Raw genomic sequence first — 115343 nt, 5'->3', positions numbered from 1 at the left:
ATTATAATCAGGCTGCCTTTTCCAGATCCTTCTGCCAGCTGCCCTTGGCGGCAAGGCTGTTCATTTCGGCGCGGTGCGTGAATTCGCGCTGGCCGGCGGCGACATTTTCCGGTTTGCCGTTCCAGGCCTTGAGCGCGCTGTCCTGCAGGGCGCGGCCGTAGGAGAAGGTGACGAACCAGGGCAGGTCGGCCGTGGCATTGATGGCGGAAAGATGTGCGGTTGCCTCTTCGGTCGACTGGCCGCCGGAGAGGAAGGCGATGCCCGGAACCGCTGATGGGACCGTGCGCTTCAGCACCTGCACGGTGCGCTCCGCGACCTCGGCGACAGAGGCCTTGCGGGCATTCTTGCCGTCGATGACCATATTCGGCTTCAGGATCATGCCTTCGAGGCTGACTCGGGCTTCGGCCAGTTCCTCAAAAACGATGCGCAGCGTGGATTCGGTGACTTCGGCGCAGCGGTCGATATTATGGTCGCCCGGCTTGCCGTCCATCAGGCATTCCGGCTCGACGATCGGAACGATCTTGGCTTCCTGGCAGAGGGCCGCGTACCGGGCAAGCGCCTGAGCGTTGGCGCGAACCGAGCCGCGGGTCGGCAGGGTCGAGGAGATGGCGATGACGCCGCGCCACTTGGCGAAACGGGCGCCGGCCTCATAATAGCGAGCAAGGCGCTCGCCGAGGCCGTCGAGGCCTTCGGTGATGGTTTCGCCCGGGAACTTGGCCATCGGCTTGGCGCCGGTATCGACCTTGATGCCGGGAATGGAACCAGCAGCGCGAATGATGTCGACGAAAGGCGTGCCGTCTGCGGCCTTCTGGAAGAGCGTCTCTTCGAAGAGGATGACGCCGGAAATATATTTCTTCATCGCCTCGTCGGAGCGGAAGAGCATCTCGCGGTAATCGCGGCGGCTCGTTTCGGTCGATTCGAGATTGATCGTGTCGAAACGCTTCTTGATGGTGGAGGTCGATTCATCAGCCGCAAGCAGTCCCCGGCCGCCTGCAACCATCTGCACTGCAATGTCTTCCAGTCGTTCGCTCATTCGTTCTCTCCACAGCATGAAACATCGGCGGTTTAAGAATATAGGACGGCGATAACAGAAGTTTATAGGGAGGAAAATGGAAGGCTAAGTCATTGAAACGATTGAAATCATTTCAATCGTTTGAAAAACTGGGAATTTTTCCGACGCTTGGGCAAAAGACCGCGGAAAGCTTCTCGCCGCCGCGGTCTATCCACATGTAAAACCTGTCAAATCCGCCCAGCGGTCATTTGCCGGCGTTGAGGACGGCGACGCCGGGCAACTCCTTGCCTTCCATCCATTCGAGGAAAGCGCCGCCAGCGGTGGAGACATAGGTGAAATCGTCGGCAACACCGGCATGGTTCAGAGCTGAGACGGTGTCGCCGCCGCCGGCCACGGAGGTCAGCTTGCCGGCGGCCGTGCGCTCGGCGGCGTATTTTGCGGCAGCAACCGTTGCGGCATCGAAGGGCTCGATCTCGAAGGCGCCGAGCGGACCGTTCCAGACGAGCGTCGAGGCGCGCTCGATCCAGGCATTGATGGCCTGGACGGATTTCGGCCCGACGTCGAGCACCATGGCATCGGCGGGGATGGCGTTGATATCGACCGTCTCATTGGCGGCACCAGCCTTGAACTCGCGGGCGACGACGCCGTCTTCCGGCAGGATGATGGCGCAGCCTGATGTCGCGGCCTCGATCATGATCTGCTTGGCGGTTTCAGCGAGATCATGCTCGCACAGTGACTTGCCGACATTGGTGCCACGCGCGGCGACGAAGGTATTGGCCATGCCGCCGCCGATGACGAGTGCGTCGACCTTCTTCACGAGATTCATCAAAAGATCGATCTTGGTCGAAACCTTGGCGCCGCCGACGATTGCGACGACGGGACGGGTGGGATTGCCGAGACCTTTTTCAAGCGCTTCCAGCTCGGCCTGCATGGTGCGGCCGGCATAGGCCGGCAGGTGGTGGGCAAGGCCTTCGGTGGAAGCATGGGCGCGGTGGGCGGCGGAGAAGGCGTCGTTGACATAGATATCGCCATTGGCGGCAAGCGCCTTGGTGAAGTCAGGATCGTTCTTTTCCTCGCCCTTGTGAAAGCGGGTGTTTTCCAGCAGCAGAATATCGCCATTCTTCATTGCGGCAACGGCGGAGGCGGCGGCCTCGCCGATGCAGTCGGAGGCCGTCAGCACGGCATGATCGAGCACTTCCTCGACGGAAGGGGCGATTAGGGACAGCGACAGATCCGGCGACGGACCGTCCTTTGGCCGGCCGAAATGAGCAAGCAGGATCACCTTGGCGCCCTTGCCCGATAGTTCGAGGATCGTCGGCGCCACCCGCTCGATGCGCGTCGTATCAGTAACCTTGCCGTCCTTGACCGGGACGTTGAGGTCGACGCGGATGAGCACGCGCTTGCCGCTGATGTCGGGGAGATCGTCGAGGGTCTTGAAAGAAGGCATGGGGAGATCCAGTCTTGGTTGGCGGAAGTCGCGCCGACCATAGCAAGGATCATTCGAGACGCAAGGCGTTCAGCGACCGTTTTCGCGTCTGGCTTTCTCGCCTCCGACCGATGTTTTCGGCATGGTTTCGGGGACCGCCGCTTCGCGGTTGCGGCGTCCCTTCAACCGGTCGCGGATGCGCTGAATAATGTCCTTGAGGTTGATGAAGATCGGCAGGGTGGTGGCGGGTTCGACCGCTTCGAGCGACATGCCGACGGAGGTGATATGGTCGTGCTCGTCGAGATCGCGGACGATGAGGATGATCGAGCCGAGACGGACGCGATCGGCATAATCGGCCTTGCCGCCGAGGCGCTGCCGCATCAGTTCCGCGATCGTCAGGCCTTTCTCGGATTCGTTTAGCAGGCCCGGCCCGTAGGCGGCATCGAGATCGGCGGCGGGACGGGCAGGCGAGAGCGCGAAGGCGCCGAAGAATTCGGCATCATCCTCGTCCACCGGCGCCCGGCTGGCGAAGAGCCGGTCGAGCAGCCGGGAATAACTCGGCACGATGAAGAGATAGATCAGATCGTTTTCGCGCAGCCGCCCGGCATACTGATAACGCATTGACTTGCCGTCGCGAATGACAAGCGAAGGGGTAGCCCATCGCGGAATGCGCTCGCCGCGCAAAACCGGGCTATCCTTGATGACACGGTAGGAGAGAAGCTCATGGTTGGCAGCGCCCGGAAGATCGACTTCGACCTTGTCAACGGCGCCGATGCGCGGCGGAATGATCAGACCGAGCTTCTTGGCGATCGGCTTGATCGTCCAGCCTTGGACGAGCAGGGAGACCAACACGATGATGAAGGCGGTATTGAAAAAGAGCTGACCGTTTTCCAGGCCGCCGAGGATGGGCATGATAGCAAGCAAGATGGAGACGGCGCCGCGCAGCCCGACCCAGGCGACGAAACCGATCTCCTGCTGCGTATAATCGAATGGAAGCAGCGACAGCCAGATTGCCAGCGGCCGGGCAATGAAGATCAGGAAGAGGGCAAGCAGGATGGCCGGTATGACGATGGCGGGAAATTGTGACGGCGTGGCGAGCAGGCCGAGCACCAGGAACATGATGATCTGCGCCAGCCAGGTCATGCCGTCCTGGAAGCGTTTGATGGTGCCGAGCGCCTGCATTCTCCGGTTTCCGGCGTAGATGCCGGCGACATAGACGGCGAGGAAGCCGCTGCCGCCGACTGCGCCGGCGAAGGAGAAGACGAGAAGGGCAAGCGCCAGCACGAAGATCGGCGTCAGGCCGCGATCGGTGTCGAGCCTGCTGACGATCAGCACGATCATCATGCCGCCGAGCAGGCCGAGGATGACGCCGAGCCCCATCTGCTGCACGAACATGGCGAGCATGCCGATATTGATGCCGGCATAACGCTCGCCGCTCGCCAGGACCTCGACAAGGGCGATGGTGAGGAAGATCGCCATCGGGTCGTTGGTGCCGGATTCGACTTCCAACGTCGAGCGCACCTTATCGCGGATGTTGATGCCGCCGATGCGCAGCAGGAAGAAGACGGCGGCGGCATCCGTCGATGCAACGATCGAACCGAGCAGCAGGCCTTCGAGCCAGGTGAAGTTCAACAGCCACATGGCAGCGACGGCAAAGAGCGATGCGGTGATCAGAACGCCGACCGAGGCGAGCGTCAGAGAAGGCACGGCCGCGAGCCGAAAAGCCTGCATCGGCGTGCCGAAGCCGGAATCGAACAGGATGACGGCGAGCGCGATAGAGCCGAGAATATAGGCGAGATAGTTGTTGCTGAATTCAATGCCGAGCCCGTCGACGCCGGCGGCAAGGCCGATCATCAGGAAGAGAAGAAGCAGCGGAGCGCCGAAGCGGAAGGCGAGCAGGCTCGAAAAAGCGGCAAGAAGCACGAGCGCCGTCGCGACCAGCACCACGATATAGAACGCTTCCATGCCCACCCCTTTCCACCGAATGCTGCGGATGCGGCCACCCCTGACCGATCCGCCTGTCTCAACCCCTCCATTCCACGTCGATCCATCAGTAAACGGCAAACCGGCATAGAAGGGTAGGCCTTGCGGCTTACCTCGTCTCGTGCTGCATCATGCTGCTGAACGGCTGCCGGACACCGACACGGAAATGCTACGGGAGAAACTCTCTACAAAGAATGTATAAGAAAATCAGGCAAGAGCAGGGCGAAAGACGGTGCGATCGATTTTTCCTGCAGCTACCCGTAGATCGCAACAGTATAGGACACATTCCTCCGCGCGGCCGGTTTGGCTTTGCCCGATGAAGCGAATAGGTCTGCGACGATGAGCCGACTGTGGCTATGTGGCCGGCCATTGCTCCGCTATCAAAACACCGCCTGAAGTATGATGATGGCGAGAAACGCAACACCGATGAACGCGGCGACCCGGACGACCAGACGATTGGCCTTTGCCAGCACGGCAGGTCGGACGTCTCGCTTGGGGTGAAACCGCTGCCGCCGCTTGAGAGTGCTGTGGGGCAAGCGTTTTTGCACCTCTGCCATTTATCGCCTCCGCTTGGATCATTCAGCCATTGTGCAAAATGATGCACCCTTCAGTTTATCACGCTCCGCGGCCGCAGCGAAATCGTCGCTTCGAGATTGGCTTTTAAACTTGGAAGGCCGATACATATCGACTGTCAGTCTTCGGTGTCCTCACCCTCGTCGGTCAGATCTTCGACCGGGACCAGGAAAACCACGAACTCGTCGTCGATGGTCCTTTCCGGATCGTCGTCGAATTCATAGGCGTGCTCGACTTCGCTTGCTTCTTCAGCAGTCGCCTTGCGCAGGCTGAGTGTCTCCTTGCGGTCCCACAGGGGCTTGCCCTCGGACTCAAGGATGGTCAGGTCGTCGCGAAAATCTTCTGCCTCAAAGAAATGCGTCGCTTCCTCATGATTTTTCGAGCGAAAGCTGGCGACGGCGCGGCCGGCGATTTCAACGGTAAAATAATCCATCCATCCCTCTTTATCTCCCCGAGTGCGATTGCGGCTCCGGGGTTATCAACAATGCCATCACCGGCTTCGTGCGCCTATAACAAAACGGCCCGGTTTCCCGGGCCGTCTGCGATTTTCGATAGTCGGGCGCTCAGATGAGCTTGGCGAAGGCGACTGCCGTGTCGGACATGCGGCTGGAGAAGCCCCACTCGTTGTCGTACCAGGACAGGACGCGCACGAAATTGCCTTCCATGACCTTCGTCTGATCGGTTGCGAAGATCGACGAATGGCTGTCGTGGTTGAAATCGCGCGAGACGAGCGGCTCGTCGGTGTAACCCAGGATGCCCTTCAGCTTGCCGTTGGAGGCAGCCTTGATGGCTTCGTTGATTTCGCCGACCGTCGTGGCCTTTTTGGAGACGAACTTGAAATCGACGACCGAGACGTTCGGGGTGGGAACGCGGATCGAGGTGCCGTCGAGCTTGCCCTTGAGGTGCGGCAGCACGAGGCCGACGGCCTTGGCGGCGCCCGTCGAGGTCGGGATCATGGAGAGGGCGGCAGCGCGGGCACGATACAGGTCCTTGTGCATCGTGTCGAGCGTCGGCTGGTCGCCGGTGTAGGAGTGGATCGTCGTCATGAAGCCGTGGTCGATGCCGACGGCGTCGTCGAGAACCTTCACCACCGGCACCAGGCAGTTGGTGGTGCAGGAGGCGTTGGAGATGACCATGTGCTCCTTGGTGAGCTGGTCATGGTTGACGCCGAAAACGACCGTCAGGTCAGCGCCGTCGGCGGGAGCCGAGACGATGACGCGCTTGGCGCCGGCCGTCAGGTGGGCGGCGGCCTTGTCGCGGGCGGTGAAGATACCGGTGCATTCCATGGCGATGTCGACGCCGAGCTCGCGGTGCGGCAGCGTTGCCGGATCCTTGATCGCGGTGACCTTGATCGGTTTGCCGCCGCCGACGATGATCGTGTCGCCTTCGACCTTCACCTCGGCCGGGAACTTGCCGTGGATCGAGTCGTAACGCAGCAGATGCGCATTGGTCTCGACCGGACCGAGGTCGTTGATGGCGACGACCTCAATGTCGGTACGGCCGGATTCGACGATAGCGCGGAGGACGTTACGGCCGATGCGGCCGAAACCATTGATGGCAACCTTGACTGTCATGTTCATTCACTCCCGATAGAATAGGGCCCGATAGGCCGGGCGGCCTGGAATTGAGGAGATGGAGAGCGCCTCAAGGCGCTCTCATTAAAGCTTTGCTTCGGCGGCCGCAACGACAGCGTCGGCGGTGATGCCGAAATGCTTGTAAACGTCCTTGACCGGACCGGACGCGCCAAAACCCTTCATGCCGATGAAGCTGCCTTCCGGTCCGATGAAGGCGTCCCAACCTTCGCGAACGGCGGCTTCGACGGCAATCTTGACCGGTGAGTTGCCGAGCACGTCCTTGCGGTAGGCGTCCGGCTGCTCGAAGAACAGTTCCGTGCAGGGCACCGAGACGACACGCACCGAAACGCCCCTGGCTTCCAGAGTTGCGCGGGCGGCAACGGCGATTTCGACCTCGGAGCCCGAAGCGAAGATCGTCACCTTGGCATCGGCATTGCCGGCAAGCGTGTAGGCGCCGAGTTCGCAGAGGTTCTTCGCATTATACTCTGTGCGGACGGTCGTCAGGTTCTGGCGGGTGAGAGCCAGAGCGGACGGGCGGTTCTTGCTCTTCATGGCGATCTGCCAGCATTCCGCCGTCTCGACGGCGTCGGCCGGACGGAAGACCTGCAGGTTCGGAACGGCGCGCAGCCCGGCGATCTGCTCGACCGGCTGGTGAGTCGGGCCATCTTCGCCAACGCCAATCGAGTCATGGGTCAGGACATGGATGACGCGAATGCCCATCAGAGCCGAGAGGCGGATCGGCGGGCGGCAATAGTCCGAGAAGATCATGAAGCCGCCGCCGTAAGGAATGAGGCCGCCATGCAGCGAGATGCCGTTCATGGCAGATGCCATGCCGTGCTCGCGGATACCCCAGTGCATATAACGGCCCTTGAAGTCCGTCGGCGTGATGGAGACCATCTGGCTGGTCTTGGTGTTGTTCGACGGCGTCAGATCGGCGGAACCGCCGAGCGTTTCCGGCACGAAACCGTTGATGATCTCAAGCGCGTCTTCCGATGCCTTGCGGGTGGCAACCGTCGGCTTGGTTTCTGCCAGTTTCTTCTTGTAATCGTCGATCGCCTTGTCGAAACCTTCGGGCAGATCGCCGGCAAAACGGCGGGTGAACTCGGCCTTGGAAGGCGACTTGGCAAGCGTTTCTTCCCATGCCTTGACGATGTTGTCGGAGCGGGTGCCGGCTGCGCGCCATTCATCGAGAAGATCGGAGGGGATGACGAAGGGCTCGTACTCCCAATTCAGCGCCTTGCGGGTGGCTGCGATCTCATCGGCACCGAGCGGGCTGCCGTGAACCTTGTGGCTGCCGGCCTTGTTCGGGGCGCCGAAGCCGATCACCGTTTTGCAGGCGATGAAGGTCGGACGATCGGACTTGTGGGCGGCTTCGATCGCATCGGCGATGGCGGCCTGATCGTGGCCATCGATCTCGATCGTGTTCCAGTGAACGGCCTTGAAGCGGGCGATCTGATCGGTCGAATCCGACAGCGACACGGCGCCGTCGATGGTGATCGAGTTGTTGTCCCAGAAAAGGATCAGCTTGTTGAGCTTCAGGTGGCCGGCAAGGGCGATGGCTTCATGGCTGATGCCCTCCATCAGGCAGCCGTCGCCATTGATCACGTAGGTGTAGTGGTCCTGGAGGTCCGCACCGAATTCCTCGCGCAGCTTGCGTTCGGCGATTGCCATGCCGACCGCATTGGCGATGCCCTGGCCGAGCGGCCCGGTGGTGGTCTCAATGCCGGTTGCGTGGCCGTATTCAGGGTGGCCGGCGGTCTTGGAGCCGACCTGACGGAACTGCTTCAGGTCCTCGATCGTCATGTCGGGATAACCGGTCAGATACAGCAGCGAGTAGAGCAGCATCGAGCCATGGCCGGCCGACAGCACGAAGCGGTCGCGGTTCGGCCAATGCGGCTTCTTGGGGTCGAAGCGCAGATATTTGGTGAACAGGACCGTCGCCACATCAGCCATGCCCATCGGCATACCAGGGTGGCCGGAATTCGCCTTTTCCACGGCGTCCATGGCGAGGAAACGGATCGCGTTCGCCATCCGGTCGTTTTGTTGGAGAGAGGTCATAGCTTTTCTGCAAGCTCCGGGTGTCGGGGGATGGCCTCGAGCCTCCAAGACCATCGAGTGAAAGCGGCTGACACATAGCAGTTGGGGCTGGCGAGTCAATCAATGGCGGGGCAAAACCCAGCGGCCTGCGGCGATTTTTGACATTTGCTCGCGCAACTTTACAAAAGACCAAAGCGGCACGGCGGGCCTGCCCAAACGTTCATCCACAGATAGGCAGGCCGCCGGGTGACGGGATTTATTGACGGGCCGTTGGCGAGCTGCATATCCTCTTGAAATCAAAAGATCGGCAGATGTGGCCGATTCGCAGGTCCTGCACGGGAATCGGAAAGGCATGATGCCCACAGGCAAAACCATGGAAGCAGCGCTCGACGAATTGAGACAGGCGATTTCGAGCCTCGAAAACGCAGTCGATATGCGCATCGAGCGGCAGCGAGAGCAGGGTGAGATCGAGGGCGAGGTGCGACGTGTGCATGCCGACCGCTCCCGTCTAGCCCAGGAGCTCGATCAGGCCGAGTTTCGCGCCAACCGGCTGGAAGAGGTCAATCGTGAGGTATCGCGGCGGCTGGTGACGGCCATGGAGACGATCCGCGCGGTTCTGGACCGCTGATGAGAGAGAATTTGATATGGCGCAGGTGACGGTAACGATCGACGGCAAGGCCTATCGCATGGCCTGCGAGGAAGGGCAGGAGGATCATCTGACCGACCTCGCCACCCGTTTTGACAGCTATGTCGGCCATCTCAAGGGCCAGTTCGGCGAGATCGGCGATCTCCGGATCACCGTCATGGCCGGCATCATGATCATGGATGAGATTGCCGAGCTGACACGTCGCATCGCGGAGCTGGAAACCGAGCTCGAGTCGCTGCGCGGCAACCGCGACACGGTGCTTGCCGCGACTGCCCGCACCGAGGAAAGCCTCGCGGCGGCGCTCGGCGAGGTGTCGAGCCGCATTCGCGGTATCACCGACAAGCTGAATGGCCGGGCCGCCCCCGAACTCAATTGATGTCAATTAAATAGAGTCGGGCTGCGGTCGCCACTGGCGCGCCGATGCAAACGACCTTATATATCGCGATGCGGTCTGCGCCTCTCGACAGGAACCACAATCCCTGGGGCCATACTCGATCCAAAGGGAGCTGTCCCTGTCCGGGCTCGTGGGCCTGGACACACGGTGCCCACCTACGTTTGTAGGCGCCCAGGATCGTAAACATCCATCGGTCGTCGTGGATCGCACTTTCTCTTTATCGTTGGCAGTGCGCCGGATGCAGGAGCGAACGTGAGTTGCACGTCCCCCCTTTCAAGATGTCCTTACTTCTTCAGGGAAGGGTGACCTGGAAGACCTGGAACATCGTGTCGACGTCGGCGCCGCGTCCGCCTGTAGGCTGCGCCCACCTGGAAGCCATCCTGTGTGAGGAAGTCGTTGTAGTTGGCGACGAACAAGAAGTAATCGTCCGGCGACTGCGGATCGAGAACGCTTGCAAGGCCCATGGCTTGGATGACGCTTTGCGACCACGGCATTCAGCGTCTTATCTCAGGCGACCGGATAGGGTCCTTCAGCGAAGACTTCGTCATGATAGCCTTTGGAGCCGACGTCGAGCGCCAGTGGGCTTCGCCATTCGCGGTTGTCGCGCAGGCAATCCAGCACGAAGCGGAAATCATAGCGCGGATGCCAGCCAAGTTCGCGCGTTGCGCGTTCGTTGACGTAGACGCGATCGAGCGTCGGGAACATCTTCCAGCCGCGTTCGACGTAAAGGGCGTTCGCACCGGGAAACAGCCGCTCGACGACGGCAGGCGCGTCTCGCCTGAGCTCGGCAAGATCGCCCGACGAAAAGGGCGTCGTGGCCGAGACGATGTAGCGGCCGAAACCGATTGCCGGCGCCCTATCCAGCGCCAGCAGATGGGCGCCGACTACATCGCTGATGTCGACGCGGCGGTGAAGCAACTCGTTAGCCTGGGCATTTGCCGCTGAATATCTGTTGCGGATGTCGGGAGCGTCATCGCTTTCGGGAAAGAAACGCGATGTCCTGAGGATCATGACCGGCAGGCGGAATTTGCGGGCGAAGAGTTCGCAGACGCCTTCGGCGGCGAGCTTCGTCACGCCGTAGATATTCTTCGCTATAGGAGGCACGTCCTCGGTGACCCACGCGGCGGGTTCGCCGGCGGCCGGCGTCAATGCGGCACCGAAGGCGCTGGTCGTACTGGTGAAGACGAAGCTTGAAACACCGGAGGCGGCGGCCTCTTCGAGCAGGTTCAGCGTGCCGCCGACATTTGTGTCGAGGAAATCGCAATTGCCGTGAGTTGCCACATGCGGCTTGTGCAGCGTTGCGGCATGGATGACCTGGCTAACTCCCGACATGGCCTGCCGGACGAAGTCGCGATCGCAGATCGATCCGACCGTGTCGGTGAAAGCCGAACGCTTAATGTCGATGCCGCGCGCCCACCGACTCTGCGCTCTCAAGCTGCGCATCAGCGCCTCGCCGAGATGGCCCGCACTGCCCGTCACCAGTATCGTCATCGCGTCCTCTCCTAACCGTTTAGGCGGCGGACGCTATAAAGACCGGTGTCCTGGGACAACGCATAAATTATGCATGGGCATGCAGGAAAGCTGCAGGCTCAGCGGATTGTGGTGACGAGGCGGCCAGCGCTGCCGTCGGAAAGCCTGATCCGCTCCCAGGTGACGCGGCCGGGGGCAATCGGCAGGCGTGCATTGCCGTTGGAGCCGGTATCGAAGGTCAACGACAGCAGCCTGCCCTCGTGCCAGCCTCTTACCTCCAGAGACTGTTCGGCGGCGGCGATCTCGGTGGAAGCGTAAGAGAAAAGAGAGCGGCCGAGAAAAGTGCTGAGCGGGGCGCGCCATTCCGCCTGCCGCGAGCGAGAGGCAGAAAGCAGCCGATGGGTGCTATCGCAGATCAGATGTACAGGCCGGACGGAATCCTCAACCAGGCGCCTTAAAGCCGCGTCGGCCGCAGCGTGTTGCGGCGAGGCGAAGATCCGCTCCAGCTTGACGGCCTGTTCGGGCGAGGGTCCAAGCTGGCCGCGCTCCCAGCGCGAGACGGTCGCCTGGTTGACGCCGAGGAGTTCCGCAAGGTGCTGCTGCTTCATGCTGCGCAGCAACCGCATGCGGCGTATGCCGGCTCCTGATATCGTCACTTGTCCTGAGCTCCCATGCATCTCTGCCAGGATAGGAGTTCGGCGGGGCGGAAGGCAAGCCGATCCTCACGCCGGATCATTGTTCCGGCTGGTCTTCGAGATCGCTTCTTAGCTGATCGAGGATCGACAGGGCATGACCTGCATAGGCGCTGATCCAGCGGTCGTAGATATGTTTGATCGGCAGGCTGTTCAGGTGGTTCCAGCGTTCGCGGCCCTCCTTTCTGGCGATGATCAGATCCGCTTCCTCAAGCACCTTCAGATGCTGCATCACCGTGCAGCGGTCCATTTCCGGAAACATTTCGCAAAGCGTTCCGGTGGTGCGGGGCGCGTCCTTGAGCAGGTCGAGAATCTCGCGGCGGCGATGATGCGCTAGCGCCTTGAAGACAGAGTTGTCGGTTGATTCGCTTGACATGTTATGTTTTTATAACATAATGGCATCAGGCACAATGGAGAAGAGGAGAAGTGCCATGTCTCTCGGAATCCGCGTTTCCGGCCGGATCGGCCGTCCTGTTGCCGAAGTGTTCGATGCCGTCGTCAACCCGAAGAAGCTCAGCAGCTATTTCACCACGATCGGCGGGGCGAGCGCCCCGCTCGTTCAAGGCACGACAGTAACCTGGTGGAAGGATGCACCGGTCGAGGTTGTTGAGCTTGTGCCGGAAAGTCGCATCGTGCTTCGCTGGGACGGCGGCACTGCTGAGGACAAGACAAGGTATAAGACGCTGGTGGAAATGAATTTCAAGCCGCTGGAGGATGGCGGCACGCTGGTGACGATTGCCGAGAACGGCTGGCGCGAGGACGAGGCCGGCCGGCGCGGCACCTATCTCAACTGCGAAGGCTGGACGCAGATGCTTTGCAGCATGAAGGCCTTCGTCGAATACGGCATCAATTTGCGCGAGGGCATGTATCTCAGCGAGATGAAGGGCGAGCCGGCCAGCGCCCCGGATGCCTGACGAGGCTGTCTCGAAGGAGATCGGCGGTCCATTGCCAGACTTTGCTTGCCTGTCACACTGCGGGTGCTAATTTCCGGAGTCGATACTTCATCTCGGTTTCCAGGAGATTCATTATGCAGCTTGGTATGGTCGGTTTGGGCCGCATGGGCAATTATATGGTCCAGCGCCTGATGCGGGGCGGTCACGAATGCGTCGTCTACGACACCAGGCCCGAAAGCGTTGCCGATTTGGCAGGTCTCGGCGCGACCGGCAGCGCTTCGCTGGAGGAATTCGTCTCGCAGCTCACGCATCCGCGTGCGATCTGGCTGATGCTGCCGGCGGTGATCGTCGACAAGGTGCTGGCGAGCCTGGTGCCGCTGCTGCAGAACGGCGATATCGTCATTGATGGCGGCAATTCCTACTATCATGACGACATCCGCCGCGGCGCTGAGCTGATCACCAAGGGCATTCATTATGTCGACGTCGGTACCAGCGGCGGCGTCTTCGGCCTGGAGCGTGGCTATTGCCTGATGATCGGCGGCGAAAAGGGCATCGTCCAGCACCTTTCGCCGATTTTCGCAACGCTGGCGCCCGGCGCCGGTACGACGGAAGCCTCGCCGAACCGCAGCGCCGAAGCGGCTGCAGCCAGCACCGCGGAACAGGGCTACCTGCATTGCGGCCCGCATGGCGCCGGCCATTTCGTCAAGATGGTGCATAACGGCATCGAGTACGGTTTGATGGCCGCCTATGCCGAGGGCCTCAACATTCTGAAACATGCCAATATCGGCGCCGCTTCGCATGGTGCCGATGCGGAAACTGCGCCGCTCGCACACCCCGAACATTTCCAATACGACTTCAATCTGCAGGATGTCGCGGAAGTCTGGCGCCGCGGCAGCGTCATCACCTCCTGGCTGCTTGATCTCACCGCCGATGCACTGCATGCCGACCCCGCACTTTCGAAATTTGCCGGCCGGGTCTCGGACAGCGGCGAGGGCCGCTGGACGATCATGGCGGCAATCGATGAAAGCGTGCCGACGCCGGTGCTGAGTGCGGCGCTCTACGGCCGCTTCTCCTCGCGCGACAATGACGAGTTTGCCAACAAGGTGCTGTCGGCAATGCGGGCGGGTTTCGGAGGCCACGTGGAAAAGCCGGCTTCGAAATCCTGAGGCTCCCTTCACTGAGTCCAGGCGACCGTCGCCCCGTAAATGGCAGATTGAAGGCGTGGCTCGGGCAGGCGGCAGCCCCGGCTGTTCCTAGCCATCGGCATGGTTTTTCTACCGCTTGCTGGCGGCAGCAGTCGCGAGTATCCATTGCAAGATGTCGGCCTCGTTTCGTGCAAGCGCCGACACTTCGTTGGAGGGCGGTCGTGAAGCGTGACAGGGCAGGCGGCTTGACGGCCGCCATATCGGGCATATTGGCATTCATTGCGCTTTTCTCCGTGGCTTCGCCCAGCTTTGCCCAGGCCCAGCCGGCGCAAGCGCCAGCCGCGGCCAACCCGCCGGCCCAGGTGCGTGAGATGATGCAGCTCATGCAGACGCCCGAGGTTAAGCAATGGATGTCGACTCAGATGGCGGCGACGCCTGCGGGCGGTACAGCGGCGGAAAACCAGATGTCTGTCCTGTCGGGTTTGCTGCAGCATTCCCGTCGTCATGTCTCGATGGTTTCCGATGCCGCGATGACCCTGCCCTCGCAGATCGGCAATGCATCCTCGCTGCTTTTCGGCGAAATCGCCGCCACTGGCCGGGTCCGTATGATCGCCCAGTTCCTGGCGATCTTTCTGCTGGGCGCGATCATCGAAAGCATTGCCCGCTATGCCTTCCGCCGCCGCCGTCGCCGTCTGGCTCAGATGGCAGGCATGCATCTGGCGCCGCGCGTCATCCCGGCGTTGATCTTCGCGGCGGCGACAGTGCTCACGCTTCTCAGCCTCAATTGGCCGCCACTCAGCCAGAGTATCGCGATCGTCTGTGTCGTTGCGCTGATCGTCCAGCGTTTTACAATCTGCCTCGGCGGTGTGCTGGTCGATCTCATCGGACTGGCGCGAGCCGAGGAAGAACGGCAGGGCGTCCCCGCGCCGACCATGCCGGGACGTGCCGTCGCACTCTTCTGGTATCGCCGCTCTGCAACCTTCGTCATCTATTTTATCTTTGGCTGGGCGGCCATTCAGTCGATGGAGCCGCTCGGCTTTTCCCCGAGCGCCCGGCTGTTTGTGGGATACATTCTCGGCATTGGACTGCTGCTGATCGCCATCGAGGCGGTCTGGTCGCGGCCTCATAAGGACGAGAAGCGCGGTCACGAGATTTCCTGGACGCTCACCGTTTATTTCCTGCTGCTCTGGGGCCTCTGGGTCACCGGCTTCAACTGGCTGCTCTGGCTCGGCATCTATGTGCTGATGCTGTCGCGGGTGCTCGCCGTCGCGACGATCGCAGTGAAATCGCTGCGGCAGACCGAGGCGAGTTTCCTTGCCACGCGCCGCATCGCCACCGTGTTGCTCGACCGTGGCGTGCGTGCGCTGATCATTGCAATCGCGGCAATCTGGCTCGGTCGATTGCTTGGTGTCGGCGCTGACACGATGGCTGCCGGCGACAAGATGGTCGACAAGATCGCTCGCGGCGTCATCGGTGGCATTGTCATCCTGCTTGCGGCTGATCTGCTCTGGCACGTCGTCAAAGCCTATATTGACGGCAAGCTGCTCGATTCACCCCTGGATGGTACCGCGACGGACGAGGAAAAGGCGAAACACGCGCGGATCCAGACGCTACTGCCGATCTTCCGCAATATCCTTGCCGTGGTTATCGCCGTCATCGCGGTTCTGATGGTGCTCTCCGGCCTCGGCATCGAGATCGGGCCGCTGATTGCCGGAGCCGGGGTCGTCGGCGTTGCCGTCGGTTTCGGCGCCCAGACGATCGTCAAGGACGTCATCAGCGGCATGTTCTATCTCTGGGACGATGCTTTCCGCGTCGGCGAATATATCGAAAGCGGCAGCCACAAGGGCGTCGTCGAAGCCTTCAGCCTGCGATCGGTGAAGCTCAGACATCATCGCGGGCCGCTGACAACAGTGCCGTTCGGCGAACTCGGCGCGGTGAAGAACTTGAATCGCGACTGGACGATCGACAAGATCAGCCTAAACGTCAAATACGACACCGATCTCGTTAAGGCGAAGAAGGTGATCAAGCAGATCGGCCAGACACTGCTCGAAAACCCGGAATTCGGCCCGCACATCATTGAGACACTGAAGATGAAGGGCGTCGAGCAATTCGGAGAATTCGCGATCGAGATCCGCCTGTCGATGATGACGAAGCCCGGCGAGCAATTCGTCATCCGACGCAACGCACTGGCGATGATCCGCAACGCCTTCAAGGAAAACGGCATCGAGTTCGCCTTGCCGACGGTGCAGGTGGCGGGCGATCGCGAGGCCGATTTGGAGGCTGCCGTCGCGCGTTACGCTTCTCATATGCGAGCCAACGGCGAACCGGCTGCATGAAAGCCGCCACCTGAACCTCATTACCGCCGCAAGGCATTCAAGCTTACGAAAATGCAATGTGCCATCAGGTATTCCTGCGCAAATTCGCCCCAATTGAAGATGATTGAGGCGCAGGCGGCGGGGTTGGGTAGCGTCGGCATGGCTTCATAGAGCTTCTATGCCCGTCATGTTACGTCTTCGAAAAATGATTCCCGCCGAATTGGAAACTGCGCAGGTAAGAGATGTCGGGTCACGGCAATTTGGAAGAGATCGAGGCGACGGACGGTTTTTCTTTTCGCACGCTTTTCAGACGTTACAGGACGCCGCTCACTGCGGCCGCGACGCTTATCGTCTTCTGTCTCGTCGGTTACGCGATCATGCAGCTCACCAACGAGGTGCGCTATGACGATGTCGTCGCAGCGCTGGCTGCGACGAGGCCGAGCGCGATCCTGCTTGCTTTGTTCTTCACGGCGCTGAGTTTCCTTTCGCTGGTCTTCTATGATCTCAATGCGATTGAATATATAGGCAAGAAGCTGCCCTTTCCGCATGTGGCGCTGACGGCATTCAGCGCCTATGCGGTCGGCAACACCGCCGGCTTCGGCGCACTGTCGGGCGGGGCGATCCGCTATCGCGCCTATACGCGCCTCGGGCTCTCGCCGGAGGATATCGGCCGCATCATCGCCTTCGTCACACTCTCCTTCGGCCTCGGGCTGGCTGCTGTCGCGTCGATCGCCCTCATCATCATCGCCAGCGAGATCGGGCCGCTGATCGGTGTCAGTCCATTTCTTCTGCGGCTGATTGCCGGCTCGATCATCGCCATTCTCGGGGCTGTGATGATCATTGGCCGCGAAGGCCGCGTGCTCGATTTCGGCGCCGTGGCAATCCGCCTGCCGGACTCGCGCACATGGTCGCGCCAATTTCTGGTCACCGCCTTCGATATTGCCGCCTCCGCGTCGGTGCTCTACGTGCTCTTGCCGCAGACGGCGATTGGATGGCCGGTCTTCCTCGCCGTCTATGCGATCGCCGTCGGTCTCGGCGTGCTCAGCCACGTTCCGGCCGGGCTCGGCGTGTTCGAGACCGTGATCATCGCTTCGCTCGGCAGCGCGGTGAATATCGACGCGGTGCTGGGATCGCTGGTGCTCTACCGGCTGATCTACCATGTCTTGCCACTGTTGATCGCCGTGCTCGCGGTCTCGGCGGCGGAGTTGCGCCGTTTCGTCGACCACCCCGCCGCCTCCAGCGTCCGCCGTATCGGCGGACGGCTGATGCCGCAGCTGTTGTCAGCCTTGGCGCTGCTGCTCGGCGTCATGCTGGTGTTTTCGAGCGTCACGCCGACGCCGGACCAGAACCTGGAATTTCTTTCCAACTATCTGCCGTTGCCGATGGTCGAAGGGGCGCACTTCCTCTCCAGCCTGCTCGGGCTCGCGCTGGTGGTCGCGGCGCGCGGCCTCGGTCAGAGGCTCGACGGCGCATGGTGGGTGGCCGTGTTTTCGGCCGTTGCCGCATTGACCTTGTCGCTTCTGAAGGCGATTGCCCTCGTCGAAGCAGCCTTTCTCGCCTTTCTCATCTTCGGGCTCTTCGTTAGCCGGCGGCTCTTCACCCGGCATGCATCGCTGCTCAACCAGGCGATGACGGCATCCTGGCTGATGGCGATCGCCGTGATCATCGTTGGCGCCGTCGTCATCCTGCTCTTCGTCTATCGCGATGTCGAATACAGCAACGAACTCTGGTGGCAGTTCGAATTCACCGCCGAGGCGCCGCGGGGGCTGCGCGCCTTGCTCGGCATCACCATCATCTCCTCGGCGATCGCCATTTTCAGCCTGCTCCGACCGGCTGCTTTCCGGCCCGAGCCGGCGACAGAGGAGGCGCTGACGCGTGCCGTCGACATTGTCAGGAAGCAGGGCAATGCCGATGCCAATCTGGTGCGCATGGGCGACAAGAGCATCATGTTTTCGGAAAAGGGCGACGCTTTCATCATGTACGGCCGGCAGGGCCGCTCATGGATCGCACTGTTCGACCCGATTGGCGATCATCGCGCCGTGCAGGAACTTGTCTGGCGGTTCGTCGAAGCGGCGCGCGCTGCCGGCTGCCGCGCCGTCTTCTACCAGATTTCGCCGGCGCTGCTTTCCCATTGCGCCGATGCCGGCCTCCGCGCCTTCAAGCTCGGCGAACTGGCGGTGGTTGACCTCCGGACCTTCGAAATGAAGGGCGGCAAATGGGCGAACCTTCGCCAGACGGCGAGCCGAGCCCAGCGCGACGGGCTGGAATTCGCGGTGGTAGAGCCCGAGGACGTGCCTGATATCATCGATGATCTCGCCGCCGTTTCCACGGCCTGGCTCGAACATCACAATGCCAAGGAAAAAGGCTTCTCGCTCGGTTCCTTCGATCCCGATTACGTTTCCTCGCAACCAGTCGGCATCCTGAAGAAGGACGGCAAGATCGTCGCCTTCGCCAATATCCTCGTCACCGAATCACGCGAGGAGAGCACGATCGATCTCATGCGCTTCTCGCCGGACGCGCCGAAGGGCTCAATGGACTTTCTCTTCGTGCAGATCATGGAATATCTGCGTAACCAGGGTTTCACCCACTTCAATCTCGGCATGGCGCCTCTCTCCGGCATGTCGAAACGCGAAGCAGCGCCCGTCTGGGACCGTATCGGTAGCACCATCTTCGAGCACGGCGAGCGCTTCTATAACTTTAAAGGCCTTCGGGCATTCAAATCCAAGTTTCATCCGCACTGGCAACCGCGCTATCTTGCGGTTTCCGGAGGAGGCAATCCGATGATCGCGTTGATGGACGCGACATTTCTGATCGGGGGCGGATTGAAAGGGGTAGTGAGAAAATGATCAGGACAATCCTTCTTGCCACGGCATGCGTCTGCATGCTCGCGGCCGCGCCGGCTGATGCCGCCGAGGAAACCACGCAGAGCTTCGAAAGTGGGCTCATCCCATCGCCGCACATCTTCCTGCCGGAAGGGGAGGTGAAGGGCACCGTGATGCTGATCTCGGATGCCGCCGGCTGGGGCGATTATGAGAAGGCCGAGGCCGACAGGCTGGTCGCCGAAGGCGCTGTCGTCATCGGCGTCGACTTTCCCTCTTATATGCAGGCGCTCAGCCGCTACGACGTCAGCCTCAACGACGGCTGCATCTACATGGTCTCGGATATCGAATCGCTGAGCCAGCAGGTTCAGCGCGCGACCGGCAACAATAGCTATCACCTGCCGATCGTCGCCGGCATCGGCGAGGGCGGCGCCTTGGCCTTGGCGATCGCGGCTCAGACGCCGGATGCGACGATCGGTCAGACGCTTGCGGTCGATCCGCTGGCCGGCATTCCGCTAACCAAGGAGCTTTGCACGCCGGCTTCCAAGAAGGTGATCGGCCAACGCACGGTCTATGGCCTCAGCGACGGCGCCCTGCCGGATCCGATCATATCAGTTTTCACGCCTAAAGCTGACAAGGACGGCCGGGCGCATGCCGAGGCGCTACGGAAAGCCCATTCCGAGATCGAGATCCGCGATTCCACAGACGATGCACAGACGGTATTCGGCGATACGCTCGATGACCTCGTCACTGCCTCCGGCGCCTTCGGCAATCCGCTCGGCCTGCCGCTGGCGGTGCTGGAAGCAAGGCCTGCCTTTGATACGATGGCCGTGATCTATTCCGGCGACGGCGGTTGGCGCGACATCGACAAGGAGGTCGGCGGCACGCTGCAAAAAGAAGGCATTCCCGTCGTCGGCGTTGATTCACTTCATTATTTCTGGTCGGAGCGCAAGCCCGAGGAGACAGCCAACGATCTTTCGAAGATCATCGATTTCTATCGTAAGCAGTGGAAGGTGAAGCATGTTCTGCTCGTCGGCTACTCTTTCGGCGCCGATGTCGTGCCCGCTACCTATCAGTTGCTCAAACCGGCCGAGAAGTCCTCCGTGGTGCAGTTGTCGCTGCTGTCGCTCTCGCACCAAGTTGATTACGTCATCTCCGTTCTCGGCTGGCTCGGCCAGAAGACCGAAGGGGCAGGGGGAGATCCGGTCAGCGACCTGAAGAACGTCGATCCGAAGTTGGTGCAGTGCATCTACGGCAAGGAAGATGACGATGATGTCGCTTGTCCGGCACTCAAAAATAGCGGCGCCGAAGTGGTCGAACTGCCCGGCGACCATCATTTTGATGAGAACTACGATCTTCTCACCAAGTCAATCATCGATGGGCTGAAGAGACGGCTGCAGGATTAACGCATCAGCCGTTCTTCACTCCAGCCGAGTTCGGCGAGTTCCCTGCCGCGAAACCGCGCATCATCGGCGACGATGAATTCGTCGAGCTGCGGCGGGGCAACGCTGGTGCCGGCAAGCATTGCATGGACCTGGCCGCGATGATGGGTCTGATGCTGAAAAAGGTGGGCAAGCACGTCGTCCATCCGCTCCTGCTGAATACGATCGCCGCGATGGAGACTGACGATCGAGATCAGCCTGTCCGGCGTCAGGACTTCGCAAAGGTCGATCAGGCGCTGATCGACCTTTGCCTGCGCTTGGGTCAGTGACTCGACATCGTCGAAGGGTTCGTCCACCTCGAAAGCCTGGAAGCCGAGCGTGCCACCTTCCATGCCGTCGACATAGAACCAGTCGACGGTGATGATATGATTCAGGGTCTCCTTGATCGACGGAAAGAAGCTCGTGCGCGGCGCTTCGAATTCGCCCGCCTTCAACGCCGCGCAGGCGTGAAGCAGCCGGTGGTTGGCAAGGGCGTTGTTATAGGCAAGCTTGCGAAACGCCCTGGCGGGATCGAAGGTCGACATCGGCGGCTTTCCTCTTTCAGCACTCCGGAATGTTTGTGTCAGTCATCGAGATTGCCGTCGCGCCAGACGAGATGACGTGGTGCCCCGGGCAGGTTCTCGATTTCATCAGCGATGAAATAGGGCGGGATGTCGAGCGCGGTCAGGGCCGCGCGCGTTGCCGGCACCCATTTGAATTCGAGATGGTTGTCGCCATCTTCGACGCGATGAATGATCTCATGCGGCTGAAAGGGAAATTCCGCCGGGATTTCCATCAGATAATAGAAGCCGAGTTCATGCCAGTCGCGTTGTTCGTAGTGGAAAAAGTTCTCGACGATCCAGAGCAGGCGCAAGACGGGGACCGTGAGGCCAAGCTCCTCCATCATCTCGCGTTTCAGCGTTTCCTCCGACGTCTCGCCGATTTCCGCCCGACCGCCCGGAAAGGTCCAGAAGGGCTCGTGCACGGCGCGATGAACAAGCACGTGCCCATCGCGAAAGCCGAGGCCGGCAATGCGGTAGTTGAAACGCGCAGCACCCTGAGTCAGGCGGATGGGAGTGCGCTTGCTCATGTCGTTCTTATCCGAGATCGATTACGACGATTTCCGGTGGTACGCCGAAGCGGACAGGAGCAATGGAGCAGCCGAGCCCACCGGAAACGATGATATTACGCCCCTCCTCGACGATATGGCCATAGGCGTAGCGATCGCCGTAGCGCGACGGGACAATCGGTGAACGACCGAAGAAGCGGATCTGTCCGCCATGGGTGTGACCGGAGAGCGTCACCGAGACGCGCTCGGGCACGCGGGGAAATATATCGGGCTCATGGGCAAGTAGGATGACGGGCGCGTCATCAGTGACCTGAGCCATCGTTCCATCGAGATCGTCGAGGCCGGTCATGCGCGTGCGACCCCATTTCCTGCCCGGGAGCAGCGCCAGCTGATCTTCGAGCCCTGCGAGCCAGAAGCCGCGGCCATCCTTTTCGAGCCGGACGGCGCGGTTGCTGTAGACAGGGATGCCGACATCGGCAAGAGCCCGGTGCCCGAAGGTTTCCATCCCGCCGTTCTTCTGGGCGGTCCTGTCTTCCCACCAGTCGTGATTGCCCATGATTGCGTGGACGCCGAGTGGTGCCTGGAGTGCGGCCAGCGCCTTGGACCATTGGCTCGAATGCACGTACTGCGTCACCATGTTCATGCCCGAGGCGTAATCGCCGAGCAGGACGGTCACGTCGCCTTCGAGTTCATTGGCCCGGTGGCAGATCGAGGTAATGCGGTTTGCCGACATCCAGGGTTCGCAGGCATGGATATCGGCGAGTGCGACAACGCGAAGCTTCAGCCCCGATGTCCATCCCGGCGGCGTCAGTCGGTAGCGGGCGATGCCGAGCCGCGCCAGCGGTTCATAGGCGAAGGCATAACCGCCGAGCGCCATGACGCCTGCGACACCCCCGCCAAGAACCTTGAAAAATCCGCGGCGGGTGATCACTCAGTCGTCCTCCTGGAACAGCCGGAACTGCGCAGCCTCCATCTCCTTGGGCGGTTGCATTCCCAGATGTTTCCACGCGATTGCGGTCAGAACGCGGCCGCGCGGCGTACGCTGAATGAAACCCTGCTGGATCATGTAGGGCTCGATAATGTCCTCGATCGCGTCGCGCGGTTCCGAAAGGCCGGCGGCGATGGTTTCGATACCGACCGGTCCGCCGCCGAAATTGACGGCGATCATGTTGAGGTAACGTTTGTCGAGCTGGTCGAAACCGACATTGTCGACCAGCAGGCGGGTCAGCGCTTCGTCGGCGATCTCGCGGGTGACGGCCTCGGCCCTTGCCACTTCGGCGAAATCACGCACGCGCCGCAGCAGCCGGCCGGCAATGCGCGGCGTACCGCGGGCGCGCCGGGCGATCTCGAGGGCGCCTTCTTCGGTCATCGGCAGGTTCATCAGCCGCGCGCCGCGGCGCACGATCAGCTCCAGTTCCTCGACGGTATAGAAGCTGAGCCGCACCGGAATGCCGAAACGATCGCGCAGCGGTGTCGTCAGCAGGCCGAGGCGGGTAGTGGCGGCGACAAGCGTGAATTTCGAGAGGTCGATCTTCACCGAGCGAGCGGCAGGGCCTTCACCGATGATCAGGTCGAGTTGGAAATCCTCCATAGCGGGATAGAGGATTTCTTCGACCGCGGGGTTGAGGCGATGGATCTCGTCGATGAAGAGTACGTCGCGCTCCTCGAGGTTGGTAAGCAGGGCGGCGAGGTCGCCGGCCTTGGCAATGACGGGACCGGATGTCGATCGGAAGTTGACACCGAGCTCCTTGGCCATGATCTGCGCCAGCGTCGTCTTGCCGAGGCCCGGCGGGCCGACGAACAGCACATGGTCCAGCGCCTCGCCGCGGTTTTTCGCCGCCTCGATGAAGATCTTCAGATTGGCGCGCGCCTCAGCCTGGCCGGTGAACTCGTCCAGCGATTGCGGGCGTAGGGTGACATCAAGGTCTTCACCCCGCTTTTCCGGCGATATCAGGCGGGCGGGTTCGCTCATGCTCTCATTCCGTTTTGAAACCTGTTACAGCAATACACCAAAAGTCAGCTGCCTCGACATCCATTCCTAGGTTTTCCCGGTCTTCACCGTGCCAGTTCTTTCAATCCGAGCCTGATCAGCTTGGCGCTGTCTGCGCCTTCGCCGGCCGTTTTCAATGCCGAGGCGACGGCATTCGCAGCCTGATCTCTGCTGTAGCCGAGATTGGTCAGCGCGGACACTGCATCGGCAACCGGTGCGGCGGCAACACCTTCGCCGAGTTCCTGCTTGAGGGCGATATTGATCGCTTCCCCGGCATAGGCGGGCGCCCGGTTCTTCAGTTCGGTGACGAGGCGCATTGCCACTTTCGGACCGACGCCCGGTGCGCGCGACACTGCGGCGCGGTCCTGCAGGGCGATTGCATTGGCAAGTTCGCTCGGCGTCAGCGTCGAGAGCACGGCGAGCGCCACCTTGGCGCCGACGCCCTGGACGCTCTGCAGCAGGTTGAACCATTCCCGCTCCAGTGCGGTCATGAAGCCGAAGAGCTTCAGCTGATCCTCGCGAACATAAGTCTCTATGAACAGTACGCAGGCCTCGCCGGCCGAGCCGAGCTTCGACAGCGTTCGGGCCGAGCAATAGGCGACGTAGCAGACGCCGTGCACATCGACGAGCACGTAGTCTTCGCCGATCTCGTCTATAGTGCCTTTCAGCTTGCCGATCATGGGTCGCGGTCTCTCAAGGGTGCGTTTGGGGAGAAATGATGTCCAATTCCGGGAAATAGGAGCGGTAGCGCGCGCCATCGCGTGTCAGAAGACGATGCGATCGAACGACGGCGTGCGCACCGATGAAAAAATCCGGCAGGGTGCGCTCGCGCAGGCCGCCGCTCCTCCGGTACTGTGCGTGCGCCATGCCGGCCCGATAAGCGGCGGAAAACGGCAGAGCCTCGCGGATCAGGTTTAACCGTGACAGCAGAAACGCAAGCGTTTCCTCGCGCGGGGTCATGCTTGCCAGCTCCGCCCAGACGACGGGTGTCATGATGAATTGTGACTCTGGGCGCAATGTGCTCAAGGCACGTGCGGACCATTGACTGAAAGGATTGTCCGGGCCGAAGATATCGATGAAGATGTTCGTATCAACGAGGACTGAGGTCATCGCGTGGTCCCCTCAGCCATTCCATGAATTCATCGGTGGTCATGCCGTTGGTGTCGAAAGTGCCGCTCATGCTGCCGAGCCAGGATTCAAAATCGTCCTGCGATGATTCCGTGCGGCTGGACAGCACGACGAGGCGGGCGCCCTTTTCATCCGCAATGAAATCGACCTCGGATCCCGGGCCGATCTTCAAGCGATCCCTGATGTCCTTGGGAATGGTCACCTGGCCTTTTTCGGTCACGCGCATGGTAATACCTCCGCGGTATTACTTACCAGGAGAAAAGAACAAGTCAAGAACGAATTATCCGGCCAGCGCTTGACGCATCCGGTGGCCGCCGCGATTGTGAGCATGACAAATTGCGATCGCCAAGGCGTCGGCGGCGTCGTTACCTTTGAATTCGACCTTCGGCATCAGGATCTTCAACATAATGTGAATCTGCTGCTTTTCGCCGTGACCGACACCAATGACCGCCTTCTTCACCGCGTTCGGGGCATATTCGGAAACCGGCAATCCAGCGCGCGCCGGCACTAGCATGGCGATGCCGCGGGCCTGGCCGAGCTTCAGGGTCGCCACCGCGTCCTTGTTGACGAAGGTTTGTTCGACGGCGGCTTCATCTGGCTGGTAGCTATGGACGATGTCGGCCAACCCATCATGCAACTGGCAGAGGCGGGAGGCGAGGTCCATCTCGCCATCTGAGGTCACCGTCCCTGAGGCCACGAATTTCAGGGAATTGCCTAATGTGTCAATGATTCCCCAGCCAGTGCGGCGAAGACCGGGATCGATACCGATGATGCGAATCGTATTTTGCATGGTTCAACCTATAGCGATTGCAAAATAAGTGCCATCGATATGTGAACAAAACAAAAACATCGTTGTTTTCGGATGCGCCATTTACCGCGAATTAAAAGAGATGCCTGAATTCTTGTTCGTCGAATGTGGGTGGGGCTTCGTTCCGCAAGAATAAGCCCCCGATATTCTGTTGAGGTCAGCCGGCCGCGCGCCCAGGCTGGCAGGCGCCGTTCAGAGGGTTCGTCGTATATGGCTCAGAGATTTCAATCCCTGTCCTTCAAGGTCATTGCCACATTCATCCTGATGACCGTGCTGTCGATCGCGGTCATCGATGTGCTCGCCTATTTCGCCAGCAGCCGCATCTCCGACGAGCAGGCGCTGAAGGCCAAGGAGAGCGTGCTGATCTTCCGTGGCGACATGCTGCAGGACCAACTGGTGCAGCTCGAGAACCAAGCCAATTCCATCGCGCGCATCGAGGCGCTGCAGATGTCGATCACCAGCTTGAAGAGCGGCTGGAAGACAATCCAGAAGACTTCGGGGGATGCCCGCGCCGAGCTGAAGAAGGTTTTTATTACGGGCAATCCCAACCCGGCAGACCAGCGCGAGAAGCTGATGAAGCCGGAAGGGCCGAGCGGGTTCTATTATTCAAACCATGAGCAGACGCAGGGCGAAGTTGCCCGTGACCTCGAAAACACCGCTTTCAGCGATCTGCTGATCGCCGATCTCGACGGTAGCGTACTCTATTCCTACAAGAAGGACGACGACTTCGCGGAGAATCTGAAGTCGGACGCCTGGAAGACAACCGGCGCCGGCGTCGCTTTCGCCAAGGCGATCGAGAATGCCGCCAAGGCGACGGATGACGCCGCACCGACGGGCTTCTCCGGCCTCCGTGTCGATGCGGCACGCGGCAAGCCCGCGATCTTCTATGCCGTGCCGATCGTCAAGCTCGGAGCGGCCAAGGGCATTATCCTGTTCAAAGTGCGCGACGACATCATCTCGAGCATCCTTGCCAAGGGCATCGTCCAGGGCAGCACCGCGCGGGCTGCGATCGTCGCCAGCGATGGCTCCGCTATCGCCCTCGATACCGGCGGCAAGCTTGCGACGCTCGATGCCACCCCCTTCACCTTCATCAAGGACGCGCTTGCCAGTTCCGCGATGACCGTGGCCGATTTCGACAGGGCGGATGGCGCGGCCCGTGCCTATGTCCGCGGCATCGACTATCGTGGCGACCGCTTTCTCGTGGTCGAGAGCGTGCTGCTCAGCGAGCTCAATGCCGGCTCGATCGAAATCGCCACTTTGCTGACGATGATTGGCTTGGGTGTGCTCGTCGTCATGGCGGTCGCAACCGGACTCGTCACGAATTTCCTGTTTTCACCGCTGGCGCGGCTCGCCGGTGTGACTCGCGACGTCGCCGACGGCAAGCTCGACAGCGAGATCGGCAGCCTGAACCGCAAGGACGAGATCGGCACGATGGCGAAAGCGCTTGCCCGCTTCCGGCAGTCGCTGATCGAAGGCCGCGAACTCGAAGCGGCGAGCGAAGAGACACGCCTGCAGGCCGAGCAGGAGCGCCAGCAGAATCTCGCAGAACGGGAGGCCGAGGCGAAGTCGCTGCAGCAGGTGGTGGAAGCGCTCGATGAGGGTCTGCATCATCTGGCAAGCGGCGATCTCGCCTACCAGATCGACACCCGCTTCCCGAACGAGCTCGAAAGCCTGCGCGTCAATTTCAACGAGGCGCTTGCAACGCTCAGCGAAACTATGACGGCGATCGGCGGCAACTCGATGGCGGTGCGTGCCGGCTCCGAGGAGATGCGCACCGGCGCCGACGAGCTTGCCGGGCGCACCGAACGTCAGGCCGGGTCGATCACCGAGACGGCGAATGCGATCAGCGCCATTACCCAGTCCGTTCGCCGTCAGATCGAGCGGGCAGAACAGGCTGAGCGTATCGCCCGAGACGCCAAGACGGAGACGACCGGCTCCGGCCAGATCATGCGTGAGACGATTGCGGCGATGGAGGCCATCCAGACTTCATCGCGCCAGATCAACACCATCATATCGGTTATCGACGACATCGCCTTCCAGACCAATCTTCTGGCGCTGAACGCTGGCGTTGAGGCGGCCCGCGCGGGGGAATCGGGCAAGGGCTTTGCCGTCGTCGCCATGGAAGTCCGGGAGCTCGCCCAGCGCTCATCGAGTGCGGCAAAGGAGATCTCCAGCCTGCTGCAGAAGTCCACGCATGAGGTCGAAAGCGGTGTCGCGCTGGTCGAGAAGGCCGGCGTTGCCCTTACCGGCATCGGCGCCCATGTAGAGGCGATCAACGGCCAGATCAACGAGATCATGGAATCGACCCGCGACGAAGCCAATACGCTGCGCGAGATCAACAATGCAGTGGCCGAACTCGACGCGATGACGCAGCAGAACGCCTCAATGGTCGAGGAGACAACGGCGGCGATCCACCGCCTGGCGACGGAAGCTCTGGAAATGGACCGCCAACTCGGCAATTTCACGCTGCCGCAAGGGCACCACAGACCGAGCGCCGAGGTGCATGTGTTGCGCCGTCACCGGTGAGGCATCGCTTCCAATATTCGACCAGAGCCGCCTTCGCGCGGCCCTTTGTTTGCATGCATGGTTTGGAATCGGGCGGGCGCCAACCTACATAGACGGGATCCTTCAACTGCCCGGCAGGTTTCCATGGTTCCCTTCTCGGTACTCGACCTTTCTCCCATTGCCGAAGGCAGCACCGTGCGCCAGTCGCTCGAAAGCTCCGCGCGGATGGCTCAGAAGGCTGAAGAGTTCGGTTACAAGCGCTTCTGGCTAGCCGAGCATCATGGCATGCCGGGCATCGCCAGTGCTGCGACCGCCATTGTCATCGGCCATGTCGGGGCTGCGACAAAACGCATCCGCATCGGCTCCGGCGGCATCATGCTGCCCAATCATTCGCCGCTCGTCATCGCCGAGCAGTTCGGCACGCTGGAGGCGCTCTTTCCCGGCCGCATCGATCTTGGTCTCGGGCGGGCGCCGGGAACGGACATGCGCACGGCACAGGCGTTGCGGCGCAACCTCGAGGCCGGCGCGAACAGCTTCCCGAATGACGTGGTGGAATTGCAGCAGCTTCTCGGCACGCCGCTCGAGAACCAGGCGATCCTTGCGGTGCCCGGCAATGGTTCGCATATCCCGATCTGGCTGCTCGGCTCCAGCCTCTACAGCGCCCAGCTTGCTGCGATGCTCGGGCTTCCCTATGCCTTCGCCTCGCATTTTGCCCCTGATATGCTGCTCGACGCCATCGCAATCTATCGCGACCGCTTCCAGGCCTCGGCGGCGCTCGACAAGCCCTATGTAATGGTCGGCGTCATGGGCGCGATGGCGGCGACGGACGAGGAGGCGCGCTACCATTTCACTTCCGCCCTGCAGCAGTTCGTCAACCTACGCCGCAATGTCCGCGGCCCGTTCCCGCGCCCTGTCACCGATATGGAGAGCTTCTGGTCGCCGATGGAGAAGATGAACGTCGAACACACGCTGCGTTATGCCGTGGTGGGCTCGCCGGCGACGGCTGAGGCGAAACTGGCGGAGTTTCTCAAGGAAACGAAGGCCGACGAGGTGATCATCTCGATGCCGATCCATGATATCGAGGCGCGGCTGAAGTCGGTGGAATTATTCGCAGGCCTTGGGAACTTCATGCGGGCGGCCGCTTAAGATTTTCCGAGCAGTCGCCAGAAATGGAAAAACCCGGCGCCAAGGCCGGGTTCCGATTGTTGAGCGGCTCAAGCTGAAAGCTTCGCCAGAACCTCTTCCGAGACCTCGAAGTTGGAATAGACGTTCTGCACGTCGTCGTCGTCTTCGAGGGAGTCGATGAGCTTCATCAGCGACTGTGCTTTTTCCTCGTCCACCGGCACGTTGTTCTGGGCGCGCCAGACAGCCTTGACGGTTTCGGCTTCGCCGAGGCTTGCCTCCAGGGCTTTCGACACTTCGCCAAGGGCTTCGAAAGCGCAGGTGATGTAATGGCCCTCTTCGCCGGTCTCGACGTCATCAGCGCCGGCTTCGATCGCGGCTTCCATTACCTTGTCGGCGTCGCCTGCGGAAAGTTTGTAGGTGATTTCGCCGACATGATCGAAGGAGAAGGAAACGGAACCGGTTTCTCCGAGGGCGCCGCCTGCCTTCGTGAAGATCGAGCGGACGTTGGAGGCGGTGCGGTTGCGGTTGTCGGTCAGGGCTTCGACAATGATCGCCGTGCCGCCCGGACCATAACCCTCGTAGCGGACTTCATCATAGTTTTCGCTGTCGGCGCCAGCTGCCTTCTTGATGGCGCGGTCGATGTTGTCCTTCGGCATGGACTGGGCCTTGGCGTTCTGGATTGCCAGGCGAAGACGGGCGTTCATCGTCGGGTCGGGCAGGCCGGCCTTGGCGGCAACGGTGATTTCGCGCGCAAGCTTGGAGAACATTTTCGACCGCACAGCATCCTGACGGCCTTTGCGGTGCATGATGTTTTTAAACTGTGAATGGCCAGCCATGGCACCCCTGTTCACGTCTCATTGTTCGGAATGGGCCGCCTTATAAGAGCGAAACGGCAGCCGTTCAAGGGGAAAGCAGTTCGGAACAAAGGCGAAAGGATGACGTTTCAACCGAACTCCACCCAACGGAAAGGAACGGTCATGGCAAGTCTCAGCGAGGCGCGGGAACAACCAGCACGTCAGCTTTGGGATCAGGTCAACGGTATTCATGCCGGCATGCTCGGAATTTCCGGGCTTGATATGCACATGCAGCCGATGGCGCCGCATGCCGATCCCACCACCAACACGATCTGGTTTTACACCAAGACCGACGCCGACATCGTGCGGGCCATCAAGCCCGGCAGCCGCGCGCATTTCTGCGTCATCGGCAAGGATCACGATTATCACGCCTGCCTTTCCGGCGTCATCGAGGTACGCCCCGACCCGTCCAAGATCGAGGAATATTGGAGTTCGATGGTGGCGGCCTGGTATGACGGCGGCAAGAAAGACCCGAAACTCACCATGCTTTCTCTGCATGTCGATGATGCCGAGATCTGGGTTTCGACAGGCAGCACGCTAAAATTCGGTTGGGAGATCGCCAAGGCCAATCTGGACGACGACAAGATGCCCGAGGTCGGCGTCAAACGCCACCTGCAATTTGCTTGATCAGCAAGGTTTGGAGGGGCCCGCCGGCTTTTACTGCACCCCCTTCATCACATAGATCAGCGGCTTCCTGGGAAGCGTGCGCATGGAAACGGTGAGGCTGTCATCAGGCGCATAAGTGATATCGAAGTTCTTTCCGAACATGGAGACGAAGGCATTGACCGGCGGGCCACGGCGGTGCATCGGCAGGATCAGCGACGAGCGTAGCCGCTTGATGACGCGGCTCATGCTGTCGGCACCCATGGTCAGGCCGCCGTCGACGGGCACCATGACGACGTCAAGGCGGCCGATTTCGGTATAATGGCTATCAGTCAGCTCGTAGTGCAGATGGCCGAGATGGCCGATGCAGAGACCGGCAATCTCGAAGATGAAAATCGAGTTTCCATCCTCCTGCGACCCGCCGATGCCGTAGCTGAAGCGGATATCGGTCGTGACGTTGCGGATATAGGCATCGCCGACGACGAGATGGATGCTGGCCTTCTCGCCCGGCACGTCGCTCCAGCCGTGGAGCACATGCTTGATGTCGGGCTCAGGCGTCAGGGTGAAGTGGGTCGTATGAGCCTTGTTCATCGTGACGACATCGGGGGTCGTCGCCGGCTTGTACCAGCCATTATAATCCGTCGCGATAATGATGCCGCCGGGTGTCTCGATTTCGAAGGTGGAATGGCCGAGATAGGTGAATCTAACATTCTCGCCTTCGGATACAGCCGGCATCGGCGCCGGGGCGACGGAGAAACTGGCGAAGGTCGCCTTGGGCATATTCTCGGCGATCACGTGGCATTGGCTGGCTCGCCGGCGCTGCTCCTGTGCCTCGGCGGGATCTGATGCGGCGAAGGCCGTCAGGCATGTGATAGCGAGGATAAGATAATGCGGCCTCATGCCACCTCCTCCGGCGCTTTCATTGAGCGGCGGAGGATGCGTCATGAGGTCGCAGCGGTCCAGAGCCGCGATGCTCACAATTGCGTGTTGGAGCGGCTGGATTACCGCCAGAACTCCGGCACCGTTTCGGCCAAACGCGGCCCGAGCCGAAGCGGCGCGATCTTTTCGGCCAGTCCGGTGGCATCGGAAATCTCGACGCCGACGCCGCAGATCGTCGCCGGGCCGCTTGCCGCTTCCATGCGACCCTTCGGCATCTTGGAGATGAAGCGGTTGAGTGGCTCCTCCTTGTCCATGCCGAGGGAGGAGTCGTAGTCGCCGCACATGCCGGCATCCGACATATAGGCGGTGCCGCCGTTCAGGATCTGCGCATCGGCGGTCGGCACATGGGTGTGGGTGCCGACGACGAAACTGGCGCGGCCGTCGACGAAATGGCCGAAGCATTGCTTCTCGCTGGTCGCTTCTGCATGGAAATCGAAGACGATTGCATCGGCCTGCTCTTTCAGCGGGCAGGCATCGAGGATCGCTTCCGCCGATTTGAAGGGGTCGTCGAGTTCCGGATGCATGAAGACGCGGCCCATGACATTGGCAACGAGCACGCGCGCACCGTTCCTGGCATAGAAAAGGCCGGAGCCGCGCCCGGGCGTGCCTTGCGGATAGTTGGCCGGCCGCAGGAATTGATCGTGCCGCCCGGCAAAGGCGACGGCTTCCTTCTGGTCCCAGACGTGATTGCCGGTCGTCACCACATCGGCGCCGGCATTGATCGTTTCGAGAAAGATGTCCTCGGTGATGCCGAAGCCGCCGGCGGCATTCTCGCCGTTGACGACGACAAAGTCGAGCCTGAGGTCGGAGATCAGGCCGGGGAGGCGGTCCCAGACCGCCGTGCGTCCCGTCTTGCCGACCATGTCACCCAAAAAAAGCAGACGCATTCCCTATCCAATCCAAGAAGCAAAAAAGCGAAGGCCGCTTTCTGTCAGGATGGCATCCAGGCTTATGTCATGCGGCTCGTCGGGCACATGTGCCACTTCCTGGCAGTCGAATGCAATGCCGATCAGCTTGGGGTGCAGGCCTTTCTCTCTGAGCCGGCTGATGGCGCGGTCGTAGTGGCCGGCGCCGTAGCCGATGCGGTGGCCTCTGACATCGAAAGCCGAAAGCGGCACCAGCATGATCTCGGGATCGAGGACGGCGGCATGCTCGGTTGGGCCGACCGTGCCGAAACCGGTAGCGACAAGCGGTGCGCCTTCCGCCAATTCGCGAAAGACGATGGTCTGCTTGTCGAGGATCGCCGGCACGCAGAGCCGCGCGCCGCGTGCTGCAAAGCGCGACATCAGCGGCCTAAGATCGGCCTCCGACCGGATCGGCAGGAAGCCGGAGATGATGGTGCCCGCCTCGAAGGCGACCGCCTCGCCGGCGTGATCGGCCATTGCAAGGCTTTTGGAGATGCGCTCTTCAGGAGCGATGGCGTCGCGGGCGGCCAGCCGTTCGTTGCGCAGCTGCGCTTTCAGTTCTTTTGCGGTCATTCGATCTGCCGAATTGAGAGGTCTAACCGAGCATAGCCGGCTGGAGACCCGATGCAAATGCCGGCTGCGACAGGGCTGCACCCGTTTCACGTCGTATCACCCTGCGGTTACCGATCGTCAGACGAGGATGCCTATCGATACTGCGCAGATTCGTGCCGCGGCGACACCGGCAAGGCGGCCGCCAGCCACCGCATCGTTTCCTCGAACAGAGGAGTTCCACCTGGCAGCCAGCCGAGCGCACGGATTTTCGCCGTGTTCATCGGATTGAGGGCAGCCTTGTCGGCGGTGGCCGGCAAAGCGTGGGGACAGCTCGTTTCACGGCGGATAGCCGCGAGAATGTCGCGCGTGTCGACTGTTATGTCCGATATGTTGAAGACTTCGCCCGAGATGCGGGTGCTTTCCGTCTCCAGCATCAGCCGCACCGCGCGGCCGAGGTCGCGACCATGAACCTCCGTCCCGGCGCGAGCAGCGACCGGCCGGCCGGCGAGATAATCGGCGACGAGGCCATCCCATTTGTTCGGTGGGAGATCGCCATAGACACCAGTTGCCCTCAGGCTTACGCCGGCAAAACCCGGCGTCGAGAGATGGCTGAGCGCGCCTTCGGCGTCGAGTTTCACCTGGCCGTAGAGCGTCTCCGGTTTTGGAAGCATCGTTTCGACAAGCTCGGTTCCCGGCGGTTGATCGCCATAGGCAGCGCGGCTGGACAGGAAGACGCAACGGCGCGTGCCGGCGCGTTTGGCCGCTTCGAAGAGCCGGACGGTGCCGTCGAGGTTCAATCTGTGGAAGCTCTCGGGATCGTCGCCCTCGCCGCCGCGATATTTGCCGGGGACATGGCTGAAGGCGGCGTGCACGAAGAAGTAAGCGTCGTCGAAGACGTCGATCTGATCCTTATCGGGATCGAGGGAGAGTGCTGCGAACTCGACCGGGCGAGAGAAGAAACGCGGCAGCGGCGCCCGGCGCCCGCCGACAATCACCTGATAGCCGGCGGCCAACAGCTCCTCGACGACGTACCGGCCGACGAGACCCGTTCCCCCGGATACCAATACTTTCATGCCGTCCCTTCCGGATTTCCCAGCGCCGTGATCTCAGGCAAGTCGCCATGATCGTGTATATTGTGCCACAGGTCGATCAATGGTTGTAGTTGTTTTGCCTTTGGATGATCCTTTTCCCACGGTTTTTCATACTGATAGTGCACGATCGAAATGCTCTTCCAGTCCCAAAGCTCCGGCATGGTGAACCATACATATTGCAGCATGTTGAAATAGACCGGTAGGCCGTGCCATTCCGGGAAGAACGTCTGCAGAAAGGTCTGGTCGGTGCGTCGCCAGAAAGCCTCGGGCGTGTCGAGGCTTTCGAGCATTTTCCCGAATGTGTCATGCGACGGCGTGGCGACGAAGACGCCGGAATTCAAGCGGCGAAAGTCGGCGAGGCTTTCATAGACGTTTGGAGCGGCAGAAAATTCCGGATAGAGGAAGAGCCTGTCGACGTTCTTCAGCACCAGGGCGTCGGCATCGATGAAGACGCAGCGATCATACTGCACCAGCTGCCAGAGCCTGAGCTTGCAGAAATTGTCGAGCGGCGAATGGAACTCCGGCTTGCGGCCTTTGGTGAAGGGGGCGGCGGAGTGGAGATGGCCGCGGGCGTGGCGCTCGTTGAAGGCATCGGAGAGCGGCAAGTGCTCGACCTCAACGAGCTGGCAACCGAGCGCGTTCAGCGGAGCGAGGGCGGCCACGTCGACGCCGCCGGTGTGCAGGACGACGATATCGGCATTGGTACCGGTTCGGCGAAGCGACTTCGCCAGGGCGGTGGCGCCCATAGCGTAGTCAGCATTGGTGGCGAGGGTGACGTAGGCGAAGACGGGCGAGCGGCTCATCGGATTTGACTGCCCCGATAAATCTCGCTTCGGCGAAAGAGAGACGGCAAGGCGTTGCTACGCGTCTCTTCTCCCCAGCGGGGAGAAGGTGCCGGCAGGCGGTTGAGGGGGTGAGCGACGACAGGAGCGAATGCTCTGAGCGCGAGCAAAAGGCAATGTATGGCGTGCCGTGTGGCCCCCTCATCCGACCCTGCGGGCCACCGCCCGGGGCCGAGCCGCGGGTCTCGACCCGTCCTTTGGACCCCCGCTGGGGAGATGAGGGAGCAAGCCGCGACCTTTCCTCTTTGGCGAGTCCGAATGAGATGCCGGCCCTTGGTTGAACTGACGTGATGTGGGGGAGTTTTCGGGTCGGCCGATAACCCTCTGGCGTTCGTCATCTCAGCGCTCACGACACAGACTTCAGCCGCTTGCCTTCCGGATCGTGATTGAGCGTCGCGGCAATGTCTTTAGTCCAGGCGGAGACGGCCGGCACGCGAGAGCGGTCGACGCGATAGGCGAATTTCTTCGCCACGTCGACGATTTCGCCCAGCAGCCCGGCTTCCAGCGTGGTCGGTTCAAGGCCAAGGTCGAGGAACTTTTCGTTCCGGACGATCAGCTCGTTTTCGGCAGCCTCCTTGCGCGGGTTCGGCAGCCAGGCAATCTTGGCGCCGCTCATTCTGGCGATCATCTCGGCCAGGTCGCGCACCCGGTGGGTTTCCGTCATTTGATTGAAGATCTCGACGCGGGCGCCGCGGACGGGCGGGTTCTTCAGCGCCAGCTCGATACAGCGTACCGAATCCTGGATGTGGATGAAGGCGCGGGTCTGGCCACCGGTGCCATGCACCGTCAGCGGATAACCGATCGCTGCCTGAATGAGGAAACGGTTCAGCACCGTGCCGTAATCGCCGTCGTAATCGAAACGGTTGATCAGCTGCGCGTGGCGGCGCGTCTGCTCGGTATGCGTGCCCCAGACGATGCCTTGGTGCAGGTCGGTGATCCGCAAGCCGTCGTTCTTGGCGTAGAATTGGAAGAGAAGCTGATCCAGGCACTTGGTCATGTGGTAGATCGAGCCCGGATTGGAGGGGTAGAGAATCTCCTGGCTGACCGTTTCGCCGTCCACGGTTTCAACGCTGACCGGCAGATAGCCTTCGGGGATGGCTGCACCGACCGTCGAATAGCCATAGACGCCCATGGTGCCGAGATGGATGAGGTGGGCGTCGAGATTGAGATCGGTCAGCGCGTTCAGGAGGTTGTGCGTGGCACTGACATTGTTGTTGACCGTGTAGTTCTTATGGCGGTCGCTCTTCATCGAATAGGGCGCGGCCCGCTGTTCGGCGAAATGGACGATCGCGTCAGGCCGGTGTTCCGAAAGCCATTTCTTCAGAAGTTCGTAATCCCTAGCGAGATCGATCAGATTGAAGTGGATACGGCGTCCGGTTTCTGCGTGCCAGATGCGCGTGCGCTCCTGGATCGAATCCATCGGGGTGAGCGACTGAACGCCGAGTTCGGTGTCTATCCAGCGGCGCGAGAGATTGTCGAGGATATGGATGTCATGACCGGCATCGGAAAGGTGGAGCGAGGTGGGCCAACCAATGAAACCGTCTCCGCCCATAACCGCAATCTTCATCGCATCGTCTCCTGATCGGTCGCTATTATCGGGAATAGTTAGGAATTATGACAATCATTCAATGCCTGCCGGCGGCGCATTGAATGCCGGACGGCCCGGCATTCAATGCTTGCCTGCCGCCAAACGTTGCGCCAAAGAGGGCACCTCACTTTGGAGAAAATTATGACCGAACGCCCTTTTTCCATCTCGGGAGAGCTGACGGAGGCCGGGCATCGCCTCGTTCAGCGGGTCTATTATGAAGATACGGATTTCTCCGGCCTCGTCTATCACGCCCGCTACCTGCATTTCCTCGAGCGCGGCCGCACCGATTATCTGCGCTGCCTCGGCGTCGAGCAGCGCGAGCTCGTCAGCGCCGATGAAGAAGGCCTCGTCTTCGTCGTCCACCGCATGGAGATCGACTTCAAGAGCCCCGCGCGCATGGATGACGTGCTGACGATCCTGACGCATACTGAAAAGGCCGGAGGCGCCAAGATGGTGCTCAACCAGCAGATCCGGTCAGGCGAAACTCTGCTGATTGCAGCCAAGGTGATCATCGCCGTCATCAACGCCAAGGGGCGGCCGCGGCGGCTGCCCGAAACGCTGGCGGCAAAGTTCCTGGAAGGCAGCCGGCCGCTGTAGTTCCGAATCGGCCTTGTCAAAACTTGAACTTTATGTGAAGGAATTCCCGCGCTGCAGGATGAGCGCTCTTTCGGCAGCCGGACCATGCTCCGGTCAAGTAATCCATGGAACAAAAGCTTCCGAACACAGGCTTTCTGTCATCGTCTGGCACTAACGATCTATTAACCATAATAGTGTCTTACTGGGAAAGTCGGAGTTTGTGCGGTGCACGCCTTCCTTTGACCAAATTTGACGGCAAGAAGGCGGAAGAAGAGCTTGGAAGCTTGACCAGGGCTTTGGGCGGCGGTCCCGGACACTTCTTGCGAGATCATTTTGTGCCGCCCGGTCCAGCGCCGGGCGTTTGGATTCGGGGATTTTGGATCAATGGAACAAGTAGGATTGGCAGCAGCCACGACGGACGTCAGCCTCTGGTCGCTTTTCATGCAGGCCGGCATCGTCGTCAAGCTCGTCATGCTCGGGCTCATCGCGGCCTCGGTCTGGACGTGGGCGATCGTCATCGACAAGTATCTGGCCTATGGCCGCGCAAGGCGCCAGTTCGACAAGTTCGAACAGGTTTTCTGGTCGGGCCAGTCGCTGGAAGAACTCTATCGTTCGCTGTCCGAACGCAACAACACCGGCCTGGCGTCGATCTTCGTCGCAGCCATGCGCGAATGGAAGAAATCCTTCGAACGCGGAGCCCGCTCGCCGATCGGCCTGCAGATGCGTATCGACCGCGCCATGGACGTGACGCTCGCCCGTGAAACCGAATATCTCGGCGCCCGTTTGGGATCACTCGCCACCATCGGTTCAGCCGGCCCGTTCATCGGCCTCTTCGGCACGGTCGTCGGCATCATGACCTCGTTCCAGGCGATCGCCGGCTCGAAATCGACGAACCTCGCGGTGGTCGCACCCGGTATCGCTGAAGCATTGCTCGCCACCGCGATCGGCCTCGTCGCCGCTATTCCGGCCGTCATCGCCTACAACAAGTTCTCTGCCGATGCCGGCAAGCTCTCGGCGCGCATGGAGGGTTTCGCGGACGAATTCTCCGCCATCCTTTCGCGCCAGATCGACGAGAAGCTGCAGCCCCGCGCTGCCGCGCAGTAACCAACGGAGTATTCTCACATGGGTATGGCTGTTGGAGGCAATGGCGGCGGAGGCGGCGGACGCCGCCGTCGCGGCGGTCGGAACAAGGCAGTGATCTCCGAAATCAACGTGACGCCGCTTGTCGACGTCATGCTCGTGCTTTTGATCATCTTCATGGTCGCAGCACCGATGATGACCGTCGGCGTGCCGATCGACCTGCCAGAAACGCAGGCTAAGGCGTTGAATTCCGAGACGCAGCCGATCACGATCTCGGTCAAGAACTCCGGCGAAGTCTACCTGCAGGAAACTCCCATCCCGGCCGCCGAGATCGCCGCCAAGCTCGAGGCGATCGCTACCACCGGCTACAATGAACGCATCTTCGTGCGCGGCGACGCGACGGCGCCTTATGGTGTCATCGCCGACGTGATGGCTCGCATCCAGGGGGCCGGTTTCAAGAATATCGGCCTCGTGACGCAGCAGAAGAAGGACCAATAGCGTTCAAGATGAAGACTAGCGTCGTCACATCTGCTGTTCTGCATTGCCTGGTGCTCACCTGGGCGATGGTGTCGCTGAGTGCGCCAGAATCCTTCAAGGTCGAGGATTTCGAGGCGATGCCGGTCGATCTCGTGCCGGTGGAATCCATCACCCAGATGCAGCAGGGCGACAAGAAGGCTCCGAAGAAGGAGACGTCCGCCCCGGTACCGACGACACGGCCGCCGATCGCGCAGCCTGCGGAAAATGCCGGCGACAACAATGCGGATCTGAAGACGCCGCCGGTCCCGAACGCCAAGCCCAGCAACAGCGAAGCTGCGGCGGCAAATTCGAGCGAGAAGCCACTGCCGACAATCGATCCCAAGCCGAACGACGTCAAGGAAGTCAACAAGGAAGAGACCGAGGTCGAGCAGCCGAAGGAAGTCGCTTCCATTCCGACGCCGAAACCGGTCGAGGTAACGCCGCCGAAGCCGGAGGAGAAGCCGCCGGAAGAGCAGGCCAAGCCGGAAGAGCCGCCGAAGCCGGATGCCGAGGCGTTGCCGGACAACGTACCGACACCGGTCGTCAAGCCGCAGGTAAAGCCGCCTGAGCCCCAAAAAGCTGCCGAGAAGCCGCCTGAGAAGCCTGTGGACGAACCCAAGGCTGCCGAAAAACCGACGGACAAGAAGAAGGCCGACAAGAAGCAGGAAGTGGCGAAATCGGCCTCGACGATGAAGAGCGATTTCAATGCCGATGAGATTTCGGCTCTGCTGAACAAGACCGATCCTTCCGCCGGCGGCGCCAAGCGCTCGACGCAGGAGGCCTCGCTGGGGGCGAAGAAGAGCAATGGTGGCTCGAAGCTCAGCCAAAGCGAACAAGATGCGCTACAGGGGTTGATCCAGGGTAACTGGCTTATCACTCCGGGAATGGAAGGCCTTTCCGGCATGGTCATCACGGTGCGTTTCAAGCTCGACAAAGATGGAAACATTATCGGCCAGCCTGACATCGAGTCGTCCGGCGGAAGCAGCACCGATTCAACACGTCGTGCGCTTGAAAGTGGCGCTTACCGTGCCGTGATGAAATCTGCTCCCTCGTTCCACACGACGCTTCCGATGGACAAGTATGACGTATGGAACGAGGTCGTCCTTAACTTTCATCCCAGCGATATGGGAATTTAAATGGCGAGGAATTCGATCCGTCTCGCGAAGGCTTTCGGGGTATACGCGGTGCTGACAGGGGCGATCCTTAGCCTCGCATTTCCCTTCGATGCAAATGCGGAAACGGCTGATCCCCGAAACGGCGCAAGCGCCCCGATCCTCAGCCAGGCTGAAATCACGGCGGTTGTGCACTCGATCGAACGTCAACTTTCCATTCACGGCCGCCCGAAGGACATCGGCAACGCGCGTTTGATGATCCACATAAAGCTAACCAGAGGCGGGCAGATTGTAGGCAACCCTGATGTGCAGGTCACCGGTGGCAGTGAGCGTGCGCAGAAAAGTCTTGCCGACGACGGCCTCCGCGCAGTTCGTCGCGCAGCTCCTTTTACGATGCTTCCGAAAGATAAATACGATGTCTGGAAGGAAATTGTTTTTAATTTCGACACCAGCGCTCTTACCCAATAAGATGCTGAAAGGCTTGTTTGATATGGTCAAGTGTTCCCTCATCCGCGCTCTGATGGTCATTGCAGGCCTGATTGGGGTCGCAGCCTTTACGACGCCGGCGAACGCGTTGGTCACCCTCGATCTTCGAAAAGGTAACGTCCAGCCGATGCCGATTGCGGTGACGGACTTCCTGCAGGGCGATATGGGTGCGCAGGTCTCGCAGGTGATTGCAGCCGACCTGCAGCGTTCCGGCCTCTTCGCGCCGATCAACAAGAGTGCCTTCATTGAGAAGATTTCCAATCCCGATGCCGCGCCGCGGTTCGAAGATTGGAAGGTCATCAACGCCCAGGCGCTGGTCACCGGTCGTGTGACGCAGGAGGCGGATGGACGTCTTCGCGCCGAATTCCGTCTCTGGGACCCCTTCGCCGGCCAGCAGATGACCGGCCAGCAGTTCTATACGCAGCCGGAGAACTGGCGGCGTGTCGCCCATATCATTGCCGATGCGATCTACAAGCAGATCACCGGCGAAGAGGGATACTTCGACACCCGCGTCGTCTTCGTCTCCGAATCCGGCACAAAGCAGCAGCGCAAGCGGCAGCTGGCGATCATGGATCAGGACGGCTTCAACGTGCGGATGCTGACGGATGGCAGCGACCTCGTGCTCACGCCGCGCTTCTCGCCGAGCCGGCAGGAAGTCACCTACATGTCCTTCGCCAACCAGCAGCCGCGCGTCTATCTGCTGCAGCTCGAAACCGGGCAGCGCGAAGTCGTCGGCAACTTCCCCGGCATGACCTTCTCGCCGCGTTTTTCGCCGGATGGCCAGAAGGTGATCATGAGCCTCCAGCAGGAAGGCAATTCCAACATCTATACGATGGACCTGCGCTCGCGCACGACGACGCGGCTGACCTCGACGGCGGCGATCGACACCTCGCCCTCCTATTCGCCTGACGGTGCCCGCATCAGCTTCGAAAGCGACCGCGGCGGCAAGCCGCAGATCTACGTGATGAACGCCGATGGCTCGGGCCAGACCCGCATTTCCTTCGGTGACGGCTCCTATTCGACGCCGGTCTGGTCGCCGCGCGGCGATCTCATCGCCTTCACCAAACAGTCCGGCGGCAAGTTCTCGATCGGCGTGATGAAGCCAGATGGCTCGGGCGAGCGCATCCTGACGTCCGGCTTCCACAATGAAGGCCCGACCTGGGCGCCGAACGGCCGGGTGCTGATGTTCTTCCGCCAAGCGGCAGGCGCGGGTGGCCCGCAACTCTATTCGATTGATCTGACCGGTTACAACGAGCAGCTGGTCAAGACGCCGAGCTATGCTTCCGACCCGGCCTGGTCGCCGCTGCTGGAGTAGCGAGTGCATCACTGCCTTTATGTCGCCTCAAAGTCGTGGAAACCGGGCGGCACGGGACAAATCAGTAAACTGTTAACCATAATCTTTGAGGGGCGGTTAACCGAGTGCGGTTACTGTCCGGAAACCCTGATGAACTCGCAAGGAGACCGGCCATGAGCCGAATTCATACCCCGGCACTGAGCCGCATGCAGAATTTCGCCCGCAACCCCGTCATGATCGCGCTCGTCGCCGGTCTCGCGCTTGCGGGTTGCGCCAACAAAAAGAACGGCGGCATGCCGAACAGCGCCGGCGACATGGGTCTCGGCGCAGGCGCCGCGACGCCGGGCTCGACCCAGGACTTCACGGTCAATGTCGGTGACCGCATCTTCTTCGATACCGACTCCACGTCGATCCGCGCCGATGCCGCTCAGACGCTCGACCGTCAGGCACAGTGGCTCGGTCGTTACCCGAACTACCAGATCACCGTTGAAGGCCATGCCGACGAACGCGGCACCCGCGAATACAACCTCGCACTCGGCGCCCGTCGCGCTGCTGCCACCAAGGACTACCTCGCTTCGCGCGGCGTTCCGGCACAGCGCATGAAGACGATCTCCTACGGCAAGGAACGTCCGGTCGCCGTCTGCGACGATATTTCCTGCTGGTCGCAGAACCGCCGCGCGGTCACCGTGCTCGGCGGCGCCGGCATGTAATCTTCGGATATAATTCGTTTTCGCAGAGGCGGTCCCGCAGCGGGCCGCCTTTCTTTTTGACCACACTTTGGCCAGACTCCGTTGCTTTTTGACAGCAATTGGAAAAATCTCCTGTTCGTGCCTCATGGCGCGAAGAATCACTGGGACAGGACGATACATATGAAGAAACTTGTCGTGGCAGGCATGCTGTGCCTGGCGGCTATCACCGCGAGCGAACGGACGGCTTATTCGGCCTCGTTCTTCGGGCTGCATCTCGGCGGCCGATCCGCGGAACAGCAGCCGGCCCCGCCCGTCGTCAAGGTGCAGAGCGGAGACGCGGAAATCCGCGTGCAGCAGCTCGAAGAGCAGATGCGGCAGCTGAATGGCCGAATCGAGGAGATGAGCTTTCAGCTTCTGCAGATGCAGGAGACGATCCGCAAGCAGCAGGAAGACAATGAATTCCGCTTCCAGCAGCTCGAAAAAACCGGTAGCGGTGGCGGCGCCAAGGCTCCGGTCAAAAAGAGCGAGACCGATGCCGCTCCGGCAGCGTCCGGCAGCGACGACGTCGCCAGAGTGATTCAAGCACCGCAGGGGGCCGAAACGGCTCCCTCCACCGATGTGCCTGCCAATACCGGCCTCGGACAGCCGCCGAAGCAGCTCGGCTCGATCGAGTTCGACCAGAACGGCAATGCGATCGGCGGAAGCGTCGATGAAAACGCCACCATCGGATCCGGCCCGGTTCCCACTGCCAACAGCGGCACGGCGCAGCAGACGGCCTCACTCGGCGGCGAGGCGGATCAGTATAAGTCAGCATACGGCCACGTGCTCTCGGGCGATTACAGCACGGCCGAGCAGGAATTCAATCAGTACATCGCCCGTTACCCGAGCAGCGCACGCGCGGCGGACGCCAATTTCTGGCTCGGCGAAGCGCTCTATTCGCAGGGCAAATATAACGAGGCGGCCAAGACTTTCCTCAACGCACATCAGAAATACGGCAGCTCGGAAAAGGCGCCGGAAATGCTGTTGAAGCTTGGCATGTCGCTTGCTGCCCTCGACAACAAGGAAACCGCCTGCGCGACCCTGCGCGAAGTCTCGAAGCGTTATCCGAAGGCGTCACGCGCCGTCATAAGCAAGGTTGCGAGCGAACAGAAACGCCTCGCCTGCTGAGGTCTTCCGGAATGTCTCCGGACGCCGCATCGCCTCGACAGGCGATCCGCCAGTTTCTCGCATCGCTTCGAAGTCCTGCGCGCATTCTCGTCGCGATCTCTGGCGGCAGCGATTCTACCGGCCTGCTTCTCCTCCTCGATGAAGTCGTAAAGGCCGCGCCCCATCTTGAAATTTCCCTTTGTGCCGCGACCGTCGACCACGCGCTGCGTGCCGGTTCCGCAGACGAGGCGCGAGAGGTCGCAGCCCTCTGTGCAGCCCTCGGCATTTCCCATATGAGCGCCACATGGCAGGGCGAAAAACCGAAAACCGGCATCATGGCCGCGGCACGCGAGGCCCGTTACAGCCTTCTAGCCGAGGCGGCCGAAGCGCTCGGCGCCAACCTCATCGTCACCGGCCATACGCTTGACGACCAGCGCGAAACGCTTGCCATGCGTGGCATGCGAACGGAGCAGGTTTCGACCGGTATCGCCGATGCCGTGCTTTTCGACCGGCGATTCTGGATTTTGCGCCCGCTTCTATTTTCCACTCGGATGGATATCCGCGCTTTCCTGCGGGCGCGGGGCGTGCGGTGGATCGACGATCCGAGCAATGAGGATACGAATTACGAACGTGTGCGGATGCGCCGGCAACTTTCGGCCCATACATCTGTGGAGAAGGATATACGCGCCGCCTGGGCGGAGCGGCTCACTCTCTCGTCTCGAGCCGCCGAATGGCTGGATCGCCATTTCCAGCTTCACGGCGGCGTGCTTGGGCAGGTGGTGCCTGGCGGGTTGCGGCAGGACCGAGCGGTCCTGGACTATACGCTCGGCCGCCTGACGGCGGTATTCGGCGGGCAGCCATTCGCGCCGGGCAGGGTGAAGATGGAACGTATTCTCGCATTCGCCGCCGGCAGCAGCGCGCCGGGACGGATGACCGCCGGCAGAGTGGTGTTCGATCTGAGGCGCGACGGGCTTTATCTGGCGCGCGAGCACCGAGGGATGGTGCCGCTGATATTGCAGTCGGGGGAGACGGGGGTTTGGGATGGCAGGTTCCTTGTTGAAAACCGATTAGGAACGACCATGAGGGTGGAAGCTCAGGCCGCGCGCTCCTCACTCATTCCTGTGCCTGGAATCCAGCCACCGCGCGTCGGCGCGGTGAATGACTCACCGATGCGTAACGAGTCTTCTGCGCCCAAGGACTTGGGCGCGCTGGATTCCTGTGACGAGCACAGGAATGAGGGAGGGCGAGGCAGGGGGCTTCCCACATCCGCATGGAAACGCGCAATCGCGTCGGCGCCTGCCTTATCCTCAGATGGAGCCTATTTATCTCCAGAATCCGCTTCAATGGTTGAACTGACGCCTTATTTCGCACCCTTCGACCGCTTTTTGACACGATTTGATTTCATCTTTGCCGACAGGCTTTCGGCGGTTTTCGCGATGGCGCCCTATGCGGGGCTGCCTTTAAGAAGTATTGACGGAAAAACCATCTGACTTGGGGGATTGCCTTGGCAATAGCGCGGGGCAACCCTATGTTAGAACCTAATAAGACGGTCGCCATGAGGCGGCTGTTGCAGTGCTGGGGAGTTCAATGAACCCTAACTTACGTAATTTCGCATTGTGGGCGATCATCGCGCTTTTGCTGATCGCCCTTTTCAGCATGTTTCAGACGGCGCCGGCGCAGACGGGCTCCCGCGATATCCCTTATTCGCAGTTTCTGCGTGAGGTTGATGCGGGCCGTGTGAAGGAAGTCGTGGTCACGGGCAACCGGGTCTCCGGAAGCTATGTTGAAAATGGCTCCACCTTCCAGACCTATTCGCCTGTCATCGACGACAGCCTGCTCGATCGCCTGCAGCAGAAGAATGTGCTGGTGTCCGCCCGTCCCGAAACGGATGGTTCTTCGGGTTTTTTAAGCTATCTCGGCACGTTGTTGCCGATGCTTCTCATTCTCGGCGTCTGGCTGTTTTTCATGCGGCAGATGCAGGGCGGCTCGCGCGGCGCGATGGGTTTCGGGAAATCCAAGGCCAAGCTACTGACGGAAGCGCATGGCCGCGTTACCTTTGAAGACGTCGCCGGCGTCGACGAGGCCAAGCAGGATCTCGAGGAAATCGTCGAATTCCTGCGTGATCCGCAGAAGTTCCAGCGTCTCGGCGGCAAGATCCCGCGCGGGGTGCTGCTGGTCGGCCCTCCTGGCACGGGTAAGACGCTGCTCGCCCGCTCGGTCGCCGGCGAAGCCAACGTGCCCTTCTTCACCATTTCCGGTTCCGACTTCGTCGAGATGTTCGTCGGCGTCGGTGCAAGCCGCGTGCGCGACATGTTCGAGCAGGCGAAGAAGAATGCGCCCTGCATCATCTTCATCGACGAAATCGATGCCGTCGGTCGCCATCGCGGCGCCGGTCTCGGCGGCGGCAATGATGAACGCGAGCAGACGCTCAACCAGTTGCTCGTCGAAATGGACGGCTTCGAGGCGAATGAAGGCGTGATCCTGATCGCTGCCACCAACCGCCCTGACGTTCTCGATCCCGCGCTGCTGCGCCCCGGCCGTTTCGACCGCCAGGTCGTGGTACCGAACCCCGACATCGTCGGCCGTGAGCGCATTCTCAAAGTGCATGCCCGCAACGTTCCGCTGGCGCCGAATGTCGATCTGAAGGTTCTCGCCCGCGGCACGCCCGGTTTCTCCGGCGCCGACCTGATGAACCTCGTCAACGAAGCCGCTCTCATGGCTGCCCGCCGCAACAAGCGCGTCGTCACCATGCAGGAGTTCGAGGACGCCAAGGACAAGATCATGATGGGCGCCGAGCGCCGTTCCTCGGCAATGACCGAAGCGGAGAAGAAGCTGACCGCCTATCACGAGGCCGGCCACGCCATCACCGCGCTCAACGTCGCCGTTGCCGACCCGCTGCACAAGGCGACGATCATTCCCCGCGGCCGTGCGCTCGGCATGGTCATGCAGCTTCCCGAGGGCGATCGCTACTCGATGAGCTACAAATGGATGGTCTCGCGCCTCTGCATCATGATGGGCGGGCGCGTCGCCGAGGAGCTCACCTTCGGCAAGGAGAACATCACATCGGGCGCCTCCTCCGACATCGAGCAGGCGACCAAGCTTGCCCGCGCCATGGTCACGCAGTGGGGCTTCTCCGACCAGCTCGGTCAGGTCGCCTATGGCGAGAACCAGCAGGAAGTCTTCCTCGGTCACTCGGTTTCGCAGTCGAAGAATGTTTCGGAAGCGACCGCGCAGAAGATCGACAATGAAGTGCGCCGCCTGATCGACGAAGCCTACGACCAGGCCCGCACGATCCTAACGGAAAAGCACGATGAGTTCGTCGCGCTTGCCGAAGGCCTGCTTGAGTACGAAACGCTGACCGGCGATGAGATCAAGGCTCTGATCCGCGGCGAGAAGCCGTCCCGCGACCTCGGCGACGATTCGCCGCCGAGCCGCGGATCGGCCGTTCCGAAGGCTGGGGTGCGGCCAGCCACCAAGGGCGATGAGCCCGAGGGCGGCCTTGAACCGCAGCCGCATTGAGCTGCGACACGATCTCGAAAAAGGCCGGATTTCCGCGATGGGAGATCCGGCCTTTTTCATTGGTAACGGGATATAATCATTTTTCTCGCTAATTTACGTGCCGATTGCCACAATTTGTGGCATTCCGCTGAAGAGAAGCAAGCATGAATCACGCTCCTGGACTGACGACAATCCATTGAAGCCGGATTTGCTTGGAACGATGCGCTGCCTTGAATGGCGCGCCAAAGCGCAGGAGTGCAGATGAAAAGACGCTATTTCGGTACGGACGGTATTCGCGGTCAATCCAACGTCTTCCCGATGACACCGGATCTTGCCATGCGGGTCGGCATCGCCGCCGGCACGATCTTCCGCCGGGGCAACCACCGTCATCGCGTCGTCATCGGTAAGGATACGCGCCTTTCCGGCTATATGCTTGAGAATGCGATGGTGGCAGGCTTTACGGCTGCGGGCCTCGACGCCTTCATTCTCGGCCCGATCCCCACGCCTGCCGTCGCCATGCTGACGCGTTCGCTGCGCTGCGATATCGGCGTAATGATCTCTGCTTCGCACAATCCTTATGAAGATAACGGCATCAAGCTGTTCGGTCCCGACGGCTACAAGCTGTCGGACGACATCGAGGCCGAGATCGAGGACCTGCTCGAAAAGGACCTGAACGCGCAGCTTGCCAAATCCGACGATATCGGCCGGGCCAAGCGCGTCGACGGCGTGCATGACCGTTATATCGAACATGCTAAGCGCACGCTGCCGCGCGACGTGACGCTGCAGGGACTGAGGGTGGCGATCGATTGCGCCAATGGTGCTGCCTACAAGGTGGCGCCCGCCGTGCTCTGGGAACTCGGCGCCGATGTCGTCACCATCGGCAACGAACCGAACGGCACCAATATCAATCTCAATTGCGGTTCCACCAGCCCCGTCGCATTGCAGAAGAAAGTCGACGAGGTTCGCGCCGATATCGGCATCGCGCTCGACGGCGACGCGGACCGCGTCATCATTATCGATGAGAACGGTTCGATCGTCGACGGCGACCAGCTGATGGCCGTCATCGCCGAGAGCTGGGCCGAGAGCCAGCAGCTGCGCGGCAACGGCATCGTCGCCACCGTCATGTCCAATCTCGGCCTCGAGCGTTTCCTGGACGAACGCGGCATGGCGCTTGCCCGCACGAAGGTCGGCGACCGCTACGTTGTCGAGCATATGCGCCAGCACAATTACAATGTCGGCGGCGAGCAATCGGGCCATATCGTGCTTTCGGATTACGGGACGACGGGCGACGGTCTGGTCGCGGCGCTGCAGATCCTTGCCGCGGTCAAGCGCACCGGCCGCACCGTCAGCGAGGTCTGTCGCCGCTTCGAGCCGGTGCCGCAGCTCCTGCGCAATGTCCGCATCAGCGGTGGCAAGCCGCTGGAGGATATTCAGGTCCAGAAGGCGATCGCCGATGCCGAAGCCGAGCTCGCCAGAAACGGCCGGCTCGTCATCCGGCCTTCCGGCACCGAGCCGCTGATCCGCGTCATGGCCGAGGGCGACGACCGCGCCCAGATCGAGCGCATCGTCAACGAGCTGATCGGCACGATCTCGAATGTCCGGACCGCTGCCTGACCCTGCGAGAACAGACAATCAAAAGGCCGGTGCGTGAGCGCCGGCTTTTTTTGTTGCGTACGCGGGTGGCATGTATCTCTGCGCAAACCATTTCATGACGCGGTCGATCTTCTGTTTCATGCGGCCGAGATGCTTGAAATCAAAGTAAACAAGCGTGGTTAAGCAGCTTTTAACGTTTCCAATTCATTATCCATGCAAAGCGTATCAGATTGGCAGCGACGGAGCTTGCCGACGCAACGGGATTTTGGAGTGAAATCCATGAAAAGAAGCTTGTCCGGCGTCCTCGCCGCATTCTTGATAGCGACAAATGCCTATTCTGCGGATCTCGCGCCTGCCGAGCCCATTCCGGAGCAGCCGCCGGAGGTGACCGTCAGCGAAGCGACCGGCTGGTATCTGCGCGGCGATGTCGGTTATGCTTTCACAGATCTGCGCGGCGCGCGCTATTTCCAAGGCAGCAACGCCACGGAGGTCGATTTCGACGACGCCGATCTCGATGACGCATGGACGGTTGGTGGCGGTGTCGGTTACCAGATCAACAGCTATCTGCGCACCGATCTGACTTTCGACTATCTCACCCAGGCGGATTTCAAGGGCTCGACATCTGGGCAGTGCGGCTTCCCGCTGGTGGATTGCACCTCGAGCGACCGCTCTTCGCTGACCGCCTACACACTACTGGCCAACGCCTATGTCGATCTCGGCACCTACGGCTATGTGACGCCCTATGTCGGCGCCGGTATCGGCGGTTCCTACGTCAAGTGGAAAAACCTGCGCAACGTCGCCTGCGCCGACGACGGCAGCTTCTGCGACGATGAGGTGACCCATGGCGGCAAGGGCAACTGGCGCTTCACCTATGCGCTTATGGCCGGCGCCTCGATCGACGTGACCTGCAACATCAAGGCCGACGTCGGTTACCGCTATCTGCATATCGACGGCGGCAATATGTTCGGCTACGCCGATAATGGCGGCCCGGGCCGCGACAGGGGCCTCAACGCCCATGAAGCCCGCGTGGGCGCCCGCTACCTCTTCGGTGGCTGCGCTCAGCCGGTCGCCTACGAGCCGCCGGCAATCCCGCTGCAGCAGCCGGTCTACAAGTAGGCCGATCAACCATCGCATCAGAAAGCCGCCCTCGTGCCGGGCGGCTTTTTCATTTTTTCGCCACCCTGCCTGCGTCAAAATATCCACAGCTTGCGACACTTCGATCTTGACTATGACGCTTCCGATCCATACACACGGCGGCGGGACACCCTTCCCCAACGAAGGGCTTTCTATCTGAGAGGATAGCATCATGGCGAAGACCGCAAAGCCGGACATCCGTCCGCACAATACCCATTTTTCTTCTGGCCCCTGCTCGAAGCGCCCCGGTTGGTCGCTCGAAGCCCTTTCCGACGCGGCCCTCGGCCGTTCGCACCGCGCGAAGGTCGGCAAGGCCAAGCTCAAGCAGGCCATCGACCTTACCCGTGAAATTCTCGAAGTGCCGGCGGATTACCGCATCGGCATCGTGCCGGCTTCCGACACCGGCGCCGTCGAAATGGCGCTCTGGTCGCTGCTCGGCGAACGCGGCGTCGACATGCTCGCCTGGGAAAGCTTCGGCGCCGGCTGGGTCACCGATGTGGTCAAACAGCTGAAGCTCAAGGATGTGCGCAAGCTCGAAGCGGGCTACGGCGAGCTTCCCGATCTATCCGCCGTCGATTTCGACCGCGACGTCGTCTTCACCTGGAACGGCACGACCTCGGGCGTGCGCGTGCCGAATGCCGATTTCATTCCAGCCGACCGCAAGGGTCTGACGATCTGCGACGCCACCTCGGCCGCTTTTGCCCAGGAGCTCGATTTCGCCAAGCTCGACGTCGTCACCTTCTCCTGGCAGAAGGTGCTGGGCGGTGAGGGCGCCCATGGCGTCATCATTCTCTCGCCGCGGGCCGTCGAGCGTCTCACCACCTACACGCCCGCCTGGCCGCTGCCGAAGATTTTCCGCATGACCTCGGGCGGCAAGCTGACTGAAGGCATTTTCCAGGGCGAGACGATCAATACGCCTTCGATGCTCTGCGTCGAGGATTATATCGACGCGCTGCTCTGGGCCAAGGAAATCGGCGGTCTCCAGACGCTGATTGCTCGTGCCGATGCCAATGCCAAGGTCATCCACGATTTCGTCGCGGCGAACGACTGGATCGCCAATCTCGCCGTCAAGGCGGAAACGGCCTCCAACACCTCCGTCTGCCTGAAGATTGTCGACAAGGACATCACCGCGCTCGATGACGACAGCCAGGCGAATTTCGCCAAGGGCCTCGTCGGCCTCCTGGAAAAAGAAGGTGTCGCTTATGACATCGGCCATTACCGCGACGCGCCGTCGGGCCTGCGCATCTGGGCCGGCGCCACGATCGAGGCATCCGACATGCAGAAGCTGATGCCTTGGCTTTCCTGGGCTTTCGAAACGCAGAAGGCGCAGCTCGCTCAGGCCGCTGCCTGACGTGATCGCATCCGGCTCCGCCACTGGGCGGAGCCCCTGATTTCAATCATCGCTGAACACTTTTGAAGGAGGCCACAATGGCACCTCGCGTTCTCGTATCCGACGAATTGTCGGAAACCGCTGTCCAGATCTTCCGCGACCGTGGCGTCGAAGTCGATTTCGAGCCGCAGCTCGGTAAAGACAAAGATCGTCTGCTCGAAGTCATCGGCAAATATGACGGCCTTGCCATCCGCTCCGCCACCAAAGTGACGGAAAAGATCATCGCAGGGGCGACGAATCTCAAGGTCGTCGGCCGCGCCGGCATCGGCGTCGACAATGTCGATATCCCGGCCGCCTCGCGCCGCGGCATCATCGTCATGAACACGCCCTTCGGCAATTCCATCACCACGGCCGAACACGCAATCGCGCTGATGTTCGCCGTCGCCCGCCAGCTGCCTGCGGCCGATACCTCGACCCAGGCCGGCAAGTGGGAAAAGTCGAAATTCATGGGCGTCGAAATCACCGGCAAGACGCTCGGCGTCATCGGCGCCGGCAATATCGGCTCGATCGTCTGCGCCCGCGCCATCGGCCTGAAAATGCATGTCGTCGCCTATGACCCGTTCCTGTCCAAGGAGCGCGCTGAGGAGATGGGCGTCACCAAGGTCGAGCTGGACGAGCTTTTCGCCCGCGCCGATTTCATCACGCTGCACGTGCCGATGACCGACAAGACGCGCGGCATCCTCAACAAGGAAGCGCTGGCCAAGACCAAGCCCGGCGTGCGCATCATCAACTGCGCCCGCGGCGGCCTCGTCGATGAGGCAGCCCTTGCCGAAGCCATCAAATCAGGCCACGTCGCCGGCGCTGCCTTCGACGTCTTCGAGGTCGAGCCCGCCAAGGAAAGCCCGCTCTTCGGCCTGCCGAACGTCGTCTGCACGCCGCATCTCGGCGCTTCGACGACCGAAGCGCAGGAAAACGTCGCCCTGCAGGTCGCCGAACAGATGTCGGATTACCTCGTCAACGGTGCCGTCTCCAATGCCATCAACATGCCGTCGATTACCGCGGAAGAGGCGCCGATCCTGAAGCCCTTCATCCGTCTCGCCGATGTTCTCGGCGCCTTCGTCGGCCAGGTCACCGAAGAGCCGATCAAGGAAATCGAAATCCTCTATGACGGCGTCACCGCCAACATGAACACGCGGGCGCTGACGAGCGCGGTGCTTGCCGGCCTCATCCGCCCGCAGGTCGCCGACGTCAACATGGTTTCGGCGCCGATCATGATCAAGGAAAAGGGCATCGTGCTTTCCGAGGTCAAGCGCGACAAGACGGGCGTCTTCGACGGTTACATCAAGCTGACGGTGACCACCGAAAGCATGACCCGTTCGGTCGCCGGCACGGTGTTTTCAGATGGCAAGCCGCGCTTCATCCAGATCAAGGGCATCAATCTCGATGCCGATGTCGGCTCGCATATGATCTACATCACCAATACCGACGTCCCCGGCATGATCGGCTTCATCGGTACGACGCTCGGCACTGCCGGCGTCAACATCGCCAACTTCCAGCTCGGCCGCGACAAGCAGGGTGGCGACGCCATTGCGCTGCTCTATGTCGACGGCGAAGTGGATGATGGCGTGCTCGCGCAGCTGACGGCGCATCAGGCGATCCGGCAGGCAAAGCTGCTGACCTTCAACATCGACTAAAGCGCGTCGCGGCGCGACCTGCTCTGGTTTCCTCCTCCCAAGGAAAACATGGAAAACCCGGTGCCGGAAACGGCACCGGGTTTTCCACGTTGGGGAAAGATGATTTTCAGTGGTGCCGGCGTTTGCGGCGGACCATCTTGCCGAAGCGGGCTCTGTCGTCCTCGGCCTTCGTGCGGTGAAGGAAGGCGAGTCTGCTTCCGTCAAAACCCTGGAAGAACTCGTCCCAGGAGATCTCCTCCTGTGAGTCCGCCGAGAAATCGACGCGAACAGTTTCGCTATCCCTCGCATCCTTGATCCGGGCGGGATGACCGCCGCGCGCCTCGATCCAATCTCTGATCTTGCTGTAATCTGTCGTCGTGCCGAACCTGGCCATCAAACCCTCCGCAGCATTCGATTGCGACATTGATTACTTGCAACGCATGATCGACGGAATAGTTCCATAGGGCGATAATTAATTGTCCGGCGATCTCCAGTTGAGCTAGTTGATGTTCAAGCATTCGTTATTTTGAGTTAATTCATATGGGCTGAAATGGAGGATGATGTGAAACGCTATTCATGGTCGATAATCGGACTGGCGATCGTGTCTGTTGTCATCGCCAATCAAGGCATCGCATTCGCCTGCCACAAGCTGATCGTCACCTGAGCCGCCCCCCCGCTTCCAAGGCGTGACTTCGGCCGCGCCTTCCTTTGTGACGCAATTGCGAAACGATCGGCTCCCCTTGCGTCCTGCTGCAATCCTTTCTATATCGGTCGCTTACCCAGAAAGGCGGCCGATCCCGCCTGAGATCAGCAATCCGCCGCAATTGCAGCGCAAGGGCGGGTTATGAGCGCGCAGAATTTGGCACCACCGTTGAACACACTGGATTTTGATAAGAAGCCGGAAGAGACCCGCGTTGTCGTCGCCATGTCGGGCGGCGTCGATTCCTCCGTCGTGGCCGGCCTTCTCAAGCAGCAGGGTTACGATGTGCTTGGCATCACGCTGCAGCTCTACGATCACGGCGCCGCTGTTCACCGTGCCGGCTCCTGCTGCGCCGGCCAGGATATCGACGACGCACGCCGTGTCTGCGAAACCCTCGGCATTCCGCATTATGTGCTGGATTACGAGAAGCGCTTTCGCGAGACGGTGATCAATCCTTTCGCCGAAAGCTACGTGGCGGGCGAAACACCGATCCCTTGTGTTTCCTGCAACCAAACCGTCAAGTTTGCCGACCTTCTGGCAACGGCGAAGGAGCTCGGCGCCGACGCGCTGGCGACCGGTCACTATATCCGTTCGCGACCGAACCCCTCGTCTGAACATCCCGGCCGCCGCGCGCTTTTCCGCCCGGCCGACGCCGATCGCGACCAGAGCTATTTCCTGTTTGCCACGACGCAGGAGCAGATCGACTATCTCCGCTTTCCCCTGGGCGGCCTGCCGAAGGCCGAGACCCGCCGACTTGCCGAAGAAATGGGCCTCGTCGTCGCGAAGAAGGCCGACAGCCAGGACATCTGCTTCGTGCCGCAGGGCAAATACTCCGACATCATCACCAAACTGAAGCCGAATGCGGCGCTCGCCGGCGAAATCGTCCATCTCGACGGCCGCGTGCTGGGAAACCATGAAGGCATCCTGCATTTCACCATCGGCCAGCGCCGCGGCATCGGCATCGCCACCGGCGAGCCGCTCTACGTCGTCTATCTCGACGCCCGTTCGCGCCGCGTCATCGTCGGGCCGAAGGAGGCGCTGGAGACGCACCGCGTCTATTTGCGCGACGTCAACTGGCTGGGCGACGAGACGCTCGCGCAGGCTGCTTCCGGTGATGGCTTTGCCTGCTACGCCAAGGTCCGCTCGACGCGGGCACCGGCGCCTGCCGTACTGCATGTCGATGCGACAGGCACCTATGTCGACCTGACCGTCGGCGAGGCGGGCATCGCGCCGGGGCAAGCCTGCGCGCTTTATTCGGCGCCCGGCGACGACGCCCGCGTCTTCGGTGGCGGTTTTATCGAACGCTCCGAACGCGAACCTTCGGCCGAAGCCTCGCTGAAGGCTCTGCTGGCCGGCCCCGTCGCCGCCTGAAACCCATCGGAAACGACGGGCGGCAAAGCTCAGCGTTTTTCTCCATCCTGCGCTTGACACAGAGCCGAAGCGCACCTTATAAGCCGCTCATCCCACGAGCCCGCAGCGCTTCGCGAGCAGGTATCGTTTGACCAGTGGCGGAGTAGCTCAGTAGGTCAGAGCAGAGGAATCATAATCCTTGTGTCGGGGGTTCAAATCCCTCCTCCGCTACCATCTCTTTGTCTGTCCGACCCGGAGACATAGGTAACAGATTGTCCCTAAGACATGGGTGACAACCTCGTGCCGAACGGGTTGTCGATGGTTTGTAAAGTCCTCTGCTCCAGATCGATATATCCGAGATCATAGTGCATGAAGCTGACGAGCCAAATGCCGTCGTCGACCTCCTTGAGGCCGAGCCTCTGACCGGCCATGACGGTTGAGATGTTGATCTTCTTGCGATGGATGCACAGACGGCCGCAGTTGGTGACGATGGCATCGCGGTCATGGAAGGGATAGCTGATCTCGGGCAGCCCCTCATAGGGTCGCGGCGAAGCCTTGTAGACATCGGCTGGGACCTTCATCGACAGGGCCTCATGCGGTCTTTCGGTGTTGAACTCGCTGACGAATGCGTCGAAGCGCATTTGCTGCTGGAGAATATTGCGTCCCGGCGGACGGGTGGCTTCCTTCTTCAGCGTCAGATGCATGCGTTCATGGCGGCCATTCTCCTGCGGGTGGCCGGGGCGAATGCGTTCGAAGGCGACGCCGAGTCTGAGCCACCAGACCGACAGTTTCGAGAGATTGTAGAGCCCGTTCGGGCTGGCAAACGGCAGGCCGTTGTCGGAACGAATGGCAAGCGGAAGCCCACGCTCGGCAAAGACTCGCCGGAACGCACCGAAGACGCCGCGTTCGCGGGTCGTCTCGAAGGCCTCGCAGCACAGGAGATAGCGCGAAGCCTGGTCGGTGATCGTCAGGGGGTAACAATATCTGCCGTCGCCCAGCTTGAACTCGCCCTTGAAGTCGGCGCACCAAAGATCGTTGGGTCCGATGGCTGTCGAGAGCGTCGTGCCCACGGCCTTGTTCGCCCGGTTCCTCTTGCGGGCCTGGCTCACAAGGCCGTACCGGTCGAGCACCGCGTGCACCGTGCTTCTGGCTGGGATGCGCACGTCGCCGGCCAGACGGCGGACCAGGAGCTCGCGGATCTTGCGCGCGCCCCAGTGCGGCTTGTCCTTCTTGCATCGCACGATCATCGCCTCGACCGGCTCGGGCAACTGGTTGGCATAGCGCACCGGTCGCCGAGACCGGTCCGTCAGGGCCTCCAGCCCGTCCTCCTTGTAGCGATTGAAGATCTTGTAGCCGGTCTTGCGCGAGATCCCGAACTCCCGGCAAACCTCGCTCATCCCTTCGCCCTCCAGCAACCGGGCGACAAATCGAAGACGCTCATCCATGACCGAAGTCTCTCTCCACGGCATCAACACCTCCCGCAAAAAAGCGAAAAGTGTTACCCATGTCTCCGGTACAAAACGTCACCTATCTCTCAGGCCGGGCAGTCAAAGAATTTGTGATCCTTGCGGCTCGATATTGAGCGGCATTCACGCGGGCGCGGTAGCACATTCCAGCTCCAAACGCTGCGGCAAGCGGACAAAACAGTTCAGCCTCAGGATTAAGCTACGCCGAGAACAGTTATCTGTAGAGCGCTAAATGCAATAGCGGCATTTTCATCGCGTAGAGATGGGATGCGGCAGCGATGATAGCAGCCCATAAGGCCAGTGAGAACATCACCGCCGCTAACTTAACCCCGACTGACTGCATCATTTCCTCCATCCGAGTATGATCGTGCTCCTCCGCACGATCGAAGGCTAGCAGGGTGGAGGTCGATCAGCTATCGCAAGAAATTGCTACCAGAAAAGCCGCTCGGTAAGCCTTCGGGAACCCGACGCCTCCTCCATTCTCAAACGACAAAGTAAAAATTGTCGTATTGCGCGCCATAATAATCAGGCCCGCTCGTTTCGGTGATGACGGGTTCGGTGTCGAGTATGAGATAGTCGATCAGCCCATAGGCGCTGAGATCAATCACTTGCGGGTCATGAATGCTGTCGGCGGTCACGTTGACCGTGACCAAGAACACGGTATCGCCGTTCAGCCTGCCTTCGATCGTCAGAACGTTGTCATAGTCTGATGTACCGTTTGCCACGCTGAATTGCTCGATCTGAAAGGTGCCGCCATCTGCGGCCTGGATGGGCGTCCAGAATACGCCGCCCGAAAGATAGTGATTGCCATCAGCTTCCTTTTGTATCGTTGCATCATCGCCATCGTGCCAGGCGCCCCAATCGAAGCCCTTGTAGCCTGTGGGGAAATCGTGTTTGCCGACATCCTCGAAATTGACGAAGATGTCGCCGCGCTCCGGCAGGTCGACAGCGATATTGAGCAAGCCGAAGTCGGTAGCGCCTCTACCGTCCGAAATCTTGAAACTGAACTGGTCGAGGAGTTGATCTCCCGGGCCGAGCGCTGATACCACCGGATTGGAGGGATCGAGTTCATAGGTGTAATAGCCGTTGGAATAGACGGTCAGCGTGCCGTACTTTCCCTCGATCGTCGTCGTGGCCGGTCCATCCGGATTGGGTGGTTGCGGAATTCGCTGCCCGTTCACGAAGTTGAGACGCACAAGGTCTCCGTCGGCATCCATGTAACTGGTGCTGTCCAGAATGTTGCCGTCAATCGGCTTGTCGACATCGAAAATAGGCTGGTATACGTCACCTGCGATCGGCTTGTGGTTTGCCATTTCCACCTCCCGTCTGAAGTATTGTTTGAATATGCAACCCTATCGGGTGCTTGGCAACGAAATTGACGGAGCGTCAGATCAATTCAGCTGTCAAATCCAACAGGCGCAATTTTTCTGCAGCTCAAATATCCAAGTAGAGGCGTCGGCTTCGACGTCTGCGAGCCGATGATGACGTGATCCCGACGATATACTGCATTGATTGCTTCAATGCAGGCCGCCCACTCCGAGCAAGCTTTCTACTGCTTCGTGATCCTTCGACAAGTCCGACGGCGTTCCGGTCCAGGCCACCCTGCCGCGTTCGAGAATGATGACCCGATCGGCGAAATCGAGCGCGCTCTGAATGCGTTGTTCGACCAGAAGGATCGTCATGTCGCCTGATTTGGCGAGTTCTGTGAAGGCCGCCATCAGTTCCTCGCAGATCACGGGGGCCAGGCCCTCCAACGGTTCGTCGAGCAACAGCACGGACGGGCGTCCGAGAATGGTGCGGGCTGTTGAAAGCATCTGCTGCTCGCCGCCGGAGAGCTGGTTGCCGAGGTTTCGGCGGCGCTCCTTCAGGCGCGGGAACATGGCATAGGCTTCCTCCAGCGCCGTCTTCGGCCGCGCCTTCAGACCGACGAAAAGGTTCTCTTCGACCGTCAACGTCGGAAAGACGCAGCGTGTCTGAGGCACATAGCCGAGACCCCTATGGGCGCGCATTGCGCTCGGCGCTGCGGTGACATCCGAACCACCGAGGTGGATCCGGCCTTGATACCGCCTGGTCTGGCCGGCAAGCGTTGCCAGCAGCGTGGTTTTGCCCATGCCGTTACGGCCGAGCACGGCAAGACGGGCGCCCGCCGGCACGGTGAAGGAGATGCCTTCGAGCACCCGCGTCGGCCCGTATCCGGCCGACAGGTTTTCAACCTCAAGCGACAGGGCTGGCATTGGCATAGCTCCCGAGATAGGCCTCGCGCACGCGGGCATCCTTGGTGACATCGGCCGGCAGGCCGTCGAAGATGATCGCGCCGGCCGCCAGCACGATGACGCGCTTGGCAAAACGGAAGACGAGGTCCATGTCGTGTTCGATCATCAGGACGGCGAGATCGGCGGGAAGGTCGGCCAGCGCCTGTTCGATGCGGCCGGTATCGCTTTGCGGCACGCCGGCCGCAGGCTCGTCGAGCAGCAGCACCTTCGGCCTCAGCGCCAGCGCCACGGCGATTTCGAGGAGCCGCTGCTGGCCATAGGCGATCTCGCTGACTCTGCGATGCATCAGCGAGGCCAGCCCGAGTTTACCCAGGAGATCGTCGACCTCCGCCATGACGTCGGGCATGGCGAGGAAATTCCCAAACATCTTGTGGGTCTTTCCGTCACGCTGAAGGAGGGCGAGCCCCACATGTTCGGCGGGCGTCATATCCTGAAAAAGCCGCGTCACCTGAAAGGATCGGACGAGGCCGCGTTTGACCCTGCCGATCGCATCCACCTTCGTCACCGCCTCGCCGCCGAGGCGAACCTCGCCGGAATCGGGGGAGAGATTGCCGGTGACGAGGTTGACGAAAGTGGTCTTGCCGGCGCCGTTCGGGCCGATCAGCGCGATGCGGTCGCCGGGCGCCATTGCCAGCGAGACATCATTGGTGACGGCAAGGCCGCCGAAGGCTTTCCTGAGATTGGTTACTTCGAAGACCGGGCTCATGCGCGGGTCTCCTTCCGGCGGCCGATGAAGGCAGCGGCCGTTCCGTAGAGGCCTTTCGGCGCAAACAGCACGACGGCGATCAGCAGGGCGCCGACCATGGTCAGCCAGTGAAAGGGATTGGCCGCCGAGACATGATCTTCGAAGAGCATGAAGATGACGGTGCCGGAGAGCGCGCCGAAGAGGGAGCCGGTGCCGCCGAGCACGAGCATGACAAGCGCTTCGGCCGATTGCGTGAAGGACAGGCTGTCGAGCCCGACGACCTGGGTCGAGATCGCATTCAGCGCGCCGCCGACGCCGGCAACGGCGCCTGAGATCACGTACATCTTGATGAGAGCGGCCTTCGGCGAGCCGCCCATGGCGCGGATGCGCAGCGGGTCTTGCCGGATGCCGCGGCAGAGCATGCCGAAGGGTGACCGAACCAGCAATCGCAGCAGCACGAAGACGATGACGAGCAGTGTCGTTCCGAAGAAGAAGGCGGTATGGCCGTAGAGATCGAATTCGAAAATGCCGAATATCGGGTCCGGCGCAATGCCGGAAAGCCCGTCGCTGCCTCCCGTCCAGGAGGAGGCCTTGTTGGCAAATTCATGGAAGAGGTGGATGAGCGCAATCGACAGCACGAGTTGCGGCAGCCCATGCGCGCGCAGGATGATCGCGCCGCAGAGCAGCCCGGCAACCGCACCCCCTGTTATGCCGGCAAGCATCATCAGCAGCGGGTCGTTGATGCCGTAATGCGCCGACAGGATCCCGGCGGCATAGGCGCCGGAGCCGAACAGCGCGGCATGGCCGAGCGTTGCGACGCCGCAATAACCGGTCACGAGATCGAGCGACAGGACGAGCAGGGCGATCGTGATCATCCGCGTCAGAAGCGCCAGATTGTCGGGAAAGGTGAAATAGCCGATCGCGGCGATGGCTGTGATCACCGCTATTCCGAGAAGATCGGCATTCACTGCGCGCCGATGCCGGAGGCGCTCGGTTTCGTTGTTCATGACGAGCGTCATCCTATTTCATCCTTCCGGCAAGGCCGCGCGGGAAGACGCAGATGATGGCGATTACGGCGAGATAGAAGAAGAATTCCCCGAATTCCGGCATCAGATAGCGTCCCGTCGTATCGATGGCGCCAAGCAGCAGGCAGGCAATCAGCGCGCCCGGAATGGAGCCGGCGCCGCCGACGGAGACGACGACGAGGAAGGTCACCATATAGCGCAGCGCGTAGTAAGGTTCGACCGGCAGCAGTTCGGCGCCGACCACGCCGCCGAAGGCGGCAAGCCCGACGGCAACGGCAAAGCTCACCGCATAGATGATCTCGGTGCGCACGCCGAGTGCGGCAGCCATCGCCGCATCGTCGACGGAAGCGCGCAGCTTGACCCCGAAGCTCGTTCGCTCGATCGCGAACCACAGGGCGAGCGCAACGGCGAGACCGCAGAAGATGACGAAAAGCCGGTGCACGGGAATGGTGCGGAATCCGAGATCGGCCGATCCCTGCAAGGCGCCGGCAAGCGGTATCGTCTTCAGCGTCGGTCCCATCACGTAGTTCGCGATGCCGATGACGCAGAAAGTGATGCCGATTGTCATCAGCACCTGGGTCAGTTCAGGGGCGCCATAGATCCGGCGGTAGAGAAAACGCTCGAGCGGAATTGCGATGATGATCGTGACGAAGACGGCCGCGACGACTGCGACAGCATAACTAAGACCGAGGTCACGGGCGGCATAGGAGGCGATGTAGCCTCCGATCATGGCGAAGGCGCCATGCGCCAGGTTGACGACACGCATCAGCCCCATGGTCACGGAAAGGCCGATCGAGATCACGAAGAGCGCCATGCCATAGGCAAAGGCGTCGACGGCGATGCTGAAGACTGTCTGCATGTAAATACCTTACTTCGATGCGGCGGGCGCGATGCGCGAGCCCGCCGCCGGTCCGGATGCCGCAATCTTACTTGGCCGCGGTGAGGCCCGGATCGCCCTGTTTTTCGAAGGTCTGGACCTCCTTGTTGATGTAGGTCCCGTCATCGGCCTTGGCGACTTCGCGCAGATAGATGTTCTGGGTGATGTGCCGGCTTTCCGGATCGATCGAGACCGGGCCGCGCGGGCTCACCCAGGCAAGGCCCTTGACCGCGTCGACGGCCTTCTCTGCATCCTGCTTGCCACCCGTCGCCTCGATCATCTTGTAGATGACATACATGCCGTCATAGGCGCTGACGGCCGGGAAGGAGAGTTCAGCCTTGTTGCCGATCGCCTTGGCGGCAGCCTCGACAAAAGCCTTGTTCTCTGGCGAGTCGTGCGACACGGCATAGTGGAAGGTCGTCTGGATGCCGAGTGCGGCGTCGCCAAGCGCCGGCAGATCGGATTCCTGCGTCAGATCCCCCGGCGCGAAGAACTTGATGCCGGCGGCCTTCAAGCCATTCTCGTTATAGGCCTTGACGAAGCCGAGCGTCGTCGGGCCCGATGGTAAGAAGGCGAAGACGCCCTCGGCGCCGGAATCCTTGATGCGCTGCATGATCGGGCTGAAGTCGTTGGTGGCAAGCGGCATGCGGATGGCCTCGACCACTTGGCCGCCGGCCTTTTCGAAGCCGGCCTTGAAGGCATTCTCGGCGTCGATGCCGGGGCCGTAATCGCTGACGACCGAGATCACCTTCTTGACGCCTGCGTCGAAAGCGACCTTGGCGATCGGCGTCGAGGTTTGCCACGTCGTAAAGGAGGTGCGCACCACGAGCGGGCTCTTGGTCACGATCGCCGAGGTGGCGGCGTTCATGATAATCATCGGCACGTTGCCCTGTTTCAGGATCGGCGTCACCGCCATGGCGTCGGGGGTGAAATAGAAGCCGGCGAGATACTGGACCTTTTCCTTGACCATCAGTTCCTGCGCCAGCGCCTTGGATTGGGCCGGGTCGGCCTGCGGCACGTCGCGGTAGACGATCTCGACCGCGTCGCTGCCGACCTTGTTGCCGTTGACAGCCATATAGGCTTCGATGCCGGCCTTGAAGTTCTTGCCCTGAAGCGCGAAGGGACCGGAGAACGGCCCGATGACGCCGACCTTGATCGTGTCGGCATAGGCGCTGGTGCCCATAACAATTGCCGCAGCGGCGGCCAGAAACAGCTTCCTCATTCTTCTCTCTCCCTTTTCGGCGTACTCCAGCGCCGTATTGAATTTCTGGTTAGCTTGTCATGCGAAATGGTGATGTAAAATGAAATAAATCCCCAAACACATGATTTGCCGGTTATGGTTCTGCGTGGTCATGACCACTCGTTGTTCGCTGCGTCTATGTGCGACTTTCATGCTCGATCTTCGTGTCAGAACGGCAATCCCACGTAGTTTTCCGCGAGCACCGTCGAGGCCGCACGGGAATGTGTGAGATAGTCGAGTTCGGCTTCCTGGATCTTCTGATCGAAATCGCCGGTATCGGGAAATCGGTGCATTATGGTCGTCATCCACCAGGAAAACCGCACGGCTTTCCATACGCGGGCGAGCGCCGTCTGCGAATAGGCGTCGATGCCGCTGTCGGAGCCTTCGCGGTAATGCTCGAGGAGCCCGCAGAACAGGTAATGGACATCGCTAGCCGCAAGGTTCAGCCCCTTGGCGCCGGTTGGCGGCACGATATGGGCGGCGTCGCCGACGAGAAAGAGCCGTCCGAAACGCATGGGCTCGGCGACGAAGGAGCGCAACGGAGCGATCGATTTTTCGAAGGATGGGGCGGTCGTCAATGCTTCGGCGTGATGGCCCGGCAGGCGCCGTCTCAACTCGTCCCAGAAGCGCTCGTCGCTCCAGTCTTCGATCTTCGCGTCAAGCGGGCACTGGATATAGTAGCGGCTGCGCGTGGCCGAGCGCATCGAACAGAGCGCGAAGCCCCTCGGGTGGTTGGCGTAGATCAGTTCATGGCTGACCGGCGCCACGTCGGCGAGTAGGCCGAGCCAGCCGAAGGGATAGACCTTCTCGAAACTTCGGATCGCCCGTTCGGGAACGGCTCTGCGGCTTATTCCATGAAAGCCGTCGCAGCCGGCGATGAAATCGCAATCGATGCGGTGGCCGATACCATCCTTCGCGTAGGTAACGAAGGGCGAGCCACGGTCGATATCATGCGGAGCCACATCGGCGGCATCATAGATCGAAAGGGCGCCACAAGCTTCCCGCCGCTCCATGAGATCGCGCGTCACCTCGGTTTGTCCGTAAACGGTCACGCGCCTGCCGCCGGTCAATTCGTGAAGATCGATGCGATGGTCGCGGCCGTCGAAGGCTAGCGAGAAGCCGTCATGCGGCAAGCCTTCGGCATGCAATCTTCTTCCAGCTTTGGCCTCGTCCAACAGCCCGACAGTGCCTTCCTCCAGCACGCCGGCACGGACGCGGCCGAGGATATAGTTCTTGCTCACGCGGTCGAGGATGACGTTGTCAATTCCAGCTTCGGTCAGAAGCTGACCGAGCAGAAGGCCGGATGGCCCCGAACCGATGATGGCGACCTTAGTTCGCAAATGCTTCCTCCCTCGCATTTTTGCGTTTTGTCAGATTCTGCCGTGCCGCCATTGCCGCAACAATGGACATTCCGACCGAAAAATTGCACTTATCGAACATTGGCACAGGAGAGAGCCGATGAGCAGGCATATACCGACCTACGAGCTCTATGGCGAAAATACCGGGCGATCTCCGGAATTCTGGTTGCATTGCGAAACAATTCGCTCCCGCAGCAGCCTGCATCAATGGGAAATTCGGCTTCACCGCCACGAGAGCTTCTTTCAGATATTGTACATCGAAGCCGGTTCGGGCGATGCGATCTTCGGCAACAGGAACCACGCCATCTGCCCGCCTGCGATCATCACGGTTCCCCCTGGGCTCAATCACGGCTTTCGCTTCTCACGTGATATCGACGGCCTGGTGATCACTATATTGAGGTCCCATCTTAGCCACCCGCCAGGCGAGCGAAGCCAGCTGGGCGAGTGGCTGGCGATGCCGCATCTGACGCCGCTCGCTCCCGATAATGCCGAGGCTGCCTATGTCATGCAGACGCTGAGGCGGCTCGGCGACGAATTCGAAAACCGCCGCGGCGGCCGCAACGAGGTGTTGGCTGCCTATGTCGGTCTGGCGTTGCGGCTGACGGCGCGGATTTCGCATGAAGGACATGCACAGGAGCTTCCGTCAAACGAGAACGAGCGGCGGATGGAGATGCTGGACGAACTGATCCAGCAGCATTTTCGATCGCACAGGCCGGCTTCCTTCTATGCCAAGGAACTCGGCATTTCGTCGACGCATCTCAGCCGTATCGTTCGCTCCATGACGGGAAACACCCCGCATGAGCTGATCGCCGGGAAATTGATCGAAGAGGCGAAGCGCCAGCTCGTCTTTACGCTTGGCAGTGTTCAGGAGATCGGGTTTAGGCTTGGCTTTGCCGATCCCGCGTATTTCTCGCGCTTCTTCCTGAAATATACGGGCGAAACGCCGCGGGTCTGGCGCGTGAGGGAGAAGGTTCGGCTTGAGGGTGCATAGAAGCAATCACTCACGGAGAACCCCCGGCGCGATCTTTACCGCGCCAGATACTCGATTGTCTGCAGATCGCTTAGTGAACTAACCCGGCATGGTCCTGAATATTATATGATCTACGCAATGCCCATTTTTCGTTTTCTTATAAGCCACCTCAAGAAACAGTGATGTTTCAATAAAAAATATAGAATACGCCATAATCTCAAGGTTAACTGCGCTACCTGTTGAAGGTTTCTTGCAGTCAATCATTTTATTCGCGGCCACGAACATCTCGTCATGTTCGTTTATCCTATCAAAATTCTTGTAGCGACCGCTGGTGTAAATTCTGTACAACTCCCAGTTAACGTGGAAATGCGTGTTGTTCATGATATATAATATTTCAACAGCTAGTAACGAAGCCAACATTAAATCAAGAAATTTTACTGATATTTTTGGAATCATTGTACTGTCTTTGCGGATCATATTTGGAATAACCGTGAAACAGTAAACTTGCCCGACATTACTGAGATAATCAATGCCAGCCCGCGCGCGACTGACATCTCCGGTTATCAAAACCAATTCCATTTGATGCAGCTATCCCACGAAGGATGATATCGGATGCTGCTAGGTTGCGGTTGTTAGATGCCAGTGACCCACCCGATTGAGTCTGCCTAACACCGCGAATATCAGAACCTCGTACTTCTCCGGGCGATTCCTGGTCCTGGCCTCACGCCGCCGGCCACATCCAGTTCCGCACCTCCGGCATGTCCTCGCCATGTTCCCTGACGTAATCATGATGTTCCGCGAGCTTGCCGCGGAAGGCGGCCAGCGCGTCCTTCGCCTTCTCCTTCAGGCCCGGCACGCACTCGATGGCTTCGATGGCGAGATGGTAGCGGTCGAGTGCGTTAAGGACGGTCATGTCGAAAGGCGTGGTCGTCGTTCCCTCCTCGACGAAGCCGCGGACGTGGATGTTTTCGTGGTTGGCGCGCTTATAAGTCAGGCGATGAATGAGATAGGGATAGCCGTGATAGGCGAAAATGACCGGCTTATCGGCGGTGAAGATCGCGTCGAAGGCCTCGTCGGCAAGGCCGTGCGGATGCTGGTCTCTGGATTGCAGCGCCAAGAGGTCGACGACATTGACGGTGCGGATCTTCAGCTCGGGAATCGCCTTGCGCAGCAGGTCGACGGCGGCGAGCGTCTCCATGGTCGGCACATCGCCGGCGCAGGCCATGACGAGATCAGGCGAGATCGCGTCGTCCTCGTTGCTTGCCCAATGCCAGATGCCGATGCCGGCTTCGCAATGTTTCACCGCCTCGTCCATCGACAGCCATTGCGGCTCCGGCTGCTTGCCGGCGACGATGACGTTGATGCGGTCATAGGTGCGCAGGCAATGATCGCCGACCCAGAGCAGGCTGTTGGCATCCGGCGGCAGGTAGATGCGGACGATATCGGCCTTCTTGTTGGCGACGAGATCGACGAAACCAGGATCCTGATGGCTGAATCCGTTATGGTCCTGTCGCCAGACATGCGAGGTCAGCAGGTAGTTCAGCGATGAGATCGGCTTTCGCCATTCGAGCTCGCGCGTCACCTTCAGCCATTTGGCGTGCTGGTTGAACATGGAATCGATGATGTGGATGAAGGCCTCGTAACAGGAAAAGAGGCCGTGCCGGCCAGTCAGGAGATAACCTTCCAGCCAGCCCTGGCAGAGATGTTCGGAGAGCACCTCCATGACACGCCCATCGCGAGAGAGGTGGACATCATAGGGTTCGATGTCCTCCATCCAGACACGGTCGGTGACGTCGAAGACGCTGCCGAGGCGGTTCGATTCCGTCTCGTCGGGGCCGAAGATGCGGAAGTTTGCCGCCTTGGCGTTGAGCTTCATCGTGTCACGCAGGTAATGGCCAAGGATCTCCGTCGATTGGGCGACAACGCTGCCGCGCCTGCCGATGTCAACTGCATAATCCCGAATATCGGGCACGGCCAATTCCTTGCGCAGCAAGCCGCCATTGGCATGCGGATTGGCGCCCATGCGGCGTTTGCCAGCGGGGGCAAGGGCGCGCAGTTCCGGTTTCAGCCGGCCGTCGGCGCCGAACAGGTCTTCGGGATCATAGCCGCGCATCCAGTCCTCGAGAATCTTGCGGTGGTCGTCATTCCCGCGGCAGTTGGAGACCGGCACCTGGTGGGCTCGCCAGAAATCTTCCACCTTCTTGCCGTCGACCTCCTTTGGGCCTGTCCAACCCTTGGGGCTGCGCAGCACAATCATTGGCCAGCGCGGGCAGCCGGCTGTGCTCTTGCCGCTGCGGGCTTGCTCCTGAATCTCGCGGATGCGCTCGAAGACCCGGTCCAGCGTCGCAGCCATTTGTTGGTGCATGTCGCGCGGCTCATGGCCGGTGACGAAAAGCGGCTCGTAGCCGTAGCCTTCGAAGAGACGTCGGAGGTCGTCGTCACCCGCCCGGCCTAAAATGGTCGGATTGGCGATCTTATAGCCGTTCAGATGCAGGATCGGCAGAACGGCGCCGTCGCGGGCGGGATTGAGGAACTTGTTGGAATGCCAGCTGGCGGCGAGCGGCCCGGTTTCGGCCTCACCGTCGCCGACGATGCAGGCGACGGTGAGGCCGGGATTGTCGAAGGCGGCGCCATAGGCATGGACGAGGGCGTAGCCGAGTTCGCCGCCCTCATGGATCGACCCCGGTGTTTCCGGCGCCGCATGGCTCGGAATGCCGCCGGGAAAGGAAAATTGGCGGAAGAGTTTGCGCATCCCCTCGGCGTCTTCGGAAATATCGGGATAGATTTCGCTGTAGGTGCCTTCGAGATAGGTGTTGGCGACCATGCCCGGCCCGCCGTGACCGGGGCCGCATATGTAGATGATGTCGAGATCGCGGGCTCGGATGAGGCGGTTCAGATGCGCATAGATGAAGTTGAGGCCGGGCGTCGTGCCCCAGTGGCCGAGCAGACGGGGCTTGATGTGCTCTGACTTCAGCGGCTCGCGCAGCAGCGGATTGGCAAGCAGGTAGATCTGGCCGACCGAGAGATAGTTGGCGGCCCGCCAGTAGCGGTCGATCAGGGTGAGTTCAGCATCGGTCAGGGCGGCGGCGGTCGAGACATGCTTTTCCATTGGCTTCTCCCGTTCGAAAACACGTTCAACGTCAGTTCTAGCCGTTAGCGCCGGCGCGCCATTGATCTGGATCAGCGGGCGCGAAGAACGGACAGCGCTTCATCGGCGATCACCTGTTCTTCGTCCGTGGCAATGACATGGGCGACCATGCGGCTTTCCCTGGTGCTGATCGTTAAACCATTGGCTGCATTGGCCTTCTCGTCGATCGAAAGGCCAAGCCAGGACAGGTGTTTCGCCACGCCGGCGCGGATTTCCGGCTGATGCTCGCCTATGCCGGCGGTGAAGACGACGGCATCGAGGCCGCGGAGGGTTACCGCCATGCGGCCGATCTCGCCGGCAATGCGCAGTGTGAAAAGGTCGATCGCCTGGCGCGCTTCCGGCCGGCTGTCCTTCAACAGATCGCGCGTGTCGGCGCTGATGCCGGAGACGCCGAGCAGGCCTGAGCGGTGATAGAGCAAATCCTCGATCTCACCCAGAGACCGTTTTCTCTCTCCTGCCAGGTGCAGGATCACGCCGGGATCGAGGCAGCCCGGGCGTGTCGCCATCGGGATGCCGTCGAGGGTCGAAAAGCCCATGCTGCAATCGCGGCTGATACCGTCTTCCATCGCACAGAGGCTGGCGCCGCTGCCGAGATGGGCGACCACAGCCCTTGCCGTATGCGGCGTCTTGCGAGCGAGTTCACTGGCGATGAACTTATAAGAAAGCCCGTGGAAGCCGTAACGCTTGATGCCCTCCTCATGCAAGGAACGGGGTATGGCGAGGCGGCGCACGAGATCGTCCTGCGTGGCATGGAAGGCCGTGTCGAAGGAGGCTGTCTGGACAAGATGCGGCTTCAGATGGCGGAGCGCGCGGATGAAGCGCAGCGCTTGCGGCTGGTGCAGGGGCGCGAGCGGGATCAGCGCTTCGATCCCATCGGTGGCGGCGTCATCAAGCGCGACGGCGCTCGTGAAGCGCTCGCCGCCATGGACGACGCGGTGGCCGGCTACGGCCGCCGCTGCCATATCGAAGTGATCGGCGAGACGCGTGAAGGTCTCGTCGATGACCCCGTGCAGATCGTCCGTCACCTCCGCCTTCAGGGAGATATCGAATGTCTGCGATCCCTTGGTCAGGACAAGCGAAAGCGGCTCGGCGCGGAGATCGATGACGCCCTTTCCTAGGTGTCGTGCCTCGGCACCATCAATCGAGAAGACGCCGACCTTCACCGTCGATGAGCCGGCGTTGAATGTCAGGAGGAGGTCGGTGGATGACATGTCTTCAGAGACTCCGCACAGTCGTCACGATGACCGAACTTAGCGCCGAAACTCCCGCCGGAAAGGCATGGCCGCCCGAGCGCCACATGCTGACGGTGCGTGGCAGCCTTGGGGCAGTTTTGTCGAATTACGCGAGGGTCAGGCGGTTGACGCCAGATTGGCGTTGCGATCGCGGATGAAGATGCTCGCCTCGGCGGCGGGCATCGCCTTACCGAAAAGATAGCCCTGGCCGATGTCGCAGCCGAGCTGCAGCAGGAAGGCAAGCTGGCCATGCTCCTCGACACCTTCCGCGGTCGTCTTGATGTTGAGGCTTCTGCTGAGGCCAAGCATGGCGCGGACGATTTTTTCCTGCCGTTCGTCATCGCGATAGGTGGCGATGAAGCTTTTGTCGATCTTGATCTTGTCGAAGCGGTAGCGGGCGAGCTGGGCAAGGCTCGAATAGCCCGTGCCGAAATCGTCGAGAGCGATCTGGATGCCAGCCGCATGCAGCTCTTCGAGAATGATGGCGGCGATAGCGGGATCCTGGATCAGCGCGTTTTCGGTGATCTCAATCTCCAGGCGTTGCGGCGGCAGCCGGCTTGCTGAAAGGACCTTGAGGATGCGGGAGGCCAGCAGCCTGTCTTCCATCTGCACCGGCGACACATTGAAGGACAGGGTGACATGCGCTGGCCAAGTGAGCGCATCGCCGCAGGCCTGCGCAAGGAGATCCTCGAACAGGGCGGTGATCATCCCGGTTTCCTCGGCAATGTCGATGAAAACAGGCGGCGGAATATTGACACCATCCTCGCCGACCCAGCGCGCGAGGGCTTCGAAACCGCAAAGCTTGCCAGTCTTCAAATCAATCAGAGGTTGATAGAAAGGCATGATCGCCTTGTCGGCGATTGCCGCGCGCAGCCTGCTTTCCAGAGAGGCGCGTTCCGTTACCTTGTCCTGCATCGAAGCTTCGAAGACGAGATAATGGTTAGGGCCGCGTGATTTGGCCTCATACATGGCGAGGTCCGCACGGTGGGCGGCGTCTTCCAGCGGCTCGCTGCCCTCAAGCCACCGATCGTAGCCGACGCTGGCGCCGACTTCGACGGCAAAGCCATCGATATGGATCGGCCGGGTGACGGCCTGGATCAGCAACTTGGCGAAACGCTCCTCGCGCTCTGCCGTCAGGGAAAAGGCGACGATGATGAATTCGTCACCGCCGAAGCGGTAAACGCAATCCGCGTTGCCAAGCGCGCAGATGCGTCTGGCAACTTCGACCAGCAACACGTCGCCGCCCTTGTGGCCGACGAGATCGTTGACTTTTTTGAAGCCGTCGAGGTCGACGGAGAAGATCGTGACGTTGTCGTCCCATTCCTCGATCTCGGCCTCGCCGCTTCTGACCGGCCGTGAGAGGATTTTGCGCTCGAAGGCGTAGCGGTTCGGCAGCTTGGTCAGATGGTCGTGGGTTGCCGTCCAATCGGCCTTAGCCTGTTCGGTGGCGCGCAGCTCCATTTCCTTGCGCAGGTCGGCGATGCGCAGCACCGAATAGATGAAGCTCATCGCGCCAGCGATGCCGAGAGCCAGAACGAGCTTATCCGCCCCGTACTCGCCGAAACTGGTCATGAAGGAGACGAGGCGGTCGTCGAAGTGCAGCACCGTGCCGAGGATCCAGAGGGTTACTCCGAAAACCACAACCGACACGCATTGCCTTCCGGCCCTGCTTCGAAAAAACGCAGGCATTATCGCATTCTCCATCTCCACCCTCTGCCGGACTATCACGAAAATCTGAAATGTTCGTTGAAACCATAAGGCGAATTGTTGGAGGTGGCAGCCCGTCCGTTGCGGTGCTGTCCGGACCTCGGCTGCGCTACGGCGTTTCGCTGGTGCTGCTTGGAAGATTAGAGGATGTCCGGATTCAAGACGAGGGGAGCCCCACGAAAGAACGAGGGCGAGCGTGCTGTCGCATCGCTCGCCCTGTCTCGCTCTTCAGGCGGTGACGATCAGCAGCGGAACGCTGACGACCAGACCGACCATAACTAAGGTGAGCGTCACGACCCTCATCAAGCGCAGGCGCCGCGTACGCTCCCCACTCCAATCATATGCCATAGCTTCCGTCTCCTTGGGACAAGGAAGTAGTCCCGGTCAGACCGGTTCAATAGAGATGACGCGATTTGCTTGCGTAAGGCTGGATAGTATGAGGGATGTCTAATTCTCTAGAGGCGCAGCGACCAGCGCTGTCCATTGCTGGTCATCCGAACGACCACCAGCGGCTCGACATCGATGAGCCAGAAGGAGGGGAGGGGAGCCTGAAGCACATGCGCAATCGCTGTTCTTATAATCGATGCATGGGTGACGGCTATCACATGACCGCCGAGCGTGGATTGTTCATCCATCCAGCCGGCGACGCGCGTCCGCAGACCGAGAAAACTGTCGCCGCCATGTGGGGCGGCTTCCGGATCGCTCATCCAAGCCATGAGGTTCTCCGGCTCTTCGGTGCCGATTGCCGCAATCGGCCTGCCGGCCCAGCGGCCATTGTCGCAGTCGGCAAGCCGCTGTTCTATTTGAGCGTCGAGACCGAGGGCTGTAGCGGTCTGGCGGGCACGCAAAGCCGGGCTCGTGACGATCCGGTCGGCGCGAGGCAGGGCAGTCATCCGGGCGGCTTCTTCAGAGGCCTTGTCTTCCAGCGGCTCATCCAGTGGGAACAGGGCCTTGCGGCTCGCCGCCGTGGCGCCGTGACAGATCCAGGTGAGGCGGGTATTCACGGTTGTTCCGATCTTCGCAATATGGTGGGGACGACCCTTCGCCGGCGTCTCGAAGTTTCGTTGACAGTCTCTTCGGCGTCCAGATATAACCGTGCTGTTGCGGGTTTGGAAGCCGGTGGAAATCCGGCGCGGTCGCGCCACTGTGACCAGCGGTTCGAAGTTCTTTACGCTGGAAGTCAGACCCTGCCGCACAACACTCTTTCGACTGAACGCGTCATTCCGGAGGGATACATGTCTGACACCACTTTCGCGCCCGTTGCGGCACCGGCGCCAATCCCTGTAGGGGAAATCCTGCCCTGGGCGGTTTTCGGCGGCCTGCTGATGCTCATCGTTCTTTATTTCGTCGGCACCGAGGAAGGCGCGATGGCGCTGTTCAACGGCATGTATGTGCACGAATTCGTGCATGACGGCCGCCATCTCCTGGGCTTTCCCTGCCACTAAAGCGCATCGCGATCTTTCAAATTCGCTTCTCGCGCTTTAGGTCTTTGTTTACGCATGTCGTTATCGCAAAACTGCTGCACACTTTTGTGCGACATGCTTAGTGGGAATATTGAGATGGTTGGAAAGCTTCTGCTTCGCGGCATGCTCGCGGGCCTGATTGCTGGCATCCTCGTTTTCGCTTTCGCCCATATCTTCGGCGAGCCGCTGGTCGATGCGGCAATCGCCTTCGAGGAGGCGAGCGCTGAGGCGGCGGGCGAAGCTGCCGAACCTGAAATCGTCAGCCGGGCCACGCAGGCTGGTCTCGGCCTTTTCACCGGCGTCATGGCCTATAGTATCGCCGTCGGCGGGCTCTTCTCGCTCGCCTTCGCCTTCGTACATGGCCGCTTCAGCAGCCTCTCGGCGCGCGGCACCTCGGCCGTCATCGCCATTGCCGCCTTCGTGGCAGTGGTGCTTGTTCCCGGAATCAAATATCCGGCCAACCCCCCGGCGGTCGGCAATCCCGAAACGATCGGCGTCAGGACCGAGCTGTTCTTCCTGATGATTGTCGTTTCGCTCGCCTCGCTGGTTGCCGCGGTCGCGCTTTCGCGCCGCCTTGGCGAGCGCTTCGGTCTCTGGAACGGCGCGATCATCGCCGGCATCGCCTATCTCGTCTTCATCGGCTTCGTGCTTTATCTGTTGCCGCCGATCAACGAAGTGCCCGAGAATTTCTCGGCGATGGTACTCTGGCGGTTCCGCACCACCTCGCTCGGCATGCATGCGATCCTTTGGGCAACGCTCGGTCTGGTTTTCGGAGCGCTGGCAGAAAGGGGTCTTGCCGCCAAGAGTGGACTGCGGCCGGCGTTCCGGTGATGCAGCATATTGGCAGGTTTGCTTTTCTCGGTCTCATCGCGAGCCTGTTGCCAATGTTTATCGGAAATGCTTTCGGCCATGGGAGCAGCTCTGGCGGCTCCGATACCGGGCTCGATATTCCGGCAATTTCCCACGGCGAGATGGCGATCATTTCGGAGTATCGCAGCAGCATCAGCATGCTGGCGTCACGGGCGGCCGATACGAACGAATCGTTCCGGCGTGTCTTGAACTACTCGGAAATCCAATATTCCTATTGCCTCTGGGGCCGAGTGCCGGGCAGTGTGACCGACGAGGAAAGCCCGTTCAACGAATGCGCCCATGCCTATCTCGCGGCGACGAAAGCCGTGCTGATGGCGATGCGTGAAATGCCGCGGGAGGCAACCGCGGCGGGCGAAATCATCTCGGCCATCGACGCCGAGATGGCGGGTCGCGGGCTTGCCTTCATTACCTGCCAGTTCAGCGGCGAGGCATTCAATACCGCCAATATCGTCAAGCCGAGCTGGAGCAAGGTGCCGCTTCATCCTGCCAGCATGGCGTCCCTGACGGGGTTGGCCGCCATGTTGGGGCTTGCCATCCTGGCGCTTCGCCGTTTCCTGCGGCCGAAGGCTCAGTCGTCGGAATAGCGCTGCTCGCGCCACGGATCGCCATACATATGGTAGCCGTTCTTTTCCCAGAAGCCGGCCTCGTCGGCGGCGAGCAACTCGATGCGGCGCAGCCATTTGGCGCTTTTCCAGAAATAAAGATGCGGCACGACGAGGCGCATTGGGCCGCCGTGCTCCGGTGTCAGCGGCAGGCCTTCCCAGGAGGTCGCCAGGATCGCATCCTCGGCGGCGAAATCGGCGAGCGGCAGATTGGTGGTGTAGCCGTCATAGCTCGTCAGCATCACGTAGGCTGCTTCCGGTTTCGGCATGGCGCGATCGAGCAGATCCCGCGTCGATACGCCCTTCCAGTTGTTGTCATAACGCGACCAGGTGGTGACGCAGTGGATGTCGCTCACCCCAGTGCTCTGCTCCATCGCCTGGAAATCGGCCCAGGTGAGGGTGAGAGGCGTTTCGACCAGACCACGCACTTCAAGCCGCCAGCTCTCGGTTGAGATGACCGGCTGCTGGCCGAGATCGAGCACCGGCCAATTCTTGACGAGATGCTGGCCGGGCGGCAGGCGCTCGGTCTCGGGCCTGCTGATGCGCCCGGTCAGGAACTTGCCCTCTGACGCCCAGCGGCGTTTGGAGTTGGTGAGTTTGCTTTCGGCGGGCGTTTGGTCGTCGCTCATGAATGGGTTTCCTTGCGGTGCAGCAATAGGACATCCGTCCCTGCCGAGTGTCAAGTTTCGGCGAGCCCTTGGAAATCCTCGCTTGCCTCATTAAACTGAGCCGTCGGGCATGCCTTGCTGGGGAGTGAAGGCAGAAAGGGAGGAGCCGGATCTGTCTTCGAGATATCGTGCGATAGCGGCGCTGCTGCTGGTGCCGCTCGTCATCTTCGCCTTCTTCACCTATGGAAGCGCGATTGCGACGCGCGCCTATATGCAGGAGGCTTCCGCTCAGGCGGGAACGGCGCTGCGCCTTGCCGTCTCGGCGCTCAGCGGCCACCTCAACCGCTACGAGGCGCTGCCGGCGCTGATCGCCGATCACGACGATATCAAGGAACTGGTGAGCGCGCCCAACGATATGGCGCTGCGTGATGCGGCCAATCTCTATCTCAAGGAGATCAACGGGCTTTTAAAATCCTCCGACATCTATGTGGTGAAGCCGGACGGGGAGACGATCGCGGCCAGCAATTACGATGGGCCGGGAAGCTTCGTCGGACAGAATTTCAACTACCGGCCCTATTTCCAGGAGGCGATCGAGGGCCGGCAGGCGCGGTTTTACGCCCTCGGCACCACGTCGTTAAAGCGCGGCTACTATTTTTCGGCGCCGATCAGGGTCGGCGCCGATATTCGCGGCGTCATCGTCTTCAAGGTCGATATCGACATGATCGAATCCTCCTGGAGCGGCGGCGAATACAAAATCTTCGTCTCCGATCCGGAAGGCATCATCTTCATGTCCGGCAGCCCGGAATGGCTCTACGGCGCGATCCTGCCGCTGACGGCCGATCGTATCGCCCGCACGGAAGCGTCGCGGCGCTATGCCAATGCAAGACTGACAGCCCTGCCGGTAACGCGCCATCGCTTCGAGCCGCATGATCTGATGACGCTTGCGAGTGATCGGGGCGCAAGGGAGTATCTGGTGCTGTCGCATTACATGCCGGCCGAGGACTGGACGGTGAATGTGCTGATGGAGACAAGCTCCATCCGCGCTCAGGCGCGCACCGCGCTTGTCGCCGTCTTTCTCATCCTTTGCATCGCCGGCCTTGCTGTCGCGGTCATTCGCCAGCGGCGGGCGCGACTTGCCGAGCGCATGCAGATGCAGGCCGAAGCGCGGGGTGAGCTCGAGCGGCGGGTGGAGGAGCGCACGGCGGATCTTGCCCGCGTCAACAGCCGCATCGAGGAGGAGATCGCCGAGCGGCGGTTGACCGAGCAGCAGCTTCGCCAGACCCAGGCCGATCTCATCCAGGCGGGCAAACTCGCTGGGCTCGGGCAGATGTCGGCTGCCCTTTCGCATGAATTCAATCAGCCGCTCGCCGCCGCCAAGACCTATACGGACAGTGCCTCGGTGCTGATCGATCGAGGCCGGACGGAGGAGGCGCGCGACAATATAAGGCGGATCGGCGGGTTGATCGACCGCATGGCCGCGATCAGTCGGCACCTGCGCAATTTTGCCCGCAAGCCGAACGAGAAGCTCGGGCCCGTTTCGCTCGACGAGGCGATGCGCGATACACTCGAGATCATCGCCTGGCGGCTGAAGGCGGCGGACGCCGAGCTCCGGCTCGATCTCGGAACGCAGCCGCCGGTGGTGCGCGCCGGCTCGGTGCGGCTGCAGCAGGTGCTGGTGAATGTGATCTCCAACGCGGCCGATGCGGTGGAGGGGTTGGATGACAGGCGCATTGAGGTTTCGGCCTTCGAGGAGGCCGGCAAGGTGGTGCTGACGGTGCGCGATCACGGACCCGGCGTGTCGGCGGCGATCGCCGAGCGCATCTTCGATCCCTTCTTCACGACCAAGGGTGTCGGCAAGGGGCTCGGCTTGGGGCTTTCGATCTCCTACAACATCGTCAAGGATTTCGGCGGCAGCCTGACGGCTGCCAATCATTCCGAAGGGGGCGCGGTGTTCCGCATTGAGCTGCAATCGGCGGCAGGGCTGATTCCGGAGGCGGCTGAATGAATGATGCGAAGATCCTGCTCGTCGACGACGAGGAAGAATTGCGCCGCTCGACGGCGCAGGCGCTGGAACTCTCCGGCTTCAGCGTCGAGACCTTTTCGAGCGGCGAACATGTGCTGGAACTGATTGGTTACAGTTTTCCCGGCGTCGTCGTCAGCGATATCCGAATGCCCGGCATCGATGGAATGACTTTGATGCAGAAGATCCGTGAGATCGATCAGGAGGTGCCCGTGATCCTCGTCACCGGCCACGGCGATGTACAGCTCGCGGTCAAGGCGATGCGCGAAGGCGCCTATGATTTCATCGAGAAGCCGTTCACGCCTGAAATGCTCGCCGGCGTCATTCGCCGGGCAATGGAGCGGCGCGGGCTGGTGCTCGAAAACCGACTGCTGAAGGCGGTTGCCGGCAAACGCGACGACATCGAGGCGCGGCTGCCGGGGCGCACGCAGGTGATGGTGGATCTGCGCTATCGCATCCGCGCGATCGGCGCCAGCGATGCCGATACGCTGATCGTCGGTGATACCGGGGCGGGCAAGGAGGTCGTGGCCCGCGCACTTCACGATATCAGTGCCCGGGCGAGCCGGCCGTTCATTGCGATCAATTGTGCCGCGCTGCCGGCGAACCTGATCGAGAGCGAGCTCTTCGGCCACGAGCCTGGCGCCTTCCCGGGCGCGGTCAGGCCGCGTTACGGGAAGTTCGAACATGGGCGCGGCGGCACCATCCTGCTCGACGAAATCGGCTCCATGCCCTTCGATCTGCAGGCGAAGTTCCTGCGGGTGCTGCAGGAGCGGGTGATCTCCAGGCTCGGATCGAACGAGGTCGTGCCGCTCGACGTGCGCTTCATCGCGACGAGCAAAGTAGACCTAGAGGCGGAGGTAGCCGCTGGCCGCTTTCGCGCCGATCTGTTTTACCGACTGAACGTCGCGACGCTGCATGTGCCGTCGCTGTCGCAGCGGCGGGCGGACATTCCGCTGCTTTTTCTACAGTTGGTGCGGGAAGCGGCCGCCCGCTACGGCCGCGACGAGGTGGCCGTGCCGCCGGAGGTGATCTCCGACATCGCCCAGCGCGACTGGCCCGGCAATGTGCGGGAACTGAGGAATGCCGCCGACCGTCTGGTCCTGGGTCTCGACAATGGCGGACGGCATACCGAGGAGGCAATCGGACTTGCAGAGCGGGTCGCCGAATTCGAGCGAGGGATTATCGCCAGCGCGCTGGTGGCGCATGGGGGCAGCCTCAGGCCTGTTTATGAATCCCTCGGCATCTCCCGCAAGACCCTTTACGAAAAGATGCAGAAATACGGCCTCGACAAGCGGATGCTGACTACCGAAAGCTGATCCTGGTTTGCGTCGTGCATTCTCCGGGACAATGGTGCTCCAGCCCGGAACGTTGCGCGTTGGGTGGAAATCCACCCATCGCCTATGCCGTTTGTTTCCAAATCGACCCATGCTGCATTGCACTGCCGCAGAATCATCTTGCGGAAGCGACGGTAATGATTGCGGCGCGATTTCTCTCGGCGGCAAATAGGTCATCCCCGGCGGAGGATGTGTCGGCGGGGCGGCTGTTTCATCAGGGAGGAAACGATGAAAATCCTGAAGGCCGTGCTCGGCCTGACCGCGGCTGCCGCGGTCTCTCTTCTCGCCGGCGTCGCTTCGGCGCAGACCTACCCCGAACGCACCATCACCATGGTCGTCCCCTTTGCGGCGGGCGGCCCCACCGACACCGTTGCGCGCCTTGTGGCGGAATCCATGTCGAAGGATCTCGGCCAGCAGATCGTCGTTGAAAATGTCGGCGGCGCCGGCGGCACGCTCGGCGCCGGCCGGGTGGCGAGCGCCGATCCCGATGGTTACACCATCCTGCTGCACCATATTGGCATGGCGACCAGCGCCACGCTCTATCGCAAGCTCGCCTACGACACGCTCGGCGCCTTCGAATATGTCGGCCTCGTCACCGAGGTGCCGATGACGATCGTCGCACGCAAGGATTTCGAGCCGAGCGATCTCAAGGGACTGATCGACTACGTCAAGGCCAACAAGGACAAGGTGACGGTCGCCAATGCCGGCATCGGTGCGGCTTCGCATCTCTGCGGCATGATGTTCATGAGCGCCATCCAGACGCCACTCACGACCGTACCCTATAAAGGAACCGGCCCTGCGATGACGGATCTGCTCGGCGGCCAGGTCGATATCATGTGCGACCAGACCACCAACACGACGAAACAGATTAAGGGCGGCACGATCAAGGCCTATGCGGTGACCTCGCCGAAGCGTCTCGATGTGTTGAAGGATGTACCGACGGCTGTCGAAGCCGGCCTGCCGGGCTTCGAAGTGGGCATATGGCACGGCATCTACACACCGAAGGGTACGCCGGCCGCGATCAACGAGCGCCTGTCCAAGTCGCTGCAGCTGGCGCTGAAGGATCCGAATGTCGGCGCCCGCTTCGCCGAACTCGGCACGGCGCCGTCTTCCGATGCAGATGCAACGCCTGCTGCTTTGAAAGCCAAGCTCGAAAGCGAGATAGCCCGCTGGAAGCCGGTGATCGAGGCTGCCGGGGAATATGCGGACTAGTGAGGGATGTGCCAGGAATAGCCCCTCACCCTAACCCTCTCCCCTAAACGGGGAGAGGGGACCTGCCATGCGAGACATGGCGAGGGACGGAGAGGCTGCAGCATGTTCCCTTCTCCCCGCGAGCGGGGAGAAGGTGCCGGCAGGCGGATGAGGGGCCATCGCGGCAGTGACGGCATCACGTGAACCATCTCCAACTTCAGGAGACACCATGAAATCTATCAGTCTCGATAACACCAATGCGATCTGCGGTGCGCTTTTCGTCGCGATCGGCGCTTTCTTTGCCTATCAGTCGGTCGGGCTCGACCTCGGCACGGCATTGCGCATGGGCCCCGGCTATTTTCCGTTTATCCTTGCCTGCGCGCTGATACTTCTCGGCGCGATCATCTTCATTCAGGCGCTGCGTGTGGAGGGGGAGCCGGTCGATCCCTTCGCCTGGCGCGGCATGCTCTTCATTCTGCCGGCTCCCGTCTTCTTCGGATTGACGGTGCGCGGGCTCGGATTTGCGCCGGCGCTGTTCTTCACCGCCTTCATCGCCTGCTTTGCGTCGCGCAAGATGAATCTGGTGTTCGCGGTCATCCTGTCGCTGCTGCTGACGGTCTTTTCGGTCGCCGTCTTCAGCTATGGGCTCGGACTGCCGTTCGAGCGTTTCGGCCCCTGGGTCCGGTTCTAGGAGGCGGCGATGGATCTTTTCAGCAATCTCGCGCTCGGCTTTGCCACGGCGGCAACGCTCGATAATCTCCTCTTCTGCCTGATTGGCGTGCTGCTCGGCACGCTGATCGGCGTACTGCCCGGTATCGGAGCCACGGCGACGATCGCCATGCTTTTGCCGATCACCTTCCAGCTCGAGCCGGTCTCCTCACTCATCATGCTCGCCGGCATCTACTACGGCGCGCAGTATGGCGGCTCGACAACGGCGATCCTCATCAACATGCCGGGCGAATCCTCCTCGGCCGTCACCGCGATCGACGGCTATCAGATGGCGCGCAAGGGCAGGGCGGGGGCGGCGCTGGCGATCGCGGCCCTCGGCTCGTTCTTCGCCGGTACGGTCTCGACCTTCCTCGTTGCGGTCTTCGCGCCGCCGCTGACCGACATTGCGCTGCAATTCGGATCGGCTGAATATTTCTCGCTGATGATCGTCGGTCTCGTGTCCTCGATCGCGCTGGCGCATGGCTCGGTCGTCAAGGCGCTGGCGATGGTGGCGCTCGGGCTGCTGCTCGGCCTCGTCGGCACCGATATCTATACCGGCACGCCGCGTTTTACGCTCGGCATCCGTGAATATGCCGACGGGCTGAATTTCGTGGCGCTCGCCGTCGGCGTCTTCGGCGTCGCTGAAATCCTGCGTAATCTCGAGGGAGAGTCGACAAGAACGGTGCTGATGGCCAAGGTATCGGGCCTCTTGCCTTCGCGCCAGGAATTCAAGGAGATGATCGCGCCCATCATTCGCGGCACCGCCATCGGCTCGGCGCTCGGCATCCTGCCGGGTGGCGGGGCGATCCTCGCTTCCTTCGCCTCTTATACGGTGGAAAAGCGCTTGTCGAAGACGCCGAAGGAATTTGGCCAGGGCGCGGTTGCCGGCGTTGCAGGCCCGGAATCGGCCAATAATGCCGGAGCGCAGACCTCATTCATTCCGTTGCTGACGCTCGGCATTCCGGCCAATCCGGTGATGGCGCTGATGATCGGCGCCATGATCATCCAGGGCATCGTGCCGGGCCCGAACGTCGCCACCGAGCAGCCGGCGCTGTTCTGGGGCATCATCGCGTCGATGTGGATCGGCAATCTGATGCTCGTCATCCTCAACCTGCCGCTGATCGGGCTCTGGGTGAAGCTGTTGACGGTGCCTTATTACGTACTCTTCCCCATCATCATGGCCTTCTGCTCGATCGGGGTCTACAGCGTCAATTCCAACGTTTACGATCTCTATGCCGTCGCCTTCTTCGGCCTCATAGGCTATGTGCTGGCCAAGCTGCGCTGCGAACCGGCGCCGCTGCTGCTCGGCTTCGTGCTCGGGCCGCTGCTGGAGGAGAATCTCAGGCGCGCCATGATCCTGTCGCGCGGCGACGCTAGTACCTTCATCACTCGGCCGATCAGCGCCACGCTTCTGGCAATCGCGGTCGCCGTGCTCATCGTCGTCTTCCTGCCGAGCGTTAGGAAGAAGCGCGAGGAGGTATTCGTCGAAGAAGCTTGAGGGTTGAACTCGCCAGCTGTTTGATGAAAAACGAATGATCTGACGCGGGCGCCGTTCGGGCGCCCGTTTCACATGGAGGGATATCCAGCCCATGAGTATTCCTGCCCGGATCAAGGACGATCTGCCGTTCCTCACCGCGTTGCGCCGCGATCTGCACGCCCATCCGGAACTCGGTTTCCAGGAGGAGCGCACCGCCGGTATCGCCGCCAAGCTTCTTGAGGAGGCCGGCATCGCCGTGCATCGCGGGCTTGCCGGCACCGGCGTGGTGGGCACACTGCAGGTCGGCAATGGCACGCGCAGGATCGGGTTGAGAGCCGATATGGATGCGCTCGCCATGCCTGAGATGGCGGAGCGGCCCTATAAATCGACAGTGCCTGGAAAGATGCATGCCTGCGGCCATGATGGCCATACGGCAATGTTGATCGGCGCCGCGCGGCATCTGGCGGCGACGCGGAATTTTTCCGGCACTGTGCATTTCATCTTCCAGCCGGCCGAAGAGGGCCGCGGCGGGGCAAAGCGCATGGTCGAGGAAGGGCTCTTCCGGCTTTTTCCCTGCGATGCCGTCTATGGCCTGCACAATATGCCGGGGCTTGCCGTCGACGAGATCGCCGTGGTCGAGGGACCGCAGCTCGCCTCCTCCGACAGCTGGCGCATCACCTTTCGCGGCGTCGGCACGCACGGCGCCAAGCCGCATCTCGGCCGCGATCCGATCACAGCAGCCGGTACTTTCCTGTCATCGCTGCAGACGATCGTCGGCCGTGTTGTCGACCCGCTGCAGCCCGCGGTCGTCAGCGCCTGCTTTCTGCAGGCGGGCGATGCCAAGGCGTTGAACGTCATTCCCGATATTGTGGAGATCGGCGGAACAGCACGGGCCTTTTCGCCTGCGGTGCGCGACGAGCTGGAGACCGAGATCGGTCGGTTGGCAAGTGGGACGGCTGCGATGTACGGCGTATCAGCCGACTATCGTTTTCAGCGGCGGATACCACCTGTCATCAATAATGCCGATGCGACATCACGGGCGCTTGCCGCCGCCGGCATCGTGTTTGGTGAAAAAGTGCAGAGGAGTTTTCCGCCGTCGACGGCCGGAGATGACTTTGCCTTCTTCGCTGAGAATGCGCCGGGCTGTTATGTCTGGATGGGCAATGGACCGGCGGTTGACGGCGCGCTGCACCACAACACGGCTTATGATTTCAACGATGAGGCGCTTGGATACGGGGCGGCTTACTGGGTGGCGTTGGTGGAGGGGGAGTTGAAGGTTTAAGCGATGTCCATTGCTCGGTTTTCGCTGTTTTGCGGCGCTGTGGCAGTCACGCACGACCTTTCGGAAGTGAGACGTCGTTCCACACTAGTTGACGGGCCAGACAAATAGCAGTGCCGGCACGCTGACGAGAATAATCAAAGCCGACAGCGGCAAGCCGAGACGCGGATAATCGGAAAACTTGTAACCGCCGGGACCGAAGACGAGCGTGTTGCACTGATGGCCGACGGGCGTGAGGAAGTCGCAACCCGCGCCAATAGCCACCGCCATTAGGAAGGCTTCCGGTTTGAAGCCTAGACCCGTTGCAAAGCCGGCGGCGATCGGTGCCATGACAAGGACCGTTGCAGCGTTGTTGAGGAAGGGGGTAACGGCCATGGCGGTCACCAAGATCAGGCCGAGCGCACCCCATGCCGGCAGATTCATCGCCGCCCCACTCAGCCAGCCGGCAATCAAATCGCTGCCGCCGGAGGTGCGCAAGGAGTCGGAGACGGGAATAAGGGCCGCGAGCATCACGAGGATCGGTCCATCAACCGATTTATAGACATCGGCAAGTGGAACAGCTCGAAAAACGACCATGCCCAGGGCGGCTGCGAAGAAGGCCACCGGAACCGGCGCGAGGCCGACGGCGGTCGTTGCCATCGCGAGCGCCAGGATAAGAAGCGGAATGAAGGCGCGGCGGCGGGTGCCGAGCAGCACCTCGCGCTGTGCGAGTGGCAGCAGGCCGAAATCCTGCAGAAGGGCAGTCAGGCTTTTCCGGTTGCCTTGCAGAAGGAGTACATCACCGGTGCTGATGGTCAAGTTTCCAAGACGTTCCTTGAGGCGTTCACCGCGCCGGCTAATCGCCAAAAGGTTGACCCCGCGCGTGTAGGAAAGCGCCAATTCTTTGGCCGAAAGGCCAGCGAGGGATGATTCCTGACTAACGATTGCCTCAAGCGAAATGATGTCTGCTTCCGGATGGCCGCCTTCTGCCAGAGGCTTGCCGGAAAGCTTCAATTTCCCCTGGGACACAATGCGGTCCATCGCTGCCGATGGACCTTCCAGCATGATAATATCCTCGGTGCGAAGCGTGAGATCAGGGAATGCAGCCATTCGGGTACCACCCCGCAGCACAGCCGTGGCTATGACCTCACCATCACCGAGCTTCAGGAGATCGCTCAATGCCTGCTCAACCAGAGTTGACTGGTCTGTGATCGCGACTTCGCTGGTGTAATTCTTGATTTCGATTGCATCTTCAATCGAGCTGTTCTGCTTGGTGCGGCTTGGCACCAGCCAGTGGAAGAACAAGAGGAAGGTGATGCCAACAATCGTGAGAACACCACCTATCGGCGTGAAGTCAAACATGGTGAAGGAGGTCCCCGTCATCTCCTCCCGCAACCGTGAAACGACGATGTTGGGCGAGGTGCCAATCTGCGTCATCAATCCGCCAAGTAAAGCGGCAAACGACATCGGCATCAGGTATTTTGAGGGAGAGGCGCCGGATTTTTTCGCGAACTTGAAGGCGACGGGCATCATGATCGCAAGCGCGCCGATATTTTTAATGAAAGCAGAAAGCACCGCCACCGCAATCATCAATAGCGCAAGCTGCGTGTAAAACGTGTCCAGATTCGGGAAAAATCTCTTGATTGCCGAATCCACAATGCCTGACCGCGCTACGCCTGCGCTGACGACCAGTGCGCTGCCAACGATAATGACGATGTCATCCGAAAATCCGGAAAACGCTTTTTCCGGCGGAACAATGCCGGTCGCGACTGCCAATACAAGCGCACAACACGCGACAACATCATAGCGGAAGCGATCCCATATAAAGACCGCCATCATGAGCCCGATGACAGAAAAGGCGATTATCTGTTGTGTTGTCATGCGGCCCTGGGAAGAGGCTGGGATGTTGCGGACAGCCGAGCTGAAAATGATATTCAGAAACGCTGTAACGCTGTGCAAGTTCCTCCGGGGCCCGAACCTCTGGATCTGCGGAGATACTCTCGGTTTTACGAGAAAAAACTCAACCTCCGATAAGGTTCTCCCAGCCGGCACCTCACCCATTTTGGTGATGGAACTAAACTGCCTAGCCGTGGTTCGGCGAACTTTCATGGTTTCGAAGCATAAGGGAAATCCTTTGAACGAGCTGCATCACGAATTCCAGCTACGAAGAGATTTTCTGCCGAGAGCCGAGGAGGACCAGTGGCCTCAACCTGAGCCCGCGGCATTGTCGGTGCACAGTCCACCGGACCTGCAAAGACCGCTGTGGCCCCGCCCATTAGTGGTTGATCTTGACGGCACCCTGGTGCGATCGGACCTGCTAATTGAGGCGGCCTTCTCGGAGCTTAGCCGTCGGCCCCATTCGATCGTCGATTTCATCAGGTCGCTTTCCGCCGGAAAAGCATGTCTGAAGCACCGCCTGTCTCAGCCAGCGGATTTCGATCCATCCATCCTTCCTTACGACGCGGAAGTGCTGAAGGTCATCAAGGCCGCACGGGAGCAGGGGCGTTCGGTTTATCTCGCTTCTGCAACCCACGAGCGCCTGGTTTGTGCGGTTGCAGACCACCTCGGCCTCTTCACCGGCTGGTTTGCAACAAGCGAGACGATGAATTGTGTCGCGGAGCTAAAGGCGGCAAAACTCGTCGCCGCCTTCGGGGAGGGTGGCTTCGACTATATCGGCAACGACTCGGCTGACTTGGCAGTCTGGCGCCACGCCGCAAAGTCTTATGCCATAAGGACATCGGCGGCAGTTGCGCGAGCGCTTTCGTGCCAATGCGAGAACGTCGAGCATCTGAGCCACGACAAAACGACATGGCGGATTTGGGCGCGTTCGTTGCGAGTGCATCAATACGTCAAGAACGCGTTGGTATTTGTCCCGCTGCTGACAAATCAACTCTTTGAGCTCCATAGCCTTGCGAATGCCTGCTTGGCTTTGGTGGCTTTTTCGCTCTGTGCCTCGGGCGTTTATCTTCTGAACGACTTGGTCGATCTGCAGGACGACCGCCGCCATAAAACCAAATGCCGCAGACCCCTTGCCTGTGGCGAGATACCACTGTCGCGCGCCGTTCTGGCAATCCCGATCCTGCTTTTGCTGGCGCTAACGGTCGCCGCCATGGTTTCATCCGTCTTTGTGCTCGTGCTGGCGGGATATTTCGCCTTGACCACCGCCTATTCTTTCTTCCTCAAGCGGAAGATGATCCTGGACGTGGTGGCTCTCGCCTCCCTTTACACCACAAGGGTGATCGGCGGCGCTGCCGCCGTCTCGGTGTGGCCATCTCCCTGGCTGCTTGCCTTCATGATGAGCTGGTTTCTCTCGCTCGCTTTGGTGAAGCGATACACCGAGCTCATTTCGCGACGCGCCGCGCACCTGCCGGACTCCAGAAACCGCGATTACAGGAAGGCGGATATCGGTATGGTGGGTGCCCTGGCAGCTGGAGCAGGAATGAACGCGCTGACGTTATTTGCCCTCTATGCCGCAAGCGACAGTGCCCAAGACATCTACACTAGGCCAGCTATGCTGTGGTTGGCCGGGCCGATTCTTGCCTGCTGGATTGCCCGCATCCTCATGCTCGCTCATCGGGGGCAGATGCATGACGATCCAGTCGTCTTCGCGATGAAGGACAAGGTCAGCCTTGCCACGCTCGGCGTTGCCGGCGCACTTGTCATTGCCGCGATGTGAGGTGGTCGCATGGGTCGCCAGTCTTCAGAGCGAAGCACTTCTGCCAGCCTCGCAACCCGCTACCTCGCCTTTGCCATGCTCTCCACGGCCGCCAATTTCGCGGTCCAGGCTAGTGTCATGCAGCTGGCGCCGTCGCCGAGCCTCATGCCATCTATGCTCGCAGGGACTGTTGCCGGCTTCGGCTTGAAATACGTCCTCGACAAAAGATGGATCTTCTTCGACGGCTACACGTCATACGGCGACGAGATGCTCAAGGTGGCGCTTTACGGCCTGTTCAGTGTCCTGACGACGCTCATATTCTGGGGGTTTGAAATTGCTTTTTGGACGGTCTGGAAGACGGACCTCGCAAAATACACCGGCGGAGCGCTCGGCTTGGCGATCGGCTACATCTCCAAATACGCATTGGACCGGAAATTCGTATTCAAACCAGAGGAGGCGTGACAAACTCATGGAGGGCTGGGGACGCTATCCGCACCATGAGAGCGAGGCCATCGACTGCCGGCTGCCGGAGGCGCTTGCAGGTACCGTGGCGGCTTGCGTGGGACTGATCGGGCGCGGAAATGGGCGCTCGTATGGTGACGCGGCGATCGGCGAACACTCCACCTTAATGTGCCGTGGGCTGAGCCGGATTCGGAGCTTCGATCCCACCAATGCGACGCTGACCGTGGAAGGGGGCGTAATGCTCTCGGACATTCTGCGCTCGTTTGTCCCGAGAGGCTATTTTCCGCCTGTGGTACCGGGCACCAAATTTGTCACGGTCGGCGGGATGATCGCCTCTGACGTGCACGGCAAGAACCATCATCGCGACGGCGGGTTCGGTGACCATGTCAGCGAGCTCAAGCTGGTGGTCGCCGGCGGAGAGATCCTCACCTGTAGCCGCACGCGCAACCCTGAGCTTTTCTTCGCGACGGTCGGTGGCATGGGCATGACCGGGATTATCGCGGAAGCGACCTTCCGCTTGAGACCGATCGAATCCGGCTGGATCGTGCAAAAGACGATCGTCACGAAAAACCTTGGCGAGGCGTTGAAGGCGCTGCAGCAGACCGAGGATGCAACTTATTCGGTCGCCTGGATCGATTGCTTTTTGCAAGGCGCTTCCCTTGGACGCTCGCTGATTTTCGCCGGCGAACACGCGTCGCTGGACGAGGTCGGCGGCATGCCGGAGGCCGATCGTTTTGCAGCGAAAAACGAGGGGAGGTTTTCACTGCCATTCGATCTGCCGCAATGGGTGCTCAACAAAACAAGCGTAGCAGCCTTCAACGAGCTTTATTTCAGGGCGGGAGCGCGAAAGGCAGCCAAGACGTCGCTGGTCCACTGGGATAAATACTTCTTTCCACTGGACGGTATCCTTGAATGGAACCGGCTGTATGGCAGGAGGGGCTTTCTGCAGCATCAGTGCGTGGTTCCTGCCGAGGATGCGCTCGCAGTCCTGAGTGGCATTCTCGAGCGCTTTGCGCGCTCGGGAAAAGGCTCCTTTCTTGCCGTTCTGAAGAAGCTGGGGCGCGGGAGCGGGCTGCTGTCCTTTCCTGCCCCGGGCTACACGCTCGCACTCGACCTTCCCGTCACGCAGGAAGTGTTCCGGCTGCTCGACGAGATCGACGAGCTGGTTGTCAAGGCAGGGGGGCGGCTCTATCTCGCCAAGGATGCACGACAGTCACGTCACACATTCGAGGCCGGTTACCCTCGGTTGGCTGCGTTCAAAGAGCTACGCAAAATAACGGGCGCCGATCGTCACTTTAATTCCCGCTTGGCAAAGAGGCTCGGCATATGACGGGGATCTGCAAGACATTGCTCCTGATAGGCGGGACGTCGGATATCGGTCGCGCGACGGCGCTGATCTATGCGGAGGCCGGATGGAATGTGCTTCTCACCGGACGAAAGCTCTCCGCCGTACAGCGCGAAGCCGACGACATCAGCGCGCGGACCGGCGCTAATGTCCTGGTTCACGAACTTGATATCCTCGCCACGAGCCACTTCGAAGATTTTGTGGGCGTCGTTTCGCCTCTGCCCGACACGGTGGTCTGCGTTGTCGGCGAACTGGGCGAGCAGTCTCGCGCTGAACGGCAGCTCGAGCACGCCGCCATGATCATGCGGACGAACTTCGAAGGACCAGCTTTGCTTCTTGGCCTTCTGGCAGAACGTTTTGCGGCAAGGGGATCAGGTACCATCGTCGGCATAAGCTCCGTCGCCGGAGATCGCGGACGCGCGTCCAACTATGTCTATGGCGCCGCAAAAGCCGGGTTGACCGCCTACTTGTCCGGCCTGAGAAACCGGCTGTCCGGGTCCGGCGTGCGCGTGCTCACCGTGAAGCCGGGTTTCGTTCGGACACGCATGACGCATGGCATGAAGCTGCCGCCGCTTCTCACAGCCGAACCTCGGGAGGTCGCGCAGAAGATCTTTACTGTCGCGGAGGGAGGCAGAGGCGGGGACGTCGTCTATGTCAGACGCATATGGCGGCCGCTCATGACGACGATCCGGTTAATCCCGGAACCGATCTTCAAGAGGTTGCGGCTGTGACGGAACCAGGCAATCACGCCGCTTACGCGGCCATCGGAACGAGCGCAGGTGCCAGCAAGCGACCGGCGGCGAGGATACGGCGGTTGCTGTCGGCCGAAGGCGCAATCATTCTAACAGCATTGGCCTGCGCAGCCATGCTTGCCCTGCCCGGGAGGACCATCAACGCCGCCTTTATCAATGACGTGCTGGTCTTTATCGACGGTGCGCACCGCATCACGTTCGGTCAGGTGCCGAATCGCGATTTCCACACGGCGCTCGGGCCACTCGTCTTTTATCTTCCGGCGGCTGGATATCAACTGACGGGGAATTTCGGCGCTGCCATACCGGTCGGAATGGCTATTGTTGTCGTCGCCTTCATCCCGGCGATGATCCGCATTCTCGTGTCCCGCCTCAGCCCGTCATTGGCGGCCGCGCTCGGCATATTCCTCATTCTCATCCTCGCGGCGCCGATTAATCTCGGCAGTTCCATCTGGTATCCTTCCTTCGCGATGTTTTACAACCGCATCGGTTGGGTCGCGCTTGGCCTGCTGCTGGTGATGTATCGGACGCCGCAGCCCGCGCGCGGGCGAAGCGATGCCGCCGATGCTCTTGCCGCCGTCTTTCTTCTGCTCGTCTCATTCTACACCAAGGCGACCTACGGGCTTGCTGGAACCGCCTTTCTCGTGATCATCCTATTGGATCGGCAGCAGCGCCGCTGGGTCGTGACCGCCCTGCTGCTGACGGGGTTGGCCATGATCGCCATCGAGTTCTTCTGGGGCGGAACCGCTCAGCACAGTGAGGATCTGCGGGCGGCGGCGCGTGTCAGCGGCGGCCATGATCTCGGCAGCATCCTGAAGAACCTACGTGAGAACCTTTCCGACCTCGTCGTATTTGCGACCTTCGCTTTGATCGCCATCTGGCAAACCCGCAGCTTCCGAGATTTTCTCTTCTCCGGGTTCTGCGTAGGCGCCGGCTTGGCGATCATCAACCAGAACGCCCACAGCTGGGGCATCATCACGCTCTACTGCGGTGCAGTCGTTCTGGCGCAGAAAGCCGCGTGGCTTCAGCAAGGTGATGAAGGGAGAAGGGCGGGAGGTTTGGCTCTTCCTGCCACGGCTCTGCCGCTGCTTGCGACCTTGTTCCTGTTGCCGCCGATCGTACACCACGCCGCAGCTCTCATTCTGCATACATCGCTTGCGGCTGAGAAAGCAGGGCAATCTCTCGGGCTGCCGCGTTTCGACGATGTTCGGGAGATCGATCCGCCCGGCGGCGAGCCTGACTTCATAAGGCGTTATCTCGACGACATCATCACCGGGGGAAGTCTGCTGCAGGCATTGCCGGTACCGCCGGAGCGCGTTTTCGTGCTTGATTTCGCCAATCCTTTTTCAGCGGGGCTCGGCATTCGTCCGCCTACCGGTGACTCCGCATGGTTTCACTGGAACCGCAATATCAACGAGAAAGCCTACATCCCACCGGAAGTGCTCTTTGCGGATGTAAAGTTCGTCATGGTGCCAAAAACAGGAATCAACAGCCTGCCGCTGCAGGCGCTGTACGGCCCGTTTCTTTCGGCTCGGTTCGAGGTCGTTCAGAAAACATCCGAGTGGACGATCTACCAGTGGCGCCAGGCGAAGACGCAAAGCGAGGTGCAGTGACTGAGACGGAAAGGTCGGTGGAAACGGCAGACGCCGCATCGCCCCTGGCGTCACGGTTGAGCCGGTCGTGGGTTGTCATCGTCGGCATGGGTTTCGTTCTCGCCGCCCTTCTCGCTTTGCCTGGCCGAACGGCGACGACCAAGTACGTCAACGACCTCTTCGTTTTCCTGGATGGTGCTCATCGCATCGTGCGTGGCCAAGTGCCGAATGTGGATTTCCATTCGTCGCTCGGGCCGCTGACATTTTATATTCCCGCTGCCGGCTATGGCTTGTCGGGCAATCTGGGCGGCGCGATGCCGGCTGGAATGGCGATAGTGGTCCTCCTGCTTACTGCCATTGCCGCGGAAATCGTGAGCGGCCGGATGCATAAGGCGTTCGGACTTCCGCTTGCGCTCTTCCTGCTCCTGATAGTTGCGGCTCCCGCGAATCCGGGCGAGCGGATAGGGGAGCTAACTTTTGCGATGTTCTACAACCGGATTGGATGGGCGTCGCTCGGCTTTTTGTTGGTGATGTATCTGCCTCGATTGCCGGCCGCCGGGAGTAGCAAAGCAGTCGATGCGGCATGCGCCAGTTTCCTTGTGTTGCTGATGCTCTACACCAAAATCACCTATGGGGTCGTAGGGCTTGGCTTCCTATTGTTCATGCTTTTCGATCGTCGCCAGATCGGTTGGGTGAGGTTGGCGCTGGGGATGATCGCCTTCAGCGTCATCGGGATTGAAGTCGTCTGGCGCGGCGGGTTCAACTACCTTGCCGACCTTGACCTTTCAGCAAAGAACAGTGGCGGCGTTCTGACGTTGACCGCCCTCGGTCATTTGGTACGGAACAATCTCGCCGACCTTCTTGTCTATCTGACAGTCGTGCTCATCGTGCTCAGCCTGACGCCGAGCTATCGGCATCTGCTCTTCGTTGCCTTCTGCGGCACGACCGGACTCCTCTTGATTGGGCAGAATTTCCAGACCGTCGGTATTCTGACTCTGGGTGCAAGCGCCGCCATCATCACGGAAAGCCTCTTTCGCGCCAAGCTGCTCTCCCGATTCGGGAAAGCGCGGTTCGCGCTGCCGCTACTCGTGGGATTCCTGTTATTGCCCGCCGCCGTCGGCAACGCTGCATCATTCGCAATTCACGCCTATTACGCTGCCGGCGGCCGAGGCAAAGCGATCCCGCTGCCGGCGTTTTCCGAGATCAGGCTCGTTGAGATGTGGAGCGCCGGCCAATACGAATATTTTGAGGAATACAACAGGACACTGGTGGACGCTTCGGCCATCCTGTCGCAACTCATGTCTGGTGACGAGCGCGTCGCGGTTCTCGATTTCGTCAATCCCTTCTCCGCCGGCCTGGGGCTGACGCCGCCCGCGGGCGACAGCGTCTGGTATCATTGGGGGCGAACTCTTGGGCCGTATGATCATCCGGCCGCGGAAGAGATGTTCGCCGACGTCGATCTTATCCTCGATCCGAAATGGCCGATCGAGATCTGGACGGGCAACGGGCTGCGCGATCTTTATGCCCACTATATCGCCCGCCACTATGCGCTGGTGCGGGAGACGGCCGATTGGCGCATTTACCGCAGAAAGGCTTCCTGAGCCGGCGCAGCCTGTTTTTTCACCTCCGCGGCGATCAAGGCCGATGAGCATCAGTACGAGCGCGCAGGCGCAAATCGACCCTGCGCTGCCAAACGGGTAGCAGGAAAAGCGTTGTAGTGGATTCATCCGAGCGGCGAAGCCAGCGGGATGCCAACAGCACGAAGCCACTCACTGCGACGACCGCCAGGAACAGGAATGCCGAAATTAGTGGATTTTGGCGCCGTATGCTCCAGTTCTGTGTGCTCGCCGCGGCCTCGTCATCAGCATGTCGCGGAGTGGCCCTGCTGCGTCATCGCAATCCGATTGCTCCGTCTGTCTTTGACGCTCGCTAACTCTCCCTTGATGCGGATGTCCCGGCCGTCTGCAGCAGCGCGGCCGGGCGGCCGTCCCGACTTACGACAGCTTCCTGATGGTGCTGTAAATGATGTTACGGTTGGCACCGAACCAGACTGTCTTCTCAACCGTGTTTTCCGCCGCACTACTATTGGCAATACGCCACATGTCGGCCTCGGAACGCTGGAGGAGCTCCCAGTTCATGTAGGATTCCATGTATCCGTCATCCGCCATCTCATCGGAGAAGTTGGCAAATAGAAAGACGCCGCCCGGTTTCAGCATTTCCATGCAAATCTGCGTGAGCCGGATTGCTACTTTATCGGCAAGGTAATCGTACAGCCCTGCTGCGTAGATCAGATCGAAGGTGCCAAGCTGATGTTTGCGCGCGAGCAAACCGCGCACCGATCCGTCGATAGGCTCGACAGAAGTCCCATGGAATTGGCTCGCGATCGAACCAATACTTTGCGGATCCTGATCAAGAGCAACCCAGCGCTTAAGGCGGCCTTCTGCAAGCGCCTTTGATGCCTCCGCTTCGCGAAGGTGACCCGCGGCGATTGCCAGAACCTCGGTGTCCGATCCCCTTCGCGCAGCGGTGTCATCAACGTAGCGGGTCAGAATGTCGCGACGTTCCCTGACCGCTACCGGGCCGGGCGCATTGATCGTGTATTCAAAGATATCCAGGCCGAGAAGCGTGGATCTGGCAACTTCTTCGGCGACCGCCGGATGCCCATAAATAAAGTCTATAAGACTGGCGTCACCGGAATAGCCGCGAGGTTTTTCAAAGGACCAACGAGTGAACGGGCACTGCTGCAGAATCTTTGCCGAGGGATGGGCCTGAATGAATGGAATGAGCTTTTGCCATACAGCAGTACCGAATTTTTGGCGGACGTCATGAAGCTGGCCGATCAACCACCTGACTGCACCAGGCAGGTCTTTCCCGGCGCTGAACCGCTGCATTGCAATGTTGATGAGAATCGCAAACTCGGCCTCTGCCGTCCGCAGGAGGTCCGTTTCATTATGGTGGTGAGGTGAGGGGAACTTTTTGCTGACTGACTGCGGTGTAATCAAGCTTTGGCCATCAAGAGAAAAGAGGGGCTGAGCCACGGAAACCTCATCGGGGATAATGATTTAAACATTGAGTAAAATCTTCATCATTCTCATGAAGGTCAAGCGTCAAGGTTGGGGCGCAGTCGAAGTGCACGTCTTAATTTTAGAAAATATTAGTGAACCCGACAGATACTCTGCCCGCCGGAAGCTCGGTGCAGCGTTATCGGTTGATGTGGAGTCTGCGGGGGGCTATCCAGCGTTAGCTGGCAGTCTGCGTAGGGCAATGCTGCATTATTTTGGGTGGCAGGGGCATGATGCACGTGTTAGCCGAGACCGCAGTCGCCACCATAGGGCCGACGCTATCGTCAGGACAGTTGCGTCGCCTGTACAAGCAGAAGAGCGAGAGCGGCCGAAAGACCGCTACGCGCAACGGCCTCTGGATAGCGGTGGCTGCTTACCTTGCATACTCTTTCACTGACTACCTTTTTATTGGCGATGTCGTCCGGTACACGATCGCCGGCCGATTGGCGGTTGGCGTCGGTGCGATATGCATGCTGGAGCTCTTGCTCTACCGCAAAGCAAAGGCCGATACGGTCGATATGGCGGCGGCGACGTCCGTGCTAGCGGCTTATTTAGTCTGGCTTCTGACGGCACAGATGACCACGGTCAGAGACGCCTTCTCATATTATATGGTTTTTGGCTCGATCTTCATGATGAGCGTCAACTTGTTCTTCAGTTTCCGGTTTCCGCTAGCTCTTGCGGCCTCCGTAACGAACATGCTCATCTTCATCGGCGCGCTCTGTTTATTCGCGCCGATGCTGCTTCTTCATAAGCTGATCCTGGGTGCGTTCTGCATATCCTGCTTCATTTTTACCTCTTACGTGAACCTTCAGCTCAACAGAGAGCGCTATAAAGTTTTCCTGAATGCTCTTGAAGCGAGTTTGCAGCAAGCCGCCGCCGAGGAAAGGGGCAAGGCGCTTTTGCACCTCTCCAACACCGACTCGCTGACCGGCCTGGAAAATCGCCGGGCGATCGACCAGCGGCTGCGTGATTATTGGCAACGATGGCAGGACCATAGGGCGCCCTTTGCCGTGCTGCTCATCGATGTCGATTATTTCAAACATTACAACGACTGCTATGGCCATCAAGAAGGCGACCGATGCCTTGTCGCTGTCTCGCAGCTTCTCCAAAGTGTGGCCTCGTCCTGGGACTCCATCATCGGACGATACGGGGGTGAGGAATTCATCCTCATCACACCAACGCTGAATTCGGAAAGAGCGACGGAACTCGCAGAAGCGATTTGTGCTGCCGTCCGAGCGTTGGCTTGGCCACATGAGCATAGGCGAGACGGGACCACGGTCATCACCGTGAGTATCGGCGTGTCCTATACGCGGGATGAGACCAAACAGGTCGACAAGGTCATCCATGAAGCTGATCGCGCGCTTTATGCCGCCAAGGCATCGGGTCGCAACACCCTCGTGGTCTTCGATCCCGAAGACCCGCAGAGGAGCGATGACAGCGAGGATATAGCAGCGACCTTGAAAATCGCGATTGAACACGGCCTTGTCTCACTCGTCTATCAGCCGATCCGCAACATTCAGACAGGCAAGACGGACGGCGTTGAAGCTTTGATGCGTTTGAGGATGTTGGACGGGACGCAGGTGTCACCTGCTATGTTTATTCCTGTTGCGGAAAGGACAGGTTCGATCGTTGAACTCGGCCGGTGGGCAATTCGCACCGTTTGCCGAGACCTGTTGGCGACCGGCTTGGTGCAAGTTGCCAGCGTCAACGTTTCGCCGATTGAGCTCAAGATGCCAGGTTTCGCCAGCTATGTCGCAGCGACGCTCGCAGAATTCGGGGTGACGGGCGCTCGGCTTGCTTTCGAAATTACCGAAGGCGTTGAGCTGGAAATCGACCAGACCGTGGTTCGTTGCATCAGCGACCTGAGAAGGTTGGGCGCTCAAGTCTGGCTGGACGACTTCGGCACAGGCTTCGCCGGGCTCTCGTGGCTGCGCCTGATCGAATTCGACACCGTCAAGATCGATCGATCCTTCCTCCATGATTGCAATACGGAAAAAGGCAAGAGGATGTTGCTTGACATCATCAGCCTGCTGCGCAATCGCGGCGTGAGGATACTCATTGAAGGCGTTGAGACCATCGAACATCAGCGGCTGATGCAGCAGTACGGAATCAACCAGATCCAAGGATATTACATTGGACGGCCCGCGCCGGCAGCTCAGCTTGAATCTGATAATGTGCTGCCTTTCGGCCTGGTCAGGACTCATTGATTCCAAACGTCCATTCCGGAATGGGCAATAAGTTATGTTGGTCACGGCGGCAGGCGCCCGTAGGCGGATTGTACAGCACTCCCGCTCGCTTTTGATCCGTGCGTCCCTGCCTAGAAAATCTCCAGCACCGGATCTTCCAGCACTTTCCCCGTCACCACATCCGCAACCCCCCGGTCCGTCTGATGCGGGCCGGCATTGCAGGCGAGTGTCGCGCCGAAGCAGGCCTTGAAGACGCGGTAAGGTGGCTTCCAATCGACGATCTTGCCCATGGCCTTACGGATGTCGGCAAAGGCTGAGGCGGTGTCCTTCAGTGAGGCGTCGGTGACGAGGCCGGAGAGCGGCAGCGGCAGGATCGCTTCGATTTGGCCGTCCTTGGCGACCGCCATGCCGCCCCCGGCTGTTATGACAGCGTTGGCGGCGAGCGCCATGTCGGCTGCATTGCCGCCGAAGACGGTGAGGTTGTGGCTATCATGCGAGACGGTGGTGCAGAAGGCGCCGCGCCATTCGCCCCAGCCGCTGAGGAAACCGTTGCGCGGGGTGCCACCGGCCCTTCCGTGGCGATGGGCGACGGCGATCATGGCGCTGCCGACAGGTGGCACGACGAAGCCGTCCCGGATATACGTTTCCGCCTCTCCCCATTGAGTGAAGCGTGGGCGGTCGATAGTGGCGACGCGGGCGCGCTTGCCTTTCGCGGGGATGCGGAAATCGTTGTCGGTCAGCAGCGGCAGCTTCACGGACTTGATCAGCGGCGCCGTATCGAGCGGCTGAACGGTCGCCTCCATGCTGCCGTTGCGGGCGACGACGCGGCCATCTGATATGACGAGGCGTGCTCGGAATTCCGTGAGATCCTCGAAGAGAACGAGGTCGGCGCGGCGGCCGGAGGCGACAAGGCCGAGATCGGAACGCTTCAGCCGCTCAGCGGCGTTGAAGGTCGCGGCGCGCAGTGCCCATTCCGGTTTCATGCCATAGCGCACCAGGCGGCGGGCGACATCATCGAGGCCGCCGCTTTGGTAGAGTTCATCGGGAAAGACGTCGTCGGTGCAGAGCGTAATGGTTGGCGGCAGATGGCCGAGGCCGTTCAGCACCTCGACGAATTCCTGCAAGAGATGATCGTGAGAGCCACGCAGTTCGATCGTCAGACCGGCGGAAAGTTTAGCGCTAAGATCGGCGCCGGAGGTGAGTTCGTGGTCCGACGTGACGCCCGCTGCCATGAAGGCGTTGAGGTCCGCGCCGGTGAGGCCGCGGGCATGGCCACAGACGAGCTTGCCGGAAGCAAGGCCTGAGTTGACGATGGCGCTCATGCGCGGATCGCCGTTGATGACGCCGCGCATGTTCATGACTTCGGCAACGCCGCCGACGGCAGGAGAACGCAGCATCTCGGTGACGACGGCGGCATCGAAATCGGCGCCGGCGAGTTCCAGGCCCGGCGCAGACGGCACGCAGGAGGGGGCGAGCAGGATCATGCGCAGCGGCAGAGCACGTGCCGCCTCGATCGCCCAGCGCACGCCGTCGAGGCCGTGGACGTTGCCGAATTCATGCGGATCCCACACGACCGTGGTGACACCGCGCGGCAGCACGGCGCTTGCATATTCGGCGGGTGTCACCATCGAGCTTTCGACGTGCATGTGCGTATCGATCAGGCCCGGCGTCAGGATGCCGTCAGTCGCATCGATGATTTCGACCGCGTCGATTCGGCTCGCCCGGGCATGGACGCTGGCGATGAGCGCGCCGACGAGGCCGACATCAGCCTCCCGGATCAGGCCCGTCACCGTATCGAGCAGGCGGCCGCCGGTGATGAGCATATCGAACGGGGCGTCGCCGCGGGCGGCGGCAACGGCGCGGGCGCGCAAGGCTGGATCGTTGAGATCGAAAGGTTCCTGACGAGCAATGGCGTTCATCTGCGGGCCTCATTGATCAGGGCGGCGAGAATGATGGTACGCGCCTTCTCCACGTCGATATCGGCGGCGAATTGGGCGTTGAAGGTCGCATGCGTGGCGCGAGTCTCGACGACGGTGCGGCCACGGGTGAGGGCGCCCTGCAGTTCGACGTCGATGCGCGCGGGGCGGAAGCTGACGATATCGGGGGCGACGAAGGCCACGGCGGCGGAGGGATCGTAAATCGCCATGCCGGGACGGCCGCGGCTGGTGCCGATGCTTATATAGCCGGCGAACATGTCGCCGATCAGTTCGGCATTTGCGCCGCCGGCACTGAGTACCGGCTCGACATCCTCGGGCCTTGCCAGCACTTTGCGGCAGAGGTCGAGATCGACCATGCGCAGCGGCAGGCCATGGGCGATAACGATCGCCAGCGCCTCGGGATCGGCGAGCGCGTTGAACTCGGAGGAGGCCGTATGGTTGCCGGATGTGACGCCGCCGCCCATCCAGACGAGTTCGGTGATACATGCGGCAAGATCGGGGCGTGCGAGCGCCACGGCGGCGATATTGGTCAGGGGACCGAGAGCCAGGATGCGGTGTGGTCCGTTGCCCTCGAGCCAGCGGCAGAGCGCGGAGAAGGCGTCGCTCTCGGCCAGGGCGGCGGCTTTCGGTAGGCTCTTGCCGGATGTCGGAATGCCGGTTTCGCGGAGGATCGCCTGGGCGGTTTCGAGTTTGCCGAGAACGGGTGCAGCACGCCCGGTATGGACGGGGAACGTCCAGTCGAAGGCGCCGGCGGCGCCCGCTGCATTCATCCTCACCTGCGGCAGCGGCGTGTTGCCGAAGACCAGCGAGACGCCGTCGATCTGATATTTCGACTGCGCCACCACCAGAATGGCGGCGATGTCGTCGAAGCCCATGTCGGTATCGATCCACACACCCATGATGTCACCCGAAGCGCTTGAGGTTGGCCGCGCCGGCGACCGGCAGATCGAAGGCGAGCGCACTGCCGATCTCGTGCGGCGGCAGGCTCGCGTCGATTTCAGCCTTGATAGGCCCAAGCGGCGTATGGAGGAGGTATTCGCGTGTGTTGCCGGCGAAAGACGTGCCGTGCACTTTGCCTTGGAACGGACCGGAGCCGAGGGTCACCGTACGCGGGCGCCAAGCCAGGCCGGCCGCAGCTTGGGGCGGCGGATCGGAGAGTGCTGCGGGGCCGTGCGGCGTCACAAGCTTTCCGTCTTTCAGAGCGAAGACATTTTCGAAGCCCACGAAATCGGCGACGAAGGCGGAGGCGGGATTGTTATAGATCTCCTCCGGCGTGCCGATCTGTTCGATGCCGCCGTCCAGCATGACGACGATGCGGTCGGCGAGCGCCAAGGCCTCGACCTGGTCGTGAGTGACGAAGATCATGGTGACGCCGGTCTCCTTCTGCACGCGCTGCAATTCAGCGCGCATTTCGAGGCGAAGGCGGGCGTCGAGATTGGAGAGCGGCTCGTCGAGCAGCAGGACCTTCGGCTCCATCACCATGGATCGCGCCAGTGCGACACGCTGCTGCTGGCCGCCGGAGAGTTCGGCGGGCTTGCGGCCGGCGAAAGTGGTGAGGCCGACGGATTTCAGGCCGGCGCCGACGCGGGCATCGAGATCCGCGCCCGAAATGCCCTTGAGGCGCAGGCCGAAGGCGACGTTCTCGTAGACCGTCAGATGCGGGAACAGCGCGTATGACTGGAAGACGAGGCCGACGGCGCGCTTGTTGGCGGAGACGCCGGTTATATCGGCGCCGTCGAGGCCGATGCGACCGGATGCGGGCTTCAGCAGGCCGGCAATGGCGCGCATCGTTGTCGTTTTGCCACAGCCGGAGGGGCCGAGAAGGGCGACGAGCTCGCCCTTGGCGATCGCAAGGTCGAGATCCCTCACGGCGACCGTGTCACCATAGCGAAGCGTCAGCTTGTCGAGTTGGAGATAGGCATCAAACATAACGCGAGAATCCCAGGAAGCGTTCGGCGAGGAAGACGATGCCGATCGAGAGGAAAGCGAGAAGGGCGGAGAGCGCCGCGATGGAAGGATCGTAGGTGGTTTCCATATAGCCCAGCATATCGATCGGCAGGGTTCGGACACCCGGGCCGGAAAGGAAGAGCGAGACCGGCACCTGATTGAAACTGGTGACGAAGCCGAGGATGAAGGCGGCCAGGATGCCGCCGCGGATATTCGGCATGACCACGCGGAAAAAGGCACCGAGCCTGGAGGAGCCGAGCAGGACGGCCGCCTCCTCGATATCCGAGCGCAGATTATCGAGGCTCGCCGACACGACGCGCACGGCATAGGGCAGTACGAGGGCCGCATGGGCAAAGAAGAGCGCAAGCGTGATGTTGAAGCCGAAGGGCACGACGAGATAACGCAGCAATGCCAGGCCGACGATGATGCCGGGGACGATGATCGGCAGCGAGACGATGGTGCGGACGGTCTCTGCTGCGGGCAGCGGGTAACGCGACAGGGCATAGGCGGCGGGGATGCCGAGGATGAGGGCTGCCAGTGTTCCGAAAACGGCAAGGAACATCGACATGGCGAAGCTGTCGCGAAAGTTTTCAATAGTGAAGACCTTCATCACCCAGCGTAGCGAGAGGCCCTGCGGCGGGAAAGCCAGCGTCTCACCAGCCGAGAGCGAGGCGGCGATGATGATCAGAAACGGGCCGATCAGGAAAACAAGCAGCAGGAAGAGGACGACAGGCGAAAAGAGACGGATGCTCATCTGCGTCTCCTCGCCGTCGCAAGGCGTTTCAGCAGGATGTTGGCGGCAAAGCTCATGACGATCAGAATGAAGGCGATGACGCTTGCCGAGACGAAATCATTGGCGACCGACACCTGCTGATACATCAGTGTTTCGAGCATCAGCACCTTGGAACCGCCGAGGATGGCGGGGGTGATGTAGGCGGTGAGCGAGCCGGTGAAGACGAGCGTGCCGCCGATGACGAGGCCCTCGCGCGTGAGCGGCAGGACGACCTTCCAAAAGACCTGGAACCAGTTGGCGCCGAGCACGCGGGCGGCCGGGATCGCATCCCTCGGCATGTTTTCCAGCGCACTGATCAACGACAGGATCATCAGCGGCAGGAAGAGCTGCAGGAGGCCGATGAAGACGGCGGTCTCGGTGAAGAGCAGGCGCAGCGGTTCGGCGCTGAAACCGAGGCCCGTGATCGCCTGGTTGACGATGCCGGTGCGGCCGAGAATGACGATCCAGGCATAGGTGCGCGCCACTGGCGAGATCATCAGCGGCAGGGTGACCAAGCCGATCATGCGGCCTTTGCCGTTCGCCGGCAGGTTGACGATTGCAAAGGCTGCGGCGTAGCCGATGACGGCCGAGACAGCGGTGACCTCGAGGGCAAGCCGGAAGGAGCGCAGGAAAACGGTCCGGTTCAGCGTCTCGGAAAAGAAGCCTGTGTAGGCCGATATCGTCCAGGCATCGCCGGCGCGAAAACCCTCCGACAGCAGGATTGCGACGGGCAGCAGGAATACCACCGTCGCAAAGACGGCTGCCGGCAGGGCAAGCGCCAGGGCTTCCGCGCGGTTCTGGAACATGAGGCGCCTTTCCAGGAGAGGAGATGCCCCGGCGAGCGGCCGGGGCGGGTTCATGCGGGCTCTACTGGCCGACCTTCTCGTTCCAGGTCTTCAGCCAGCCGGCGCGGTTGTCGAGGGCGATGGCAGAAGGGATCAGTTTGAGGCTCTTGGCCGTTTCCTCGCCATAGGTGAGGTTGCCAGCGGCAGCGTCCGAAAGCTTGACCTCGCTATTCGCTGGGCTGTCGATCAGCTTTTCGGCGAGCTTGGTTTGGGTCTCGGTCGAGAGCCAGAAATCCATGAACTGCATGGCGAGATCCTGGTTTTTCGAACCTTTGGTCAGCACGAGAACATTCATGCCGCCGGTCTGTCCCTCTTTCGGCGTTGCCCAGGCAATGGGGAGGTCGAGCTTGGTGAAGCCGGCCCAGGAGAAACGGCCGATGGGGGCTGCCCAGATTTCCTCCTGCTGCATCAGTTGCACGAGCTGCGAGGATTTTTCATAGAAGGTGACGATGTCGTCCTTCTTGTCGCCCAGCGCTGCGATCGGGCCTTGCAGATCGGGCGTATCCTTGCCGAGCGCCAGGCCCAGCATGTAGAGCGCCGGCGGGCCCTGATTGGTGGTGACGTTCGGGAAGGCGACATGGCCAACATATTCCGGCTTCAGGAGGTCGGCCCAGGACTCGATCTTCATCTTGTCGGAACGATAAGCGATCGACGTGGCATAGAAAGTGTAGCCAACGCTCATGCCGTCGCCGTTCGGGTCCTTGGCGACGTCGTAGAGCTTGGCGAAATTGGCAAGCTTCGCGATATCGATCTTGTCGATCAGTCCGGTGCGTGATGCGGCAAGCGCATCGGCCATCGAAACGGCGGCGAGATCGACCACGGGGTTGGCCTTGTTCGCCTCCATTTTTGCCAGCCGCTCGACGCTGTTGCCGGTCTCGACCACCAGCTTGCAGCCGCATTGGGCTTCGAACGGATCATAGACCAGGGTCTTGAAGTCGTCCTGCGCGAAGGCATAGACGGAAATGGTCAGCGTCCGTTCAGCTGCGGAGGCGGCAAACGGCCAAAGTGCGGCGAGTGCCGCCGACGCCATGAGAGCTTTTTTCATCTTACATGTTCTCCATCTCTGAGGTTCTTGGTGCCGGGCTCGCAGGCCCGGATGATTGACGGACAATCAGCTGCATTGCCACGCGTTCGATTTCCGCGATCACGAGAACGCCTTCCCGGGTGCGGCTTTTTCTGATGGTATCGGCCAGCGCCGACACGGCAATCCCCGCAATTCTATCCATGTCCATTCTGACCGTCGTCAGCGACGGTGTGACAACAGGCGACCAGATGAGGTCGTCGAAGCCGGTGACGCTCACATCGCCGGGAACGCTGATGCCGGCTTGCTGCAGCTCGGTCAGCGCGCGTAATGCCTGCAGATCGGAGAGAGCCGCGAAAGCGGTAAAACCCTCCCGCACCTTTTCGGCAAGGCCGAGCGGACAGCCGCTGCCGCCATCCTGCTCTACCTTCCCGATCCACAGCGTTTCGGCATCGATGCCCGCGTGCATTCCGGCGCGAATTCCATCGGCGCGATCGTTCTGAACGCTGGACTCCTGGTTGTTGCCGATGATGAGGATGCGTTGGTGGCCGAGGGCCGCGAGATGGAGAGCGATTTCGCGGCCGCCCTGCCAATGGTCGGCGGAAACGGTGTTGCCTGGCGTCGAGGGGGTATCGATGAGAGCGACTGGGCAGGCGGCGGACAAAATGCGGGTGGCGCGGCGGGGAATAATGACCATGCCGTCGACGCCGCGTTCGACGAGACGATTGATCGCCTCCGTCTGAGTGGCAGCATCGCCGCGGGAGTCGGCGATTAGAACACCGTAACCAGCGGTGGAGGCGGCAAATTCGATCGCCTGTGCGATCTTCGGGAACAGAGGATTGGCGATGTCCGGCAACACCAGGCCGAGAACGCCGCTGCGGCCGGTTCTGAGCGCGCGGCCGGCCTGGCTCGGGACATAACCCAGTTCGGCGGCATGTTCGCGGATCCGTTCGACCAGTTGGCCGGAGACCCGGCCTTTGCCGGAAAGCGCATTGGAGACCGTGGCAATAGAGACGCCGAGCGAGGTCGCTATCCTGCTGAGGTTCGGTCCGGAGCGCGATGCAGCCATGATCTGATGCATTCTGATTAATCGTTTAATCAGTGCTATAGCAGCCGTCTCCGCTTGTCCAATCCAAATTCGTCTGGTGCCCGATTATTCCGGGATATTGTCGGGCATGAAAAAACCCCGCGAGGTGATCGCGGGGTTTCGCATTTTTCAGAAAGGCGAATGCCCGATCAGCTCTTGGCTTTTGCCGGCACCGGCGTCACCGCTGCTGTGGTCTTGCCGCCGGGCGCGTAGCCGCCGCCGACCGCAATGTTCAGCGAGACGTAGTCCTTGGCCATCTGCTGGACGGCCTGGGCAAGGCTTGCCTGGGCAAGCGAGACCTGGCGCTGTGCATCGAGAACGTCGAGCAGCGAGGAGGCGCCGTCCTTGTAGGACGCGGTCGACAGTTCGAGCGTTTCCTGCGTGGTCTTTACCTGAGCCTGTAGGGCTGCGACCGTGCGGGCGTCACGGCGGACAGCGGCGAGTGCGTTCTCGACCTGTTCGACCGCGGTCAGCACCGTCGACTTCCAGTTGAGGTAGGCGGTCGCGGCAGTGGACTGCGCCGACTTGACGTTGGCGCGCAGACGGCCACCATCGAAGATCGGCAGGTTGAGGGTCGGGCCGAAGGACCAGGGGGTCAGGTCGCCATGGATGCCGCGCTGGTTGATGTAGGACGGCGAGATCGAGCCGCTGAGCGAAATGCTCGGATAGAGCTGCGCCTCGGCAACACCGATATTGGCCGTTGCGGCGGCGAGATCACGCTCGGCGACGCGAATGTCGGGACGGTTGCGGATCAGGTCCGCCGGGATGCCCGAATTGATGCCGCCACGGAAGACCGGCTGACCGCGACCCTTCAGCAGCTCGTCGACGAGGGCCGAGGCCGGCAGGCCAAGCAGCGTGGCGATGTGATGGGCGGATATACGGATGTTGGTTTCGAGGCCGGGAATTTCGGCGAGCGTCGACTGTACGAGGCCTTCGGCCTGAACGACGTCGAGACGCGAGGCGGCGCCGGCTTCAAGCTGGAACTTGGTCAGCTCGTAGGTTTCCTGACGGGACTTCAGGTTGGCTCTCGAAAGCGCCAGGCGTTGCTGATAGTAGCGAACATCGATGTAGCTGGAGACAAGATCCTGCACGAGAGTCAGCTTGGCGACGTCGGCGGATGCGTATGCCGAATCGAGCGAAGCGAGCGCACTTTCGGTGCTGCGCTTGTAGAGGCCGAAGAGATCGAGCAGCCAGGTCAGCTGGACTTCGCCGGCACTGGTGTTGCGTGTGTCGAACTGCGAGCGCAGCTCGCCCTTCTGACCGCTGACCGTGTGCGAAGCGCCGACATTCAGGTTCGGCAGGGCGCCTGCGCCGGCGGTGGTGACGTTTGCAGAGGCCGCATTAATGCGTTCGATTGCCTGCTGGACCGTTAGATTCTGCTCGAGCCCGGCCTGGACATAACCATTCAATTTGGGATCGTTGAAGGCCGTCCACCAGGCTGCGGTAGCAACGTCACCGACACTTTTCGTGCCGCCTTCTCCGAATTTGGCGGGCAACGGCATTTCAGGAGGAGCATGATCCGGGCCAACAACGCAGCCCGACAGTAATAACAATAATGCCGGTGTGGCAAAACGAAGAGATACCATTCATTTCATCCTGTACTCGAGCAAGTCAATTCTTGTCCGAAGCTTCATGCTTCACTATCGCAGCCGCGCCTCGTCCTACCACAAACACACACACCGAAGCAGTCGGGCGCAATGTAGCAATCGGAACAGCATTATCACAGTGCATTTATATCACACTCCTGCCGCATTTTTGTCGCGTGTGGCAAAGATGCGTCGAATGACGACGTAGAAGGACGGCACGAAGAAAATTCCGAGCATCGTTGCCGACAGCATGCCGCCGAGAACGCCGAGGCCGATAGCGTTCTGCGCCGCAGAGCCCGCGCCCGTAGCGATCGCCAGAGGCACGACGCCGAGGATAAAGGCAAGCGATGTCATAATGATCGGCCGCAGGCGCAGCCGCGCCGCCTCCAGTGTCGCCTCGAAAAGGCCCATGCCGCTTTCCATGCGATCCTTGGCGAATTCGACGATCAGGATCGCGTTCTTCGCCGCCAGGCCGATCGTGGTGAGCAATCCGACCTTGAAATAAACATCGTTAGTCTGGCCGAAGAGTGTTGCCGCCGCCAGGGCGCCGAGAACGCCGACCGGCACTGCCATGATCACCGAGAAAGGGATCGACCAGCTTTCGTAAAGTGCTGCCAAGCAGAGGAAGACGACGAGTACCGAGATCGCATAGAGCATCGGCGCCTGTGAGCCGGAAAGGCGCTCCTGATAGGAAATGCCCTGCCAGGCCACCGTGTAACCGCCGCCGAGTTGCTCGGTCAGCTCTTCCATTTCGTTCATGGCATCGCCGGAGGACACGCCGGGCGCGGCGGCACCATCGAGCGGAATCGCGCTGACGGCGTTGAAGCGGGCAAGCGAAGGTGCGCCCTTCACCCATTCGGTTTTGGTAAAGGCGGAGAAGGGCACCATCTCGCCGGCCGTGTTGCGGGCATACCAGTGATTAAGATCGTCCGGCTGCATGCGGAACGGCGCGTCGCCCTGGACATAGACCGGCTTGATCTCGCCGTTCAGCGTGAAGTCGTTGACATCGCGGCCGGTGAAGATGATCGACAGCATCGAATTGACCGAGGCGATGTCGACGCCCATGGCGCCGATCTTTTCCTGATCGAGCACGATGCGCATCTGCGGCTCGACTTCCTTGTTGCTGCTGCGCAGCGCCACGATCCTACCCGAGCTGTTGCCCATCTGGATCAGCCGCTTGGAAGCAGCCGTCAGAGCGTCGTTGCCGTGGCCGCCGGTATCGACAAGATACATGGAAAAGCCGCTCGACACGCCGAGGCCCTGAATCGCCGGCGGCAGGAGCGCGAAGACCTGCGCCTCGCGCATCGCAAAGAAGCTGCGCAGCGCCCGGTTGACAACCGACTGGGCGCTCAGATTTGGATCAGTGCGCAGCGAAAAATCCTTGAGCTTGGTGAAAACGATGGCGCTGTTTTGGCCGGAGCCGTTGAAGCCAAAGCCGAGTGCGCCGAAGACGGATTCGACGGCATCCTTCTCATTCTCGCGATAATAGTTTTCCACCTTCTCGACGACGGCCTGAGTCTGCTGCGTCGTCGAGCCCGGCGGCGTGGTGACGATAGTCAGCAGCACGCCCTGATCTTCCTGCGGCAGGAAAGAACTCGGCAGCCGGGTGAAGAGGTAGGCGCAGCCGGCGCCGACTAGAAGGAAGACCAGCATGACGCGGATCGGGCGCTTCAAGAGATAGCCGATAGTCCTGACATAGCCGTTGGTCGAGCGCGTGAAGTTGCGGTTGAACCAATCGCCGACGCGGTGCTTCCGGTGTTCGCTGACCGGCTTCAGCATCGTGGCGCAGAGCGCCGGTGTCAGCACGATGGCGACGAGCGCCGACAGCAGCATGGCCGAGACGATGGTGATGGAAAACTGGCGATAGATGATGCCGGTCGAGCCGCCGAAGAAGGCCATCGGAATGAAGACGGCGGTCAGCACGAGCGCAATGCCGACGATGGCGCCGGTGATCTCGCCCATCGATTTCTCCGTCGCTTCGAGCGGCGAAAGCTTCTCTTCGGACATGATGCGTTCGACGTTTTCGACGACGACGATCGCATCGTCGACCAAAAGCCCGATGGCCAAAACCATGGCGAACATCGTCAAAGTATTGATCGAATAGCCGGTGGCCGCCAGCACCCCGAAGGTGCCCAGCAATACCACGGGAACGGCGATAGTCGGGATCAGCGTTGCGCGAAGATTCTGCAGGAAGACGAGCAGCACCACGAAGACGAGCACGATTGCCTCGATCAGCGTATGCACGACCTTCTCGATCGACAGTTCCACGAAGGGCGTCGTGTCGTAGGGATAGGTAATCTTCACGCCTTCCGGCAGAGTGCGGCCGATGACATCGAGTGCGGATCGAACGCGTGCGGCCGTATCGATGGCGTTGGCGCCGATCGCGAGGTTGACGGCAAAACCGCTCGAAGGCAGGCCGTTGTAACGCGAACTGCCGCCGTAGCTCTCCTGACCGATCTCGATGCGCGAGACATCGCTCAGGCGCACGGTCGCGCCGTCCTTTTCGACCTTCAGGATGATGTGCTCGAAGTCGGCGACGGTGGTGAGCTGGCTTTGCGCAGTGATGGTGACGTTGAGCTGCTGACCTGACATCGCCGGCTGGGCGCCGAGCGAACCGACGGAAACCTGAGTGTTCTGCGCCTGGATCGCCGCCGTGACGTCGCTCGGCGTCAGCTGATATTTCACTAGCTTGAAGGGATCGAGCCAGATGCGCATGGCGTATCCGGAACCGAAGACGTTGATACTGCCGACGCCTTCCAAGCGCTGGATCTGATCCTCGATGGAGGTCGACATGATGTTGCCGAGATCGACCGAATTGCGCTTGCCGTCAGTTGAAACGAGTGAGCCGACGAGGAGGATGCTCGAGGTCGAGCGCGTCACGCTGATGCCGGCATCGATAACATCGCCCGGAAGCTGCGACTGAACCAGCTGCAGCTTGTTCTGCACCTGCACTTGGGCGATGTCGGGATCGATGCTGGTTCCGAAAGTGAGCTGGATGCTGGCCGATCCGGTCGACGAAGTCGAAGTCATATAGGTGAGATCGTCGAGGCCGGTCATGCCGTCTTCGATGATCGTCGTTACCGATTTTTCGACGGTCTCGGCGCTGGCGCCGCGATAAGTGGCGTTGATGCGAACCGTCGTCGGGGCGATGTCGGGATATTGCGAAATCGACAGGGTGAAGATCGCCAGAAGGCCGGCGAGCATGATGGTGATCGCAATGACCCAGGCGAAAATCGGACGTCGGATGAAAAACTTGGCCATCGATTGTTCCTGTGCGGCTGAGACGGTGACGATGCGGGCTCGGAGCGATTACTTCGCTGCGGGCTTCTCAGCGTCACCGGCCGCAGACTGCTCGGCAGCCACGACCACGCCATTGTCGTTGATCTTCATCGGAACCGGCTTCACCGGCATGCCTGCCGTGACCGACTGGAGGCCGGTGACGATCAGCTGATCGCCGTCTTTTATGCCTTCGGTCACCAGCCAGGAATTGTTGGAGGGCGAGCTGTTCTCAAAGGCGCGGGTTTCGACCTTGCCGTCGGCGGAAACGAATTGCGCCGTCAGCCGGCCGTTGGCGTCGCGGCTCGTTGCCAGCTGCGGCAGCGCATAACCGGTTTCGGCGCCGAGCTCGACCGTGGCGCGGACATACATGCCGGGCAGCACGATACGATCGGGATTGGGGAAAAGCACACGAATGATGAAGGTGCCTGTGGTCTCGCTGACCACCTGCTTCGACATGTCGAGCTTGCCCTGCTGATTATATTCCTTGCCGTCTTCGAGGATCAGGTGGAAGGCGACATTCTCCGCGCCCTTGATATCGCCGGCGGCCATCGCATCGCGCAGCCTCAGTAGATTGGTGCTCGACTCGGTGAGCGAGATGTAGATCGGATCGAGCTGCCGGATCGTCGTCAGCGCCGTCGTCTGGTTGGCCGAGACGACATTGCCGATATTGTAGGCGGTCTGGTCGATGACGCCGTCGAAGGGTGCGACGATCTTCGTATGGTCGAGGTCGATCTGCGCCGCGGTAAGGGCAGCCTTTGCCGACTCGACCTCCGCCTTCGCCTGGAGAAGCGTCGTTCTGGCCGTTTCATATTCGATCTGGGTGGCGCCGCTGCCGACGAGGCGCTGGTAGCGTTCGAGATTGCTTTCAGCGCTCGGCACGCTCGCCTCGGCTTTGGAGATGGCGGCCTTGGCCTGCTCGACGGCGGCGATATAGGGCGCATCCTCGATCTGATAAAGAAGGTCGCCCTTCTTGATCTCTCCGCCTTCCTTAAAGGCGATTTCGCGGATGATGCCGCTCACCTGCGGCCGGATATCGGCCGTCTGGAAGGCTTCGGCGCGGCCAGGAAGAATTGTCGTGATTGGGAAACTCGCCTTCGCCAGGGCGATCACCCCGACGGGGGTTGCCTGCTGCGCGGCCGCGCCGGCATTGCCCGCGGGCTTGCCGGCGTTGTCGCTGCAGGCGCCAAGCAATGCGCCGGCCATCAGGGCCGAGGAGATGAGAACGGCACGCCGAATCATTCTAATTCCTTCATGCGGTGGCAATCGCCGTCGATCTACGGGCTCGGCCGGGCCGAGGCATGCTTATTTAAGCGTCCGGATGAACTTGGCCTCAAATGCCATAATCCCAGATCTAACAAAATCTTTACGAAGTGACGTAATTCAGCAACCGTCACTTAGCAAGCGCTATTTTGCAGTGCGGCATCGACAAAGCCGACGATTTCCTCGGCACGATGCACCAGTGTCTCAGTGTCGTCGCGAACGATGAGGACAGGGTGCAACACGCAGGCCAGCACATCGGCGACGGTCTGTGCGGCACGCTGAGGGTCGCGGCAGTGATAACGTCCTTCCATCATGCCTTTGCGGATGATCTCGCCGAGTTTCTCCTCGATACGGGCGCGATAGCGATTGCCGGCTTCGAGTTTGGCTTCGATGGTCGAGAGCACCATTTCGAAGATGTAAGGGTTCTTCTGGATATCCTGCAGATGACCCTCCAGCAGGCGCAGGACGAAGCGGAGCAGTTGCTCTTTCGCCGACATGTTCTGGTCGAGGGGGACAAAACGCTCGGCGGCATTGTCGAGATGGCGCCCGGCGATGGCATCGACCAGCGCCACCTTGGAACGGAAATGCTTGAAGACATTGGCGGGCGACATGCGCAGCGCAGCTGATATATCGGCGATCGACACTGCGGCGAAGCCACGTTCGCGAAACAGCATCTCCGCCATCGAGAGGATGTCCTGTCGCGTTTCCTCGGCCTTGCGTCTCGGCCTTCTTGCCATCCGTCCCCCGCCGGGCCGCGCCCGGTACTCCTTTTTTGCCGATGCTAGCGCTATTCAGCGAAAACTGCCAAGCCGATGCAAGGCCCGGCGGCTTTCGCATGTCGCCTTTTCAAGGGAAATAGGGGGCGAGGTTGCTGCGGACACGGGCAAGCGGCGTCTCACCGCTATTGTCGGGAACAAAGCGCTCGCCGGTTATCGCCTCGTAGGCTCTGATATAGACGGCCGAGGTCTGCTCGATCAGTCCGGCGGGGATTTCTGGAATCTCGTCCTTATAAGGATCGCAGCGCTCCGCCACCCACGCACGGACGAAATCCTTGTCGAAACTATCCGGGCGCTTGCCAGCGGCAAAACTTGCCGGATAGGTTTCAGCAAGCCAGTAGCGGCTGCTGTCCGGCGTGTGGATCTCGTCGGCGAGGATAATATTGCCGTCGCCATCGGTGCCGAATTCATATTTGGTATCAACGAGGATCAGGCCTTGCCTCGCGGCCATTTCCTGGCCGCGGGCAAAGAGCGCGAGTGCATATTTCGACAAGGTTTCCCACTGCTGGCTGGTCAGAAGGCCTCGCGTGACGATTTCAGCAGGCGTCAGCGGCTCGTCATGGCCTCCGTCGAATTCCTTGCTCGTCGGCGTGATGACGGGTTCCGGCAGAATCTGATTGTCGCGCATGCCGTCCGGCAGACGCATGCCGTACATTTCCCGCTCACCCTTCTTATAGAGGGTCAGGATCGAGGTGCCGGTGGTGCCGGCGAGATAACCGCGCACGACGATTTCAACCGGCAGGATGTCGAGCCGCCTGCCGATGACCACATTCGGATCGGGATAGTCGAGCACGTGGTTCGGGCAAATGTCCCTCGTCGCCTCGAACCAGTAACGCGCCGTCTGCGTCAGCACCTGACCCTTATACGGAATACAGGTGAGAATGCGGTCGAAAGCGCTCAGCCGATCTGTGCTGATGATGATGCGGCGTCCGTCGGGAAGGTCGTAATTCTCGCGCACCTTGCCGCGATAGTAGTTCGGCAGTTCCGGGAAATGGGCTTCGGAGAGGATTCGCACGGCGCTCGACTGTCCTTGTATTTGGCTGATGGCTTCCTGCTCTAGTTTCATTACCGGCGAAGTCAAGCCAAGCGGAAGTATCGCATCACAGCCAGAACAGAGCCAGAAGAAACAGAGCGAGGCCGTAAGTTGCGACGGCAAGCGGCCAGCCGGCCCGCAGGAAGTCGCTGAAGCGGTAACCGCCGACGCCCATCGCCAGCGTATTGTTGTGATGGCCGAAGGGCGTCAGAAAATCGAGCGAGGCCCCGACGGCAACCGCGATCAGATAGGCGTCGGGTGGGTGCCGCCCGATCCTCGCAAATTCGAGTGCGATCGGGGCGAGCACGATTGCGACCGTCGCGTTGTTGACGAAGGGCGTCAGCGCCATTGCGAGGAAGAGGATGAGGGCGATGCCGGAAAGCGCATGGTTAACCGGCACGATGAGGCTCAGCCAGCCGGCAATCGCTTCGGCCGCTCCGGTGCTGGCCACTGCCTGGCCGATCGGAATCATCGCCGCGAGCATGATGATGATCGGCCAGTTGAGGTCGGCCATCGCCTGGCGGATATTGAGATGATTGAGCAAAGCGAGGACGAGGACGACACCCGCAAAAGCGACCTCGGGATGCAGGCCCGCCGCCGACGCGGCGACGCCGCAGGCAAACAATGCGAAAGGCCGCCAGGAGAGGAGGGGCGGTTCAGCTGAAGCTGTCGGAGCAAGCGGCAGGCACTCGCTTTCCTCCAGCGCTTCGGCAATTGCCGTACGCGGCCCTTCCAGCGTCAATATATCGCCGATCGACAGTTGCAGATCGAGAAAGCGGCCTTCGATGCGCGGTGTGCGCATGGAAAGAGCAGTGACTGCGACGCCCCGATTGTGAAAGACTTCGAGTGAACTGACGCGCGAACCCACCAGCGTGCTTTCGGGCATGACGACGGTTTCGACCCGGGTGAAATTTGGCGGCCGAATATTCAGATGGGCATCTGCCACCAGGGCCTGTGTGGCGGCAAGGCCGGCAAAGATGTCATCGGCGCCTTCGGCAAGCAGCACGTCGCCCGCGCTGATCATCGACTGGTCGAGCGGGCCAAACACGAAGTTGCCGTCACGGATCAGCGCGTGCGGTTTGATGCCGAAGCGGGTCCGACACTCCGAAAGCCGCGTGCCGATCAGCGGCGAAGCATTGGGAATGCGACGTTCGACGACGACGCGACGCGAGCCCTGGGCGAGCGTTGCCGGCACTGTGTCGGGTTCCGGGAACAAGTATCGGATCCGAACGGCGATGAGCAGGATGCCGACGATCGCGACTGGCAGCCCGACATAGCTGAAATCGAAGAAATGAAAACCCGCACCGGACGTCTTGGCAAGCGCATCGCTGACGAGCAGGTTGGCCGGCGTGCCGATCAGCGAGACGAGGCCGCCGAGCAGGGCTGCAAACGAGATGGGCATGACGAGCTGACGGCGGGGGATTGAGAGCGCCACGCCGAGCCGCAGCGCCACCGGCAGGGTGATCGCAAAGGCGCCGATATTGTTCATGAAGATGGAAAGAAAGCCTGCCAGCGAGGAAGCGCCTGATATGACCTTGAAGTTCGACGGTCTTGCGGTTGCGACACGCGCAGCGAGGTTGTCGAAGAGCTTGGCGCGTGCGAGCACCTGGACGATCAGCAGGATTTCGACGACGGTGATAACGACGGGGCTGGCGAAGCCCGCGAAGATCTGATCGACTGGGTAAAGTCCGAGCGCATAGCCGGCGAGCAGGCCGGCAATCGCAGTCACCTCGATGCGTATGCGTTCGAGCGAGAAGAGAACGAGCATCACCAGCAGAAGGATCAGCAGGGATGCTTGCTCAAACGACATGGGCGGATCCGGTGTTTCATCGATGGAGGCATGTCGCTGTACCGCAACCGCTGCAGATTTCCGGGTGACAGGCCTTGGGCGGACTGTAGTCGTTCCTCATCTGCTGTACAGAGGCGTCAGCCGGCAAAATTGAACGATGTCACGTCTTCGGTCGGGCCGAAACCTGCCAGCGGCCCTCGGCATTCCGCTCCAGCACGGGCGTGGCGAAGACACCGCGGACGCGCGCGACCCACTGCGGCCCGGCGGTTGCGAGGCTGTCGCGCCAGCGCTCCGATTGCAGCATGGCCGCGCCTATGACGACGGGTTCGATGCCGCAGGCCGTCAGCAGATCAAGGCCCGAGACGATCGATGCGCCGCTGGAAATGACGTCATCGATCAGGGCGACGCGCCGCCCGGTCAGCAGCGGCAACATGCGCGGATCGATATAGAGGCGCTTGTCCTGTGTCGGCGTCGTGATCGATGACAGAGGAACGGAGAGCTCGTCGCGGTACCAGAACTTGCGCGAGGTGCCGAGCGGGACATAGCGGTCGTGACCGAGCTTCTGGGCAACGGCGGCTGCAAGCGTCAAGCCGAGCGTCGGCAGGCCGGCGACGACGTCGACGCCCATAGGCCCGAGCTTTTCGGCGAGACCGTCGGCCAGCGCGTCGAGGACGGCGAAGCTCGCCTGGTTGACAATCAGCGAAGCGAGGGCGTGATCGCCATCTGCCAACACGCGTATCGGCAGGCGAAGCTGGCGGCCGTCTTCCAGCGTGGCGACATAGAAAGTCGTGAACTCCCGATCGTGGGGAAAGGTGCCGGGCGGGTGAATCTCCTGGCAAAAGTCATGCGGCGCCATCTCCGACAGATCGGTCAACGTCTCGCCCTTTCCATGCCGGCTCTTCGGCGCAACCCCTGCAATTCTCCTTCGGTCAGCGCACGCACGGCGCCTTTTGGGAGTTCGCCGAGTTCGAGCCCGCCGATTGCGACCCGCACAAGGCGCAAACATTCGGCCCCGAGCGCCTCCAGCATACGACGGATCTGACGATTGCGGCCTTCATCGAGCTCGACCTCGATCCATGAGTTTCTGTCGCCCTGGCGCAGGCGTCGTGTGGCGGTGGCCGTCAGCAATTCGCCGTCATGACGGATGCCGGATGTCATAGCGGCAATCTCCTCGTCGTCCATGAGGCGGTCGATCTGGACATGATAGGTCTTGGTCACATGGGTGAGCGGATCGAGCAAGGTCTGGGCGAACTCGGTGTCGTTGGTGAAAAGCAGCAGGCCTTCGCTCGCCTTGTCGAGCCGACCTACAGGAGAGAGGTGCGGGATGTCGAAATTCTTGAGGCAATCATAGACGGTCGGCCTGCCCTCGGGATCATGGCGGGTCGTGACGAGCCCGCGTGGCTTGTTGAGCATCAAATAGATTTTCGCCTCGGCGGCAATGACAAGTCCATCGACACTGATCCTCGCCGTCGACAGATCGACCCATGCAGAGGCATCGCTGACGGTACGGCCGTCGATGGCGACGCGGCTTTCGGCAATCAGCCGTTCGGCCTGCGTACGGGAGCAATAGCCGAGTTTGGAAAGGGCGCGCGGAAGGGTGACCCGCTTGCCTGCAGTGTCGGCGGCAGGCTTCAGCCGCTCGCGTGTCTTATGCGATGGGCGCCGGTCCCTCATCTGCCATCCCTGTCCAGCCTCGATGCCGCTTCTTGGCACGAACGGCCCAACGATGCCAGCGTGACAACGAAAACTAAGGAATGATAGGGTTGCAAAGGACGTCAGCGCTTCGGATAAAGCGCCGTCTGGGCGAAAACCGGTTGGTCGCGCCGCCTCAGCGGCAGGCCATGAAGCCTGCCAGTTCCTTGCGGCTGACGACGATGCCGGCAGCGGCCTTCGCTGGGTCGGGATGAGTATAGGACAGGCTTGGCATTTCCGGCAGCTCGAGCGCCTGACGCATATTCATGATGCCGACCGCGTAACGGCCGTTAACGCCGTCGGCGCTGACTTCAATGATGCAATTGGCCCTCTTATTGTCCATTGGTTGTCCTCCCGTTCGTTTTTTATATTGCCATCCCTTGCATTAAAAATTGGTTTTTCTGAGACATAAGCGTTTACGCACCTCGCCGAAAATGGCTCGGCGGGTGCGTAAAAGAGCCGGCTTCGAGGCGGATTGAGCGCTCAGTGCCACCAATGGCGAGGCTGCGGCTGTGAATTGCCGGATAGCAGGTAGCCAAAGAGGAAACCGACCGCCCCGGCAAGCACCAATGCGGTGGTCGTTGCGGCCGCATGCTCGCGGGCGGCGCCGGCGGCGGCTGCGCCTTCGGCCCGGATTTGGGCGACGGCGTTTTTTGCGCGGGGCAGGGCTTCATCGTAGGCCTTGCCGGCGCGGCCGCGCACTTCGTAATAGGCCTCGGCGCCTTGGGCGGAAATCATCTTCTGCAGACGAGAGACTTCCTGCTGGAGCGCAGCGATGTCCTTGCTGACAGATGCTCTGATGTCATCGGTGTTGGCAGCCATGTCGGTCTCCTTCCTTCAATGGGAAAGACAACACCTCAAACGGTGATAGGTTCCGAAATTGCAGCTGCTGATTTGTGACGGAAATTTAAAGCTCGCTTTCCAGCCTCGATTTAATCCTCGATTAACCATAAATTGGCTCAAAGCGCTGTTTTCACGCGATTTTTCGCCGGTTGCGGGCGGCAATTCGGGGATTTTTTGACCAGCTGATAAAGAAATCTTCGGAAATTTGTCGCGAACACGCCGCCTGTGGATAAAGAACGCGAAGAAAATAGCAACCAAATCAGTCTGTTACAAAAATGTCAAAAAACTTTTGGAATGGCTGTTGACTTAGAAAAGGGGGTGGGATTATAAGCCCACT

The 115343-nt window shown here is 60.9% G+C and carries 102 protein-coding genes, 1 tRNA gene, 1 other RNA gene and 1 pseudogene; 44 read left to right on the top strand and 61 right to left on the bottom strand.

The genetic code is table 11. The features are described 5' to 3' along the window. Positions 1-7: 7 nt before the first annotated feature. The 7 genes from NMA58_RS17000 to tkt form a co-directional block, all read right to left on the bottom strand. Entirely contained in the window at positions 8-1033 is a 1026-nt protein-coding gene (locus tag NMA58_RS17000; protein WP_085779354.1) for a class I fructose-bisphosphate aldolase, read from the bottom strand. 223 nt (positions 1034-1256) lie between these two features. Then, positions 1257-2459, bottom strand: a complete 1203-nt coding sequence (locus NMA58_RS16995) for a phosphoglycerate kinase (RefSeq protein ID WP_434711408.1) — start codon at positions 2457-2459, stop codon at positions 1257-1259. Positions 2460-2528: 69 nt separating this feature from the next. Next, positions 2529-4403 carry a potassium/proton antiporter gene (locus NMA58_RS16990; RefSeq protein WP_434711407.1) on the bottom strand — a complete coding sequence of 625 codons (1875 nt, stop codon included), beginning with the start codon at positions 4401-4403 and terminating at the stop codon, positions 2529-2531. Between the two features lie 398 nt (positions 4404-4801). Beyond that, on the bottom strand, positions 4802-4978 hold the full coding sequence (locus NMA58_RS16985; protein WP_434711405.1) for a hypothetical protein: 177 nt from the start codon (positions 4976-4978) through the stop codon (positions 4802-4804). A 134-nt stretch (positions 4979-5112) separates the two neighbouring features. Beyond that, positions 5113-5427 carry a hypothetical protein gene (locus tag NMA58_RS16980; protein ID WP_434711403.1) on the bottom strand — a complete coding sequence of 105 codons (315 nt, stop codon included), beginning with the start codon at positions 5425-5427 and terminating at the stop codon, positions 5113-5115. Positions 5428-5557: 130 nt separating this feature from the next. Beyond that, positions 5558-6568, bottom strand: a complete 1011-nt coding sequence (gene gap / locus NMA58_RS16975) for a type I glyceraldehyde-3-phosphate dehydrogenase (protein WP_221157199.1) — start codon at positions 6566-6568, stop codon at positions 5558-5560. A gap of 84 nt (positions 6569-6652) precedes the next feature. Next, the gene (tkt, locus tag NMA58_RS16970; RefSeq protein ID WP_434711401.1) at positions 6653-8626 is read right to left on the bottom strand and encodes a transketolase; all 1974 of its coding nucleotides are present in this window, start codon (positions 8624-8626) and stop codon (positions 6653-6655) included. Between the two features lie 331 nt (positions 8627-8957). Between tkt and NMA58_RS16965 the strand changes: the two genes are divergently transcribed. From NMA58_RS16965 to ssrS, 3 genes are all read left to right on the top strand, one after another. Then, on the top strand, positions 8958-9233 hold the full coding sequence (locus NMA58_RS16965) for a DUF4164 domain-containing protein (protein ID WP_011426717.1): 276 nt from the start codon (positions 8958-8960) through the stop codon (positions 9231-9233). 16 nt (positions 9234-9249) lie between these two features. Beyond that, on the top strand, positions 9250-9627 hold the full coding sequence (locus tag NMA58_RS16960; RefSeq protein WP_085779349.1) for a cell division protein ZapA: 378 nt from the start codon (positions 9250-9252) through the stop codon (positions 9625-9627). A gap of 69 nt (positions 9628-9696) precedes the next feature. Further along, a non-coding RNA gene (ssrS, locus tag NMA58_RS16955) (6S RNA) lies at positions 9697-9855 on the top strand. Between the two features lie 82 nt (positions 9856-9937). On the opposite strand, the pseudogene NMA58_RS16950 reads toward ssrS, so the two are convergent. From NMA58_RS16950 to NMA58_RS16935, 4 genes and pseudogenes are all read right to left on the bottom strand, one after another. Further along, a pseudogene (locus NMA58_RS16950) lies at positions 9938-10115 on the bottom strand (esterase-like activity of phytase family protein); the annotation flags it as partial. A 37-nt stretch (positions 10116-10152) separates the two neighbouring features. Further along, positions 10153-11136, bottom strand: a complete 984-nt coding sequence (locus tag NMA58_RS16945) for an NAD-dependent epimerase/dehydratase family protein (RefSeq protein ID WP_434711399.1) — start codon at positions 11134-11136, stop codon at positions 10153-10155. A gap of 98 nt (positions 11137-11234) precedes the next feature. Further along, the gene (locus NMA58_RS16940; protein WP_434711397.1) at positions 11235-11771 is read right to left on the bottom strand and encodes a helix-turn-helix transcriptional regulator; all 537 of its coding nucleotides are present in this window, start codon (positions 11769-11771) and stop codon (positions 11235-11237) included. Positions 11772-11847: 76 nt separating this feature from the next. Next, a complete protein-coding gene (locus NMA58_RS16935; protein WP_183698840.1) occupies positions 11848-12183 on the bottom strand; it encodes an ArsR/SmtB family transcription factor in 336 nt (111 codons plus the stop codon). A gap of 55 nt (positions 12184-12238) precedes the next feature. On the opposite strand from NMA58_RS16935, the gene NMA58_RS16930 reads away from it, so the two are divergent. The 5 genes from NMA58_RS16930 to NMA58_RS16910 all read left to right on the top strand — a co-directional run bounded on the left by NMA58_RS16930 (position 12239) and on the right by NMA58_RS16910 (position 20385). Then, the gene (locus NMA58_RS16930; RefSeq protein WP_434711395.1) at positions 12239-12721 is read left to right on the top strand and encodes an SRPBCC domain-containing protein; all 483 of its coding nucleotides are present in this window, start codon (positions 12239-12241) and stop codon (positions 12719-12721) included. 113 nt (positions 12722-12834) lie between these two features. Beyond that, the gene (gene gnd / locus NMA58_RS16925; protein ID WP_434711393.1) at positions 12835-13866 is read left to right on the top strand and encodes a phosphogluconate dehydrogenase (NAD(+)-dependent, decarboxylating); all 1032 of its coding nucleotides are present in this window, start codon (positions 12835-12837) and stop codon (positions 13864-13866) included. A gap of 200 nt (positions 13867-14066) precedes the next feature. Next, the gene (locus NMA58_RS16920; RefSeq protein WP_434711391.1) at positions 14067-16181 is read left to right on the top strand and encodes a mechanosensitive ion channel family protein; all 2115 of its coding nucleotides are present in this window, start codon (positions 14067-14069) and stop codon (positions 16179-16181) included. A 221-nt stretch (positions 16182-16402) separates the two neighbouring features. Next, on the top strand, positions 16403-19006 hold the full coding sequence (mprF, locus tag NMA58_RS16915) for a bifunctional lysylphosphatidylglycerol flippase/synthetase MprF (protein WP_434711389.1): 2604 nt from the start codon (positions 16403-16405) through the stop codon (positions 19004-19006). Continuing rightward, positions 19003-20385 carry a virulence factor family protein gene (locus NMA58_RS16910; protein WP_434711387.1) on the top strand — a complete coding sequence of 461 codons (1383 nt, stop codon included), beginning with the start codon at positions 19003-19005 and terminating at the stop codon, positions 20383-20385. Before mprF ends, NMA58_RS16910 begins: the two co-directional genes overlap by 4 nt. On the opposite strand, the gene NMA58_RS16905 is transcribed toward NMA58_RS16910, so the two are convergent. The 8 genes from NMA58_RS16905 to ruvC all read right to left on the bottom strand — a co-directional run bounded on the left by NMA58_RS16905 (position 20382) and on the right by ruvC (position 25377). After that, on the bottom strand, positions 20382-20945 hold the full coding sequence (locus tag NMA58_RS16905) for a DinB family protein (RefSeq protein WP_221112581.1): 564 nt from the start codon (positions 20943-20945) through the stop codon (positions 20382-20384). The two genes, NMA58_RS16910 and NMA58_RS16905, sit on opposite strands and share 4 nt — an antisense overlap. A 38-nt stretch (positions 20946-20983) precedes the next feature. Continuing rightward, a complete protein-coding gene (locus NMA58_RS16900; protein ID WP_434711385.1) occupies positions 20984-21490 on the bottom strand; it encodes an NUDIX hydrolase in 507 nt (168 codons plus the stop codon). Between the two features lie 7 nt (positions 21491-21497). Continuing rightward, positions 21498-22400, bottom strand: a complete 903-nt coding sequence (locus NMA58_RS16895; protein WP_097597318.1) for a metallophosphoesterase — start codon at positions 22398-22400, stop codon at positions 21498-21500. After that, entirely contained in the window at positions 22401-23441 is a 1041-nt protein-coding gene (gene ruvB, locus NMA58_RS16890) for a Holliday junction branch migration DNA helicase RuvB (RefSeq protein ID WP_434711382.1), read from the bottom strand. 83 nt (positions 23442-23524) lie between these two features. After that, positions 23525-24139, bottom strand: a complete 615-nt coding sequence (gene ruvA / locus NMA58_RS16885; protein WP_434711380.1) for a Holliday junction branch migration protein RuvA — start codon at positions 24137-24139, stop codon at positions 23525-23527. Positions 24140-24152: 13 nt separating this feature from the next. Beyond that, positions 24153-24569: a type II toxin-antitoxin system VapC family toxin gene (locus NMA58_RS16880; protein ID WP_434711378.1), complete on the bottom strand. Its 417-nt coding sequence runs from the start codon at positions 24567-24569 to the stop codon at positions 24153-24155. Next, on the bottom strand, positions 24550-24813 hold the full coding sequence (locus NMA58_RS16875; protein ID WP_085779335.1) for an AbrB/MazE/SpoVT family DNA-binding domain-containing protein: 264 nt from the start codon (positions 24811-24813) through the stop codon (positions 24550-24552). The genes NMA58_RS16880 and NMA58_RS16875 overlap by 20 nt, the downstream gene beginning before the upstream one ends. Before the next feature lie 54 nt (positions 24814-24867). Further along, positions 24868-25377 (bottom strand): crossover junction endodeoxyribonuclease RuvC, encoded by a 510-nt coding sequence (gene ruvC, locus NMA58_RS16870; RefSeq protein WP_434711376.1) that lies wholly within the window; start codon positions 25375-25377, stop codon positions 24868-24870. Positions 25378-25605: 228 nt separating this feature from the next. Here ruvC and NMA58_RS16865 point away from each other — a divergent pair, with 228 nt between their 5' ends. Together NMA58_RS16865 and NMA58_RS16860 are read left to right on the top strand one after the other, a co-directional pair. Next, entirely contained in the window at positions 25606-27921 is a 2316-nt protein-coding gene (locus tag NMA58_RS16865; protein WP_434711374.1) for a methyl-accepting chemotaxis protein, read from the top strand. A gap of 123 nt (positions 27922-28044) precedes the next feature. Continuing rightward, a complete protein-coding gene (locus tag NMA58_RS16860; RefSeq protein ID WP_434711372.1) occupies positions 28045-29046 on the top strand; it encodes an LLM class flavin-dependent oxidoreductase in 1002 nt (333 codons plus the stop codon). Between the two features lie 68 nt (positions 29047-29114). Here the strand turns inward: NMA58_RS16860 and NMA58_RS16855 are convergent, their stop codons facing one another. Continuing rightward, positions 29115-29861, bottom strand: coding sequence for a YebC/PmpR family DNA-binding transcriptional regulator (locus tag NMA58_RS16855; protein ID WP_434711370.1), 747 nt, complete (start codon positions 29859-29861; stop codon positions 29115-29117). A gap of 141 nt (positions 29862-30002) precedes the next feature. On the opposite strand from NMA58_RS16855, the gene NMA58_RS16850 reads away from it, so the two are divergent. Further along, complete coding sequence (locus tag NMA58_RS16850) at positions 30003-30506, top strand: pyridoxamine 5'-phosphate oxidase family protein (RefSeq protein WP_434711368.1); 504 nt, start codon at positions 30003-30005, stop codon at positions 30504-30506. A 30-nt stretch (positions 30507-30536) separates the two neighbouring features. On the opposite strand, the gene NMA58_RS16845 is transcribed toward NMA58_RS16850, so the two are convergent. From NMA58_RS16845 to NMA58_RS16820, 6 genes are all read right to left on the bottom strand, one after another. Continuing rightward, positions 30537-31382, bottom strand: a complete 846-nt coding sequence (locus tag NMA58_RS16845; RefSeq protein WP_434711366.1) for an MBL fold metallo-hydrolase — start codon at positions 31380-31382, stop codon at positions 30537-30539. Positions 31383-31483: 101 nt separating this feature from the next. Beyond that, on the bottom strand, positions 31484-32308 hold the full coding sequence (locus NMA58_RS16840; RefSeq protein ID WP_085779327.1) for a TIGR00282 family metallophosphoesterase: 825 nt from the start codon (positions 32306-32308) through the stop codon (positions 31484-31486). A 3-nt stretch (positions 32309-32311) separates the two neighbouring features. Next, positions 32312-32899: a 5-formyltetrahydrofolate cyclo-ligase gene (locus tag NMA58_RS16835; protein WP_430957926.1), complete on the bottom strand. Its 588-nt coding sequence runs from the start codon at positions 32897-32899 to the stop codon at positions 32312-32314. A 131-nt stretch (positions 32900-33030) separates the two neighbouring features. After that, positions 33031-33951, bottom strand: a complete 921-nt coding sequence (locus NMA58_RS16830) for an NAD-dependent epimerase/dehydratase family protein (protein ID WP_430957925.1) — start codon at positions 33949-33951, stop codon at positions 33031-33033. Further along, entirely contained in the window at positions 33948-34772 is an 825-nt protein-coding gene (locus tag NMA58_RS16825) for a glycosyltransferase (RefSeq protein ID WP_434711363.1), read from the bottom strand. The genes NMA58_RS16830 and NMA58_RS16825 overlap by 4 nt, the downstream gene beginning before the upstream one ends. A gap of 385 nt (positions 34773-35157) precedes the next feature. Further along, positions 35158-36378 carry an NAD-dependent epimerase/dehydratase family protein gene (locus tag NMA58_RS16820; protein WP_434711361.1) on the bottom strand — a complete coding sequence of 407 codons (1221 nt, stop codon included), beginning with the start codon at positions 36376-36378 and terminating at the stop codon, positions 35158-35160. Positions 36379-36540: 162 nt separating this feature from the next. On the opposite strand from NMA58_RS16820, the gene ybgC reads away from it, so the two are divergent. From ybgC to serA, 14 genes are all read left to right on the top strand, one after another. Next, positions 36541-36996, top strand: a complete 456-nt coding sequence (gene ybgC, locus NMA58_RS16815; RefSeq protein ID WP_085779323.1) for a tol-pal system-associated acyl-CoA thioesterase — start codon at positions 36541-36543, stop codon at positions 36994-36996. Between the two features lie 363 nt (positions 36997-37359). Beyond that, positions 37360-38079: a protein TolQ gene (tolQ, locus tag NMA58_RS16810; RefSeq protein ID WP_004671617.1), complete on the top strand. Its 720-nt coding sequence runs from the start codon at positions 37360-37362 to the stop codon at positions 38077-38079. Positions 38080-38097: 18 nt separating this feature from the next. Then, complete coding sequence (gene tolR / locus NMA58_RS16805; RefSeq protein ID WP_008536277.1) at positions 38098-38553, top strand: protein TolR; 456 nt, start codon at positions 38098-38100, stop codon at positions 38551-38553. A gap of 8 nt (positions 38554-38561) precedes the next feature. Next, complete coding sequence (locus NMA58_RS16800; RefSeq protein WP_434711358.1) at positions 38562-39707, top strand: hypothetical protein; 1146 nt, start codon at positions 38562-38564, stop codon at positions 39705-39707. Beyond that, entirely contained in the window at positions 39708-40151 is a 444-nt protein-coding gene (locus NMA58_RS16795; RefSeq protein WP_434711356.1) for a hypothetical protein, read from the top strand. Positions 40152-40173: 22 nt separating this feature from the next. Further along, the gene (gene tolB, locus NMA58_RS16790) at positions 40174-41484 is read left to right on the top strand and encodes a Tol-Pal system beta propeller repeat protein TolB (RefSeq protein WP_434711355.1); all 1311 of its coding nucleotides are present in this window, start codon (positions 40174-40176) and stop codon (positions 41482-41484) included. A 152-nt stretch (positions 41485-41636) separates the two neighbouring features. Beyond that, positions 41637-42173, top strand: a complete 537-nt coding sequence (gene pal / locus NMA58_RS16785) for a peptidoglycan-associated lipoprotein Pal (RefSeq protein WP_064804779.1) — start codon at positions 41637-41639, stop codon at positions 42171-42173. Positions 42174-42332: 159 nt separating this feature from the next. Next, on the top strand, positions 42333-43319 hold the full coding sequence (ybgF, locus tag NMA58_RS16780; RefSeq protein ID WP_434711352.1) for a tol-pal system protein YbgF: 987 nt from the start codon (positions 42333-42335) through the stop codon (positions 43317-43319). Between the two features lie 11 nt (positions 43320-43330). Then, positions 43331-44788, top strand: coding sequence for a tRNA lysidine(34) synthetase TilS (tilS, locus tag NMA58_RS16775; RefSeq protein WP_434711351.1), 1458 nt, complete (start codon positions 43331-43333; stop codon positions 44786-44788). A gap of 97 nt (positions 44789-44885) precedes the next feature. Then, positions 44886-46817 carry an ATP-dependent zinc metalloprotease FtsH gene (ftsH, locus tag NMA58_RS16770; RefSeq protein ID WP_085779317.1) on the top strand — a complete coding sequence of 644 codons (1932 nt, stop codon included), beginning with the start codon at positions 44886-44888 and terminating at the stop codon, positions 46815-46817. A gap of 240 nt (positions 46818-47057) precedes the next feature. Continuing rightward, positions 47058-48410 carry a phosphoglucosamine mutase gene (gene glmM / locus NMA58_RS16765; RefSeq protein WP_011426682.1) on the top strand — a complete coding sequence of 451 codons (1353 nt, stop codon included), beginning with the start codon at positions 47058-47060 and terminating at the stop codon, positions 48408-48410. A gap of 258 nt (positions 48411-48668) precedes the next feature. Beyond that, a complete protein-coding gene (locus NMA58_RS16760) occupies positions 48669-49505 on the top strand; it encodes an outer membrane protein (RefSeq protein ID WP_430957916.1) in 837 nt (278 codons plus the stop codon). Positions 49506-49695: 190 nt separating this feature from the next. Beyond that, the gene (locus tag NMA58_RS16755) at positions 49696-50874 is read left to right on the top strand and encodes a phosphoserine transaminase (RefSeq protein ID WP_085779314.1); all 1179 of its coding nucleotides are present in this window, start codon (positions 49696-49698) and stop codon (positions 50872-50874) included. 77 nt (positions 50875-50951) lie between these two features. Continuing rightward, positions 50952-52547, top strand: coding sequence for a phosphoglycerate dehydrogenase (serA, locus tag NMA58_RS16750; protein ID WP_183698890.1), 1596 nt, complete (start codon positions 50952-50954; stop codon positions 52545-52547). A 106-nt stretch (positions 52548-52653) separates the two neighbouring features. Here serA and NMA58_RS16745 read toward each other — a convergent pair whose 3' ends face one another. Then, a complete protein-coding gene (locus NMA58_RS16745) occupies positions 52654-52920 on the bottom strand; it encodes a hypothetical protein (RefSeq protein WP_434711347.1) in 267 nt (88 codons plus the stop codon). 477 nt (positions 52921-53397) lie between these two features. On the opposite strand from NMA58_RS16745, the gene mnmA reads away from it, so the two are divergent. Then, positions 53398-54597 carry a tRNA 2-thiouridine(34) synthase MnmA gene (gene mnmA / locus NMA58_RS16740; RefSeq protein ID WP_430957914.1) on the top strand — a complete coding sequence of 400 codons (1200 nt, stop codon included), beginning with the start codon at positions 53398-53400 and terminating at the stop codon, positions 54595-54597. Between the two features lie 136 nt (positions 54598-54733). After that, positions 54734-54810: transfer RNA gene (locus NMA58_RS16735), tRNA-Met, on the top strand. Between the two features lie 44 nt (positions 54811-54854). On the opposite strand, the gene NMA58_RS16730 is transcribed toward NMA58_RS16735, so the two are convergent. From NMA58_RS16730 to pobA, 8 genes are all read right to left on the bottom strand, one after another. Then, positions 54855-56045 carry an IS481 family transposase gene (locus NMA58_RS16730; protein ID WP_430961215.1) on the bottom strand — a complete coding sequence of 397 codons (1191 nt, stop codon included), beginning with the start codon at positions 56043-56045 and terminating at the stop codon, positions 54855-54857. A gap of 479 nt (positions 56046-56524) precedes the next feature. Beyond that, entirely contained in the window at positions 56525-57355 is an 831-nt protein-coding gene (locus tag NMA58_RS16725) for a VCBS domain-containing protein (protein ID WP_434711345.1), read from the bottom strand. Between the two features lie 204 nt (positions 57356-57559). Further along, a complete protein-coding gene (locus NMA58_RS16720; RefSeq protein ID WP_434711343.1) occupies positions 57560-58276 on the bottom strand; it encodes an ABC transporter ATP-binding protein in 717 nt (238 codons plus the stop codon). Beyond that, positions 58257-59021, bottom strand: a complete 765-nt coding sequence (locus NMA58_RS16715; RefSeq protein ID WP_434711342.1) for an ABC transporter ATP-binding protein — start codon at positions 59019-59021, stop codon at positions 58257-58259. The genes NMA58_RS16720 and NMA58_RS16715 overlap by 20 nt, the downstream gene beginning before the upstream one ends. Beyond that, positions 59018-60019, bottom strand: coding sequence for a branched-chain amino acid ABC transporter permease (locus tag NMA58_RS16710; RefSeq protein WP_434711340.1), 1002 nt, complete (start codon positions 60017-60019; stop codon positions 59018-59020). Before NMA58_RS16710 ends, NMA58_RS16715 begins: the two co-directional genes overlap by 4 nt. 1 nt (position 60020) lies before the next feature. Beyond that, entirely contained in the window at positions 60021-60884 is an 864-nt protein-coding gene (locus tag NMA58_RS16705; protein ID WP_434711338.1) for a branched-chain amino acid ABC transporter permease, read from the bottom strand. A gap of 67 nt (positions 60885-60951) precedes the next feature. Continuing rightward, positions 60952-62124: an ABC transporter substrate-binding protein gene (locus NMA58_RS16700; RefSeq protein WP_434711336.1), complete on the bottom strand. Its 1173-nt coding sequence runs from the start codon at positions 62122-62124 to the stop codon at positions 60952-60954. Between the two features lie 185 nt (positions 62125-62309). After that, positions 62310-63482: a 4-hydroxybenzoate 3-monooxygenase gene (gene pobA / locus NMA58_RS16695; protein WP_434711334.1), complete on the bottom strand. Its 1173-nt coding sequence runs from the start codon at positions 63480-63482 to the stop codon at positions 62310-62312. Between the two features lie 118 nt (positions 63483-63600). On the opposite strand from pobA, the gene NMA58_RS16690 reads away from it, so the two are divergent. Continuing rightward, positions 63601-64491, top strand: coding sequence for a helix-turn-helix domain-containing protein (locus NMA58_RS16690; RefSeq protein ID WP_434711332.1), 891 nt, complete (start codon positions 63601-63603; stop codon positions 64489-64491). Between the two features lie 78 nt (positions 64492-64569). Here the strand turns inward: NMA58_RS16690 and NMA58_RS16685 are convergent, their stop codons facing one another. The 5 genes from NMA58_RS16685 to NMA58_RS16665 form a co-directional block, all read right to left on the bottom strand. Next, positions 64570-65049 carry a hypothetical protein gene (locus tag NMA58_RS16685; RefSeq protein ID WP_434711330.1) on the bottom strand — a complete coding sequence of 160 codons (480 nt, stop codon included), beginning with the start codon at positions 65047-65049 and terminating at the stop codon, positions 64570-64572. A 142-nt stretch (positions 65050-65191) separates the two neighbouring features. Beyond that, positions 65192-67579, bottom strand: coding sequence for a phosphoketolase family protein (locus NMA58_RS16680; RefSeq protein ID WP_434711328.1), 2388 nt, complete (start codon positions 67577-67579; stop codon positions 65192-65194). Between the two features lie 71 nt (positions 67580-67650). Next, positions 67651-68829: an acetate/propionate family kinase gene (locus tag NMA58_RS16675; protein WP_434711326.1), complete on the bottom strand. Its 1179-nt coding sequence runs from the start codon at positions 68827-68829 to the stop codon at positions 67651-67653. 138 nt (positions 68830-68967) lie between these two features. After that, positions 68968-70539: a putative bifunctional diguanylate cyclase/phosphodiesterase gene (locus tag NMA58_RS16670; RefSeq protein WP_183698915.1), complete on the bottom strand. Its 1572-nt coding sequence runs from the start codon at positions 70537-70539 to the stop codon at positions 68968-68970. 473 nt (positions 70540-71012) lie between these two features. Continuing rightward, positions 71013-71561, bottom strand: coding sequence for a histidine phosphatase family protein (locus NMA58_RS16665; protein ID WP_434711324.1), 549 nt, complete (start codon positions 71559-71561; stop codon positions 71013-71015). Between the two features lie 231 nt (positions 71562-71792). Here NMA58_RS16665 and NMA58_RS16660 point away from each other — a divergent pair, with 231 nt between their 5' ends. From NMA58_RS16660 to NMA58_RS16650, 3 genes are all read left to right on the top strand, one after another. Continuing rightward, positions 71793-72002, top strand: a complete 210-nt coding sequence (locus NMA58_RS16660) for a CbtB domain-containing protein (protein ID WP_085779300.1) — start codon at positions 71793-71795, stop codon at positions 72000-72002. 114 nt (positions 72003-72116) lie between these two features. Next, positions 72117-72851, top strand: a complete 735-nt coding sequence (locus tag NMA58_RS16655; RefSeq protein ID WP_430957901.1) for a CbtA family protein — start codon at positions 72117-72119, stop codon at positions 72849-72851. 53 nt (positions 72852-72904) lie between these two features. Then, the gene (locus NMA58_RS16650; protein ID WP_434711322.1) at positions 72905-73474 is read left to right on the top strand and encodes a hypothetical protein; all 570 of its coding nucleotides are present in this window, start codon (positions 72905-72907) and stop codon (positions 73472-73474) included. Here the strand turns inward: NMA58_RS16650 and NMA58_RS16645 are convergent. Further along, positions 73459-74121, bottom strand: coding sequence for a sulfite oxidase-like oxidoreductase (locus tag NMA58_RS16645; protein ID WP_434711320.1), 663 nt, complete (start codon positions 74119-74121; stop codon positions 73459-73461). The genes NMA58_RS16650 and NMA58_RS16645 overlap by 16 nt on opposite strands. 109 nt (positions 74122-74230) lie before the next feature. Between NMA58_RS16645 and NMA58_RS16640 the strand changes: the two genes are divergently transcribed. From NMA58_RS16640 to NMA58_RS16615, 6 genes are all read left to right on the top strand, one after another. Beyond that, entirely contained in the window at positions 74231-76105 is a 1875-nt protein-coding gene (locus tag NMA58_RS16640) for a sensor histidine kinase (RefSeq protein ID WP_434711318.1), read from the top strand. Beyond that, complete coding sequence (locus tag NMA58_RS16635; RefSeq protein ID WP_430957897.1) at positions 76102-77436, top strand: sigma-54-dependent transcriptional regulator; 1335 nt, start codon at positions 76102-76104, stop codon at positions 77434-77436. The genes NMA58_RS16640 and NMA58_RS16635 overlap by 4 nt, the downstream gene beginning before the upstream one ends. Before the next feature lie 246 nt (positions 77437-77682). Next, on the top strand, positions 77683-78666 hold the full coding sequence (locus tag NMA58_RS16630) for a tripartite tricarboxylate transporter substrate-binding protein (protein WP_434711316.1): 984 nt from the start codon (positions 77683-77685) through the stop codon (positions 78664-78666). 208 nt (positions 78667-78874) lie between these two features. After that, positions 78875-79336, top strand: coding sequence for a tripartite tricarboxylate transporter TctB family protein (locus NMA58_RS16625; protein WP_434711314.1), 462 nt, complete (start codon positions 78875-78877; stop codon positions 79334-79336). Between the two features lie 9 nt (positions 79337-79345). After that, positions 79346-80851: a tripartite tricarboxylate transporter permease gene (locus NMA58_RS16620; RefSeq protein ID WP_434711312.1), complete on the top strand. Its 1506-nt coding sequence runs from the start codon at positions 79346-79348 to the stop codon at positions 80849-80851. A gap of 91 nt (positions 80852-80942) precedes the next feature. Then, complete coding sequence (locus tag NMA58_RS16615; protein WP_434711310.1) at positions 80943-82112, top strand: M20 aminoacylase family protein; 1170 nt, start codon at positions 80943-80945, stop codon at positions 82110-82112. 84 nt (positions 82113-82196) lie between these two features. Here the strand turns inward: NMA58_RS16615 and NMA58_RS16610 are convergent, their stop codons facing one another. After that, complete coding sequence (locus NMA58_RS16610; protein WP_434713445.1) at positions 82197-83969, bottom strand: SLC13 family permease; 1773 nt, start codon at positions 83967-83969, stop codon at positions 82197-82199. Between the two features lie 253 nt (positions 83970-84222). Between NMA58_RS16610 and NMA58_RS16605 the strand changes: the two genes are divergently transcribed. The 5 genes from NMA58_RS16605 to NMA58_RS16585 are packed head-to-tail and all read left to right on the top strand — an operon-like array spanning position 84223 to position 89912. After that, on the top strand, positions 84223-85764 hold the full coding sequence (locus tag NMA58_RS16605; RefSeq protein ID WP_434711308.1) for a UbiA family prenyltransferase: 1542 nt from the start codon (positions 84223-84225) through the stop codon (positions 85762-85764). Between the two features lie 9 nt (positions 85765-85773). Beyond that, entirely contained in the window at positions 85774-86205 is a 432-nt protein-coding gene (locus tag NMA58_RS16600) for a GtrA family protein (RefSeq protein WP_434711306.1), read from the top strand. 7 nt (positions 86206-86212) lie between these two features. Next, positions 86213-87535 carry an FAD-binding oxidoreductase gene (locus tag NMA58_RS16595; RefSeq protein WP_430957891.1) on the top strand — a complete coding sequence of 441 codons (1323 nt, stop codon included), beginning with the start codon at positions 86213-86215 and terminating at the stop codon, positions 87533-87535. Further along, positions 87532-88281 (top strand): SDR family oxidoreductase, encoded by a 750-nt coding sequence (locus tag NMA58_RS16590; RefSeq protein ID WP_434711304.1) that lies wholly within the window; start codon positions 87532-87534, stop codon positions 88279-88281. The genes NMA58_RS16595 and NMA58_RS16590 overlap by 4 nt, the downstream gene beginning before the upstream one ends. Further along, on the top strand, positions 88278-89912 hold the full coding sequence (locus NMA58_RS16585; RefSeq protein WP_434711302.1) for a hypothetical protein: 1635 nt from the start codon (positions 88278-88280) through the stop codon (positions 89910-89912). The genes NMA58_RS16590 and NMA58_RS16585 overlap by 4 nt, the downstream gene beginning before the upstream one ends. A gap of 50 nt (positions 89913-89962) precedes the next feature. On the opposite strand, the gene NMA58_RS16580 is transcribed toward NMA58_RS16585, so the two are convergent. Further along, positions 89963-90133, bottom strand: coding sequence for a hypothetical protein (locus NMA58_RS16580; protein ID WP_434711300.1), 171 nt, complete (start codon positions 90131-90133; stop codon positions 89963-89965). On the opposite strand from NMA58_RS16580, the gene NMA58_RS16575 reads away from it, so the two are divergent. After that, complete coding sequence (locus NMA58_RS16575; protein WP_434711298.1) at positions 90122-91492, top strand: hypothetical protein; 1371 nt, start codon at positions 90122-90124, stop codon at positions 91490-91492. The genes NMA58_RS16580 and NMA58_RS16575 overlap by 12 nt on opposite strands. Positions 91493-91885: 393 nt before the next feature. On the opposite strand, the gene NMA58_RS16570 is transcribed toward NMA58_RS16575, so the two are convergent. Then, the gene (locus NMA58_RS16570) at positions 91886-92929 is read right to left on the bottom strand and encodes a class I SAM-dependent methyltransferase (protein WP_183698937.1); all 1044 of its coding nucleotides are present in this window, start codon (positions 92927-92929) and stop codon (positions 91886-91888) included. A 254-nt stretch (positions 92930-93183) separates the two neighbouring features. Between NMA58_RS16570 and NMA58_RS16565 the strand changes: the two genes are divergently transcribed. After that, entirely contained in the window at positions 93184-95160 is a 1977-nt protein-coding gene (locus NMA58_RS16565) for a putative bifunctional diguanylate cyclase/phosphodiesterase (protein ID WP_430957888.1), read from the top strand. Positions 95161-95270: 110 nt separating this feature from the next. Here NMA58_RS16565 and NMA58_RS16560 read toward each other — a convergent pair whose 3' ends face one another. The 17 genes from NMA58_RS16560 to NMA58_RS16480 all read right to left on the bottom strand — a co-directional run bounded on the left by NMA58_RS16560 (position 95271) and on the right by NMA58_RS16480 (position 114985). Next, positions 95271-97058 (bottom strand): adenine deaminase, encoded by a 1788-nt coding sequence (locus tag NMA58_RS16560; protein ID WP_434711295.1) that lies wholly within the window; start codon positions 97056-97058, stop codon positions 95271-95273. After that, positions 97055-97975 (bottom strand): nucleoside hydrolase, encoded by a 921-nt coding sequence (locus tag NMA58_RS16555; RefSeq protein WP_434711293.1) that lies wholly within the window; start codon positions 97973-97975, stop codon positions 97055-97057. The genes NMA58_RS16560 and NMA58_RS16555 overlap by 4 nt, the downstream gene beginning before the upstream one ends. Before the next feature lie 4 nt (positions 97976-97979). Continuing rightward, a complete protein-coding gene (locus NMA58_RS16550; protein WP_430957885.1) occupies positions 97980-99005 on the bottom strand; it encodes an ABC transporter ATP-binding protein in 1026 nt (341 codons plus the stop codon). After that, positions 98998-99777 (bottom strand): ABC transporter permease, encoded by a 780-nt coding sequence (locus tag NMA58_RS16545; RefSeq protein WP_434711290.1) that lies wholly within the window; start codon positions 99775-99777, stop codon positions 98998-99000. Before NMA58_RS16545 ends, NMA58_RS16550 begins: the two co-directional genes overlap by 8 nt. Continuing rightward, positions 99774-100601, bottom strand: a complete 828-nt coding sequence (locus NMA58_RS16540; RefSeq protein WP_183698947.1) for an ABC transporter permease — start codon at positions 100599-100601, stop codon at positions 99774-99776. Before NMA58_RS16540 ends, NMA58_RS16545 begins: the two co-directional genes overlap by 4 nt. 61 nt (positions 100602-100662) lie before the next feature. Continuing rightward, complete coding sequence (locus tag NMA58_RS16535) at positions 100663-101685, bottom strand: ABC transporter substrate-binding protein (protein WP_430957883.1); 1023 nt, start codon at positions 101683-101685, stop codon at positions 100663-100665. Between the two features lies 1 nt (position 101686). Beyond that, positions 101687-102730 carry a LacI family DNA-binding transcriptional regulator gene (locus NMA58_RS16530; protein WP_434711287.1) on the bottom strand — a complete coding sequence of 348 codons (1044 nt, stop codon included), beginning with the start codon at positions 102728-102730 and terminating at the stop codon, positions 101687-101689. Between the two features lie 167 nt (positions 102731-102897). Further along, the gene (locus tag NMA58_RS16525) at positions 102898-104334 is read right to left on the bottom strand and encodes an efflux transporter outer membrane subunit (RefSeq protein ID WP_085779280.1); all 1437 of its coding nucleotides are present in this window, start codon (positions 104332-104334) and stop codon (positions 102898-102900) included. A 150-nt stretch (positions 104335-104484) separates the two neighbouring features. After that, positions 104485-107595: an efflux RND transporter permease subunit gene (locus NMA58_RS16520; protein ID WP_434711285.1), complete on the bottom strand. Its 3111-nt coding sequence runs from the start codon at positions 107593-107595 to the stop codon at positions 104485-104487. 48 nt (positions 107596-107643) lie between these two features. Further along, the gene (locus tag NMA58_RS16515; RefSeq protein WP_434711283.1) at positions 107644-108852 is read right to left on the bottom strand and encodes an efflux RND transporter periplasmic adaptor subunit; all 1209 of its coding nucleotides are present in this window, start codon (positions 108850-108852) and stop codon (positions 107644-107646) included. Between the two features lie 155 nt (positions 108853-109007). Next, positions 109008-109610, bottom strand: a complete 603-nt coding sequence (locus NMA58_RS16510) for a TetR family transcriptional regulator (protein ID WP_434711281.1) — start codon at positions 109608-109610, stop codon at positions 109008-109010. A gap of 109 nt (positions 109611-109719) precedes the next feature. Beyond that, a complete protein-coding gene (locus tag NMA58_RS16505) occupies positions 109720-110664 on the bottom strand; it encodes a phosphoribosylaminoimidazolesuccinocarboxamide synthase (RefSeq protein WP_430961144.1) in 945 nt (314 codons plus the stop codon). Between the two features lie 85 nt (positions 110665-110749). Beyond that, positions 110750-112492, bottom strand: coding sequence for an SLC13 family permease (locus NMA58_RS16500; protein WP_434711280.1), 1743 nt, complete (start codon positions 112490-112492; stop codon positions 110750-110752). Positions 112493-112631: 139 nt separating this feature from the next. Beyond that, the gene (locus NMA58_RS16495) at positions 112632-113327 is read right to left on the bottom strand and encodes a phosphoribosyltransferase (protein ID WP_434713444.1); all 696 of its coding nucleotides are present in this window, start codon (positions 113325-113327) and stop codon (positions 112632-112634) included. A gap of 14 nt (positions 113328-113341) precedes the next feature. After that, a complete protein-coding gene (locus NMA58_RS16490; protein ID WP_434711279.1) occupies positions 113342-114145 on the bottom strand; it encodes a pseudouridine synthase in 804 nt (267 codons plus the stop codon). Between the two features lie 154 nt (positions 114146-114299). Then, entirely contained in the window at positions 114300-114506 is a 207-nt protein-coding gene (locus NMA58_RS16485; protein ID WP_085779273.1) for a hypothetical protein, read from the bottom strand. 140 nt (positions 114507-114646) lie between these two features. Continuing rightward, positions 114647-114985 carry a hypothetical protein gene (locus NMA58_RS16480; protein WP_085779272.1) on the bottom strand — a complete coding sequence of 113 codons (339 nt, stop codon included), beginning with the start codon at positions 114983-114985 and terminating at the stop codon, positions 114647-114649. Between the last annotated feature and the right edge of the window lie 358 nt (positions 114986-115343).

This window comes from Rhizobium sp. YTUHZ045, assembly GCF_051124255.1.
Taxonomy (GTDB): Bacteria; Pseudomonadota; Alphaproteobacteria; order Rhizobiales; family Rhizobiaceae; genus Rhizobium.
The sequence above is the reverse complement of the archived record's forward strand: the minus strand, read 5'-3'. Positions and strand labels throughout refer to the sequence as shown.

Excerpts from the sequence above, each read along its gene's own strand:
- NMA58_RS16545 (WP_434711290.1), bottom strand. The coding sequence starts at position 99,777 with ATGAGCATCCGTCTCTTTTCGCCTGTCGTCCTCTTCCTGCTGCTTGTT.
- NMA58_RS16680 (WP_434711328.1), bottom strand. The coding sequence starts at position 67,579 with ATGGAAAAGCATGTCTCGACCGCCGCCGCCCTGACCGATGCTGAACTC.
- NMA58_RS16480 (WP_085779272.1), bottom strand. The coding sequence starts at position 114,985 with ATGGCTGCCAACACCGATGACATCAGAGCATCTGTCAGCAAGGACATC.
- NMA58_RS16655 (WP_430957901.1), top strand. The coding sequence starts at position 72,117 with ATGGTTGGAAAGCTTCTGCTTCGCGGCATGCTCGCGGGCCTGATTGCT.
- NMA58_RS16700 (WP_434711336.1), bottom strand. The coding sequence starts at position 62,124 with ATGAGGAAGCTGTTTCTGGCCGCCGCTGCGGCAATTGTTATGGGCACC.
- NMA58_RS16690 (WP_434711332.1), top strand. The coding sequence starts at position 63,601 with ATGAGCAGGCATATACCGACCTACGAGCTCTATGGCGAAAATACCGGG.
- NMA58_RS16960 (WP_085779349.1), top strand. The coding sequence starts at position 9,250 with ATGGCGCAGGTGACGGTAACGATCGACGGCAAGGCCTATCGCATGGCC.
- NMA58_RS16865 (WP_434711374.1), top strand. The coding sequence starts at position 25,606 with ATGGCTCAGAGATTTCAATCCCTGTCCTTCAAGGTCATTGCCACATTC.
- NMA58_RS16640 (WP_434711318.1), top strand. The coding sequence starts at position 74,231 with ATGCCTTGCTGGGGAGTGAAGGCAGAAAGGGAGGAGCCGGATCTGTCT.
- NMA58_RS16525 (WP_085779280.1), bottom strand. The coding sequence starts at position 104,334 with ATGGTATCTCTTCGTTTTGCCACACCGGCATTATTGTTATTACTGTCG.
- NMA58_RS16630 (WP_434711316.1), top strand. The coding sequence starts at position 77,683 with ATGAAAATCCTGAAGGCCGTGCTCGGCCTGACCGCGGCTGCCGCGGTC.
- NMA58_RS16660 (WP_085779300.1), top strand. The coding sequence starts at position 71,793 with ATGTCTGACACCACTTTCGCGCCCGTTGCGGCACCGGCGCCAATCCCT.
- NMA58_RS16675 (WP_434711326.1), bottom strand. The coding sequence starts at position 68,829 with ATGTCATCCACCGACCTCCTCCTGACATTCAACGCCGGCTCATCGACG.
- NMA58_RS16590 (WP_434711304.1), top strand. The coding sequence starts at position 87,532 with ATGACGGGGATCTGCAAGACATTGCTCCTGATAGGCGGGACGTCGGAT.
- gnd (WP_434711393.1), top strand. The coding sequence starts at position 12,835 with ATGCAGCTTGGTATGGTCGGTTTGGGCCGCATGGGCAATTATATGGTC.
- NMA58_RS16795 (WP_434711356.1), top strand. The coding sequence starts at position 39,708 with ATGGCGAGGAATTCGATCCGTCTCGCGAAGGCTTTCGGGGTATACGCG.
- pal (WP_064804779.1), top strand. The coding sequence starts at position 41,637 with ATGAGCCGAATTCATACCCCGGCACTGAGCCGCATGCAGAATTTCGCC.
- NMA58_RS16490 (WP_434711279.1), bottom strand. The coding sequence starts at position 114,145 with ATGAGGGACCGGCGCCCATCGCATAAGACACGCGAGCGGCTGAAGCCT.
- NMA58_RS16635 (WP_430957897.1), top strand. The coding sequence starts at position 76,102 with ATGAATGATGCGAAGATCCTGCTCGTCGACGACGAGGAAGAATTGCGC.
- NMA58_RS16560 (WP_434711295.1), bottom strand. The coding sequence starts at position 97,058 with ATGAACGCCATTGCTCGTCAGGAACCTTTCGATCTCAACGATCCAGCC.
- NMA58_RS16710 (WP_434711340.1), bottom strand. The coding sequence starts at position 60,019 with ATGACGCTCGTCATGAACAACGAAACCGAGCGCCTCCGGCATCGGCGC.
- NMA58_RS16600 (WP_434711306.1), top strand. The coding sequence starts at position 85,774 with ATGGGTCGCCAGTCTTCAGAGCGAAGCACTTCTGCCAGCCTCGCAACC.
- NMA58_RS16755 (WP_085779314.1), top strand. The coding sequence starts at position 49,696 with ATGGCGAAGACCGCAAAGCCGGACATCCGTCCGCACAATACCCATTTT.
- NMA58_RS17000 (WP_085779354.1), bottom strand. The coding sequence starts at position 1,033 with ATGAGCGAACGACTGGAAGACATTGCAGTGCAGATGGTTGCAGGCGGC.
- NMA58_RS16900 (WP_434711385.1), bottom strand. The coding sequence starts at position 21,490 with ATGAGCAAGCGCACTCCCATCCGCCTGACTCAGGGTGCTGCGCGTTTC.
- NMA58_RS16485 (WP_085779273.1), bottom strand. The coding sequence starts at position 114,506 with ATGGACAATAAGAGGGCCAATTGCATCATTGAAGTCAGCGCCGACGGC.
- NMA58_RS16760 (WP_430957916.1), top strand. The coding sequence starts at position 48,669 with ATGAAAAGAAGCTTGTCCGGCGTCCTCGCCGCATTCTTGATAGCGACA.
- NMA58_RS16610 (WP_434713445.1), bottom strand. The coding sequence starts at position 83,969 with ATGACAACACAACAGATAATCGCCTTTTCTGTCATCGGGCTCATGATG.
- NMA58_RS16495 (WP_434713444.1), bottom strand. The coding sequence starts at position 113,327 with ATGGCGCCGCATGACTTTTGCCAGGAGATTCACCCGCCCGGCACCTTT.
- NMA58_RS16650 (WP_434711322.1), top strand. The coding sequence starts at position 72,905 with ATGTTTATCGGAAATGCTTTCGGCCATGGGAGCAGCTCTGGCGGCTCC.
- NMA58_RS16595 (WP_430957891.1), top strand. The coding sequence starts at position 86,213 with ATGGAGGGCTGGGGACGCTATCCGCACCATGAGAGCGAGGCCATCGAC.
- ruvC (WP_434711376.1), bottom strand. The coding sequence starts at position 25,377 with ATGCAAAATACGATTCGCATCATCGGTATCGATCCCGGTCTTCGCCGC.
- NMA58_RS16685 (WP_434711330.1), bottom strand. The coding sequence starts at position 65,049 with ATGGAATTGGTTTTGATAACCGGAGATGTCAGTCGCGCGCGGGCTGGC.
- NMA58_RS16550 (WP_430957885.1), bottom strand. The coding sequence starts at position 99,005 with ATGTTTGATGCCTATCTCCAACTCGACAAGCTGACGCTTCGCTATGGT.
- tolB (WP_434711355.1), top strand. The coding sequence starts at position 40,174 with ATGGTCAAGTGTTCCCTCATCCGCGCTCTGATGGTCATTGCAGGCCTG.
- NMA58_RS16645 (WP_434711320.1), bottom strand. The coding sequence starts at position 74,121 with ATGAGCGACGACCAAACGCCCGCCGAAAGCAAACTCACCAACTCCAAA.
- NMA58_RS16820 (WP_434711361.1), bottom strand. The coding sequence starts at position 36,378 with ATGAAGATTGCGGTTATGGGCGGAGACGGTTTCATTGGTTGGCCCACC.
- NMA58_RS16935 (WP_183698840.1), bottom strand. The coding sequence starts at position 12,183 with ATGTCAAGCGAATCAACCGACAACTCTGTCTTCAAGGCGCTAGCGCAT.
- NMA58_RS16745 (WP_434711347.1), bottom strand. The coding sequence starts at position 52,920 with ATGGCCAGGTTCGGCACGACGACAGATTACAGCAAGATCAGAGATTGG.
- tolR (WP_008536277.1), top strand. The coding sequence starts at position 38,098 with ATGGGTATGGCTGTTGGAGGCAATGGCGGCGGAGGCGGCGGACGCCGC.
- NMA58_RS16840 (WP_085779327.1), bottom strand. The coding sequence starts at position 32,308 with ATGCGTCTGCTTTTTTTGGGTGACATGGTCGGCAAGACGGGACGCACG.
- serA (WP_183698890.1), top strand. The coding sequence starts at position 50,952 with ATGGCACCTCGCGTTCTCGTATCCGACGAATTGTCGGAAACCGCTGTC.
- NMA58_RS16830 (WP_430957925.1), bottom strand. The coding sequence starts at position 33,951 with ATGAAAGTATTGGTATCCGGGGGAACGGGTCTCGTCGGCCGGTACGTC.
- NMA58_RS16615 (WP_434711310.1), top strand. The coding sequence starts at position 80,943 with ATGAGTATTCCTGCCCGGATCAAGGACGATCTGCCGTTCCTCACCGCG.
- mprF (WP_434711389.1), top strand. The coding sequence starts at position 16,403 with ATGTCGGGTCACGGCAATTTGGAAGAGATCGAGGCGACGGACGGTTTT.
- NMA58_RS16880 (WP_434711378.1), bottom strand. The coding sequence starts at position 24,569 with ATGACCTCAGTCCTCGTTGATACGAACATCTTCATCGATATCTTCGGC.
- tilS (WP_434711351.1), top strand. The coding sequence starts at position 43,331 with ATGTCTCCGGACGCCGCATCGCCTCGACAGGCGATCCGCCAGTTTCTC.
- NMA58_RS16835 (WP_430957926.1), bottom strand. The coding sequence starts at position 32,899 with ATGACCGCAAAAGAACTGAAAGCGCAGCTGCGCAACGAACGGCTGGCC.
- NMA58_RS16515 (WP_434711283.1), bottom strand. The coding sequence starts at position 108,852 with ATGATTCGGCGTGCCGTTCTCATCTCCTCGGCCCTGATGGCCGGCGCA.
- tolQ (WP_004671617.1), top strand. The coding sequence starts at position 37,360 with ATGGAACAAGTAGGATTGGCAGCAGCCACGACGGACGTCAGCCTCTGG.
- NMA58_RS16625 (WP_434711314.1), top strand. The coding sequence starts at position 78,875 with ATGAAATCTATCAGTCTCGATAACACCAATGCGATCTGCGGTGCGCTT.
- NMA58_RS16875 (WP_085779335.1), bottom strand. The coding sequence starts at position 24,813 with ATGCGCGTGACCGAAAAAGGCCAGGTGACCATTCCCAAGGACATCAGG.
- NMA58_RS16930 (WP_434711395.1), top strand. The coding sequence starts at position 12,239 with ATGTCTCTCGGAATCCGCGTTTCCGGCCGGATCGGCCGTCCTGTTGCC.
- NMA58_RS16670 (WP_183698915.1), bottom strand. The coding sequence starts at position 70,539 with ATGCCTGCGTTTTTTCGAAGCAGGGCCGGAAGGCAATGCGTGTCGGTT.
- tkt (WP_434711401.1), bottom strand. The coding sequence starts at position 8,626 with ATGACCTCTCTCCAACAAAACGACCGGATGGCGAACGCGATCCGTTTC.
- NMA58_RS16500 (WP_434711280.1), bottom strand. The coding sequence starts at position 112,492 with ATGTCGTTTGAGCAAGCATCCCTGCTGATCCTTCTGCTGGTGATGCTC.
- NMA58_RS16555 (WP_434711293.1), bottom strand. The coding sequence starts at position 97,975 with ATGGGTGTGTGGATCGATACCGACATGGGCTTCGACGACATCGCCGCC.
- NMA58_RS16855 (WP_434711370.1), bottom strand. The coding sequence starts at position 29,861 with ATGGCTGGCCATTCACAGTTTAAAAACATCATGCACCGCAAAGGCCGT.
- gap (WP_221157199.1), bottom strand. The coding sequence starts at position 6,568 with ATGACAGTCAAGGTTGCCATCAATGGTTTCGGCCGCATCGGCCGTAAC.
- NMA58_RS16965 (WP_011426717.1), top strand. The coding sequence starts at position 8,958 with ATGATGCCCACAGGCAAAACCATGGAAGCAGCGCTCGACGAATTGAGA.
- NMA58_RS16800 (WP_434711358.1), top strand. The coding sequence starts at position 38,562 with ATGAAGACTAGCGTCGTCACATCTGCTGTTCTGCATTGCCTGGTGCTC.
- NMA58_RS16565 (WP_430957888.1), top strand. The coding sequence starts at position 93,184 with ATGATGCACGTGTTAGCCGAGACCGCAGTCGCCACCATAGGGCCGACG.
- ruvB (WP_434711382.1), bottom strand. The coding sequence starts at position 23,441 with ATGAGCGAACCCGCCCGCCTGATATCGCCGGAAAAGCGGGGTGAAGAC.
- NMA58_RS16730 (WP_430961215.1), bottom strand. The coding sequence starts at position 56,045 with ATGCCGTGGAGAGAGACTTCGGTCATGGATGAGCGTCTTCGATTTGTC.
- NMA58_RS16990 (WP_434711407.1), bottom strand. The coding sequence starts at position 4,403 with ATGGAAGCGTTCTATATCGTGGTGCTGGTCGCGACGGCGCTCGTGCTT.
- NMA58_RS16720 (WP_434711343.1), bottom strand. The coding sequence starts at position 58,276 with ATGCCAGCCCTGTCGCTTGAGGTTGAAAACCTGTCGGCCGGATACGGG.
- NMA58_RS16860 (WP_434711372.1), top strand. The coding sequence starts at position 28,045 with ATGGTTCCCTTCTCGGTACTCGACCTTTCTCCCATTGCCGAAGGCAGC.
- NMA58_RS16530 (WP_434711287.1), bottom strand. The coding sequence starts at position 102,730 with ATGGCTGCATCGCGCTCCGGACCGAACCTCAGCAGGATAGCGACCTCG.
- NMA58_RS16985 (WP_434711405.1), bottom strand. The coding sequence starts at position 4,978 with ATGGCAGAGGTGCAAAAACGCTTGCCCCACAGCACTCTCAAGCGGCGG.
- ftsH (WP_085779317.1), top strand. The coding sequence starts at position 44,886 with ATGAACCCTAACTTACGTAATTTCGCATTGTGGGCGATCATCGCGCTT.
- NMA58_RS16520 (WP_434711285.1), bottom strand. The coding sequence starts at position 107,595 with ATGGCCAAGTTTTTCATCCGACGTCCGATTTTCGCCTGGGTCATTGCG.
- NMA58_RS16845 (WP_434711366.1), bottom strand. The coding sequence starts at position 31,382 with ATGAGGCCGCATTATCTTATCCTCGCTATCACATGCCTGACGGCCTTC.
- NMA58_RS16620 (WP_434711312.1), top strand. The coding sequence starts at position 79,346 with ATGGATCTTTTCAGCAATCTCGCGCTCGGCTTTGCCACGGCGGCAACG.
- NMA58_RS16510 (WP_434711281.1), bottom strand. The coding sequence starts at position 109,610 with ATGGCAAGAAGGCCGAGACGCAAGGCCGAGGAAACGCGACAGGACATC.
- glmM (WP_011426682.1), top strand. The coding sequence starts at position 47,058 with ATGAAAAGACGCTATTTCGGTACGGACGGTATTCGCGGTCAATCCAAC.
- NMA58_RS16825 (WP_434711363.1), bottom strand. The coding sequence starts at position 34,772 with ATGAGCCGCTCGCCCGTCTTCGCCTACGTCACCCTCGCCACCAATGCT.
- NMA58_RS16910 (WP_434711387.1), top strand. The coding sequence starts at position 19,003 with ATGATCAGGACAATCCTTCTTGCCACGGCATGCGTCTGCATGCTCGCG.
- NMA58_RS16580 (WP_434711300.1), bottom strand. The coding sequence starts at position 90,133 with ATGGAAATCCACATTCGGCACTTGGCCACGCACGATGCGATGAGCACC.
- NMA58_RS16995 (WP_434711408.1), bottom strand. The coding sequence starts at position 2,459 with ATGCCTTCTTTCAAGACCCTCGACGATCTCCCCGACATCAGCGGCAAG.
- ybgC (WP_085779323.1), top strand. The coding sequence starts at position 36,541 with ATGACCGAACGCCCTTTTTCCATCTCGGGAGAGCTGACGGAGGCCGGG.
- NMA58_RS16705 (WP_434711338.1), bottom strand. The coding sequence starts at position 60,884 with ATGCAGACAGTCTTCAGCATCGCCGTCGACGCCTTTGCCTATGGCATG.
- NMA58_RS16905 (WP_221112581.1), bottom strand. The coding sequence starts at position 20,945 with ATGTCGACCTTCGATCCCGCCAGGGCGTTTCGCAAGCTTGCCTATAAC.
- NMA58_RS16945 (WP_434711399.1), bottom strand. The coding sequence starts at position 11,136 with ATGACGATACTGGTGACGGGCAGTGCGGGCCATCTCGGCGAGGCGCTG.
- NMA58_RS16980 (WP_434711403.1), bottom strand. The coding sequence starts at position 5,427 with ATGGATTATTTTACCGTTGAAATCGCCGGCCGCGCCGTCGCCAGCTTT.
- NMA58_RS16850 (WP_434711368.1), top strand. The coding sequence starts at position 30,003 with ATGGCAAGTCTCAGCGAGGCGCGGGAACAACCAGCACGTCAGCTTTGG.
- ybgF (WP_434711352.1), top strand. The coding sequence starts at position 42,333 with ATGAAGAAACTTGTCGTGGCAGGCATGCTGTGCCTGGCGGCTATCACC.
- NMA58_RS16540 (WP_183698947.1), bottom strand. The coding sequence starts at position 100,601 with ATGTTCCAGAACCGCGCGGAAGCCCTGGCGCTTGCCCTGCCGGCAGCC.
- ruvA (WP_434711380.1), bottom strand. The coding sequence starts at position 24,139 with ATGATCGGCAAGCTGAAAGGCACTATAGACGAGATCGGCGAAGACTAC.
- NMA58_RS16725 (WP_434711345.1), bottom strand. The coding sequence starts at position 57,355 with ATGGCAAACCACAAGCCGATCGCAGGTGACGTATACCAGCCTATTTTC.
- NMA58_RS16535 (WP_430957883.1), bottom strand. The coding sequence starts at position 101,685 with ATGAAAAAAGCTCTCATGGCGTCGGCGGCACTCGCCGCACTTTGGCCG.
- NMA58_RS16715 (WP_434711342.1), bottom strand. The coding sequence starts at position 59,021 with ATGAGCCCGGTCTTCGAAGTAACCAATCTCAGGAAAGCCTTCGGCGGC.